Source organism: Cellulophaga sp. HaHaR_3_176, assembly GCF_019021925.1.
GTDB lineage: Bacteria > Bacteroidota > Bacteroidia > Flavobacteriales > Flavobacteriaceae > Cellulophaga.
The window spans coordinates 2,990,418-3,105,760 of the sequence record NZ_CP058990.1; the positions used below are offsets into that span (position 1 = coordinate 2,990,418).

Below are 115,343 nucleotides of genomic sequence, written 5' to 3' on the forward strand. Positions count from 1 at the left end.
GAAAAGATAAGAATGTGATATTATCTAAAATGAAAGATGAAACAAACTTGATTCATTTTTTACTTACAGATAACACATTGATTAAAAAAAATATATGGAACGTTCCTGAACCTGTAGATGGTATTGAAATAAACCCTAACAAAATAGACGTTGTATTTATACCGCTGTTAGCATTTGACACGCTTGGTAATAGAGTTGGCTACGGAAAAGGATACTATGATACATTTTTAAAAGAATGTAGAGATGATGTTATCAAAATTGGATTATCATTCTTTGAAGCTGAAGATTCGATTGATGATATTTATGAAAATGACATTCCGCTAAACTATTGCATTACACCAAAAAAAATATATAGTTTTAATTAAGAATCTGTTTTAGCAAAAGCTTTTTTATTAAATACTAACAGTATACCTACCCCTGTACTTATAGCCATATCTGCAATATTAAAAACTGGCTCAAAAAAACTAAATGTTTTTCCTCCAAAATAAGGAACCCATTCTGGCCACATTGCATTTTCAATAAAAGGAAAATGAAGCATATCTACTACTTTACCATGAAAAAGGCTACCATAAGGCTGGTCTGAAAAAGCTGTTGCAATAGCACCTCCATAAGTACTTTCGCTAAAAATAAGGCCATAAAAAACAGAATCGATAATATTACCTAATGCACCTGCAAAAATTAGAGAAACTGCTATAATTAATGTTTTAGACAATCCTTTTTTTACTGTGTCGTAAAGCCAATAACCTATTCCAGCTACAGCAAATAGCCTAAAAACGGTCAATATCAACTTCCCTGTATCTTCAGAAATAGGTAAAAAATCGCTTAACTTGGTTCCCCAAGCTGCTCCAGAATTTTCTATAAAAACTAATTTAAACCAAGAAAAAACCTCTACAGTTTCATTGTATGTGAAATTCGTTTTTATATATATTTTACTTATTTGATCTACAAGTAATATAATTATGACAAGAAATATAGACTTTTTTAAATTCATTCTTATTTTATAATATGCGATGCAAAAATAGTTATATTAATTGGTTTTATAAATATGGATATTACCCGTTACAGAACTTAATATAAATTGACTGTCACCTTTTAAAACTTCATCCGCAACAACTTTTCCATATTTTGATGTTGCATTAATTTTTCCTGATTTCGTATACACATCAATTGCCCCGTTTTGAGTAACAACCTCAACATTACTTATTACATCTTCCAATATACACTTACCGTCATTTAAACTGATATTTAAGTCTGCAAATAAACCAGTAAGCTTCACATTAGAAGATGTTCCATAAAGCCTAACACGCATATATTCTGGCAGACTAACTTCTAAAGTAATTGATACTACTTTATGAGCCGCTAACTTATCATTAGGCATTTTAAAACTTGGAATAAACTTAGTATCAATAATTAAAGTATTCCCCTCTTCATGTAGGTTTAATGAAATATCATTCCCATACTCCCCACTCATTTTAGCCTCTACCCTTACTTCATTTGTAGTATTCGTTTTCACATCTACAAAAAAGCAATTATCTGTATTTATCTGTATAGCAGTATCTCTATTATCTGAAATTGTTTTTTGAACCACTTTTTGAGCAGCTAATTGACTAACCAAAACCATTAATATTATCGATATATACTTTCTCATAAGAAGTAAAGTGAAAACAAAAAAATCTGCAACATTTATACCTAAGGTACAAATATTACAGATTCATTATCTTTTAAATCAAGTACTCTATTGCATATTCTTAGCTTCGATACTAAGCGTTGCATGAGGTACTAATTTTAAACGTTCTTTATTAATAAGCTTACCTGTAACTCTACAGATACCAAAAGTTTTATTTTCAATTCTTGATACTGCATTTTTTAAGTCACGAATAAACTTCTCTTGACGAATTGCCAATTGCGTATTTGCTTCTTTACTCATCGTTGCAGAACCTTCTTCGAATGCTTTGAATGTTGGTGAAGTATCATCTGTACCATTATCACCATCATTCATATATGAACTTTTTAAAAGCTCTAAATGACTTTTAGCCTTTTCAATTTTATCTAAAATAAGCTCTTTAAACTCCGCTAAGTCTTTATCAGAGTATCTAACTTTTAAATCTTCAACCATAACTTTAATGCTTTTGAATAAACAATTTGGTATTTACCTCATCAAAGGCAATATCCGTACCATTTTCTAATTCCTCTTCAAAATCTAGTTCTGCAGTCAGCGTTTCTGTTTTAATATACGTAAGATTACTCTTTACCGCATCTTCTAAGAAAGCATCTTTCAAAATTTTAATTTTAATCCTATCAGTAACTTCAAATCCAGATTCTTTTCTAATATTTTGAATTCTATTTACCAATTCTCTTGCAATACCTTCTTTTCTTAAATCTTCATTAATTGTAACATCTAAAGCAACTGTAATTGCTCCTGATGTTGCCACTAACCAACCCTCAATATCTTGAGAAGAAATTTCTACATCTTGCAGCTGTAAAGTAATACTTTTATTACTAATTTCAATAGATATTTCGCTGTCTTGCTCAATTTTCTGGATATCTTCCTGATTAAATTTCGCTACTGCACTGGCAACCAACTTCATATCCTTTCCAAACTTTGGCCCTAAAACTTTAAAATTAGGTTTTATTTGCTTTACCAATATACCAGAAGCATCATCTAAAAGCTGAATCTCTTTAACATTCACCTCTGATTTTATCAAATCTGATACTGCTATGATCTCTTCTTTCTGTTTTTCATCTAAAACAGGAATCATTATTTTCTGTAATGGCTGGCGTACTTTTATCTTTTCTTTCTGACGAATAGATAGTACTAAAGATGATATTGTTTGCGCCTTTGCCATTTTACTTTCTAGTTCCTTATTTACAATACTCTGATTATAAACTGGGAAGTCTGCCAAATGTACACTCTCAAAATTTTCTTTACGTGTTGTATTTGTTAAATCCTTGTAAAGTCTGTCCATAAAAAATGGAGCTACTGGCGCCGATAATTTAGCTACAGTTTCTAAGCATGTATATAGCGTTTGATATGCTGAAATTTTATCTTTTTGATAATCACCTTTCCAAAAACGTCTTCTACTTAAACGTACATACCAGTTACTTAAATTCTCTTGTACATATTCTGATATTGCTCTTGTAGCCCTAGTAGGCTCATATTCTGCATAAGCTTCATCAACAGTTTTTATCAATGAATGTAATTCAGACAAAATCCACTGATCTATTTCTGGTCTTTCTTCTAAAGGAACTTCATCTTCGGAATAACTAAACCCATCAATATTTGTATATAATGCAAAGAAAGAATAGGTATTATATAGTGTGCCAAAAAACTTACGTTTAACCTCTGCAATACCTTCTACATCAAACTTTAAATTATCCCAAGGATTAGCGTTAGATATCATATACCAACGCGTAGCATCAGCGCCATGAGCATTCATCGTCTCAAAAGGATCAGCTGCATTGCCTAATCGTTTAGACATTTTTTTACCTTCTTTATCTAAAACTAAGCCGTTAGATACTACATTTTTATAAGCAACAGAATCAAAAACCATTGTTGCAATAGCATGCAGAGTATAAAACCAACCTCTAGTTTGATCTACACCTTCTGCTATAAAATCAGCAGGAAAAGTTTTATTCTCGTCTATTAAATCTTTATTTTCAAAAGGGTAATGCCACTGTGCATAAGGCATTGAACCAGAATCGAACCAAACATCGATTAAATCACTCTCTCGTTTCATTGGCTTGCCTGATACCGAAACTAAGGTTATTTGATCTACAATATTTTTATGTAAATCGATTTTATCATAATTTTCTTCAGACATATCACCCACTACAAAGTCTTCAAAAATATCTTTTTCAAGTACTCCAGCAGTTAACGCTTTTTGCATTTCTTCTTTTAGTTCAGCAACAGAACCAATCATAATCTCTTCTTTACCATCTTCTGTTCTCCAGATTGGCAAAGGAATACCCCAATAACGTGAACGTGATAAATTCCAATCATTAGCATTTGCTAACCAGTTACCAAACCTACCTTCTCCAGTAGCTTTTGGTTTCCAATTTATTGTTTGATTTAAATCAAACATTTTTTCTTTTACATCAGTTACTTTAATAAACCAAGAATCTAATGGATAATATAAAATAGGCTTATCAGTACGCCAGCAGTTAGGGTAACTATGCACGTACTTTTCTACCTTAAAAGCTTTATTTTCTTCTTTTAACTTAATGGCTATTTCTACATCAATTGAACGTTCAGGCGCTTCACCATCATTATAATATTCGTTCTTAACGTATTTACCACCAAACTCTTTTAATTCCGGTCTAAACTTACCCTGTAAATCTACTAAAGGAACAGGGTTATTGTTTTCATCCAATACTAACATTGGTGGAATTTCTGGTACCGCCTGTTTTGATACTAAAGCATCATCTGCACCAAATGTAGGTGCCGTATGCACTATACCTGTACCATCTTCGGTTGTTACAAAATCACCAGCAATAATTCTATATGCATTTTCAGCATTTTGGTATGGCTGTACATAATCAATAAGTTGCTCGTAAGTAACACCAACTAAATCTTTACCAACTATAGTGTCTAAAACTAAGTATGGTATTTTTTTATCTTCTTGTTTGTATGCTTTTAATTCTTCATCATTTTCTACGGCAATAAATTTTCCTGAAAATTGTTTCCCAACTAATGCTTTTGCTAATACAACTGTAATAGATTCAAAAGTATATTGGTTATATGTTTTTACAACAACATAATCAATTTTAGGACCAACAGTCAGTGCCGTGTTTGATGGTAATGTCCAAGGTGTTGTTGTCCATGCTATAAAGTAAATATCTCCTTCTATACCATCAAAAAATTCTGGTAAGGTGTTTTTATTTGCTTTAAACTGCGCAGTAACAGTAGTATCAGTAACATCTTGATATGTACCTGGCTGATTAAGCTCATGAGAACTTAAACCGGTACCCGCTTTTGGCGAATACGGCTGTATTGTATATCCTTTATATATGAGTTTTTTATTATAAATCTGCTTTAACAACCACCAAACAGATTCCATGTACTTAGACTTATAGGTAATATACGGGTCTTCCATATCCACCCAATATCCAACCTGCTCAGTCATTTTATTCCAAACATCTGTATAACGCATCACTGCTTTTTTACAAGCTGCATTATATTCTTCTACAGATATTTTTTTTCCAATATCCTCCTTTGTTATACCAAGTTCTTTTTCAACACCAAGCTCAATAGGCAAACCATGAGTATCCCAACCTGCTTTTCGTTTAACTTGAAAACCTTTCATGGTTTTATAACGAGGAAAAATATCTTTAATAGTTCTCGCCATTACATGGTGAATACCTGGCATACCGTTTGCCGAAGGTGGACCTTCAAAAAACACATAGCTTTCCTTTCCCTCTCGAGTAGAGATACTTTTCTCAAAAATATCATTCTCTTTCCAGTACTTTAAAATTTCTTCAGCAACTACTGGTAAATCTAATCCTTTGTATTCCGCAAACTTCATAATAACTACTTCTGGTACTACATTTTAAGGCTGCAAAATTATAAATTTAGATTGAATAAATAGGTGTTACTTTGAAATGATATTCACACAAAATTTTTATATATAAATACTATCGAAATCTAAAATGATTTTTTAGCCGTATATTTATAGCAAATAACTATTATAAACTATAATTTCAAAAAAATGAAAAAAGTAATTCTAAGTTCAATTCTAATGGTAGCTTTAACTACCTCATTCGTATCTTGTAAAGATGCTGCTGACAAAGCTAAAGAAGCTACTGAAGCTACTGCTGAAGCTGCAAATGAAGCTGCTGACGCGACTAAAGAAGCTGCAGGTGAAGCTATGGATGCAACTAAAGAAGCTGCAGGCGATGCAATGGATGCTGCTGGCGAATTAACTGATGGTGTACCTAGTTTTGGTGATGCTGCTGTTACTGAATATGTAAAAACATATGAAGAGTACATTAATGAGTACAAAGAAGCTGCTGAAAGTAAAGATATGACTGCTTTTGCTGCACTTGGCACTAAAGGTCAAGAATTAGCTACTAAATCTCAAGAGGTTTACAAAAATCTTTCTGCTGCTGATGCTGAAAAATTAAATGCTTATATGACTGAAAAATCTAAGGAGCTTCAAGACATCTCTGCTAAGATGATGGCTAACTAAGCTAAATATAATACATTTAAAAAAGCTCGATTTATACAAATCGAGCTTTTTTTTTAAAAGGTTATTCCTATTCCTAAAATAAAGTTTATTCCTGGAGCTACTATACCAGAAGAATAGCTACGATACCTTTGATTAGTAATATTTTCTACACCAAAAGTTCCTCTCAACGAATTAGAAATTGCATACTTTGATCTGAAATTTAATGTATGCCATGAAGGAGAATATGGATCACCATTAACATCTGAAGCATAAATATATGTTTTACTCTGTTCTGATAGCGCTAAATCTGATGCAGATACTTCTCCATTAAAATTAAAAAACAAATCCGCTTTAAGTTTTTCATTTTTCCATATTAAATGCACATCCCCAAAAGTTGGAGCTACATGCCTACCTGTCGAACTTACTCCATCATCATCTTCCTCCATACCTTCAGTAATTGATACATTAGAAGTCATTGAAATATGTTTTGTGAAAAATACATCGGCACTTAATTCTAAACCATAAACATATGCTTTAGCCGCATTTTGAATTGCCTGAACATTACTAAGCTCTCCATTATACTCTATTTGAGACATTCCGTTAAACTCAAAATCTCTTCGAACCAACGCATCTACTAAATGTGTATAAAAGGTAGATGCCTTTATTGTCACCTTATCTTTTATATTTTTCTGAATTCCTAAATCGACATTGTATGCATACTCTGGCTCTAGATCAGGATTTGGAACAACTACCGAGCCTGGCTCCGAATCAAATATTTTACCAACATCATCAATATTTGGCGCCCTAAAACCTGTCGATAAATTTGCTGTTACCTGTAAATCTGCTTTTGGAAACCAACTTACTCCCAAACTACCTGTTAATGCCCCTGTACTTAAATCAGCATTATTGAAAGGAAAAGAGTAAAATTCTGTATTAAACTCAGCATCTAACCAAACTCTACTATAGCGTAGACCTGATAATAACGCCACGTTAGGCTTTATTTTATATTCTGCATTAACATACCCAGCCATTGTTTGCCAAGTAGATTTATCAGGATATCTACTTGCTGTTTCATCAGATTCTCCAGTAATGATATTCTGCTGACTTCCAAAAGAATGAACTTTATTATAAATATATTCACCTCCGTAATACAATCGTAAATCTCCAATTCTCTTATTTTCAAAATCTATATTTATAGAAGCTACATCTAACTTTTCTTTTGTAGAATATCTGATATCATCTTGAAAATCTCTATCGTTTCTGCTCTCCTCAAAAAATTGATATGCAGTAGTAACTTTTAAACCGTCGTAAAAACCACCCTTCCCATTTTTTGTATACTGCAAGTTACTCATGAACCATTTTTGAGGTCCGTAATACCATTCTGCAGAGCGAAGTCCATCATCTGCACTGTTTGGTCGTATTAATCTATCGTACCTAGAATAATCTGAAGTTTCTGAATAATAATTATTTAAACTTAAACCCCAATTTGAATTTGGTTTAAATTTAATTTTTTGCATTAAATTAATTTGATTATAACCCGTTGGTATTTGATCTCTAGGGCTATTATTCGTCACTAAAATATCTTCTCCATCAAAAGTTTCAACATAGTTTTCTCGCAAATAAGAATCTGGCCCATATTTGCCCATTTTCAAATCACCAAAATTATTATAAGTTGCACTTGTTAAAAAAGCCCATTTTTCAGTACCTATATTAAAGTCAAAATGACCTGTATTTTCTGAATTTGCAGATGAAAACCTGTAATCAGCATTACCTGAAACAATATTTTTATTTATTGCAGAAAATTGTGCCTCTTTAGTAAAAAAGTTCATTACACCACCTATAGCATCACTACCATAAATAACAGACCCTGGCCCAAAAACTATTTCCGTATTTCTTATAATATAAGGATCTATAGCTATTACATTTTGAATATTACCTCCTCTAAAAATGGCATTATTCATTCTAACACCATCTACAGATAATAGCAATCTATTTGTTGAAAAACCTCTTATCATGGGGCTTCCGCCTCCTAGTTGACTTTTTTGAACAAATACCTTACCGCTATTCTCTAATAAATCTGCTGCGGTTTGAGGATTTGTAAAAGCAATAGATTTTGCGTTAATAGCTACTATTTTTTGAGGAATATCTTTTTTCTGTTGTTCCCATTTCGAAATTGACATCACAACCTCATCTAATTGCTGAGTTATAGGTACCAAATACACCTTACCTTCTCTTTTTTTTATTTGAGCTTTGGTTGTTTTATATATTTCATGCCCATAATGTTTAAAGGTAATTCGTTCTCCTTTATTAAAAATAGAGATATCACATTGGCCGTCAAAATCAGAAATTACTGCTTTACTTTTATCTACATTAAAAACAGCAACATTTACAATAGGCTCTTTAGTATCAAAGTCTAAAACAAGAATATTTTGAGCATAAAAAATGTGAGAAACAAAGAAAAATAATAAGGTTAATTTTTTATTCATTCTAGCTAAAAACTTCATTTAGAATTGCAAGAGATTTAGGTTTTCTAAATCCGTGCAAATGTAACTCATAATAAAGAATGATACTCTTCAAAAGCTCTTGGCGCTGTTTTTTATTCATCTTTATTGTTTGTATTGCATCAAAATTTATGCCCAAAAATCTTTTAAAATAATTTAAATTCTCACCTAACATTATAGGATTTAATGATAACTTATAAATGAAAGCACCTTCTAAAAGATCAAAATAAGGAGCATTTATTTCAGTTGTATCTGGCGAAAAACCAAAATACTTAGTCAGAACCACAAAAAAATGTAAATGAAAGTTAGAAATTTCAGAGTTAGCATCAAGCCACTGTAGTGAAGCTTCTAAAAAATCAAACAAGTTTTGATCCCCTTCTTCTTCATGAATACTATTACTCAACATTTCTGCAATAAAAAAAGTTAAAGCATTTTTGGTAATATTAGTATGTAACTCTTGATAATGATATGCGACCTTAACTTCTTTAATAGTTTCTAAAGTGCCTTTATTTTTATGATACGCAACAATTTCGAGTTGGGTTAAAGGCTGAAAGTATGCTGCTTTAAGTTTTCCTTTTTTAGAAGTAAGCACGCCTTTTAATAAGTATGATTTTACGCCATCTGATGCTGTATAGGCTTTTACAATTAAGCTCGTATCACCGTATTTTAATGCCGATAAAATAATTGCTTTTGTTGTGACCTGCATTCTAGTCTTTTAGGTTAATACAAAGATAGGGCTTTGCATTATTAGAGCTATTTTAAAAAATGTAAATCAACATTATTAAAATCGTATTTTTTCAAACGACAACCAAATTTCAATAATCGAGAATTAGGACTTTTTTTATAAAAAAAAGCGAAGTTTCCTCACAGAAACTTCGCTTTTTAAATATAAAGGTTTTACTATTAAATAACCCCTTGTGCTAACATGGCATCGGCAACTTTTACGAAACCAGCAATGTTTGCTCCTTTTACATAGTTGCAATACCCATTCTCATCTTTCCCGTATTCAATACAAGAATCATGAATATCTTCCATAATATCTTTTAAACGACCATCAACCTCTTCTCGCGTCCAACTGATACGAAGTGAGTTTTGAGACATTTCTAAACCTGAAGTAGCAACACCACCAGCATTAGATGCCTTACCTGGCGCAAAAAGTATTTTTGCTTCATGAAACTCATAAATAGCCTCAGGAGTAGAAGGCATATTTGCACCTTCTGCAACACAAATACAACCGTTTTTAATTAATGTTTTTGCATCATCACCACTCAATTCATTTTGAGTAGCACACGGCAAAGCGATATCACACTTAACTTCCCAAGGTGTTTTTCCTTTGTGGAATGTTGCTGAAGCATATTTATCTGCATATTCAGATATACGGCCTCTTCTATTATTTTTCAAGTCCATTACAAACTCTAACTTTTCATTATCAATACCATCTGTATCTACAATATAGCCTTGAGAATCTGAAAGCGTTAAAACTTTAGCACCCAACTGTAGTGCTTTTTCAGCAGCATATTGTGCAACATTTCCTGATCCAGAAATCACAACATTTTTGCCGCTAAAATCTTTTCCTTGAGTTTTCATCATACTTTGTGCGAAATACACAGTACCATAACCTGTTGCTTCTGGGCGAATTAACGAACCACCCCATGAACGACCTTTACCTGTCAAAACACCAGTAAACTCATTTCTAATTTTTTTATACATACCAAACAAGAAACCAATTTCTCGTGCTCCAACTCCGATATCACCAGCAGGCACATCTGTATTCGGTCCAATATGTCTGTTTAGTTCTAACATAAAAGCATGGCAAAAACGCATTACCTCATCATCAGATTTTCCTTTCGGATCAAAATCAGAACCACCTTTACCACCACCCATTGGCAATGTTGTTAAACTATTTTTAAACACTTGCTCAAAAGCTAAAAACTTAAGAATACTTGCATTTACTGACGGATGAAAACGCAAACCACCTTTATAAGGCCCAATTGCAGAATTCATCTGTATACGATACCCTCTATTAACATGAATTTCACCTTTATCATCTACCCATGCAACTCTAAAAGATATTAGTCTTTCAGGCTCTACCATACGCAACAAAATATTTTTGCCGTTATAGATTTTATGTTTTGCTATATAGGGAATTACTGTTTCCGCTACTTCTTGTACTGCTTGAATGAATTCAGGTTCATGACCATTTCTAGTCTTAACCTCCTCCATAAATGTTTTAATTTTTAGTTCCATATTTATAATTAGAATCTGTTACTAATTTGGCATTTATCCATGCCTTATTTATTGAATTTAAAATATAATGTCAAAATTATACTATTATCACAATTTAAGTGCCTTTTGTTTAAAAAATTAATAAATATTTAATTTAAGGCTTGTTCTAAATCAGAAATTAAATCGTCAATATCTTCGATACCTACACTTAACCTAATTAAAGAATCTACAACTCCGACTTTTTCTCTTTCTTCTTTTGGTATACTAGCGTGCGTCATACTCGCAGGGTGACCAACTAAACTTTCTACACCACCTAAAGATTCTGCTAACGTGAAAAGCTTTAAACTTTCAACAATTTTTATGGCATCTTTATATGAACTTCCTTTAGGCACGAAAGAAATCATTCCTCCAAAACCACTCATCTGCTCTTTAGCAATTTGATGATTAGGATGAGCTACAAAACCTGGCCAATATACTTTTTCTATTTTTGAATGTGCATTTAAATAATTCGCAATTTTCTCTCCGTTTTCACAATGGCGTTGCATTCTTACATGCAAAGTTTTAATTCCACGTAAAGCCAAAAAACTATCCATTGGCCCACAAATTGCACCGCTTGCATTTTGAATAAAGTAAAGCTTATCTGCTAATTCTTTATCATTAACAATAAGCGCTCCCAAAACCACATCGCTATGTCCGCTTAAATACTTAGTAGCAGAATGCATTACAATATCAGCTCCTAAATCTAAAGGTTGCTGTAAATAAGGGCTCGCAAAAGTATTATCGACAGCCAATAATATATTGTGTTTTTTAGAAATAGCTACGACTCCTTTAATATCTATAATACTCATCATAGGGTTTGTTGGTGTTTCTACCCAAAGCAATTTTGTTTTATTAGATATATACTTCTCAATATTATCAACGTCTTCCATTTCAATAAATTGAAAAACGATACCATAATTTTCAAAAACTTTTTTAAATAAGCGATAGCTTCCTCCATACAAGTCACTCGTAGAGACAACTTCATCTCCTGGACTTAATAGTTTCAATATTGCATCAATAGCCGCCATACCACTTCCGAATGCCATACCGTAATTTCCATTTTCGATACTTGCCAAAGAATTTTCTAAAGCACTACGGGTTGGGTTTCCACTTCGAGAATATGCATACCCTAAGTGATCACCTGGTGTATTTTGTGCATATGTAGACGTTTGATATATAGGTGGCATTACGGCCCCATAAGCCTTATCTGGGTTTTGACCTCCATGAATAACCTTACTGTTAAAATTTAATTTCTTTTCGTTCATAACTCTTGCCTATACTTACAAATGTACCGTTATCTTTGTACGATAACAATTACCATTCATTACTTGAAATTTTATATATCTATGAAAATAAAGTTAACACTCTTATTTATTTTATTAGTAATTATCGGTTGTAAAGATAAAAATGAGTTATCGCATGAATCCGTAACTTTTAAAAGCGAAAACTGTAATGATTGCCCTAAAGTACTTGTTGATACTTATAATTTTAAAGGCGATAGTGAACTAGCGTCTATCATAAACAATACTTTACAAGAGGAAATTATAGATCAATTAATATATGATGATGAAATTATAGCGAATACAGTTGAAGAAGCTATAACTTCATTCAAAAAGGGCTTTTTAGCTTTAAAAGAAATGTATCCTGACGAAAGTTTAGGTTGGGAAGCTAAAATTAAAACGGATATAACTTTTGAAAACAAAGATGTTATCTCTATAAAATTAGATACTTATATTTTTACTGGTGGAGCACATGGATTTAGCGCCTCAAAGTTTTTAAATTTTGATAAGAAAAAAGGAAACGAGTTTGAAAATTGGAAGTTGTTTAATGATAAAGGTGCTTTTACACACTTTGTAGAAACTAAATTCAAAATTCAAGAAGATATCCCCCAAAACTCCTCCATTAATAGCACTGGATTTATGTTTGAGGGAGATATATTTTATTTACCATCTAATATTGGCTTCACCGATAAGGGTCTTCAATTAATTTACAATCAATATGAAGTTGCGTCTTATGCTGACGGACCAATTGTAATAACACTACCTTACAATGAGATTAAAAAATATCTATCTGTAAGTATTAAAAAATAAGTTTTTATTTCGTCTGTACTTTTAATAGCGATAAAATTGTCCCTAAATGTAACCCCTCATGAAAAGAGTTAAACGCAATAGCATCTTCAACAGAGCTTAAAGTAACGTCTAAACTAGTATCATATGTACTAAATGACTTAAATTCACCTTTTTCATAATCTTCCTGCATCCATTCTATTGTCGAAAACAAAAAACCTGTTATTTCGTCAATTTCTTCATTAGTAGCAGTACCATCTGGTACACTTCCTTTTTTAAATTTTTCAATAAATTCATCTGAAATACGCATTGGCAAGCCACTCAATCTATAAACCAAAAGTTGCTGTGTAACCACCACGTGTGCTATATTCCACCAGATATTATTTCTGAATCCCGCAGGGATATTTAGTAATTGCTCTCTGGGTGTTTTTGTCAAGAATTTGTATAAAATTTTCCTGTTTTTAAGGGTAATATCAAATAGTTTTTCCAAAATAATACGTTTTATTAAGCCATAAAAATAGAACAATTCCAAAGAAATAGGTTTCTTTGCATTCGGTTTAATTAAAATAATTCAATCTTTTTCAAAATTATTCACAATGAAGAAAATCTACTACCTTAGTACTTGTGATACCTGCAAAAAAATACTTAAAGAATTACAACCACTAGATGGTTTTGAATTACAAGACATTAAATCTGATGCTGTAAGTGCTGTTCAAATAGAAGAAATGTTTAAACTATCGGGTAGTTTTGAGGCTCTTTTTAGTAAACGAGCACGATTATTTAGAGAAAGAGGTTTACATGAAAAAACACTTTCTGAAAATGATTATATGAATCTAATATTAAACCATTACACTTTTTTAAAGCGCCCAGTAATTATTTTTGATGATAAAATTTTTATCGGAAATAGTAAAAAAGAAATTGCTGCAGCAATTGAATACATACATTCGTGAGTAAAAGAACGCTAGCATTATTGGCTGCCTTTGCAGCTACTGTTATATATGGCTTAAACCATACTATAGCTAAAGATGTAATGCCCGACTATGTAAAACCGTTTGGCTTTATATTCTTAAGGGTCGCTGGAGCTGCAATTTTATTCTGGTGTATAGCCCCTTTTGCCCCAAAACAAAAAATTGACCCTAAAGATTGGGGCCGAATTATCATCTGTGGCATTATGGGTATGGTTATTAACATGCTCGCTTTTTTTAAAGGTTTGCAGTTATCAACACCTATTAATAGTGCTGTTTTAGTTACTATTACTCCTATTATTGTCGTTTTATTATCTGCTATTTTTATAAAAGAAAAAATTACGGTTCAAAAAGGGTTAGGCATTTTTCTAGGTCTAGTTGGCGCCCTTGCCTTAATACTTTTTGGAGCAGAAATAAGGGCTGATGCACCAAATATTCCATTAGGTAATTTTTTATTTGTTGTAAATGCTACAGTATACGGTACCTATTTAATTTTAGCAAAAAAATTAATTTCTAAATACCATCCTTTTGTTCTTTTAAAATGGCTTTTTACAATAGGGTTAATTGTTAATTTACCAATTACCTTTTCTGAAGTTTCTGAAATTCAATGGACTACCTTACCAGTACACATTTATGGAGCAATCTTATTTGTAGTTTTAGGCACAACTTTTTGCACTTATTTATTCAATGCTTTTGCACTTACACAGTTAAAGGCATCTACTGTTGGTGCATTTGTTTACGTACAACCATTAGTAGGCGTCTGTTTTGCAATACTAACTGGCAAAGACAGTTTAACGCAAATAAAAATCATAGCAATGATTCTTGTTATTTTTGGGGTTTACCTTGCCAGCAAGCCTGTTAAACCAAATCTTTAGGCACTTTCGTAAACTTACGAGTATGTTCTTTAGTTAAAACTTTAAAGTCTTCTGCTTTTTCTATATTATTAAATGCATCTAGAAAAACATCATTAAGTCCCGTTAAGCTTCTGGTTTTTAAATTTACCCATGCTCCCATCATTTCACAATGTGCAAAATTTCTCCCTTTGTGATCGTAAAAATTATGATGAAATTCAAAAAACATACCGTCTTCACTCATCCCTTTCACTTCCATAGAAACTTTAACTGGCTTACCTGGAAAAGCTTCTTTAAAATAATATACATGCTCATAAAAAACGACAGGGCCAATTTCATGCTCTGCCATTGTTTTTTGATTAAAGCCTAGTTCCATTAAAAAAGCCATTCGGGTATGACTCATAAAATTTAAATAAGCAGAATTTGCTAAATGACGATTTGCATCTGTATCACTCCAACGAATCTCAAAATCTTTAAGGTACATAGTATATTTTTTTGTTATGCATGCATAATAATCCCAAAAATAACATAGTTTTGATGAAACTAACAAAAATTAAACATAAAATTTATGCTTAATTTTAATGTCTAAAACCTATTTCCATGAATCAGAAAGCCTCTTTTATAAAAGATTTATCATTACCAATTGTTACGGCCCCAATGTTTTTAATTTCTGGTCCGAATTTGGTAATTGAATGTTGCAAAAACGGAATAGTAGGTACTTTTCCCGCGCTTAACCAACGTACAACTGATGGGTTTGAAGAGTGGTTAATAGAAATTAAAACAGAGCTAAAAAAGTTTGAAGATGAAACAGGTAAAAAAGCAGCTCCTTTTGGTGTTAACCTTATTGTTCATCAAACTAACCCAAGGTTAGAAGCTGATTTAAAAATTTGTATAAAGCACAAAGTTCCTTTAATAATCACTTCTTTAGGTGCCGTACCACAAGTTGTAGATGCGATACATAGTTATGGCGGTCTTGTTTTTCATGATATTATTAAAAAAAGACATGCTGAAAAAGCCTCAGAGGCTGGTGTAGATGGCTTAATACTTGTTGCCGCAGGCGCTGGTGGCCATGCAGGCACTATAAACCCAATGACTTTAGTTTCGGAAATAAAAAAATTCTATCATAAAACTATTTTACTTTCAGGATGTATTAGTACTGGTAGAGATGTTGCTTCTGCATTACAAATGGGAGCTGATATGGCTTACATGGGTACTCGCTTTATAAACACAGAAGAAAGTAGAGCAACTGATGAGTACCGAAAAATGATTATTGAAGCAGGAGCAAGTGATGTTGTTTACACAGCTTCAATATCAGGAGTACACGCCAATTTTTTAGGTGCAAGTTTAAAAGCTGCAGGTATTACCGAAGATGACTTAAAGAAAGATGTGAAAATTGATTTTGGTAAAGAATTAGATACTGAAGCTAAAGCTTGGAAAACAATTTGGTCTGCTGGGCAAGGTGTTGCTTTGATTGACAATACTGTTCCTGTTTCTGAATTAGTTAACACGCTTAAATCTGAATTTAAATCAGCTATCGAAGAACAAATCAAAGTTTTAGAAAACTACCCGAAATAAAAAACAATGCCATTAATACCATCTACTTATGATCCTCCTTTTTATTTTAAGAACGGACATTTATCTACCATATATTCTGGAGTATTAAGAAAAGTAAGCGGTTTATCACAAAAAAGGGAACGTATAATATTGCCAGATAGTGATTTTTTAGATGTAGATTGGAGTTTTTCTAACCAAACATCTAACAAGGTAATTATCTTAATTCATGGTTTAGAAGGTAGCGCACAACGCCCTTATATTACAGGTAGCGCAAAACACGCTAACCTTTCTGGTATAGATGCTTGCGCAATAAATTTACGCAGTTGCAGCGGTACTCCTAATGCATTATTTAGATCGTATCACTCTGGCGCAACAGAAGATTTAGAGTCTGTTATAAATCATATACTAAGTAAAAATAAATACGCTCAAATTTTCATAAAAGGTTTTAGTCTAGGCGGTAACCTAGTGCTTAAATATTTAGGTGAAAAAAGAAAACTACCTCCTGAATTAAAAGGAGCTGTAGCAGTCTCGGTCCCATGTGATTTACATAGTTCGTTAAAAGAGTTGCTGAAGCCTAAAAATGCGCTTTACGCAATTAGGTTTAAAAAACATCTAATAGAAAAATTACGAGCTAAGCAACAGCTTTTCCCTGATAAAATTTCAGATAAAGAAATTTTAAGCATTAAAACTTTAAAAGATTTTGATGATGTATATACAAGTAAAGCACACGGTTTTATTGATGCCATTGATTATTACACAAAATCTAGTTGCCTATCTTTTTTACCAAATATAAAAGTGCCAACTTTAATTATCAATAGCAAAAACGATTCTTTTTTAGGGCCAGAGTGTTATCCTAAAAAAGAAGCTCAAGAAAATGAAAATTTACATTTAGAAATTCCTAATTACGGTGGTCATGTTGGCTTTTTCGGAGTAAAAAACACAACTTATACTGAAAAAAGATCTATTGATTTTATAAAAGAATTTTTGTAAATAACTTATCTTAGTGTTTTAATAAATTAACTCAATAATGAAAAAAATACTTAGCATTTTAGCAATTGGCGTTCTATTAACTAGTTGTGGTGAAAAAAAAGAAGAAAAAAAAGGTGGTTTTGACATGCAACGTACCAAAACTGAAGATAAAGCTACTAGTGCTTCAAAAGGTGTTCCTGTTGACATGGATAATGAAGGTATTGGCCCTTTTAAGGATATCGAATTTTCTGATATAGATACTGATTTAGCAGCCGCTGGTGAAGCTAAATATAGTACGGTTTGTACTGCTTGTCATATGGCTGAGGAAAGAATGATAGGCCCTGCTTTGGCTGGTGTTTACGATAGAAGAAATCCGGCTTGGGTTATGAATATGATTAAAAACCCAACTGAAATGCTTAAAAAAGATCCAATAGCTAAAGCATTGTTAGAAGAGTATAATAATGCAATTATGTTAGATAGTGGTTTATCTGAAGACGACACTAGAGCTATTGCCGAGTATTTAAGAACTTTATAATGTTATCCTCTACGGCTACAAAATTGTAGCCGTAGTTATTTTAATCGTTAGGGGTGCTCTTTTGGGGGCTGAGAAATTACCCTTTGAACCTGATTTGTTTAATAGCAACGAAGGGAAACGCATTTTGCATCTTCATAGAAAACTATCATTTGTTACCTGTGTGCAATCGTTTTACCTACTTGTTAAAACTATTTGCAACTATGAATTTTACAATTGATAAAAATTACTTTTTATTTTTATTCAAAACCACTTCAAAACAGACACTATGATGAAGTGGAGTGAACATACTTGGGAGAAAATGAGCCCTACTTTCAAAAAAATCACTAATCATGCTTTTATAAACGAATTAGCTGACGGCACTCTTCCTTTAAAAAAATTTGAATTTTACATACAACAAGATGCATTTTACTTAGCAGATTTTGGTAAAATCTTAGCAGGCATTGGTACTAAATTAGAAGATCCAAAACATGTTGAACATTTTTTAAGTTTTGCAAATGACACTATAAAAGTGGAGCAAATTTTGCACGCTACATATCTTAAAAATATAGATGACACTACAAACGCTAAGCTATCACCTTCTTGCCTTTTATATGTTGGTTTTTTAAATAAAACATTTAACTTAAACTCAATTGAAGAGGCACTTGCCGCAGTGTTACCTTGTTTTTGGATATATAAAAAAGTTGGTGATTTTATTTTAGAACATCAAACTAAGGAGAACAACCCTTATCAAGATTGGATTAATACTTATGCTGGTGAAGATTTTGGAATTGCTGTGCAGAAAGCTATTCAAATTTGCGATTTATATGCTGAAAAAACAACAGAAGAAACTCGTATAAAAATGACTAATTCATTTTTATTGGCATCAAAAATGGAATGGCTATTTTGGGAAAGTGCCTATACTTTAGAAAAATGGAAAATATGACACAAAACTACGCTAGAGTTTTAACTATTGCAGGCAGTGATTCTGGCGGTGGAGCAGGAATTCAAGCAGATTTAAAAACGTTTAGTGCCTGTGGTTGCTATGGCACCTCTGCAATAACAGCCTTAACTGCTCAAAATACAATTGGTGTTACTGATATACACCCAGTTCCAGTGCTACACTTACAAAAGCAAATACAAGCCGTTTTAGATGATATCGGTACCGATGCCATAAAAATTGGAATGCTCCATTCTACAGAAATTATTAACATGGTTGTAAAAACGCTTGAAAAATACAAAGCCACACCAATTGTAATAGATCCTGTTATGGTAGCTACATCTGGCGACAAGCTAGTATTAGACAATGCTATTAAAGCCATTAAGAGTAAGCTAATGTCCATTGCGACAATTATTACCCCGAATATACCTGAATGTGAAATACTATTAAACAAAAAAATTGAAGGCACTAATCTAAAGTTTTATGCAAAAGAATTAGCAGATGCCTATAGCGTCTCTGTTTTATTAAAGGCTGGCCATTTAAACAATGACACTCTTACTGATATTTTTTACAATTTTGATTCGAAAGAATATTTCGAACTTACTTCAAAAAAAGTACAGACCCAAAATACACATGGTACAGGCTGCACCCTATCATCGGCTATAGCTGCTTTTTTAGCAAAAGAGTTCACCTTAAATGAATCTGTTTTGAAAGGAAAAGAATACTTGGAAGGTGCTATTAAAAAAAGTGCGGACCATACACTAGGAAAAGGGCATGGTCCGCTACATCATTTTTATAAATTTTGGTAGTTATTGGTCGTCGTAATTAAATCCGTCGGCAACAACTTTATATTTTGGATCTTCTAAAACATTAACATCTACAATATCATCGGCAGTTGCTAAAAGTTTTATACAATCTTTACTTAAATGCTTTAAATGTAATTTTTTACCTGCAATTTTATAACGTTCAGAAAGCTTATTAATAGCTTCAATACCTGACATATCTGCAATACGGCTATCTTTAAAATCAATAACAACCTCTTCCGGATCATTAGCTACATCAAATTTTTCAGTAAAACCAGTTGTTGATCCAAAAAATAAAGGGCCAAAAATTTCGTATGTTTTCACTCCGTTTTCATCTACATTTTTACGAGCACGAATACGTTTTGCATTTTCCCAAGAGAAAGCAAGAGCTGAAATAATTACACCAATAAATACTGCTATAGCTAAATCGAAAAACACGGTTATAGCAGATACTGCAATTAAAACAAATGCATCTGACATAGGAATCTTTTTTAAGATTCTAAAACTTGACCAAGCAAAAGTTTCTATAACCATCATAAACATTACTCCTATTAATGCTGCAATAGGTACTTGTTCAATATATGTATCAGCAAATAAAATAAAAGAAAGTAATGTTACCGCCATTACAATACCAGATAATCTTCCTCTACCTTTTGCATTTATATTAATTACTGTTTGGCCAATCATACCACAACCACCTGTACCGCCTAACAAACCACTCGCAATGTTACCAAAACCTTGAGCAACACATTCTCTATTACCTCTACCACGAGTATCTGTTAGCTCGTCTACTAAATTCATAGTCATCAAACTTTCTATTAAACCTACACTTGCAGCTAAGAAAGCATACGGAAGAATAAACGTAAACGTGTCTAAATTAAAAGGTAAAAATTGCCAAAACTCTTTATTAGGTGTTGGAAATTCACCACTTAAGCCATCTCCTCCACCTTCTCTAATATATGAACCTACAGTTGTTACATCTAAATCTAACAATATAACACCGAAAGTAGTAATCAATATTGCTGTTAATGCTGCTGGTATTTTAGTAGTTAACTTAGGTAAAAAATGAATTATTGCCATTGTAAACAATACTAAACCAATCATCATATACAACTCAGCTCCTTGCATATAAATACTTAAATACCTTTCAACAGCACTCGGGTCTGGGTTCGGTATTTTATGGCTAAACATTTTTACTTGCGCCATGAAGATGACAATAGCTAAACCATTTACAAACCCCATCATTACTGAATGCGGAATTAAACGTACAAAGCGACCTAATTTTAAAACACCTGCAAAAATTTGAATAAGCCCCATTAAAATAACAGCCCCAAGCAAGTAATAATACCCCATATTCTCTACAGGAATATCAAACTCCAAACCTCTAACATGACCTTCTTTTATTAAGTCTACAAAAATAACTGCCACAGCACCAGCTGCACCTGAAATCAAGCCTGGTCTACCTCCAAAAATTGCTGTAATTAACCCAACAATAAATGCCCCTGATAACGCCACTAAAGGATCGATGTTTGCCACAAAAGCAAAAGCCACCACTTCTGGAATCATCGCTAGAGACACGGTTACCCCTGCGAAAAAATCGTTTTTAGGATTGGAAGTAAGTTTTTTGATAAAATTCATTATTTGTACTAATTTTTTTGAAGTGGCAAAAGTACTACTTTTCAACTGCACGACACTATGCAGCCTTAATTATAACATAATTAGCAGATTACATCTTTCCTTTTTGTTGATTCTTAAAATAATTTAAAAAATAAGTATTAAAAAACCGCTTTAAGATATTAATCTTAAAGCGGTTACAAAACTTACCAACCTAAAAAACTATTTTAATTATTTTTTCTTTCTAGTAACATTCATTATTGGATTATCAACTTTTATTCTTTTTCTTGTTGTCGCATTTTCATCGGTTTTTAAGTATTGTATATACCCCCTACCTTTAAATTCATACGTTGTTCCACTATTTGGGTGGTATAATTCAATCGTTTTATCATTTATTACATATAACTCAAAATAATCATCTCCAATAAAATCGTAACTCAAGGTTAAAACTTTCAACGAGTTATCATTAGCAACATCATATACTTGGTAATCCCCTTCAAAATCCCATTGCAAGGTATTTATTCCTGTTCCCCTATTATCTATTGAAGATCTAAAAAAATCTGACTGATTACCCGTTAAGAATTGAAGAAAGTTTTCGTTATCAAAATCATTTAAAGCTCCTTCGTTACTAGTATATACTTTTTCCCAAGCATCATATTCTTGCAAGAAATACTGAATATTATCATAAAAAACCATATCGTAATCAAAATTACTTCTTTGATATCCTTTTAAAAAATAAGATGTATCAGATCTACTATCATACAATTCAATCGTTTTACTATTCACTACAAAAACACCAAGAACCCAGCTTCCATCAATATCATGATTAATTTCTACTATTCCATCAAAACCATTATATGTACCTACATCTATTCCAAAACCATTTCCTGTTTTTCCAATACCTGATAAATTATTATTAGCTAACAAAACACCACCATCAAAAGTCACAGTAAATGCACGTTGCAAAAAAGGTATTTCTCCGTTCCCAATTGTTGCATTAATATCTACATACCACAACTCACTTGATGCTAGTACTTGATTTACATTAAAACGAGTTTCTTCAATTATATAATCATCTTCTATAAACACCTCTGTGTAACAAGATGCTGCTAACACTCCTACAAATACGAATCCGAATAATAATTTTAATTTTCTCATAATCTAAATCTTTATGGTTATTTATCACAAAACAATTCTCGTGCCAAAAAACACAAAACACTATTTATCAGCAATCTACATTGTTTTTAATTTTGTTAAATTTGTAAAGAGATAAAGTTTTTGGCAAACTTCTAAAGAATTGTTTACCTTACTTTTTTTTAGATAATGGACTATGAATAGAGATTTGAAATTTGCAGTTTTAGGTGGAGGAAGTTGGGCTACAGCAATAGTAAAAATGTTGACAGAAAACGTTGATACTATTCACTGGTTTATGAGAAATTCTGATGCGATTGAGCATATTAGAACTCAAGGCCACAACCCTAATTATTTAAGTTCAGTAGAGTTTAATACAAAGCAGTTACTTTTAACTGATGATATTAATATTGCAATCAACAATGCCGATATACTAATATTTGCTGTCCCTTCTGCATTTTTAGAAACAGAACTATCAAAATTAAAGATCTCGTTAGAAGGTAAAACCATTTTTTCTGCAATTAAAGGTATTGTACCAGAAACAGGTTTAATTGTAGGTGAGCATTTTAATGAAAAATATGACATACCATTTGAAAATATCGGTGTTATAACTGGCCCCTGCCATGCAGAAGAAGTTGCTCTTGAACGTTTATCATATTTGACAATTGCTTGTGCCAACCAAGATAAAGCTGAAATCGTTGCCGAACATTTAAGTAGCGATTATATTAAAACTAAAATTTCTGATGATATCATAGGCACTGAATATGCTGCTATGTTAAAAAACATATATGCTATTGCTGCTGGTATTGCTCATGGGCTTGGTTATGGTGATAATTTTCAAAGTGTTTTAATGAGTAATGCTATTCGTGAAATGAAACGCTATATTAAAAAAGTACACAACATGAAACGCAACATTAATAACTCAGCATATTTAGGTGATTTATTAGTTACCGGCTATTCTGTATTTAGTCGTAATCGCATGTTTGGAAACATGATTGGAAAAGGGTATACCGTTAAAAGTGCCATGATGGAAATGAAAATGGTTGCCGAAGGATATTACGCTACAAAAAGTGCCTATAAATTAGATAAAGACAAGAACAAAAAAACAAATACACCTATACTAGATGCCGTTTATCAAATACTTTATAATGACAAAAACCCTAAAAAAGTTTTTAAAGATTTGACCGACAAATTAGATTAACCTCTAGTTAAAGAAAAATTAGAATGTTCGTCTATTTCTTTTTCTAATTCGACTTTATAAGCTTCAACATTGGCGTCATCTAAGTTAAAAACTATTTTAAACTCTTCTAAAATAGGAGTCATTAAATAGCGGATACTTTCAATATCAAAATATAGACGACCTGTTCTACGAATAAAGAAATCCATCGGGTTTTGTATCATTTCGTAATCAATCCCGAATTTAAGTTCTGCCTTAGCCAAGCGTACTTTTTTATCTTCATCATTTAGTTGAGCATAATTATCGAGAATAATCTCAGTTTGTTTACCGTAATTGGTAACCAAAAACCAAGCATCATGTTTTTCAAAACCTTCAGGTTTTAGTCGTGTATTAATTTCTGTGATATATTTTTTTACATGTTTAAACTTTTTGAAATCATTGCCACACAAAGGAATTTTATCTGTAAAACATTCTTTCAATTCCTTTCCACCTTCTTCTTCATTAAGCTTTACAATTCTGTCTAATACTCGTTCTGCCATTTTTCTATAGCCTGTTAACTTTCCACCTGCAATACTTATCAAACCTGTATCTGAGGTGAAAATTTCATCTTTTCGTGAAAGTTCCGAAGCCGACTTACCTTCTTCATGAATTAAAGGTCTCAAACCCGCCCAAGACGATACTATATCTTCCATATTTAATTCAATAGATGGAAACATGTTGTTTACAGCCGAAATCAAATACATCGCATCTGCTAAATCTGTTTTCACATGGTCCTTATCATCATTATAGTTAGTATCTGTAGTACCAACATATGTAATTTTTCCTCTCGGAATAGCAAACATCATTCTACCATCAGGAATATCAAAGTACACTGATTGTTTTACAGGTAATTTTTCATAAGGAAAAACTAAATGAACACCTTTTGTTAAATGTAAACGTTTCCCTTTTTTTGAATTATTTACACTCCTCAACTCATCTACCCAAGGGCCTGCTGCACTTATTACATATTTAGATTTTATAGTAAACTCTTCATTCGTAATACCGTCAACAACTTTTACTCCTGCTATTTTTTCATTCGTATACACAAAATCTTTTACCGATGCATAGTTTAATGCCATTGCACCGTGTTGTAAACTTGTTTTTATATTTTCAATAGTCAAACGTGCATCATCTGTTCTATATTCTGCATAATAACCCGCACCATTCAATATTTTTTTAGGTAATAAAGGTTCTAATTTTAAAGCTTCCTTTTTCTCTAGCATTTTACGCTTATCATCTCCTGAAACCTGAGCTAAAATATCATATACCTTAAGACCTATTGATGTTAACCATTTTCCATATGAGCCATTTTCAATTAATGGTAGCAACATTTTTTCGGGAAGTACTAAATGAGGTGCTAGTTTGTGTACAATAGCCCGTTCTGAACCCACTTCTTTTACCAACCAAAAATCAAATTGCTTAAGGTAACGCAACCCTCCATGTATTAACTTTGTTGATTTACTACTTGTACCCGAAGCAAAATCATTTTTTTCAACAAGAGCTACTTTTAAACCTCTTGAAGCGGCATCTAAAGCAATACCACCACCTGTAATTCCACCACCAATAACTACTAAATCAAATTTTTCATTCGTTAGTTTTTGTATCGTTTTTACTCTATTTAAATTCGAAAAGCTTACAGGTTTCATAACTTTTATTTTAAAAATTGAAAGGATCTTATCCCAAAGATAAGATATTGGAGTGCTATTTTATAGCTTGCTTACGACTTAAAGATAGCTCTAAAAATTATTCTATAGTAATTGTAATACTTGCTTCGTTACCCAATTCGTCTACAACAGAAATTATATGACTTCCTACATCTGGCAAGAGTCCAATTTCATGAAAATCCTTTGTTTCTTTTATAAAAGTAGTATCTAAATACCAAAACACTTTAGTTTCTGGTTTTGCATGAGCTAATTTTAGAATCAACTCATTTCTTTTACCTTCAAAGTTTTTAGCAAGCATTATTTTACTCCTATCTCTCGGGTAAATAAATTGCATTGTAGCTACATGTACAGGGACACAATCTGACCTGTAAGAAGGTAACGATTTGTATGTCGGATGTGTTTTTTTATAATAGTACTCAAGAATTGGTGGCAATACAAACCAAGGCTCTGTAGTTGTTTTAGATAAATCTTCACAAGAAGAGTTAACTCTAAATTGCTTATTTTGATCTAATTGAATTGTTTTATGGTATGAGCAAACTTCTACATAATTTCTTTTATTAGGAATATCAATAGTATTTGTTGGACAATTTTCAGATGCTAAATAACCACTATCAGCACACACATTAACCTCAGCAAACTCGTCTAAAGGTTTTAGAAACCAATCTGATTTTGGTAAAACATCAAACACATCAAATAAAATGGGTGCTGCACTAGAAACTCCAGTAACGTTTGGCCTTCCTTCTCCATCTGCATTACCTACCCAAACACCAACTACATAATCAGTCGTAGTCCCTATTGCCCAAGCATCTTTATTTCCAAAACTTGTTCCTGTTTTCCATGCAATTTTTTTGCTAGAATCATAAAATTCCCAAGATTCGCTTCCCTCTGGCCTATTTACATCTTTCATTGCTTCAAAAGTCAAATAAATACTGGCAGCATCAAATTGTATTGCATTAGTCGTTTTTTTACCAAATTCAACCTTTTCAATAGCATTCCAAATTGGTTGTGTAAATTCATTACTATAATACTCGCTCGAGGTTGTGTTGAAGTGGTTAACGGTAGATGCTAAATTGGCATAGGTTTTACACAAATCCCAAAGGTTACTTTCCGCTCCTCCTAAAATTAAAGTAAGTCCGTAATGATCTGCAGATTTATTAATTCCTTTTAAATCAAAATTATCTAATTGGTCTCTAAATTTTTGAAGCCCGTAAGATTGTAAAAGCCTAACAGCTGGTATATTTAAAGATCGTGCCAATGCTTTTTTAGCCTCAATGGCTCCACTATAGTTTTCATTAAAATTTTCAGGCGTGTATCCTGCTATTTGAGTTGGAATATCAGGTACAAGCATGTCTGGTAATAATTCACCAGCATCAAGCATCGCTGTATATAACAATGGTTTTATAACACTACCAGTACTCCTATTTGCCTGTACCATATCTACATCTTTTTCATGTAAACCGTCTGTTGGTGTATTACCAACATAGGCTAATACATTTCTGGTTTTAACATCTAAAACTAAAACAGCTGCATTATAGACCTGATTTTGTTTTAAAGATTGGTAGTGGCGCTTTAAAATTACATTAGCATTCTGTTGTATATTATGATCTAAAGTAGCTTTTACACGCTCTCCTTTTTTAGTTTTAGAGACTAACTGAATAAAATGGGGTGCTAACCTTGGTAAAGCATAAGGTTTGTTAGGTAAACCTTCTAATAAAGCCAATTCGTAAGTCGTTTTGTCAATTATTTTTTCTTCTAATATTTTTTTTAATAATCGATTTCTTTTAGTTAGAAGTTTTTCTTGATTTTTACCAGGATAAATAAGGCTAGGAGCATTAGGTAATACAGCTAAAGTAGCCGACTCTGCCCATGAAAGTTGATGTGGTAGTAATCCAAAATAACGCCATGCCGCAACTTCTAAGCCTACCACATTACCCCCAAAAGGAGCATGACTGGCATATAATTTTAAAATATCATCTTTTGAATACCTAAACTCTAACCTAGTTGCTAAAATTAATTCTATAAGCTTTTCTCCGTAAGATCTTTTTTGATTTTCTCTTGATAATCTTATTACTTGTTGCGTAATAGTACTTCCTCCCCTAACTGTTTTGCCTGCTTTGTAATTAGCTCCAATAGCCTTTATCATTGAAACTGGATTAAAACCAGGATGCTTATAAAAATAAGCATCTTCAAAATTTAGTAAACAAGTTTTGAATTTTATGGGCACACTGTCTACTACTGGAAAACGCCACTGCCCATCATCGGCAATTTTAGCCCCCAACAAAACACCCTGCTTACTCTCTACTACAGTTGCTGTAGGAGCTGTAAAAAGAATTTTTGGTAAGCATAAATAATATGCCACTAACAACACAGCTATTGCTATAGTTTTTTTGAGGTTGTTTTTTAAAAATTGGAGAATTTTTTCTTTCACGTATTAAGCTGTTACTTCTCAAATTCATACTCTCTCTCCACTAAACAAATGCGTACTTTATACCATTTATACCAATCTGTAACACCTTTTCTTTGTGCAAATAAATGGTCTGCATTTGTCTTCCAATCAGCAATCGCAGCTAAACTGGTCCAATAACTAACAGTTATACCAACAGATTCTCTGGCACTTTCTATTCCTAAAAACCCAGATTGATTTTTTGCTAGCCTTTCCATTTCTTCAGCCATTTCGCCATATCCATGATCACCACTGGTTCTTGTTGATGTAAATATTACTGCATAGTATGGTTTTTCCATTTTTTTAGCTGATGTACTCTTTATCAATAAAATAATTTACAATTGCTTCTTTCATTAAAACAGATTGCTCACCTGCTTTTAGTGCTGGCAATTCTTCTTTTATGGTGTAATGAGGCCAACCTTCTTCATCAAAATAATCAAATTCATAAAATCCGTAAGGCTCTAAAAGCCTACAAATTGCAATATGCATTAAATCTAATTTTTCGTCTTTTTTGTACGTTCTATGGTATTTGCCTAGTTCTTGAACCCCTACTAAATATATAATAGCATCTAATTCTAATGGATCTCCATCAGAAAATTGTGCAGATAGTTTCTCTATTAATATATCCCAACGTTCTTTTAATTGTATATCTCTTGCCATTTTGCTTATCGTATCTTATCTATAACTTACTTTACAGGTATTACTTAAAAGGTCTCTTACCTGTAATTTAAATCATAAATTCTGATTTCAAAGGTACAAATCAAAGTTCTATATTTGCTCCAAACATAACATTATGAATTTTTTAGACATTGTTTTGGGCTTATTGTTAATTTGGGGATTATACAAAGGGTTAAAAAATGGTTTATTTGTAGAATTAGCTTCTTTAGTAGCATTAATTGCTGGAATTTACGGAACAATCCATTTTTCGTACATCGCTGGTGATTATTTATCTCAAAATTTTGATTGGGATGAAAAGTACATGAATATAGCTTCGTTCGTTATTACATTTATTGTTATTGTTTTAGCCATCCATTATTCCGCAAGGCTTTTAACGAAAGTAGCAGACTTTGCTATGCTTGGGGTTTTAAATAAAATTGCCGGCGGTGTTTTTGGCACATTAAAGGTTGCGGTAATTATAGGTGCTGTTTTGGTGTTTTTTGACAGACTAGATAATGCTACAAATTTAGTTAATGAAGAAACTAAAAAAGAATCTAGACTTTATGAGCCTGTAAAAGAAATAGGAGCTTTCGTTTTTAATGCCGTATTACACACAAAAAATAAAGAATAACTACATAAAATACTTATAACCTGATTGTTGCACTTTTCCCCTTGATATTTAGAAGAGATTTGTTGTTCATCGTTTTTTGAACCAGTTTTATCGAAAAATAAAATAAAATCTATAATTTGTAGTTATATTCTTACAAATTATAAATCAAATCGTTTGAATAGCTTAAAAACTTCAAAATATTACAGCGAAATAATAACAGAATTAAATTATCCTTTCGGGGATTATTATTTATTTGATGGTTTTATTGTGGCCGAAATTGAAGAAGGAATCATTTATACTTGGGAAAATCAAGGAGAGATGATTACAACCGAAATTGCTAATTTGTATGACAATAATGGAGGAAAACTTATTTATATTACAAATCGGATAAACACATATTCTGTTAAACCCGCAGATTGGATTCGTTTTTATAAAATGAAATATAATCTTTTAGGATACGCTATTGTTAGCTATTCAGAAAAAGGGTGGAAAAATGCTATTTTAGAAAAAATATTTACAAAAAATAAGATTGAAAGATTTAATTCATTAGACAATGCAATTGAATGGGCTAAAGAAAAAATATCAAAAGAATCTGCCTAACAAATAATTAAACTAAAAAAAGCCAAACTTTATTTTCGTATAAAGTTTGGCTTTTTTTTAGTGCTAAATGTTTTTCTATTGGCTTACTTTAACCCATTGGCCTTTAGTTCTAGCTATATAATCATTATCATACATAGCTTCTACTTGAACACCTGGCAAGTAATATGTACCTAAATAAGATGCATTTAATAAAATTCTAAATGTTTTAGTTTCGTTTTTCTTCATATCAAAATAGAAGCTCGCACGATCATCACGCAAATCTGTATAAGTTACATCATTCTGTGCAAAGTCACCAAAATCAGTAAATCTAGTATTTACAATTTCCCAACCACTAGGAAAAATCTCTGTTAATGCCATGTTTTTAATCGCATTACCAGTCGTATTTGTAATAGAAACCTCAGCAATAAAATCTGTTCCTTGTGTAATAGTTGCCACATCTAACAATGAGCCGTCTCTACTTTTAAATTTTGATTGAACTGAAAGGTTACGCTGTATAGCCTTCTCTTCTCCTACAGGTAAAATTCCATTATTAATTACACTCACATATAAAATATTACCATCTAGGTTTTTCAACTCAATAGTATTCGTTCCTTTTTTCACGACAACTGGTCTGTTTGCTAATGTTTTAGGACTACTTAGACTTTCTGACTTTCCATTAACTGTATAAGATGCTTTTACGCCTTTACCACCAACCATGTCTGCAAATTTACCCATAGCAAGTAAAGAATATGACGTGCTTTGTGTACTCATCCATTGCTTTTCCTTTAATCTTGATGCTATAGTTTTTGCTAACTCTCGAGCTTTTACTTTATCTTTTAATATAATATAAGTTTCTAAAGCCATTGCTCTATTTCTATCAGATGAGCCATAAGTACTATAATTATACTTGTACCCTTCAAAGTCTATTTTAGTTGTATTTAAAATTTCTTTAGCAACACTAGCCTGCCCTACTAAACCATAAGCCGCTGCTAATCTAAATTTAGCTTCGTTTGATAGTACTTTTGTTTCACGTAATCGGTTCATTGATGCTACATCAGCATTACCAGAGAGTGCTAAAGTATACAAACGATATGCCTGTGCTAAATCTGAATTACTAGAACCCGACCTCCATTGCTTTGATACGTTTTGTTGATATTTAACCCATGACGATTTGAAACCGATAGGCAGCACATATCCTTTTTTCTCTGCCTCTATCAAAAAATGACCTGCGTATGTTGTACCCCAATCGTCAGTAGAACTTAAACCTGGCCAGTATGAAAATCCGCCGTTTGGCTTTTGAAAGCCTCCTAAACGCTTAATTGCACGTTCTATATTTTTTTGAGTTTCACTTTTCTTAGCAGATGTTAAATCAAAAATATCATTCAAATACAACTGCGGAAATGCTGCAGATGTCGTTTGTTCTACACAACCATGAGGATACCTAATTAAATATTTCATTCTACCGTTAAAACTCATCGGAGGTAGTGTTGAAAACTCTATTTGAGCAGTATTACTGCCTTTAATACCAAAGGTTTCTAAACTCACAGTTTGACTGCTATTTGCCTCTAATACAAGGTCATTAATTTCTGATGTTAACGGATTTGGATTTACAACATCTATAGGTATTTCAAAAGATGCTTTTTCTCCTCCTCCAGATGCTTCTACAATTACTTTTCCGATACCTTTAAATTCAGATACATCTAAATTAAAATACACCATTTTTTCATCTGGTTGATCGAAAGCTATAGTTTGCGACGATTCGCCAGAAACTGTAAACGCATCATCTTTTTTAATTTTTATGGTTACATTTTTAACCTTTTTTTCCATCGCAAAAACAGTTACTGGTAAAGTAACCTTTTCACCAGGCGTGATTTTACGAGGTAACGAAGCTAAAATCATTAAAGGTTTACGAACAGGAGTTGTTTTTTCTGAAAATCCATATGCTTCCTCATTTTGATTACTAGCAATAACCATTGTTCTTACCGAACCTACATATTTAGGAATTTTAAGTTTATGTGTTTTAGACTCTCCCTTTTTTAGACTATATGGTCCTAAATGAAGTACCATTGGTTCAAATCTGTTTGCTTTTTTATTTTTAGCTCCTGCTAACTCATCATCACCACCAATAGCAAAAACCTGGTCAATTCTACCTCCAAAAGCGCCAATAACATCATCAAAAATATCCCAACTTTTTACACCTAGAGCTTCTTTCGCATAAAAAGTACTCCAAGCATCTGGTGTTTTAAATCGAGTTAAATCTAAAAGTCCTTCATCAATAATAGCAATAGTATAGGTCATTGCTTTATTATTCTTTTCATCAACTTTTACTGTAATGCTTTCTTCTGGACGTAAAACATCTGGCATTGAAATTTGTGGTTCTAAACGTGTATTTGGGTTTTCGACATTAACACCTACAACACCATACATACGTATTGGAGAGTCGTTTAACGTAGATGCATGCGGTTGTAATGACGCAATATTTATATAGATGTTTGGTGTATATAATTTTGTAATTGGCAATTCAAATTTCGTTTCACCTTTAGTAGTTTCTACCCATAAAGATTCTAAAACCTCACTACCATTTTCTACGGTTACAAGTGCTCTTCCTCCTTCTGAACTTGGGAAAGTTACAATAGCCTTATCACCAACGTTATAATTTTCTTTATCTGTAGAGAACAATAACATTGTAGCTGCAGATGGATCATTTTTTTGTGATTTACCTGCCCAACCTGGCCAATCAATATAAACTGTTTTACCTGTTGCATGACCTCCGTTTTCGTCTTCAACTCTAACTAAATACCTACCCCAATCAGGATATTTTAACTCAAACTCAAAAGTACCTTTACCGTTTGTAGCTGTACTAATTGTTTCATCAAAAACTTTCTCATGGTACTCACTGCTGCTATATGATGATAAATTGTCTGCAGAATTATCCCACCACCATCTCCAACTTACTTTATGTATGGATACTTTTAAGTTTTTAGTAGCTTTTGGTTTTCCATCTTCATCAACAGTAACAACTTCAAATTTGTGTTTTATATCTGTTAATAACATTCCCCTATTCTTGTCTCCTTTTGGCACATTTAAACCCACATAAGTAGTGTAAGGAGAGTATGGTTTAGTAAATACATCGGTACTAAAATCTCCTCCATTTTCGTAAACTTTAGTTACAAATGCCGCATTTAGCATTCCAGGAGCATTCCCATCTAACTGAGGGTTGATGCTAAAACTAGCTTTTCCATCTGCATCTATTTTTCCATCAAAAACAACTTGATCTTCTACTGAAAATTTACGCGTTGGATCATCAAACACATAGCCTGGAAAAGTTTTAAAAGCCGTTACCGTTGCATTGAATTTAGCAGAAATATCTGTATTTAAATTTTTAGCTATTGCACCATGTAGCCACTTCACTTCCATACTACCCTTAATAGGTTGGGAACCTTTTAAAATAGTTTTACCAAAGTCGCTTTTAATTTTTAATCTATTAGGCTTAATCGTTTCTATTTTGATTGTTTTAGTAAATGATGCCCCACCTACTGATACTTTTGCTAACCAATTACCTGTTGGTGCATTCTCATCTGTTTTTAAGTTAAAATGATAAAAATTATTTAATCCGTTTGTTTTTACTTCTCTATGAATCACTTTATTATAAGGATTCATCAGTTCTAATTTTACAGGATGATTTGCTGGTAATTTATTTGCATTATCATTTAACATGAATGATAAATAAATTTTGTCTCCTGGTCTCCAAACTCCTCTTTCTCCAAAAATAAAACCTTTAATTCCCTTTTGTAATTGCACTCCAGAAACATCAAACTTACTTACTGATAATACATTACCATCGTTAAGTTTTACATATGTTTTTTCTCCGTTTTTTTCGGCAACTGCAAAAAACGCTTGGTTGTTTTTTGCATCATACATAGATGTGCCATCTGCTTCAGTAGTTACCGTACCAACAACTTGTTGTTGGTAATTATAGAAAGTTACATTTACCCCTCCAATTGGTTGTGTACTAATAATATCGCTTACCGCTATAAAGTAGCTTTTATTAACGCCCTTTTTTATAGTAACACCAATATCAGAAGCTAATATGTTTATGTTTACTTTTTTATCATGATAATATGATGTGCTACAAGGGTTATCTCTTTCATCCCAATCGTAATTATAATAATAGTCATCATAATACTCTTCAACACCATCCCAAGAGCTATCTTCAGTTTCTTCATCGTAATTATCAACATCTTCAGTTTCGGTTTCGAAATTTGTCGATTGACATTTATATAAACTATATGCTGGTTTAAAAGAAAACTCTACTCTATAAATGGCTCCTTTTTCAGGTGTTATAATTGATTTTAAGTCTAAAGCATGTGCCGACCATTTTCCATTATTTACAGATAAACTATTTTGCAACTCTAACCTTTTAGTAGCAACTGGTCTTGCTACGCTTTTTAAATTAGAGCTTCCGTTTAAGTCGTTATATTGAAGAAATTGCAAAATATTACTTTCGTAAATACGCAAAACACTTACGTCTACATATTTTAAGTTTACGGCTTCAAAATTTATTTTCAGATTCGTAGACGATGGTAAAATTGTACCATTTGAAAGTAACCTAACTTGTGGTTTAATTTCTTCGAAAGCAATACGCTCTTCAAATTTATTTTTTAACTTAAAGCCATCAATACTTTCAATTCCGTTAAACACTTCTAATAAAATAGATCCAACATTATCTGATGATGGATAAACTTTTAAAGTATTACCATTTACCCCATATTTTAAACTATTATTGCCTTCTAAAACAACAAGCCCTTTAAAATTTTGACCTTTTTTTAATGGATCTGAAAAATTAACAAGAACAACAGGTCTATCTGATCGCTCAACAGTTACACTTAGTACTGTAAAGTTATTTTTACCTGGAATTATTATTTTGTTATTTCCAGAGCTATTTATATCGTGCTTTGAACCATCCCAAGAAACTTCTAACTCCGTATCATTTTCAGAACGCACTATATTATCAATTTTAAATTGAAATACAGTTCCTTCTTTAACTGCATCATCGAACTTTACTTGTATATTTTTTCCGTTATTTTTTACTGTAATAAAATCTTTCACATCTTCTAACGAAAGAATATCCGCACTACGAAGTTGCCCTTCTAAGTACTGTTTGTCTTTTGATGACGATTGCAATTCGTTTGTATAAATATTAAATTTTTGTTCTATTGTTTTTACTAAAAAACTAAACTCTTGAAAATCTTCAGGAAGATTTTTAATAAGCTTATCCAACCTCAAGTTTAAAGTATATTCTGTATTTTGTTTTAGTTTGTTTTTCGGAATAAATGAAATAGTACGATTATCTAAAACAATAACTTTACCCTCAACTTTTGGTGAAATTGTAAATAAATCATTATCTAATTCGTCACCTGTGTTCCAAGAATCAATTGGTGTTTTTAAAACTACACGAACATCGCTTGTTGAAGAAATAATACCATGTGTAACCTCTGTAACATAGTCTTGATACTGGTTAAGATTATTTAACTGATCTTCAGTAGTGTTAGATTTTTCTTTACATCCAAAAATAAATAAGATGAAAAGTACTAAATAAATATTTTTGAATTTCATAAAGTGGTTTTTATGTCGTAAAAATAAAAGGTTATTGGCTCTAGTTACTAACTGAAAACAGTGAAATATATTTTATATGCTTTTAGTAATTCCTTTTTATTAATTGAATATTTAATTAATGAAGCAAAACAAACTAAAGGTAATCATTGAACGTAAGGTTATGATTACATAAATAAAAAAGAATCTGTATTTCATCGAAAAAGTAAAAAAGCTTATGCTTTTCTAAAAAAAAAGCTCAATCTTTCGAAACTGATTTACGAGAATCAAGAGAACACGAAAACCCCATTTTCTACTCTTTCCTGCTTACAAATAAGACAATTATGAAAATGAGATTGCATTATGCATTCTTGGTTTTATTTGTATTTCTAGTTAGTTCTTGTGGCGAAGAATCTTTAGATAATACTTATATAATAGAATCTGAGAATGCTATTACAGTAGAAAAAGAATTATTAGAGATTATTAATAATCACAGGCTATCAATAGATCACAACCCTTTTATATATAGCACCGTAGCATATAAGCACGCAAACTTGCATACTGACTATATGATATCAAAAGGAGATATTAATCATGATAATTTTAGCACAAGAGCTTCAAATGTTTCTGCAGAAGTAGATGCTATTGAAGTTTCTGAAAATGTTGCAAAAAATTATAAAACGGCAAGAATAGCTTTTGAAAACTGGCTTAAAAGCACAACACACAGAAAATCAATAGAAGGAAATTATACTCATACAGCTATAAGCGTTAAAAAAGACAACAATGGCGAATTTTATTTTACTGAGTTATTTTATAAATAACTTCTATTTTAAATAAGCATACATATATAAACCAACAAGCTTATTACTTTATATTAACGCTTGTTGGTTTTTAAAGATTTTGTCAATAGTTTTTTTTAACTTTCGTAAAAAATGGCAATAGCACCTCCTTTCAATCTTAATAAGTGGATATCTGAAAATAGAGACACCCTAAAACCTCCTGTAGGAAATAAAAATCTATATAAAGACGCTGGAGATTATATTGTAATGGTTGTTGCAGGACCAAATGCACGAAAAGATTATCATTACAATGAAACAGAGGAATTATTTTATCAATTAGAAGGTAATATCGAAGTACATATACAAGAAGATGGTATAAAAAAAACGATGCTATTAGGCCCTGGAGACATGTATTTACACCCTGCAAAAATACCACACTCGCCAGTGCGTCATGAGAATTCTATCGGTCTGGTGATCGAGCGAAAAAGAAACCATATGAATATAGATGATGGTCTTTTATGGTTCTGTGACAATTGCAATCACAAACTATATGAAGCCTATTTTACTCTTAATGATATTGAAAAAGATTTTTTAGGGCACTTTAAGCATTTTTATAGCTCTAAAGAATTAAGAACTTGTGACAATTGTGATACAGTAATGCCTGTTGACCAACGTTTTATCTCTAAAGAATAATTATGAATATAGCGCTGAAAGTAGTAATCGCATTTGTAGCCTTTTTCCATTTGTATATAATGTGGTTCGAAATGTTTGCCTGGACAACAAAAGGTCCAAAAGTTTTTAGCAAATTCCCAAAAGACCTATTTACACCAACTAAAGCAATGGCTGCAAACCAAGGTTTGTATAATGGCTTTTTAGCTGCTGGTTTAATTTGGACATTCTTTATATCAAACATGGAGTGGAAAAATAATATTTCTTTATTTTTTTTAACATGTGTAGTAATAGCAGGTGTTTACGGCTCATTTACAGCCGATAAAAAAATATTCTTCCTTCAAGGATTACCCGCTTTAATAGGTATAATATTGATATTTATTCAATAATTTATATCACTTTAAAAAGCGAATTAATACACTTTATATTTGTAACTTTGATAAAAATGTAACAAAAAATCAAAAAAAAGTTATAAAATGTCAAACATAGCAAAAGATTTCGGTATTAAAGAAGCCCTAAAAACTTTGGGTGTAAATGAAATAAACAGTGGTACATCTACTGGATCTAAAACTTTTGGTTCTGGTAATGAAATTTCATCTTTTTCACCTGTAGATGGGCAACTAATCGCAAAAGTATCTACAACTACAAAAGCAGATTATGACAAAGTAATGACTACTGCAACTTCAGCTTTTAAAACTTGGAGAACAATGCCTGCCCCTTTACGTGGTGAGATAGTTCGTCAATTTGGAGATAAATTACGTGAGAAAAAAGAAGCCTTAGGGAAATTAGTTTCTTATGAAATGGGAAAATCTTACCAAGAAGGTTTAGGCGAGGTTCAAGAAATGATTGACATCTGTGATTTTGCTGTAGGTTTATCAAGACAATTACATGGTTTAACAATGCACTCTGAACGCCCAGGTCACAGAATGTACGAACAATACCACTCATTAGGAGTAGTAGGTATTATATCTGCTTTTAACTTTCCTGTTGCTGTTTGGGCTTGGAATACTGCATTAGCTTGGATTTGTGGTGATGTATGTGTCTGGAAACCATCTGAAAAAACACCAATTTGCGGTATTGCTTGTCAGAATATAGCTGCTGAAGTTTTTGCGGCAAACGATTTACCTGAAGGTATTTGTAATTTAATTAATGGCGATTATAATGTGGGTGAAATGATGACCACAGATAATAGAATTCCATTAGTTTCTGCTACAGGATCAACAAGAATGGGTAAAATTGTTGCACAAACTGTTGCTGGTAGACTTGGAAAAACTCTTTTAGAATTAGGTGGCAATAATGCTATTATCGTTACACCTGATGCTGATATTAAAATGACGGTTATCGGAGCTGTCTTCGGAGCAGTTGGTACTGCAGGACAACGTTGTACATCTACACGCAGGTTAATTATACACGAATCTATGTATGATAAGGTTAAAGACGCTGTAGTAGCTGCTTATGGACAATTACGCATAGGTAACCCATTAGATGAAAATAATCATGTAGGTCCTATTATTGATAAAGATGCTGTAGCAATGTACACAGCTGCATTAGAAAAAGTTGTGGTTGAAGGTGGTAATATTATTGTTGAAGGCGGCGTACTAGAAGGTAATGGTTACGAAAGTGGTTGTTATGTAAAACCTGCTATTGCTGAAGCTGATAATTCTTTTGAAATTGTACAGCATGAAACATTTGCTCCTATCTTATATTTATTAAAATATTCTGGAGATGTGAACAGTGCTTTAGAAGTACAAAATGGTGTAGCACAAGGTCTTTCTTCTGCTATTATGACTAATAACTTACGTGAGGCCGAAGCTTTTTTATCTGTTAACGGATCAGATTGTGGTATTGCTAATGTAAACATCGGTACTTCAGGAGCTGAAATTGGTGGCGCCTTTGGAGGTGAAAAAGAAACAGGAGGCGGAAGAGAATCTGGTTCAGATGCTTGGAAAGTTTACATGAGAAGACAAACAAATACAATAAATTACACTACAGAATTGCCATTAGCACAAGGCATAAAATTCGATTTATAAAAAAACCCAGCATTAGTTTAAACATTCCAATGCGGGTTTTTTAACATATTACTAATTCTTAAAAGTTTAAATATTTGATCTAAACTTTTTTAAGATTCAATTCAAAACTTCTATTTCAATTCCGAAATTTTATCGGGAGAAATAGAAGTTTTTTTATTTCCTCTCTTAAACATCAAACGTATATAAATAGTGTGATTTATTGCACAAATTACACTTCAAAAGTAGATAAAACAAAAAGGTATCTATTTGATAATGAATATTTAATACACAATAATTCAGTATTTTAACGTTTTTTTTAATACTTTGCTATAGTTAACACTAAATAACTACTAACAATGACCAAAAAAACAACTTATCTAATAGGTATCTTACTTACTATTTTATTAGGTACTTACTTTTACATTTCATGTTGTAGCACTTGCGGCACTTCTGTAAAAGATGAAACCACTAATGAAGTTACCCCAACACCTTCAGAAACCAAACCAACATCAACATCTTACCCTTTTTCTTTTAATGATGGTGATTATGCATATGAAACTAATGATAATTTTAACTTCAACATGTCTTCGTCTTCAATTTTACTACCACTATCTGAAAAAGTTGAAAAAGGAATCTCAGGGTTAAAAGATTACATAACAACAAACACTGGTAAAGTTTTAAATATTACTGGCTACTACAAAGGCGATGAAGCAAACAAATCTGCCTATCCTAATTTAGGTATAGCAAGAGCTAATGCTGTTAAAAATTATTTAGTTGAAAAAGGAATAGCATCATCAACTTTAAACATTTCTGGAAAATTAAATGATGATATGGTTAGTGGTGATGACAACGTCTACCTAGGCCCTGTTACATACTCTATTTCTGGGGAAACTGCTGATTTAGCTGAAGAGCTAAAAGCTTTATATGATAAAGTTAAAGATGACCCTTTGGTTTTAAATTTCAATACTGGTGAAGCATCGATAAATTTAACTACTGAACAACGACAAAAAATTGCAGATATATCTAGATACCTTGATAAAGTTGATGGAGCAAAGTGCAGTGCAACTGGCCATACGGACAGTCAAGGACAAAGAGCTACAAATATTAGGTTAGGTTTAGAAAGAGCAGATTTCGCAAAATCTTATTTAATAAGCAATGGTATTTCAGATGCAAAAATAGTAACCTCATCAAAAGGTCCAGATGTACCTATTGCCAGTAACACTACCGAAGAAGGCCGCAGTCAAAACAGAAGAACAGTAGTTACTCTAAACTAAAAATATAACTAATCAATAAATACATAATACAATGAACTTTGAAAATTTAAATATTTGGTGTTGGCTAATTCCAGCTTTAGTAGGTCTAATTTGTGGAATTCTTGGTTATTTAATTGGAAAATCTAGCAGCATCACAATCGATAATTCTGCCGAATTAAAATCATGCCACGATAAAAACACAAAATTAGAATCAGATCTTGCTGCTTGTACTAGAAAATTAGCTACACCTGTTGCTCCTGCGCCTGTTACCACAAAATCGTCATTTGTAGCAACACCTCCTGTGGTTGAACCTCCTATAGTGGCTCCGGTTACACCGACTATTGCATTTGACGCTTTGGCTGCTAAAGTAGCATTTGGCAAAACCGTAAAGCAAGATGATTTAAAACTGGTTGAAGGTATTGGCCCTAAAATAGAAGGTATGTTTAAAGATGCTGGTATAAAAACTTGGAAAGCACTCTCTAATGCAAAAGTATCAGAATGTCAAAAAGTATTAGATGGCGGAGGAACTCGTTATAAAATACACGACCCTGCATCTTGGCCAATACAAGCTAAAATGTGTTACGAAGGTAAATGGAAAGAATTAGCCAAATGGCAAAGCGAACATAAAGGTGGAAAATTATAATACTAAGCCTTTCTAAAACAAAAAAGTCCAGTTTTAAAACTGGACTTTTTTTATTTGTAATATTACAATCTACCGTTAGCTTCTACCCATTTAAATAGATATTGATCATCTGGTTGTTTCATTCTTGTTGCAATACGCTCTAAACGTTGTGGCAATTTCATCAAATAATCTCTAGCACGTTCCGCATCATCATTTAAAGCTCTTATATTATCTATTTCCCAATAAGAATTTAGTTTCTTTAAAATTTCAATATAATCCATTGCTGTATATACCCCTAAGCGCTGTGCACAATTAGAGAAGTTTTCGAAAGCAGTACCGATTTCTCCACCAGATTCACGTAAAAAATGAGCAGGCATAACAATCTTTTTCTTCATCATATCAGCAAATGCTAACATCATTTGACTTGGATCGTGTTCAAAAATACATTTTACAAACTCTCTATACGCTAAGTGATGGCGCATTTCGTCTCCTGCAATTATAGTACACATTTTTCCGAGAAGAACGTTACCACCCTTTTTAGCCATTTGTCCAACTCTTTTATGGGAAATATTAGTAGCTAACTCTTGAAATGATGTGTATATAAAATTTTTGTACGGGTCTCTATCTGTACCAATATCAAAACCATCAGCAATAAGGTGCTGCGTAGTTATTTCAACTTCTTTCATATTTACCCTTCCTGAAAGGTATAAATACTTATTAAGCACATCACCATGGCGGTTCTCTTCTGCCGTCCAGTTACGTACCCATTTAGACCATCCGTTTTTATTTTCACCATGCTGATCAACACCTTCAACATCCATCAACCAAGATTCGTATGTAGGTAATGCTTCTTCAGTAATTGTATCTGCAACCATGGTTACCCAAAAGTCGTATCCTAATTCTTTTGATTCTTCTTGTATTTGCTTAACAGCATCTAAGAATCCTTCGCTTTGCGAATCTGGCAAAAAGTCTGTTGGTTGCCAAATTTCATTAATCGGGATTAAGTACTGATCTATAAAACCATTTACTTTCTCCTCAATTGTCCGCATTACTTCTATTCTAATATTTTTTGCTGACATAATCTATTTTTTACAAAGTTCGGTATAATACACTAAACAACACTTGTCTAGCCGTCAATTTTTAACAAAGTTAGTTTCTTCCTGTCTCATCAGGGTAAAATGTATAAACAGGGTCACTTTGCCATACTTTCTTAGTTTCCACATCTAAGATAGATAATGGTCCTTTAAAAGCCGCTCCAGTATCTATATTCCATACATTAGCCGCATTCTGAGGTTCTGTTTTTCCTATTCTTGTTACTGGCGTATGCCCTATATATATTTCTTTATAATTTTTAAGCCTTTTGGGGTAAAGAATATCATCTTCTTTTAAATTCGGATTTAATGAAAGTGCCATCTCCCACAAAGTTCGATCCCAATAGAACGTTTTTTTAAAATACTCAAATTCTATTCCTTTTAAGTTAGTGAATCCTGCATGAAGAAACAAACGATCATTATCATCTAAATAATAATTATTCAAGCCTTCATAAAACTGAACATGATTATCTATTGTTTGCTTATCTGCTTTAGCATACGAATTTATGGTTGCTTCACCTCCGTGTTTGAACCACTCTGGATTATCACCTTCTTTTAGCAACCACGATTTACAAAACTCATCATGATTACCACGTATGAATGTACACTTGTGTTTTTTATTCAATTCGATTAAAAAATCAATTGTTTCAACCGCCTGACTCCAACCATCTACATAATCACCTAAAAATATTAAATGATCATTTTTTGTAACCTCTGCTCTCTCTAAAAGTTGCTCTAAAGCTTTTAAGCCAGAATGGATATCTCCAATTACTAATGTCCTTTTCATTTTGCAAAAATCGTAATTACTACTATTATTAATACTATAAATAAGACTAAAAAGAAAATTTTCCAGAAAGAATAAGGTCTAACCCCACTTATTGCACCCGTTTGACCGTTTACATAAAAGTGATAATCTTTAGCGTTATACCTATAGCTACTTATATAAACTGGAACAAGAATATGCTTAAAAGTTTCATCAGCCAATTTAATATTAGCATTATCTACACGTTGTGTATCTCCTCCAATATCTTGCCTTATCCAATTGTAAGCAATATTTTTTGCTTCTTGAAAAGATTGATGATGGCCATCTTTTAATGATACTGTATATTTTTCAGTCACAAAACCTGAAAGGTATTTAGAGTTAAAAACCACTAATTCATTTAAGTTCCAATTTGCAATTTTACTTGGTATATCTCTTCTTTTTTTTTCTGATGCATTTATCAAAATATCATCTATAAAACCAGAAACTGAACCTGATGCACTCGACCAGCGTGTTTTTCGAACTTGCCGAGTTTGCGTACCATTCTTAGTTCTATAAGTCTGATTTTCATAATAATAATCACCTCTTTGCCCTTGATATGACGCATATAAATTAGCATCAAAAGTCCAATGCGGTATATAAAGACCATGCAAACCCTCTGCATCTAAAGCAGCCTTTTTTAATTTATTTGGCGCAAACCAAAGACCACCTACCCAGTTTTTAAAAATCTGCTTGGCTTTTAAACTATCTATTTGAAATGGGACAAGCGCTCCTGGTAATATCCAACCTTCTTTCTCAATATCTTCTCGAATTAAAGGCTCGCTGCAATAAACACAACCTAAAGATTTATAATTTTCTTCGACATGTTGGTTTGCTCCACAATTTTTGCAATGTAATAAATCTATAGTTTCTGTATAAGCATTTTCACCTACGACCCTCAAGTAATGCTCAAGCTCTAACTCTTCAAAGCTACTTTTTGTTTGCTCTATAAATTCTTCATAACCGCAGTACTCACACTTTAATTGGTGCGAACCTGGTTTAAACTTTAATTCTGCGCCGCAATTAGCGCATCCTTTTTTTTGTTCTGATGAAAAAGTTTCTTCCATTTTTAAAAGAAACTACCATTCAAAAAAATTAAATGGTAGTTATTATATAAGCTTATCTATAAATTTTATTGTGGCAATGGTGGCGGTGTATTACCACCTAAAAATGCTTTTAACTCTTCAATTTCTTGAAGCGCACTCCAATTTGCCATTCCTTGTTTCCAAATTAAAGAATCTTTATTAATTGTTCTATTAGCAAATAATTCTTTCAATTTTTCGATTGGAATAGGCCCCATTTGAGCACCATTTACAGCATAATGATATTGTACTTGAGCAGGCATTGGTGGTGGCATTGATGCCTGAGTGTTCATAGTATTATTTTGTCCCATTTGCGGGTTCATCATTCCTCCCATTTGCTGAGCTAACGCAAAGCCCATACCCATACCCATACCTGCACCGGCTGTTCCACCTTCGTTTTTTGCAGCTTCTTCAATTGCTTTTGCCGTTTTAAACTGCGTAAGCTTATTCATATCTAATTTATCTAACCTACTATACTCAAAAATTTCTTTTTTAAGTTCTTCTGGCATCGACACATTTTCGATATAGAACCTCTCTAACAAGATACCAATACGACCAAATTCTGGCTGCATTACTTCTTGGCATGTTTCAGACAATTCAGAAGTGTTCGCTGCATATAGTTCAATTGGCAATTTAGCCTCGCCAACAGTATCAGTAAAACGGGTTACAATTAAACTTTTTAAATGTTCGTTTACCTCATAATTAGTAAAGTTACCATCGGTGCCAACTACATCTACAACAAATTTACCAGCATCTTGTATTCTAAAACTATATGTCCCGAAAGCTCTAATTTCAGTTAAACCAAAGCGATCATCATTCAAAATAATTGCATTCTTAGTTCCCCATTTTTCATCAGTAAACAAAGTTGTATTTACAAAGTATACTTCAGCTTTAAACGGACTATCAAATCCATATTTCCAACCCTTCAAGGTTGTTAAAAGTGGTAAATTCTGTGTATTTAAAGTATATGTCCCTGGCTTAAAAACATCTGCAAGTTGCCCCTCATTAATAAAGACAGCTATTTGACCCTCTCTTACAATTAACTTTGCATTATTTTTAATTTCGTTTTGATAACGTTCAAAACGATGCACTATAGTATCATCTGTAGCATCAAGCCATTCTATAATATCTATAAACTCGTGGCTTAATTTTTTTTTAATCTCATCAAATAATCCCATTTGAATAGTGTTTTTTTTAATTTTTATCAAGATACTTAATTCCTAAATACACCACAATAGATATGCCTAGTTTAGTTTAAAAAAATGTTTTTTTAAAACAAAAGATTATTTACACCATTAATAAAGTTCCTATTTTACACATTACCGAATTATAATAAATATGTTTTAGCTGTATTTAATTTTTCGTAAAACGCGTAATGAATCCTTTAAAGATTGATATGCCTTCGCATTTGTTTTCTTTAAAATTGACCTAGCTTTTTCCATCTGTTGTTTTGCTTCTTCAAAGCCATTTAAATAACAGATTAAATAAGTGGCCGCCAAATATTCTAAATCTTCCGACTCAGACAGGACCAAACTGGGGTTTTTACTTAGTTTTTCGATTAATGCATTGTTTGCATTAAAAATGTGGTACAAGGTTTTTTTATCATATTGCGGTGCTTCAAAAAGTAATTTACTTTTTATTTGGTAGGTGCCATTATCTTCGAAAGTAATTACAACACGCTCTAATGGATAGTATTTTTGCTCCTTACTTATACCCAATTGTATATATTCTACGATTGTAAAAGCATGCTCATTAAAAGAAATAGATACCTCGTCTAATGCTGAGTAAAATAATTTTACTTGCTCGTTTATTAACTCAATATCTACTCTCGAATAATACGTGTCTTTTTTAACTTTTTTTTCATGACCCGCCCAACAGACAACAAATTGCTCTTTAAATACTTTATAATTACTTTTTAAATCTCTATGCCGATTATTTATAAAATCGATAACCCCATCTAAAGTTAATTCGATGTTATTACGTGCATGAAGTTCTATAGTCGCAACTGCTTCAGAATTAATATCGACCAAACTAACGCCATATGCTTTTGGCAAGCTAATACTACCTTCTCTAAAAAAAACAGAACCTCCATAATATTTCCAAATGTTTTTTCGAAGAGAGCATATTTTTTTAGCGGATTTAATAGTCACCAAACCAACTACTTTACCTTCTGGCAAATGCGGAAAAGGAATGTTCTCATAAGAGATTAATGGTGGATTATCTAAATAAGCATTTACTAGATTTTGAATCTTACTATCATCAAAAAAATCTACACCAACAATTTTGTTGTCTTCATCTTCTACACCTATAACAATAAAAGAATTATTTTCTGGATTACTATTAGCGAGTGCACAAACGTGTTTTAGAAATTTAGCTTTACCTTCTCTTTCTCCAATTTCAATAAAACGCTTTTTATCATAAAAACTATTCTCATCATTATGTGCAAGAAGATTTTTTACGAGCAAGCGTTTATTAATCATAAATTCTTATTTACTATTGTTGCTGATGCTTGTGCTGTTGGCATAACTACTAAGTCTGATATATTAACATGATATGGCCTAGTAACTACGAAATGTATAATATCAGCAAGGTCTTCAGGTTTTAATGGATTGAAACCTTTATAAACATTTTCCGCTTTTTCATCATCACCCTTAAAACGCACATTACTGAACTCGGTTTCTACCAAACCAGGGTGAATGCCACCAACTCTAATTCCATGAGGGTTTAGATCCATCAACATACCTTTTGTGATTGCATCCACAGCATGCTTACTTCCGCAATACACATTTCCTTTAGGGTAAACTTCTTTACCTGCCGTAGAGCCAATATTAATTATATGTCCTGATTTTCTTTCTATCATTTTAGGTATAATAGCTTTTGAGACATATAATAAGCCTTTAACATTAATATCGAGCATTGCATCCCAATCTTCAACACTACCACTATCGATAGTATCTAAGCCATGAGCATTACCTGCATTATTTATTAAAATATCTATGTTTAAAAATTCAGCTGGCAAAGAAGCTATTGAAGTAAAAACAGCTTCTTTTTCTCGAACATCAAAATTAAGTGTATGCACCTTAGTCACCTTACTAAGCTCTTGCTGTAAAGCATCAAGCCTTTCTTGTCTTCTGCCGCATAAAATAAGTTGTATGCCATTTGCTGCAAATAATATTGCTGTAGATTTTCCTATTCCACTTGTAGCTCCTGTAATTAAAGCTGTTGGGGTTTTTATTTTCATATTTATATTTTAAGCAACCTCATGGCCTTTACTTGCTTCCAAAAGCAAAAACCAATCTTGTAATTCTAAATTTATTTTTAAAACATCATAAGATTCTTGCAATCTTTTTTTGCTTGTAGTACCCACTACTGGCAAAATATTAGCAGGGTGTTTTAAAATCCAAGCTAATAACAATTGACTTTCATTGGCATTGTATTTTTCTTGAAGCTCACCTAGCACTTTCTTTATTTCTTTCGTTTTCTTGTTTTCTTCTCTAAAATAAGTTCCCAAAGAGCTCCAAGCCATAGCTGATCTTTTATGAGAAATACAATCGTCTAAAGTTCCATTAACCATAGCATCATTTTTTGTTAGAGAAAATTCAACTTGATTTGTAGAAACATGTATTTCTGTTTCCAAAAGTTCTATCTGCGATGGTGTAAAATTAGATACTCCAAACTTTTTAATTTTTCCAGAATTTTTAAGATGTAGAACAGCTTCCGAAATTTCATTTGGGTGCATTAATGGACTTGGCCTATGTAACAAAAAAAGGTCTAAATAATCTGTCTTCAATTTTGCTAAAGAATCTTCTGCAGACTTTATAATATAATCTTTATCATACTGATAATGCTTAACAACATTACCTTTGCCACCCGTAAGCATTTGAATACCACATTTACTTATAATTTGTACTGCAGACCTATCTACCTTACTATCTATAAAAGCCTGTCCAAAATCAGTTTCATTGGTGTAATCTCCATAAATATCTGCATGATCAAAAGTAGTAATACCTATTTCTAAACACGTATTAATAAGTGCAGCCATTTCGTTCGCAGAAAATTGTTTTCCCCAACTTCCCCAAGTCATGGTTCCTGCTATAATTTTAGAATAATTTGCTATATTTCCCATAGAATTGTGAAATTAAAAAATAAATACCTTAAAACCTTCTTAAATGTATGCCTCTTTATCAATTTTTAACCAATTGTTAACAGCGGATATCTAAATAAATTTCCAATTTGCGTATCTATTTATTAGCTTGTCCAATTAAATAATATATATGGAAGAAAATACTCCAATCGATATTAGTGCTATCAACGAGAAAATTGCTCAAGAAAGTGCTTTTATAGATTTATTAATGTTAGAGATGAACAAAGTAATTGTTGGTCAAAAACACATGGTAGAACGTTTACTAATCGGTTTACTAGGTCAAGGTCACATTTTATTAGAAGGTGTACCTGGTTTAGCAAAAACTTTAGCAATTAATACCTTAGCCAAAGCTGTTAAAGGTAGCTTTAGTAGAATTCAATTTACTCCAGATTTATTACCTGCAGATGTTGTTGGAACCATGATTTATAATATGAAAGACAATGATTTTTCAATTAAAAAAGGTCCAATTTTCGCAAATTTTGTTCTTGCAGATGAAATAAACCGTGCACCTGCAAAAGTGCAATCAGCGTTGTTAGAAGCCATGCAAGAGAAACAGGTTACTATTGGTGACCAGACTTTTATATTAGATAAGCCGTTTTTGGTTATGGCAACACAAAACCCGGTAGAGCAAGAAGGCACTTACCCATTACCTGAAGCACAAGTCGATCGTTTTATGTTAAAAACCGTAATTGATTATCCTAAAATGAATGAGGAACAATTAATTATGCGTCAAAACCTTACCGGAAGTTACGAAGAAGTTAGACCAGTGGTTAGTGTAAATCAAATTTTAAGTGCTCAAAAAGCAGTACGAGAAGTTTACATGGATGAGAAAATTGAAAAGTATATACTAGATATAGTTTTTGCAACTCGTTATCCTGAAAAATATAAATTAGAAGATCTAAAACCTTTAATCAGTTTTGGCGCATCTCCAAGAGGAAGTATCAATTTAGCAAATGCTGCTAAATGTTATGCTTTCATTAAAAGAAGAGGGTACGTTGTACCTGAAGATGTAAGAGCTGTGGTTCATGATGTTTTACGACACAGAATAGGAATTACTTACGAAGCTGAAGCTGAAAATATAACCTCAGAAGAAATCATCAATAAGATTGTAAACGAGATAGAAGTACCTTAAAACAGTAGCGGTTATCATTGAATATTGTTGTAAAGTTTAGACTTAAAACAATTTTTGTTCTGATTACTTTTTGCTGAATATTGTTTACTAAATACAGATGGATACTAAAGAGTTATTAAAAAAAGTTCGTAAAATCGAAATAAAGACGCGTCGTCTTTCCGATCATATTTTTGGTGGGGAATATCACTCTACTTTTAAAGGTAGAGGTATGACGTTTAGCGAAGTTCGCCAATATCAATTTGGTGACGACGTTCGTGCTATTGATTGGAATGTTACCGCGAGGTACAACGAACCTTATATTAAAGTTTTCGAAGAAGAAAGAGAACTTACCATGATGTTAATGGTAGATATAAGTGGCTCTGAATTGTTTGGATCTAGCAATCAATTTAAAAATGAAATTATTACCGAAATATCAGCAACACTTGCGTTTTCGGCACTACAAAATAATGATAAAGTAGGTCTTATTCTTTTCTCTGATCAAATAGAGCTTTTTATTCCTCCTAAAAAAGGAAAAAGTCATGTTTTAAGAATTATTAGAGAGCTGATAGAATTTAAACCTAAGAGTAACAAAACAGACTTAGCTGTGGCTTTAAAGTATTTAACTAACGTAATGAAGAAGAAAGCAATTGTTTTTGTTTTATCTGATTTTATTACCGAAGATTATTTACAAACATTAAGAATTACAGGTAAAAAACACGATGTAACTGGCATTCGTATTTATGATGAACGAGAAGAAGCCATCCCAAATATAGGAATGGTACAAATGGAAGATGCTGAAACAGGAACACTACAGTTAGTAAATACACAATCTAAAAAAGTACGTAACGATTATGGAAAATTCTATAGAGAGAGAGTTGACTATTTTCAAAGTACATTTTCAAAATCAGGTTGTGGCGTACTAAATTGTAGAGTAGATGAAAGCTATGTTAAAAAACTATTAGGCTATTTTAAGCGAAGAGGATAATGAATATTAAAATTGAAAAATTTATTTTAAAAAATGCTATTTCGTTTATAAAACGAATTGCCTTTTTATACCTATTTTTCTTAAGCTTCTTAGGGTTTTCACAAAATAAACCTCAAGTAAAATCTGCTGTAGATATTAATGACATTAAAATTGGCGAACAAATAAGTTTTAATGTTAATGTTGTAGTCGATAGTACTGACTTTGTTGTTTTCCCAGAAGGTCAAACTTTTGCTCCTTTAGAAATGGTAGAATCTTTTGTAACAGATACCATTCACGAAAGTGCAAAAATTACTTTAATAAAAAAATACGCGCTAACGCAATTCGATTCTGGCTCATACACTTTACCACAACAAAGGATTATAATAAATGAAAAGCCTTTTTTAACAGACTCTGTTCAGATAAATGTAAACACAGTTCCTGTAGATACTATTGCACAACAACTTTACGATATAAAAGATATTATTAATGTTGAAAAAAATACAATTCTACCTTGGAAATGGATTTTAGGTATTGCTTTAGGCATTTTAATAATTACAGGACTACTATATTGGTTTGTTTGGAGAAAGAAAAAATTAACAGAAGATGAAAAAATTGCACTATTACCACCATATGATAGAGCAATGATTGAATTAAAGAAATTAGAAAATTCTAAATATTTAATTCAAGATGAATACAAACAATACTATTCTGAGCTTACCGATATTGTACGTTCATACTTAGAGGAAGATGTTCATATTTCTGCTTTAGAAAGTACTACAGACCAGTTAATCGAAAAGCTAGAAATGCTTAAAGATGCTGGTAATTTAAAGCTAGATAACGACACCATCAATCAGTTTAAGCAAATACTACAAACATCAGATTTGGTAAAGTTTGCAAAATCTAAACCAGATACATCTGTTGCCGAACAAGATAGAAAAGCGATAGAAAATATTGTTACGAAAACAAAAGATGCTATTCCGCCACCAACCGAAGAAGAGCTTTTATTACAAGAAGAATACCTAGAAGAATTAGAGCGTAAAAAGCACAGAAATAAAATTATTATTACCGCAGTAACAATTACCGCTGTTGTTTTTATAGCTATAGGTGCTACAATTTGGCATTATGGGTTTAAACATGTAAAAGATACTGTACTCGGGCACCCTACAAAAGAGCTTTTAGAAGATGAATGGATTTCAAGTAGTTATGGTTTTCCTCCAATAATTGTAGAAACGCCAAAAGTTTTACTGAGACAAAAAATTGAATTACCTGCTGAAGCAAAAGCAAGCATTAAAGAATTCCAATCTTTTGGCTACACTAGTTCTATTGGTTTATTTACAATTAATATAAATGCAACCTCATTTACTGAACCTGTTGAACCAGACTTAGACAAATCAATAGAGTTCTTTATCAAGAACTTAGAGAGCCAAGGAGCAAAAAATATAACTACTAAAACTGAAGATTTCACAACAATATCTGGTGTAAAAGGAGTTAAAGTATATGGTTCTGGACAATTTTCAGTTCCTGGAGATGAAGAATTATTAAGTGGAAAATATGCCATTTTAACTTTCGGAGGTAAAGGTTTTCAACAACAAATAGTTATTACTTGGCTATCAGAAGATACCTATGCCGAACAAATTGTCGATCGTATTTTAGGAAGTATTGATGTAAAAACACAATTATAAATGCTAGAAAATATAGAATTTGCTAATCCTCAGTTTTTTTGGTTGCTACTACTGCTTCCATTAGCTGTCCTTTGGTATATATTTAAGCGAAAAGAAGAGACGGCATCTTTGAAAATATCAACCATAAAAGGTTTTTCTACGGATAGTCTCTTACCAAAATTAAAGCCATTATTGTTTGTTTTACGTTTGTTGGCGTTGGCTGCAATAATTACAGCGTTAGCTAGGCCACAAACTGAAGATATATCAACAAGAACAAAAACCACAAAAGGTATTGATATTGTAATGGCTATCGATGTATCATCAAGTATGCTTGCTCGCGATTTAAAACCAAATAGGCTATCTGCGTTAAAAAAAGTAGCTGCTGATTTTATCAAAGAACGTCCTAATGATCGAATTGGTTTAGTTGCGTATGCTGGCGAAAGTTACACTAAAACGCCTATCACAAGCGACAAGTCTATCGTATTAAAATCGTTACAAGAAATTACCTACGGTACTTTAGATGATGGTACTGCAATAGGTATGGGCTTAGCTACATCTGTAAACCGATTAAAAGAAAGCAAGGCTTTAAGTAAGGTTATAATTTTACTTACGGATGGCGTAAACAATTCAGGATTTATTGAACCACAGACAGCTGCTGAATTAGCAATTGAATATGGCATTAAAACATATACAATAGGCTTAGGTACTAATGGAAATGCTTTATCTCCAATTCAAATTAACAGTGATGGATCATTTAGATACGGAATGAGGCCTGTTGAATTGGACGAAAAATTATTAGAAGATATCGCTAAATCTACAGGTGGAGTTTACTTCAGAGCTACAAACAACGAAAGTCTTGAAGAAATTTATGACGAAATAAACAAACTTGAAAAAACAGAAATTGAAGAATTTAAATACTACAAATACGAAGAAAAATTTCGTGTTTGGTTATTTCTAGCAGGATTTTTATTAGTACTAGAATGGGTTTTAAGAAATACAATTTTTAGAAGCTTTATCTAATTTGATTGCTATCAAATTAAACTATAAGATGTAAAAAAGAAAATGATTCAATTAGAAGAAAAAATATATTTTTATTTGCTATTCATCATCCCTTTATTGGTGATGCTTTTTGTGCTATTGCAACTTTGGAAAAGAAAAGCTCAAAAGAAATTTGGAGATTTAGTGCTTCTTAAAAGAATCACACCAGATAAATCTATATTTAAATCTACTTTTAAATTCGTTTTATTTTTATTAGGGCTATCACTATTAATCGTTGGCCTTGTTAATCCTAAAATTGGCACAAAACTTGAAACTGTAAAAAGAGAAGGTGTTGATATTGTTTTCGCATTAGATGTATCTAAAAGTATGCTTGCTGAAGATATTGCTCCTAATAGGCTAGAAAAAGGAAAACGTTTAATTTCTGAAATTATAAACCAATTAGGAAGTGATCGTATTGGTATTATTGCTTATGCCGCTCAGGCATACCCACAGTTACCAATTACAACAGATTATGGTGCTGCCAAAATGTTTTTACAAAGCATGAATACAGATATGCTTTCATCACAAGGAACAGCTATTAACGAAGCTATAAATTTAGCCTCAACGTATTTTGATGATGATCAACAAACAAATAGAGTGCTATTTATAATATCTGATGGTGAAGACCACGCCGAAGGAACAACCGAAAGTGCTATCGAAAAAGCCACCGACGAAGGTATTGTAATTTATACTATCGGAGTTGGTAAACCAAAAGGAGCTCCAATTCCTTTAAAAAGAAATGGTATTGTAGAAAGTCTTAAAAAAGACATGAATGGTGAAGTTGTTATAACTAAACTTAACGAGACTGTTTTGAAAGATATTGCTGATGATGGAAATGGTGAGTATATAAACGGAGATAATACTGATCAAGCTGTTGATTACATAAAAGAACAGCTAAACCAAATGGATAAAAAAGAGTTTGAAGCAAAACAATTTGCAGAATATAAAGATCAATATCAATGGTTTGTTGCTGCAGGTTTACTACTCTTGTTCTTAGATTTATTTGTTTTAGATAGAAAAACAAAATGGCTTAGAAAGCTTAATTTGTTTAATGAAAATAAAAAAAAGTAACATGATGAATAAAGTTTTTTATATCCTACTTCTTGTTGCAAGTTTTTCATATGCTCAAGATGATGAAGAGAAAGAAAAAATAAAGAGATTACAAGAGTCTAATAATTTTACTTGGGACGGTAATAAATCTTTATCAGAAGAAGATTTTGTAAATGCTGAAGCTGCTTACCGAAAAGCAATAGCAAAAAGTACTGACAATACAACGGCACCCTATAATTTAGGAAACGCCTACTATAAAAATGAAACGTATAGTGAAGCTTTTTCTAGATACAAACAAGCAGGTGAAGCCGCCACAAGTAAAGAAGAAAAACATAAAGCGTACCACAACATGGGTAATGTTTTTATGAAAGAAAAGCAGTACGAAAAAGCAGTCGAAGCCTATAAGCAAGCACTTAGAAGCAACCCTACTGATGAAGAAACTCGTTACAACCTAGCCTTAGCTCAAGAAATGCTTAAAAAACAACAAGAAGAGGATAAAAAGAACCAAGATAAAGACGACCAAAACAAGGAAGACGAGAAAGATAAGAAAGACGAAAACGAGGATAAAAAAGAAGGAGATAATAAGGACGAGAATAAAGGAGATCAAAAAGACGATCAGAATAAAGATAAAGGAGACGAAGGAGATAAGGGAGAGGAAAAAGAAGAGGAAAATAAAGAAGGAGAAGGAGACAAGAAAGAAGAGGAGAAAAAAGAGCCTAATAAAGACAAAGGAGATAAACCTGAGGACCAAAAAGGGCAACCTCAAAAAAGACCTAGTCAGCTATCTCCTCAGCAAGTACAAAACCTCTTAGATGCAATGCAGAATGAAGAGAAAAAAGTACAAGAAAAAATGGATGCAAAAAAAGTGAAAGGCGTAAAAACTAGAAACGAAAAAGATTGGTAATGCAACTACAGTTTAAAAACTACATCGCTTTAATTGGTTTGTTATTTTTTGCTTTAATTGGTAAAGCACAAGATGATGAGGTTACTTTTGAAATGGCCGTAAGTAAGGATAAGCTTGGACTAAACGAAAGACTTCGCGTTGAGTTTTCTATGAATAAAGACGGAGATAACTTTAACCCTCCTGATTTTAAAGGCTTTAATGTACTAATGGGCCCTGCTCAATCTATTAGAAACTCTTGGATGAATGGCGTTCGTTCATATTCAAAAACATATTCTTACACACTACAACCTGCTGGGCGCGGTACAATGACTATTGGCCAAGCTACCATAATAATTGACGGTAAAACATATAAATCACTCACTAAAGATATTGTTGTTACTGCAGCTGTTGATGATCCAAATGCACCACCAAGTGCAGATTCCGTTGCTGATGAAAACATACATTTAGTTGCAGAGGTGTCGAAAGCTAACCCGTATTTAAACGAAGCTGTTTCGGTTATATACAAACTGTATGTTGGTAACTCCATAAATGTTACAAATTTCAGACCGTTAGACAACCCTAAGTATAATAACTTTTGGAGTCAAGATATGGCTGTAAAACAATACAGTGCACAAGATGGCACTTATGATGGTAAGCCGTATAGGTATGTTATTTTAAAGCGTGTTGTTTTGTATCCTCAAAAAACAGGAAAACTAGAAATAGAACCTTTATCACTTGATGTTTCCGTTGAAGTGCCTACTAGCAGAAGAGATTTTTTCGGAAGACCTCTTTTTGCTTCTACGAATAAAACAGTATCAGCAGGAAAAAGAACTATTAATGTTAAAGAGCTACCATCAACTGGTAGACCTGCAAATTTTAGTGGAGCTGTTGGTAGTTTCGATTTTTCGGTAACTACTAGTAAAAAATCTTTAAATGCTTCTGAATCTTTACAAGCAACAGTGCAAGTATCTGGTTCTGGTAATTTAAAACTTTTTCAACTTCCTGAACCAAATTTACCAAGTGCTTTAGAAGTGTACGAGCCTGAATTTGATGAAAAAGTTAGAACAAATTTAAATGGCATGGAAGGCAGTGTAAAAAACAACTATACTGTGGTACCTAGTTTTAAAGGAAAATACCCAATACCAAGTATTTCTTTCAGCTATTTCAACCCAAAGACAGAAAAATACACCACTATAAATTCTGATGAGATTATTGTGAATGTCATAGAAGGCCCGTCAAATACAACCGCAGCTGCACTACCTAGTAATCAAAACAAACAAAATGTGATTAGCTCTGGTGATCAATTTCAATTTATAAAATTAAACACGAATTTAACGGCAAAGGATAATCCTTATTTTTTTGGATCACTTAATTATTTTATGTGGCTACTGCTTCCTTTATTGTTAATTCCATTAGCTATTTTGTTTGGCAAAAAGAGAGACGCTATTGCAAGTGATGTTTCTGGAAATAAAATTAAAAAAGCAAACAAACTTGCTAGAAAATATTTATCAGCAGCTAAAAAAACGCTAGGCAATAAAGAAGCATTTTATGTGGCGCTTGAAAAAGCGTTGCACAATTACTTAAAGGCTAAACTTAAAATTGAAACATCAGAATTTAGTAAAGATAAAATAGCCGAATTATTAGTTCAAAAACAAGTAGACGCAGCTACATCTGAAGGTTTCATTTCATTACTTAAAAATTGTGAAATGGCTCGTTACAGTCAGTTTTCTAATGTACAAATGCAGCAAGATTACAGCAAGGCTAGTGAAGTAATTTCTGCAATGGACAAACAATTATAAGTTAAAATATAAAAAGGTGAAAAAAATATTATACATACTTGTTTTAGGTTTTTGCTTTTACGGTTTTGCACAAAACGATTCTTTTTTCGAAAAAGGAAATAAAGCTTACAATGAAGGTATATACGATGATGCAGAAAGCTTCTACCTAAAAATAATTGAAAATGGTGAGCATTCCTCTGAGCTATATTTTAACCTTGGTAATGTTTACTACAAGCAAAATAAGATAGCGCCTAGTATATATTATTATGAAAAAGCATTGTTATTAGACCCCAACAATACTGATATTAAAAATAATTTAGCATATGCTCAAAACATGAGTTTAGATGCTATAGAGGTTTTACCTGAAACAGGTTTATTTAAAATTTATAAAAACGCAACTTCCTTTTTAACGTTTGAACAATGGGCTTATGCAAGCATTGGCTTAATGCTTTTATTTGTTGTAGGTTATATTTTATATTTTTTCTTAAGATATTCTACTCAAAAAAGAATTTCATTTGTTACAAGCCTTATTTGCCTTTTACTTTCAATTATTACAATTGTAATTGCTTACACAAAGTATCGTACCATTGAAGCAAACAAACCTGCAATAGTTTTTGACAAAGAAGTAATCGTTAAATCTGAGCCTAACAATAGAAGCTCAGAAATATTTAGGTTACATGAAGGCACAAAAGTAAATGTGTTAGACGAATTAAATCAATGGAAGAAAATTAGAATATCAGATGGAAAAACAGGTTGGCTAACATCAAAAAGCATTAAAGACATAAAAGACTTTTAATGCTTTATTAACACAATATTTGCATTTTTGATATTATCTTTACATTTGCTATGTTAGGAATTTCAAAAAACACAATACATATTATAGTATTATCATTTTGGCTATTTGCCCTAACTGCACCTACAATTATAACTCTTATTGACTACGACTCATCTATAGTTGTAAATAACATTAATGAAGAGGAACAGCAAGAACAACATCAGTGTAAAAAAAATTCTGAAAAAGAAAAAATTATAGATTGTGACTTTTCTTACTTATTGTTTATATCTGATAAAAAAAACATATCATACATAAACAAGACTTCGCTTGAATTTTCAATGCATACATCAAAAATTATACTCCCTCCTCCCGAGATGCCTGTTATTTAACTTGAGTATATTTTTATTGTCAATCCGTCTTTATAAAACTTAATAAAGACTCAAATTACTATGTATGTTTAAAACTTTAAAAAACGACTTGCCCGCAAGTGTTGTTGTATTTTTCGTTGCCTTGCCCTTATGTTTAGGAATTGCTTTAGCTAGTGGAGCTCCTTTATTTGCTGGTATTATTGCTGGTATTATTGGTGGTATTGTTGTTGGTGCTTTATCAGGTTCTAAAATAGGAGTAAGTGGCCCTGCTGCTGGTTTAGCTGCTATCGTATTAACTGCGATTGGAACACTAGGTGGTTATGAGAATTTTTTAGTTGCTGTTGTTTTAGGTGGTGCAATTCAAATCGTTTTTGGTATTTTAAAAGCCGGTGTAATTGGGTATTACTTTCCATCATCTGTTATTAAGGGTATGCTAACTGGTATAGGAATTATTATAATCTTAAAACAAATACCTCACTTTTTCGGGTACGATCCTGACCCTGAAGGAGACTTCGCTTTTTTTCAAGTAGATGGAAAAAACACCTTTTCTGAGATTTTCGAAACCATCAATAATATAAGTTTAGGTTCTACTATTATTGCCGCAATAGGTTTAGCTATACTTATTTTATGGGATAAAATTTTATCAAAAAAAGGAAAGTTTTTTCAGATAATACAAGGGCCATTAGTTGCTGTTGTAGTTGGTATTTTATATTTCGCCTTCACAAAAGATAACGATACTTTAGGCATTTCAGCAAAACATTTAGTAAGTGTTCCAATCCCTGAAGATGCAGCTTCATTCTTTGCTCAGTTTTCATTTCCTAATTTTTCTGCCATTACAAATCCTCAAGTATGGATAACTGGCTTTACAATTGCTTTAGTTGCCAGTTTAGAAACTCTATTATGCGTAGAAGCTACTGACAAACTAGATCCAGACAAGAATATAACACCAACTAATCGCGAGTTATTAGCACAAGGAACAGGTAATATAATTTCTGGTTTAATTGGAGGTTTACCTATCACCCAAGTAATAGTTCGTAGTTCTGCAAACATACAATCAGGGGGAAAGAGTAAGATATCTGCTATAATTCATGGAGTGTTATTATTAATTTCTGTGATTTTAATACCTACTCTGTTAAATATGGTCCCGTTATCAGTTTTAGCCTCTATTTTATTTATAGTTGGTTTTAAACTAGCCAAGCCATCATTATTTAAACAAATGTATAAACTAGGTTGGAAACAATCTATCCCGTTTTTTGTTACTGTCTTTGGTATTGTTTTTACAGATTTATTAATTGGTATAGCCCTAGGTTTAGCTGTCGGTATTGTAGTTATTCTTTTAAAAAGTTATCAAAATTCTCATTTTTTACACATTGAGGATAATAGTAATGGAAAACATAGAATTAAAATGACTTTAGCTGAAGAGGTTACCTTTTTTAATAAAGGTGCTATATTGAAAGAATTAGATAGCTTACCTTCTGATACTTATTTAGAATTAGACCTTCTAAAAACACGCTATTTAGATAATGACATCATTGAAATTCTAGAAGATTTTTCAATAAAAGCAAAAGAAAGAAATATTGATATAAAGTTACTTTCTAAACGTGGAACTGTTGAAAACCCCACAAGTTATATTGAGTTTTTTAATGAACGACCAAAATCTGATTTAAGTTTAAGCTAGTAATTACACAAATACTCCATATAAAATTGTGATACTCTTTTTATTAAAAATGATATCGCTATTGAATTAAGAGCACTATTAGCTTAACAAAAATAAAAAGGTTTGATTCTAAACTTTTCAATCATTAACTTAAAAGAAATAACACATCAATTAAATTTTAATCTGCTAAACACAAATTAACAGATTTTTGATTTAAATTAATTATTAAATAAAATATTATGAAGGCACATACAAGAGAAACGCAGTCAACAATGACTCCTCAAAAAGCATTAGATTTCCTAAAGGAAGGAAATCAGCGTTTTCAAAATAACTTAAAAGCAAATCGTAATTTATTAGAACAAGTAAATGATACAAGTGAAGGTCAATTTCCTTTTGCTACAATTTTAAGTTGTATAGATTCTAGAGTTTCTGCAGAATTAGTTTTTGATCAAGGGCTTGGTGATGTATTTAGTATTAGAATTGCTGGAAATTTTGTAAACGAAGATATACTTGGTAGTATGGAGTTTGCTAGCAAGTTAGCAGGCACTAAGCTTATAGTTGTACTTGGTCACACAAGTTGTGGCGCTATTAAAGGAGCCTGTGATCATGCAAGAATGGGGAATTTAACAGCTTTAATAAATAAAATAGAGCCTGCTGTAGCCGCAGTTAAAGAGCCACAAGACGAAAGTTTAAGAAACTCTAAAAACTTAGAATTTGTTGATGCTGTATCTGCTGAAAATGTGTTACAAACTATTAAAAATGTTAGAGAGAGAAGTGAAATTTTAGCAGAAATGGAAACACAAGGTGACATTAAAATAATTGGCGCTATGTACAATATATCTACAGGTGAAGTAGATTTTTACTAGTCTAAATAATCTCATTAAGTTAAAAAATGACCTGCCTATTTTGGTAGGTCATTTTACATTTTACCGTATATTAACACCAAATAAACCTGTGCCAAATGAATCTTGATTTTGTATTCGAAAACAATAAAAAATGGGTCAATGAAAAACTTAGTGAAAACGCTAATTATTTTGATGAAATGGGTAAAGGGCAAAGCCCTGAGCTACTCTACATAGGATGTTCTGATAGTCGAGTAAGTGCAGAAGATTTGATGGGTTTAGGGCCTGGTGACGTATTTGTTCATAGAAATATCGCAAATATGGTTATAGGCACAGACCTCAACGCAATGTCTGTTGTTGAGTATGCCGTTATGCACTTAAAAGTAAACCATATTGTAGTCTGTGGCCATTATGGCTGTGGTGGCGTAAAAGCTGCTATGCAATCTTCAGACTTAGGTATTTTAAATCCTTGGCTTAGGAATATCCGTGATGTTTATCGTATTCATAAAAAAGAACTCAATGCGATTGAAAACGAGCAGGACAAGTATGAACGTTTGGTAGAATTGAATGTTGAAGAGCAATGTGTAAATCTCATAAAAACTGCAGCGGTACAAAAAGCCTATCGAGATCATGGTTTAAAAGTTCATGGCTGGGTATTTGATATTCATACAGGAGAATTAGTCGATTTAAAAATTGATTTTGAAGGTATTCTAGGTAATATTATGGAGATTTATCACTTAGATTAAAACCAGAGAAGTAGAAGTATCTAATTTAACAATAATTAGCTCAAGAATACTTTAAAATTAAAGCTACTGAAATTTATCAAAATTTATTTCTATTAAAAGTTTATTTTCTAATCTTAAGGGAGATTTTTTGGTTCTACTAGCAATTTTCATGCACTCCCAATCAAATACCCGATACCGTATCTACTGTAATTATTAGAATAAAAAGAATGTAATATATGTATCTACCTGGTCTTTGTACATTAAAAGATATGTTAATCGATTTAAAAAAAATCAGACATAACCTTAATAATTGTCGATGTTTTAAAACTTTTAAGAAAAGTCTAAATTGAATAAAGAACGAAGAAATTATAGCTCAAAAATACATCTTTCACAAAATTACCTATTAATAGACCATTTAAAGAAAGATAAATTCGGGGTGACTGCCATAAAAGTTTTAAATTTGCCAGCTTAGTTTATTGTTATGATTGATAAGATAAAAGAACATATTGCTGAATTAGAGAATTTCAATACAGACTCACTAGAAGCTGTTGAGAGTTTAAGAATAAAGTATTTAGGTAAAAAAGGATTATTAAATGATTTTTTTGCTGAATTCAAAAACGTTCCTAACGATCAGAAAAAAGAGTTCGGACAAACTATCAATCAATTAAAAACTGTTGCAACAGATAAAATCAATGAACTTAAAGATGCTTTAGAAAGTAAAACTGATGATGTTGGTATTTATGGTGATTTAACACGTCCATCTGAGCCTATTGAATTGGGAGCTAGACATCCAATATCGATAGTAAAAAATAGAATTATTGATATCTTTTCACGAATTGGTTTTAATGTTTCTGAAGGACCAGAGGTTGAGGACGATTGGCATAATTTTACTGCCTTAAATTTACCAGAATATCACCCTGCTAGAGACATGCAGGATACTTTTTTTATACAAACGAATCCAGATATATTATTACGCACCCATACATCATCTGTACAAGTACGTTATATGGAAGAAAACAAACCACCGATCAGAACAATATCTCCTGGTAGGGTTTACAGAAATGAGGCTATTTCTGCCAGATCTCATTGTTTCTTTCACCAAGTAGAGGGTTTGTATATTGATAAGAATGTATCATTTGCTGACTTAAAACAAACATTACAATTTTTCACTACTGAGCTTTTTGGTAAATCTAAAATTAGATTGCGCCCTTCTTATTTTCCATTTACTGAACCTAGTGCAGAAGTAGATGTGTATTGGGGATTAGAAACAGAAGCTGATTATAGAATAACAAAAGGTACTGGCTGGTTAGAAATTGGTGGTTGTGGTATGGTAGACCCTAATGTATTGACCAACTGTGGCATAGACCCTAATGAATATTCTGGTTTTGCATTTGGCGTAGGTATAGATCGTATCGCAATGTTGTTACACCAAATTACAGATATTCGTTTGTTGAGTGAAAATGATGTTCGTTTTTTAGAGCAATTTAAATCAGCTCTTTAAATTATAATTCCAGTGTGAAATTTCTAAAAGAAGCTATTCTTGAAAAAAGATATTAATATACCTGATGTCAAAGATGTTTATGTAGCCATTATCTATGAATGGGATGATGAAATGTTGAATAAAGTATGGAATGCATATTTGATCAACAATAAAGAAATGGCTATAGAAATGGCTATTATAGTATCAAGCGGTTTTAATGATACTGATAAAACAGCAACAATCAGACATGGCTTAGGTACTTTAGAAGCAAAATCATTTAAAAAATTTGAACCTCTACAAGAAGAAATATTCGCATTAGATAATGTTTTTTCACTTTCATTTTTTTCAGATAATAAATTATTCGATAAGAAATTTATTTTTAAAAAAAATACCATACAACCCAAAGCTCTCACTACCATCGACTTAACGAACAAAGAGGGTATTTTGGCTGAGTAATTACTAAAGTTTTCTTAAAAATACACATTTAAGTTCTTTAAGTTCGGTTTGTTCCGAACTAATAAATATATTTGCACAGAATTTTACTGTCTATGGATTTTTATATCCAATAAATAGTAGAGAATAAAGTAAAATATGGCAAATAATATATGTAAAGAAAAAATGTCTTTAGTTGAAAAACTAGGTGTGCATTTAGAAAACAGAGAACAGCTGGCACCTGTTGCAGCACGTATACTATCCTATATAATTCTTACTGGAAAAAAAGGAGCTACGTTCGAAGACATGGTTACAATACTCTGTGCTAGTAAAAGTACTATTTCTACACACCTTAATCACCTGCAAGATTTAAAAAAAATTGAATACTTCACAAAAACTGGAGATCGTAAAAAATATTTTATTATAAATGCCGACACAATTATTCAGCATGTTGATAAAATGATAAGTGATTGGAAAGAAGTACGTGAATTACATCTAGAAATAAAAGATTATAAAGACAATCAAAACAGTGAGATTATTGAAAGTGAAGAAGAGAAATTTGATTTAAATTTTCATAACGATTATATAAAATTTATAGATGGCGCTTCTGCTTCTATTGAAGAATTAAGATTAAAATTAATTAAAGTTAAAAACAACAAACAATTCGATATTTAAACTAAGTACAAAATGAGACATAATAAATTATTAACGTTACCAGCACTAATCTTACTTTTAGTCGTTTCAAGCTGTGGAAGCAATGGAGAACAAAAAGCTGCGGCACCAGAAGGTCCTGCTCCTTCTTTCCCTGTAGTTGAAATGCAATCAAAAACCGTAACAGGTTATCAAGAATATCCAGCAAATATAGAAGGTATCGTTAACAGTGATGTGAGAGCAAAAGTATCTGGCTATATTCAAAAAGTATTAGTAGATGAAGGGCAAAAAGTACGTAAAGGTCAAGTATTATTTAAATTAGAAACACAATCTTTAAGTCAAGATGCAGGTGCTGCAAAAGCACGTATTAATGTTGCTCAAGTTGAGGTAGATAAATTAATCCCACTTGTTGAGAAAAATATTATCAGTCCAGTACAATTAGAAACAGCTAAGGCTAATTTGGCTCAAGCAGAAGCAAACTACAGTAGTGTCACCGCAAGTGTTGGCTATGCAACTATCAAAAGTCCTGTAGATGGTTATGTTGGTTCTATAAATTTTAGAGAAGGTGCTTTAATTAGCCCAAGTGATAGCAACCCATTAACTACAGTTAGCGAAATTAGCCAAGTATATGCTTTTTTTAGTTTTAACGAAGCTCAGTATATTGATCTTTTACAAAGATCTGAAGGAACAACTAAAGCAGAACGTATTAAAAACTCACCAGACCTAAGCTTAGTTTTAGCTAACGGAAAAATTTATTCTGAAACTGGACGTATTCAAACAAGTACCGGTCAAATCAATCAAAATACTGGAACTATAAAAATTAGAGCTGCTTTTGATAATCCAAACGAAATTTTAACTAATGGAAACAGTGGTAAAATTAGGTTTCCAATAGAATATAAAGATGCTATTGTTATACCTCAATCATCAACATTTGAACAACAAAAAGATATTGTTGCTTTTATAGTAGATCAAGATAATAAAGCAAAATCTACTATCGTAAAAGTACTTGGTACTGTTGGCAATTTATATGTTGTAGAGTCTGGTCTTAAAGCAGGAGATAAACTTATTGTTTCTGGTGTTGGAAAATTAAAGAATGGTATGGCTATTACTCCACAAGACACTCCTTTTGATGAAGCCATTAAACCGATAGAGGTTTTATTTAAAAATTAACAAACCATAAACTTATTTAGTTATGTTAAAAACATTTATTGAAAGACCCGTTCTTTCAACAGTAATCTCTATTATCATAGTAGTACTTGGTGTCATCAGTATATCAAGTTTACCAATAGAGGAATATCCAGATATTGCGCCGCCAACCATTAAGGTGACAGCGTCTTATGCCGGAGCCAATGCCGAAACTGTTTTAGAGAGTGTAATCATTCCTATTGAAGAACAAATTAATGGTGTTGAAGGTATGAGTTATATTACCTCAACGGCTTCTAATACAGGTACTGCAGAAATCACTGTTTATTTTGATCAAGAAGTAGATGCAGATATTGCTGCGGTTAACGTACAAAACCGTGTTTCGCGTGCAAGTGCTTTATTACCTCAAGAGGTTATCCAAACAGGTGTGATAACACAGAAACAAGAAACAAGTGCATTGATGTTTATTTCAATGTATTCTGAAAATGAGAACTATGATGCAACATTTATTCAGAATTACTTAAAAATAAATGTTGTGCCTGCAATGCAACGTATTAGTGGTGTTGGAGATGTTAGTTTATTCTCTCAACAAGATTATGCTATGCGTATTTGGCTGAAACCTGAAAAATTAGCAACATACGGTTTAATACCTTCAGATATTACAGCTGCTTTAGCAGAACAAAATTTAGAAGCAGCAGCAGGTTCTTTAGGTCAGAATAATGGTGAAGCATTTTCATACACATTAACATATAGCGGACGTTTTAAAAATGAGCAACAATATGCAGATATTGTTATTAAAGCTTTAGGTAATGGAGAATTTCTTCGCTTGAATGATGTAGCTACTATAGAGTTAGATGCTCAATCATATGCTGCTAACGCAATCAGCATGGGTAACCCTGCTGTATTTATGGGTATTTTTCAAACTAAAGGATCGAATGCAAGAGAAATTATTGAGAATATCAAAGTTACACTGGAAGATGTAAAAAAAGACCTTCCAGAAGGTTTAGATGTTTTTGTACCTTATGATACTAGTTTATTTTTAAATGCCTCTATAGAAAAAGTAATTAGTACATTATTAGAAGCCTTTTTATTGGTGTTTTTAGTAGTATTTATCTTCTTACAAGATTTTAGATCTACATTAATTCCTGCAATTGCAGTGCCGGTTTCTATTATTGGTACGTTCTTTTTCTTAAACGTTTTTGGGTATTCAATCAACCTATTAACACTATTCGCGTTAGTTCTCGCCATTGGTATTGTGGTGGATGATGCTATTGTGGTTGTAGAAGCCGTACATGCCAAATTGGATGAAGGTGAAAAGAATCCCAAAAAGGCGACACTAACCGCTATGAATGAAATATCTGGCGCTATTATATCTATTACTTTGGTAATGGCAGCTGTATTTATTCCGGTAACATTTGTAACTGGTCCTACAGGTGTATTTTACGAGCAATTTGGTGTTACTTTAATTATTGCTATTTTAATTTCAGCAGTAAACGCATTGACTTTAAGTCCTGCATTATGTGCATTATTATTGAAAGGGCATAAAGATGATGAGGAGCTAAAAAGTAAAAGTCCATTAAAACGTTTTTACACACTTTTTAATCGTGGCTTTAATGCTACGATAGATAGATACGGAAAATCACTTCAATTTTTATATAAGAGAAAATGGGTATCGCCTTTATTGATAATTTTAGCTGTTGCTGGAATTTTCTGGGCATCTAACACAACACCTACAGGTTTTGTACCGAATGAAGATAGAGGTATTATTTTCGCAAATATTGCATTACCAGAAGGTGCGTCTTTAGATAGAACAGATGCTGTTTCTAGAGATTTATACGGTAAAATAAAAGATATTGATGGCGTTGTAGCTGTAAACTTTATTAAAGGTAGAAGTTTACTTAATGGATTAGGTAGTAATTATGGTTTTGGAATTATAAAACTAGCTGACTGGGCTGACCGTGAAGATGTTTCAACTTCTGTGCAATCCATTACAGGTAAGTTGTTCGGGGTTGCTGCAGGCATAAAAGAAGCAAATATTATTTTCTTCTCACCACCTAGTATTAGAGGTTTTGGTAACTCAGCAGGTTTTGAGGTGAATTTATTAGATAAGTTTGGTGGCGAGTTTAAAGACTTAGATCAAGCGAATAAAGATTTCGCAATGGCTTTAATGTCGCATCCAGAAGTGAAATATGCACAATCATCTTTCAGTACAAACTATCCTCAATATGAAATGGAAGTTAATGTACCATTAGCAAAAGAAAAAGGTGTGCCTATTAACAGTATATTCTCAACTTTACAAGGATATATTGGTGGTATTTACGCTTCAGATTTCTCTCGATTCGGAAAACAATTTAGAGTATATATACAAGCTTTACCAGATGATAGAGCTGATGTAGATGATCTAAACAGTATGTACGTACGAACAGATTCTGGTGAAATGACGCCAATTACACAGTTTGTGAAATTGGAGCGTGTATATGGCCCACAATCGGTAACACGTTTTAACTTATTTAACTCTACATCAATAACTGGTGCTACAAACGAAGGTTTTAGTACTGGTGACGCTATTAGAGTTATTGAAGAGGAAGTCGCTAAATTACCAAACAATTACACCATTGCTTATTCTGGTTTAACTCGAGAAGAAGTAAGTGCTGGTAACCAAACTATATTCATTTTTGGTTTAAGTATTTTATTTGTGTTTTTCTTATTGAGTGCGCAATACGAAAGTTATTTATTGCCATTTGCTGTAATTCTTTCTTTACCGTTTGGTGTATTTGGAGCTTATATAAGTACTAAACTATTTGGTTTAGAAAATAACATTTACTTCCAAATTTCTTTAATTATGCTTATTGGATTACTCGCTAAAAACGCCATACTTATTGTAGAAATTGCACTGCAAAAACGGAAAGCTGGCGAAAGTATCGTTGAGGCAGCTATCGATGGAGCTAAATCACGTTTACGACCTATTTTAATGACCTCGTTTGCCTTTATTTTAGGTTTAATGCCATTAGTATTAGCAAAAGGTGTAGGTTCTGAAGGAAATAGATCTATTGGAACAGGTGCTGTTGGAGGATTGCTTATAGGTACTATTTTAGGAGTCTTTGTAATTCCTATCTTATTTATATTATTCCAGTGGTTACAAGAAAAAATTTCTAGTAAACCAGAAGTACAAACTATTGAAGAATAAAACTATGAAATCTATTATAAATCGTAAAAACATTACTAAAACTATGCTATTAGGTATAGTTTTAGTAACACTGCAAGGTTGCTTTGTTGCAAAAGATTACAAGCGCCCTGAGCTAGTAGAAACTGAAGCACTTTATCGTACTGATAATTTGTCTACAGATAGTCTTTCTATGGCTGATGTATCTTGGAGAACTATGTTCACCGATCCACATTTGAGCCAATATATAGAAGAAGGACTTGAAAACAATATGGATATCCGTATTGCAATTCAACAAATGATAGCCGCCCAAGCATATGCAAAACAAGGGAAAGCAGGTTATTTCCCGACCCTAAGTGTTGGGACAAATTATACACGTCAAGAGTTTTCAGAAAATAGCCAGTTTGGCTCTATATTTTCTGGAGGTTTAGATGCTTATGATGTTACAGCAAACTTATCTTGGGAAGCCGATATTTGGGGAAAAATAAGAAGTAACAAAAGAGCCTCTCAAGCAGATTATTTACAAAATGTTGCAGGGCATCAAGCTGTAAAAACACAATTAATTTCTAGCATTGCAAATACATACTACAACTTATTAGCTTTAGATGCCCAATTAGAAGTAACTAAGGAAACTATTGCAACAAGAGAAAGTGGTGTAACAACTATTAAAGCATTGAAAGATGCTGGTCAAGTAACGCAAGTAGCCGTAGATCAAAACGTAGCGCAGTATAATAGCGCAAGAGCCTTACAAGTAGATATTGAAGCCGCAATCTTCAAAACAGAAAATACGCTTAGTATTCTACTAGGCAAAGCTCCTCAAACATTTGAAAGAAGTAGCTTAGATACTCAAAGCCTTGATCAAGAAATGAAACTAGGAGTACCGAGTACATTACTTAGAAACAGACCAGATGTTATGGCTGCTGAATATGCTTTAATTAAAGATTTTGAGTTAACTAATGTAGCTAATAGCAGTTTTTACCCTTCATTAACTTTAACGGCTTCTGGTGGTTTACAAAGTTTAGAGTTAGATAAATTATTTAATGCTAACTCATTATTTGCAACAATAGTAGGCGGACTAACTCAACCACTTTTAAATCAAAGAAAATTAAAAACTCAAAAGGAAGTTGCTCTTGCTAATCAAGAAAGTTCTTTACTAAATTTTAAAAAGACCTTATTGGTTGCTGGTAGTGAAGTCTCAAATGCTTTATATACTTACGAAGCTGAAACTAAAAAATTCGAATTTAGACAGAACGAAGTTGAAGCTTTACGTACAGCAGAAGCTAACTCTGAAGAATTACTTAAAAATGGTTATGCTAACTATTTAGATTTATTAACTGCCAGACAAAGCGCCTTAAGTGCAGAGCTTAATATCATCGATAGTAAATTACAACAGTTAGTTTCTATTGTAGATTTATATGAAGCACTTGGTGGTGGATGGCAATAAAAAAATAATTCAAACATGATAGATAAAAATCATTTTTTAGAATTCGCTATTTCTAAATTCACGCAATTTGGAAGTAAAAGATTTACATTAGATGATCTTGCTCATGAAATGGGAATTTCAAAAAAAACTATCTATCAATGTTTTTCAAATAAAGAAACAATCGTTCATGAAAGTCTTTTATTACTGCTAGATAAAATAAAGATTGAACTGAAAGAAGCTATTGAAAAAGAAAAAAACAATCCTATCCTGTGTATCATTTTGATATATAGAATAGGATTATTTCACTTACAGACCTTTAGTCCTTCTTTTGTATTTGGTTTAAAAAAATACTACCCTAAAACAGAAAAATTATATACTAGTTTTAGAAACAATGAAATTTATTTAGAAGTGCTTAATCTACTCGAAAGAGCCCAAAACCTTAAACAAATTAGGAGTGATGTAAACCTACAACTAACATCTAAACTATGTTTAAACCGCTTAGAGTTTATACTTTTTTCATCTGAAAATTTGTTTGAAAAATATACAATTCAAGAATTATTAAATCATTTAATCACCAATAACCTTAAAGGTATTGTTACTGAAAATTATTTAAAAGAAAACAACTTTACTATTCCCAATTCTTAAAAGGATTTTTACTTAACTGAGAATTGTAATATTTTGTAATACCAGAAACCTCTTCTCCTAACCAATCTGGTATAGTGAAGCTTTCATTTTCTGAAGACAGTTCTACCTCAGCAACGACTAAACCTTCGTTATCCCCCGAAAATTCGTCGACTTCAAAAATATGATTACCCACCTTTACCTCATATCTTACTTTATCAATAATTCCTGGTTCTGCTAATTTCAATAATTCTTCAACCTCAATTCTTGTTATTTCTTTTTCCCACTCAAAACGAGAAACACCAGATTCATTTCCTTTACCTTTTACAGTTAAAAAACCTTGATCTCCCTTAATTCTAACTCTAACCGTTCGTTCAGGGTTTGTATTTAAAAACCCTTGCACTATTCGTTTTTTAGTTACTGCCTGTTCTTTATAAGCATCTGAAGTAATTAAAAATTTTCGTTCTATTTCTAACATATTAAGCAACAATATTTTTAATCTTATCTGACTCTATTTTCACCTCTTTAAATTTATTATTAGCAAGCCAAACCATTGCTTTTGCTATAGTAATTGGTTCAATCGTCCTATATTTTTTTAATGACCCAATCATAATTAACCCTAAAACCTTCATGGCTTTTTTAAACAGCCACTCTCCAGTTCTTTTTTCTGATCGCTCTCCTCCAATTAACGACGGCTGTAAAATATAAGTATGCTTCAAATTCTGAAGTAATATATCATCTTCCATTTCTCCTTTTACTTTATTATAAAAAACATTGCTTTTACTATTAGCACCTAATGCAGAAATTACAATAAAAGTAGAAATTGAGTTTTCATGAGTCAATTTAGCCATACTAACTGGAATGCCATAATCTATTTTTTTATACGTTTCATTGTCTGGAGTTTTCTTTTTAGTAGTACCAATACAACAAAACACTTCATCACCAGTAAAATCTGATTTATAGGTTTCAACCTTAAACAAATCTACTAGATATTCCTCTAATTTATCGTGCGTAAACCCAACTGAAGATCTTGAAAAGAGTTTCACTTTGTCATATCTATCATCTTTTAAAAGAAGTTCTAAAAGCTTTCCTCCTGTTAAACCTGTTGCACCTACTAATAATGCTGTTTTTTGTATCTCTTTCATACTTCTAAAGTAAATTAATTTAATGCCATTTATAGACCCATTTGTATTTATATTTTGCGCTATTGATGTAAAGAGGAAATGTTTTAATTTTAAATTGATAACCCCTTAAATAATTTACAGAACTTGTAAATTTGTATATGGAAAACACTAATCCTCTTAGAAAAATTATTCATGTAGACATGGATGCTTTTTACGCTTCAGTAGAGGAATTAGATAACCCTGACCTTAAAGGAAAACCACTTGCTGTAGGCGGCAGTGAAATTAGAGGTGTAGTTGCTGCTGCCAATTATGAGGCTCGTAAGTTTGGTGTAAAAAGTGCAATGAGCAGTTATATTGCTAAAAAAAACTGCCCCCACCTTACCTTTGTTAAACCAAGATTTGAGCGTTATAAAGAAATTTCACAACAAATTAGAAAAATTTTTTTTGATTATACTGATTTGGTCGAGCCATTATCTTTAGATGAGGCTTATTTAGATGTTACTATAAATAAAAAAGGAAATCCTTCAGCTTCATTAATAGCTGAAGAAATCCGGAAGCGTATTTTTGACGAAGTTGGTTTGGCAGCTTCTGCCGGAATTTCTATTAATAAATTTATTGCAAAAATAGCTAGTGACTATAATAAGCCTAACGGACAAAAAACAATAAATCCAGAGGAGGTTATTGAATTTTTAGAAACGTTAGAGATCCGTAAATTTTATGGTGTAGGTAAAGTAACTACTGAAAAAATGTATCGCCTAGGTATATTTACTGGCTTAGATTTAAAAAAGAAAGAAGAAGCTTTTTTAACAACGCATTTTGGTAAAAGCGGAGCATATTATTATCATGTTGTTAGAGGTATTCATAACAGTCCTGTAAAATCACATAGAATTCCAAAATCAGTTGGTGCTGAACGTACATTTAGCGAAAATTTAAGTAGTGAAATTTTCATGCTAGAACGTTTAGAACATATAGCTAACGAATTGGAAAAACGACTGATAAAATCTAAAATTTCAGGAAAAACAATTACTTTAAAAATCAAATACAGTGACTTTACATTAAATACAAGAAGCAAAACACTACCTTATTATATTTCTGACAAAAACCTTATTTTAGAGGCTGCCAAAGAGCTTTTATATCAAGAAAAAATGGAGAATTCAGTTCGCTTGCTAGGTATTTCTCTTGCTAATTTGAATACTGATAAAAAAGAGAAAAAACGCATTGAAATAGATAAAAAAGATTCCGTTTCTATTCAATTACAATTCGATTTTTAAACTAAAAACCCTGTAAAAACTAATTCACAGGGTATATAGATAAAAAAAAATTACTTATTTTACAGTTAAAATATTATCTGTAGAAGTTGGGTTTAAAGGGCAAAAGTAAACATACTCACCTTTAGCTAGTTTTGTTGGTTTAGAAGTTTGCTTTAAACCTGTACCTACAGCTTTTGTAACATATGCTGTTTGTATGTGGTTTTCTGGTTTAGAGATATCTTCTCCTTTTTTCACCAATACAAATCCTACATCATGCCCTACTGCATTGTTAGCAATTTCAAAAGTATAAGTACCTTCGTCTACCGTAATTTGTTTTTGTGTAAATTCTCCTTTTGTTTGCTCAAGTGAAATTGTTTTATTCATTTTCATGTCCTGTGCATTTACTGAAAATAATGATCCTAATGCTACTGCTAATACTACTACTAAATTTTTCATGTTTTTGTTTTATTTAAAATGATTACTTATTTTTTTTTAAAGTGCTATACTTACTTCTGGAAAATCTACAGGAACGTCAGTTGTTTTGTGTAAATAATTTGAAATCGTTTTATCACCTACTAATACAATTGTATCTACTAGGTTTTCTTTAGTCCAACCTGCGTTAAAAAACTCTTGTACAACAGCCTCATCAGTTGCTCCTCTGTTTTCTGTAATATTTTTTGACAATGCTGCTAATGCATTTAATTTGCCATCAAAAGATGCTTTACCTGCTCGCAATTCTAAAACTTGTGCATCAGTAAAACCATTCATTTTACCTATTGCAGTATGTGCTGCTAAACAATAAGCACATTCATTAACTTGACTAACCGCTAGGTTTACAACTTCTTTTTCTTTTGCTTTAAGTGATGTTTTTGCCCCGCTTAATGCTAAGTAATTCTGTAAGGCATTTTCACTATATGCATATGTTGCAAATAAGTTAGGTACAAATCCTACTCCTTTTTCTAAATTGTCAAATAACGCTTGATTTGAACTTGATACTTCTTCTCTTTTAGGTACATTGAATATGCTCATAATTGTATGTTTTTTTAAAAATTTATATTGATATGAAAGGTCTTTCTGCATCACAATAAAAATCATGATGAAATTTTTCTGAACAGTGTGTTTGAGGAATACTGTTCAATGCTAATTTTTGTTTTGATGTACTTCGGAAAATTTCTATTAAATTGAAAATTGATTTATTTTTTGATTTCATCGTTGCTGTTTTTTAATTACACTGCAAAGATGCGATCAGAAAGAACCTTTTTGTTATTACTAATTTCCCGACTAGTTGTAGAAATTTCCCCTTAGCCTATAATTGCTTTGTTTTCACGGTATTTAGTGGGTGAGGTAGTCGTCATTTTTTTAAAGAAACTACTAAAATGAGCTGAATCATTAAAACCAAGTTCAAAAGCTATCTCTTGATTTTGTTTGTCAGTAAACTGCATTAATCGCTTTGCTTCTAATGTTATTCTTTCTAAAATAATTTGCTGTGGCGATTTTTGATTGTATTTCGCGAAAAGGTTTGATAATGTTTTAGGACTTTTAAAAAGTAAATCGGCATACTCTCCTACTTTACGCTTTGTCTTATAATGTGTGTCAACCAAAACATTAAATTTTCTTATAATGTCTATCTGTTCATTATCTAAATCTTTAAGTATCAATTGGTTTTTTGCTAAACGTGTGCACATAATAATCAGTCGCTTTAAAAGCATTTGAAGCATATCTCCTTGAATTTTATCTGACGTAGCAAATTCATCTTGAAAAATCTCATAAAGTGTTTCAAACTTCTTTTTTTGATCTTCAGGAATAGTAACTATTGGTAAAGCTTGTGTTCCAAAAAATAAAATTCCGTTGCATGAAACTTCTGTATCATGATCAGCTATGCAATAAAACTCTCTATTGAACAAAAAGCTTGTTAAAGGTTGTTCTGTTTTAGCAAAAGATACATGATGTAAATATGTAGTTGTTACAATTTGATTTGGCAAAAGTAAAATATCAGCATTATCGATAGTTATTTCTAAAGGCGTTGTATTTCTATTCCATAAAAAACTTATGGTAGAAGAATTTATCCTGAATGATTTTTCTTCTTTTTTAATATCATCAGCCAAGCCGAATATAGAACCTAAATTAGTATCGTAAAACTCGTATTTCATAGTATTAATTTTGCTACACGCTATAGTATTAGTCACAAATAAAACATAACCTTACGCTTCTTTATACCCTCAAAAAACACTTTAATATATTTCTAAATAAAATATTATTTTAACGTTCTACATTAAAAATACAAATCATTATTTAATGATTTAAGCTACAATTTAAAACACAATTAAAAAGTAAAAATTGTACAAAAAACAAACAATTTATAAGCAACTATAGATTGATATTTAGTGTTTTAACCAAATAAAAAATCTCCTTATCGGTAATATAGAGGCTCATTATGCTTTTAAATTATATTTGCTTTTATGAAAAAATTAGAACTTCGTGAACACATTATCAAAGTAGCATCAGAACTTTTTTATGCTAACGGATATAATGCTACAGGAATTAATGAAATTATATTAAAGGCAGAAATTGCAAAAGCTACCTTATATAGTCATTTTAAATCTAAAGACGAACTTTGTATTTCGTATTTAAAAAATATGAATGATAATTTTATGAATGGTTTACATGTTCATATAGAATCTAAAAAAGAATCAAAATTACAGCTACTTGGTATTTTTGATTACCTAAGAGATCTTTATTTTAATCCTGATTTTAATGGCTGCTGGTCTATTAAATGTATGGCCGAAATTGGCAAAGAGGATAACGAAATAAGAAAAGAAATTAAGAGTCAAAAAAACAATTTGATGTCTTATTTGAAGATTATAATAAATAACAATTTACCACAAAATTCTAACGCAGAAACTGAAAAATTATCGAATGCAATTTACTTGCTTTATGAAAGTGCCATTTCTGAAAGCCACCTTCACGAAAGTGATTGGCCAATTTATTCTGCACGAACAATTGCGCTACAATTACTACCAAAAGCCTAATAAACAGGCGCTTACTACTAAAAAAGGCTTCAAAACGAAATTTCGTCTTGAAGCCTTTTTTTAATTATATACCTTATTTACTATTTACATATGAGATTTTTCAATCTCTGTAACTCTAAGTGTGTTTACCATACCCTTATCTTTCATAGGCATAGCAGCTAAACTAATTAACATATCACCTACTTCTAAAAAGCCTTTTTCACAAGCCATTTTATTAACGTCTTCTATCGTTTCATCAGTAGTAACATACTTATCATAAAAGAACGCTTTTACACCCCATAAAAGGTTTAATTGCGTAAGTATTCTCCTATTTGATGTAAATACTAAAATATGTGCACTTGGTCTCCAAGCTGATATTTGAAAAGCAGTATAACCACTATTTGTTAATGTAGAAATTGCTTTTGCTTTGATATCATTAGCCATAATTGCTGCATGATAACAAACAGATTTTGTTATAAATCTATTTGTTCTAATATGTGGAGCTTCATGTGGCACCTTAATTAGGTTAGAGTTCTCTACTGTTTCTAATATACTAGCCATTTTTTCAATTACTTGAACTGGGTAGTTACCTACAGATGTTTCTCCTGATAACATTACTGCATCTGCACCATCCATAACTGAGTTAGCAACATCATTAACTTCTGCTCTAGTTGGTGTAAGACTTGTAATCATAGTCTCCATCATTTGAGTTGCAATAATAACTGGTATTCTTGCTTTTTTAGCTTTTAACACTAATTGCTTTTGAATTAATGGAACTTCTTGAGCAGGAACTTCAACACCTAAATCTCCACGAGCAACCATTAAACCATCACAATAAGCAACAATTTTATCTATATTTTCAACAGCCTCTGGTTTTTCAATTTTAGCTATAATTGGAATTTTCTCATCAGAGTGTTCTTTTATAAGACTTTGAAGATCTATTAAATCTTGACTAAAGCGAACAAAGGATAAAGCTATCCAATCTACCTTTAATGAAACTGCAAAAATTGCATCTTTAATATCTTTTTCAGTAAGTGCCGGTAAAGAGATGTTTGTATTTGGAAGGTTTACACCTTTTTTAGATTTTAAAGGACCACCTTGTATAACCTTAGCCTTAACTTCGTTGTCTTTATTTGTAGAAAGCACTTCAAACATTAACTTTCCATCATCTAAAAGAATTTTCTCTCCTACATTTACATCTTTAGGAAAAGATGCATAGTTCATGTATACACGCTCAGCATTACCTTCAAAAGGTTTTCCAGTAACAAATGTAATCTCATCACCTGGAGCAACTACAATTTCGCCTGCCATTACACCAACTCTAAGCTTAGGACCTTGTAAATCACCTAAGATAGAAACGTTAACACCCATTTCTTCATTCAATTCACGAATCATAGTAACACGTTCTGTAACATCACTATAATCTGCATGAGAAAAGTTAATTCTAAAAACATCTACTCCTGCTTCGATCATTTGTCTAAGCACTTCTTTCTTACTTGTAGCTGGTCCTAGAGTAGCAACAATTTTCGTTTTCTTTTTAGTTGGCATTGTTTAAAATATTAAATTATTTTTAGATTTTAAAGCGTCGGTATTTACCGTGTAAGCTGTAATTATTTTCGGAATCGCTAATATTGATTTTAAGATATCTTCTTCAGACTCTAAATCTTCTTGCTCCAATTTTATAAAGTAATCCACATTTTTATACTCTGGGATTAAGTGTTTTTTTGTTTGTGATGGAACATCTGCAAAAAAACCATTGTTATCATTAATATCTTCAATTTGTACGCTATTGGATATTAATGTCCAATACCTATCATTTATAGTATCCTTCCATTCAAAAATAGGAAGTGATAAATTGTCTGAAAATACTAAATTCTGTTTTCTTCTTTTAAAACCACACTTAAGATGCTTATTTATAGTATAAGCTAGTGTAAAGTCTTCTAAACTACAATGCATAGCAATCAAAGCAAAAGAATCTTCGTAAAAATCCAGTGACATTTTATGCGTTGCGACCATAGGCATCTGTAAAAACCAAGTGGTAAATATATAATTTATGTGTGTGTAAAACTAGTAGATAACTTTTTTTTAACCTCTCAAATTCAGCGAAAACGTTATAGATTTAAAAAAAATAACTTATTCTTTGTCAATTTTATTTTGAAGAGCATAATAAGCTCTTTTAGATGCCATTTCTTCAGCTTTCTTTTTTGAAGTTGCTCTTGCTTTTGCAACAACTTTATCATCAATTTTAAGCTTTACCCCAAAATGCTTTACAGTATCGTTACCAGAATCTTCATAAATGTCGTAAAAAAATGATTTCTTTTGTTTTTGACACCACTCAATAACTAAACTTTTATAACTAATAACTTTACCCTCAAGCTGCTCTATATCAACATAGGGCTCAATAACTCTTGTGCTAATAAATTTTTCGCAATATTTATAACCTCTATCTAAATAAATAGCACCTACTAAGGCCTCAAAAACATTACCATGAATGTTATCTCCAAAATGAGATTTTGGAATTCTACTTTCTACAAACTCAATAAGGTTTAAATCTTTACCTAACTCATTTAAATGCTCTCTACTTACTATTTTAGATCGCATTTTAGTCAAATAACCCTCATCACCCGTTGGAGACTCGTTATATAAATATTTAGATATTATTGTACCCAACATAGAATCTCCCAAGAATTCTAGTCTTTCGTAATTCATAGGTGCTCCACTAGCATCTTTTACATTCGCAGATCTGTGTAAAAAAGCTTTTTTATAGATATCTAATTTTTTTGGTTTAAAACCAAGTATTCGGGATACCCCTAAAAAAAAATCCCCATCCTCTTTAGAATGGGAATTAAATATATTTGAGGGAAAATTCATTCTTTGAAATTAATCAATTTTTTTGAAAATTACACATGCATTGTGCCCACCAAAACCAAATGTATTACTTAAAGCAACTTTCACATCTCTCTTTTGAGCTTTATTCAAAGTTAAATTTAACCTTGGATCTATATTTTCATCTACATGTTTGTGATTAATTGTTGGAGGAACAATACCGTGCTCGATAGACAATATTGATGCAATCGCTTCTATTGCACCTGCTGCACCTAATAAATGCCCAGTCATCGATTTTGTAGAGTTTATATTGATATTCGGAGCATGATCACCAAATACTTTTGAAATTGCTTTCAATTCAGCAACATCACCAAGCGGTGTAGAAGTACCATGTGTATTAATCGCATCTACATCTTCAGGTTTTAAGCCTGCATCTTTTAAACAATTTTCCATTACCCTAACTACTCCAATGCCTTCTGGGTGTGGAGCCGTCATATGGTAAGCATCACTTGATAACCCACCACCAGCAACTTCTGCATATATTTTTGCTCCTCTTGCTTTTGCATGCTCATATTCTTCAAGAATTAGAGCTCCTGCTCCCTCACCTAATACAAAACCATCTCTGGTAGCATCAAATGGTCTTGAGGCTGATTCCATTTCATCATTTCTAGTAGATAATGCGTGCATAGCACCAAAACCTCCCATACCAGCAATAGTCACCGCTGCTTCACTACCACCTGTTACAATAACATCACAATGCCCTAAACGAATAGAGTTTAACGCATCAAATATTGCATTTGCAGATGAAGCACATGCAGAAACAGTAGTATAGTTTGGCCCCATGAAGCCATGCTTTATTGAAATATTACCTGGAGCAATATCAGCAATCATCTTTGGAATAAAGAAAGGATTAAACCTTGGAGTTCCGTCTCCAGAAGCAAAATTTAATACTTCATTTTGAAAAGTCTCTAAACCTCCAATACCTGCTCCCCAGATAACTCCAACTCTAAATTTATCAATAGTATCAAAATCGATTCCACAATCTTTTATTGCTTCATCTGAAGATACTAGTGCGTATTGAGCAAATCTATCTAACTTTCTTGCTTCTTTTCGATCAAAAAAATCTAAAGCATTAAAGTTTTTAAGTTCGCAAGCAAATTTAGTTTTAAACTTTTCGCTATCGTAATAAGTAACAGGGGCTGAACCACTTTTACCTTTAACTAAACTATCCCAATACTCCTCAACAGTATTACCTATTGGGGTTAATGCCCCAATTCCAGTAACAACAACTCGCTTTAACTGCATTGATTTTATTTTATTTGTATATTCTAAACCTTATGTTGGGTGTAAATTAAAAAAAAATATCCATGCAGAACAATTACCGCATGGATATTTTACAATCTTAGATCTTAAGATTTCATAAAATTACTTTGCTTCCTCTATATAACTGATCGCTTGACCAACAGTAGCAATATTCTCTGCTTGATCATCAGGAATCTGAATATCAAACTCTTTTTCGAATTCCATTATCAATTCAACAGTATCCAATGAATCTGCTCCTAGATCATTTGTGAAGCTTGCTTCTGTAACAACCTCGTTTTCATCTACACCTAATTTATCAACAATGATAGCTTTAACTCTTGATGCAATATCTGACATAATTATTCTTGTTTTAAAAATTTAACTGATGGCAAAAATAAAAAACTTTGGATTAATAACACTATTTGTCGTTAAAATGTATTGTAATTTACTAAAATTAAATACAAGAATGTTAATTTAGCCCAAAATAAATCTTCTTCAATAACCTCAAAACACCGCATGAAACGTATTGTTCTTTTTGCTTCTGGTTCTGGATCTAATGTTGAAAACATATTTCAATATTTTCAAAACAATGCAGAGGTTAGTATAGCCACTGTTTTAACTAACAAAATCGATGCCAAAGTTTTAGAAAGATGTAATAGATTAAAAATCAGTGCATTATACTTTAACAAAACAGCATTTACCGAAACTGATTCTGTTTTGGATTTTTTAAAATCTACCAATCCAGATTTAATTATATTGGCTGGTTTTCTCTTAAAAATACCTGAAAAGCTTGTAAAAAACTTCCCAAATAAAATAATAAATATTCACCCAGCGCTCTTGCCAAAATATGGAGGTAAAGGAATGTACGGAATGAATGTTCATAACGCGATTAAAGCTAATAATGAGCAAGAAACAGGTATAACTATCCATTTTGTCAATGAAAATTATGACGAAGGTGCCATAATAAAGCAAGTAAAAGTAAAATTATTACCTGAAGATTCTGCTGATGATATTGCAAAAAAAGTACATCAATTAGAATATGAGCATTTTCCTAAAGCAATAGAAGAGTTATTAAATGATTAAATCAGACGTACATATATATACTGATGGTGCCGCTCGTGGCAACCCTGGCCCTGGAGGATATGGAATTGTGATGGAATGGGTAGGAAAACCTTATAAAAAAGAGTTTTCTGATGGCTTTAAACACACCACTAATAACAGAATGGAGCTTTTAGCTGTAATTGAAGCTTTAAAAAAGCTGAAAAAAGAAGGCGTTACCGTTACTGTTTTCACTGACTCTAAATACGTTGTAGATACCATTGAAAAAAAATGGTATATAAAATGGGAAAAAACAAATTTTAAGGATAAGAAAAATCCTGATTTATGGAAGTTATTTTTAATTGAATATAGAAAACACAAGGTTGCTCTTAAATGGATAAAAGGGCACAACAACCACCCTCAAAACGAGCGCTGCGATGAATTAGCTGTTGCAGCATCAAAAGAAAAAGTTTTAAAAATAGATACTGGTTTTGTACCGAAGTAAATTCTTGTTCATTCTTTTTTTAATACTTGCTTATGTACCTTAAAAACTTACCCTTATATTTGCATAAAATTACACACCATAATGGGTAAATTATTAATAGTAGGTACCGTTGCTTTCGATGAAATAGAAACTCCTTTTGGAAAAACGGATAAAATTTTAGGAGGGGCAGCAACATTTATTGGTTTAGCTGCATCACAATTCAAAGTTGAATCAGCAATTGTTTCTGTTGTTGGAGATGATATGCCTAAAAAGTATTTAGACTTATTATCTGATAAAAAAATTGACCTTTCAGGATTAGAAATTGTTAAAGGTGGAAAGACTTTTTATTGGAAAGGAAAATACCATAACGATTTAAATTCTAGAGATACACTTGCTACTGAATTAAATACATTAGCAGATTTTAATCCTATCGTGCCCGAGCATTTTAAAAATGCAGATATTGTTATGTTAGGTAATTTGCACCCAAGCGTTCAGCTTAGTGTAATTAATCAAATGACAGAGCGACCAAAGTTAATAGTGTTAGATACTATGAATTTTTGGATGGACAATAGTTTACCTGAATTATTAGAAGTAATTAAGCATATTGATGTTATTACTATTAATGACGAAGAAGCTCGACAATTAACCGGAGAATATTCTTTAGTAAAAGCAGCTGCTAAGATTGAAGAAATGGGACCTAAATACGTAGTAATCAAAAAAGGAGAGCACGGCGCTTTATTATTTCATAAGAAGAAAATATTTTTCGCACCTGCATTACCTTTAGAGGAAGTTTTTGACCCAACTGGAGCTGGTGATACATTTGCAGGTGGTTTTTCAGGCTATCTTGCCGAAACTGAAAACATATCATTCGACAATTTAAAGAATGCTATTATCTACGGATCTAACTTAGCATCATTTTCTGTAGAAAAGTTTGGTACAGAACGAATGGAGAAACTGAGTAAAGAAGAAGTGGATAAAAGATTACATCAATTTAAAGAATTAAGTCAGTTCGACATAAAATTAAAATAACCTACGCCTTGCATTTTTTTGCAGGGCTTTTTTAATATATCTCAAGAGAAGAAAAAATGAGTGACGCCATTAAGCACGAATGCGGAATATCTTTAATACGTTTATTAAAACCGTTAGAGTATTACGAAAAAAAATACGGTACAGCATTTTACGGAGTAAATAAAATGTATCTAATGATGGAAAAACAGCATAACCGCGGACAAGATGGTGCTGGGTTTGCAAGTATCAAATTAGATATGGATGCTGGTGAAAGGTATATGAGCAGAGTTCGATCTATAGCTCAACAACCTATACAAGATATTTTTGCCCAAATTAATGATCGTATAAGTACATCGCTTAAAGAAAACCCTGAATACGAGAACAATGTTGCGTTACAGAAAAAACATATTCCATATATAGGTGAACTTTTATTAGGACATGTTCGTTATGGTACTTTTGGAAAAAATAGCATTGAAAGTGTTCATCCTTTTTTAAGACAAAATAATTGGATGCACCGTAACCTTATTGTTGCTGGTAACTTCAACATGACAAATGTTGATGAGTTATTTGATAATTTAATACAAATTGGACAGCATCCTAAAGAGATGGCGGATACTGTTACCGTTATGGAAAAAATAGGGCATTTTTTAGATGATGCTGTTTCTAAATTATATAAGCAAATAAAGAAAGAAGGTTTCAACAAACAAGAGGCTTCTCCATTAATTGCAGAAAGATTAAATGTTGCTAAAATTTTAAGAAGAGCTGCAAAAAACTGGGATGGTGGTTATGCTATGGCTGGCTTACTAGGCCATGGTGATGCATTTGTGTTACGTGACCCAGCAGGCATTAGACCAACTTATTATTATCAAGATGATGAAATTGTAGCCATTGCTTCTGAAAGGCCCGCAATACAAACTGTTTTTAATGTAAAATTTGATGAAGTTAAAGAACTAGACCCTGGTCATGCTATTTTAATTAAAAAAGATGGAACAACTTCTATAAAACAAATATTAGAACCAACTGTACGTAAGGCTTGTTCTTTTGAACGCATCTACTTTTCAAGAGGTAGTGATAAAGAAATATACCAAGAGCGTAAAGAATTAGGAAGACTTATTTTTCCGAAAATTCTAAAATCAATTGATGAAGATATAAAAAACACTGTTTTCTCTTATATACCAAACACTGCTGAAACTTCGTTTTTTGGCATGGTTAAAGAGGCTCAGAACTATATGAATAAAAAGAAAGAAGAGCAAATTCTTTCTATAGGTTCAAAAATTACAAAAGAAGAACTTCACGAAATTTTAGATGTTAGACCTAGAATAGAAAAAGTTGCAATTAAAGATGCTAAGCTTAGAACATTTATCACTCAAGATAGCGGTAGAGACGATTTAGTAGCTCATGTTTACGACATATCTTACGGATCAGTTAAACCAGGAGATAACTTAGTTATTATAGATGATAGTATTGTAAGAGGTACTACGCTTAAAAAGAGTATCCTTAAGATATTAGATCGATTATCACCTAAAAAGATTGTCGTTGTATCTTCTGCACCACAAATTCGATATCCAGATTGTTATGGTATTGATATGGCTAAATTAGAAGACTTTATTGCTTTTAAAGCAGCTTTAGACCTTCATAAAGACAAAAACACAATGCATCTTGTTGATGATATTTACAAAAAGTGTTTATCACAAGTAGATTCACATGACAAAGATGTTATAAATTATGTAAAAGATTTTTACACACCTTTTAGCGCTGACGAAATTTCTGACAAAATTGGAGAGCTATTAAGCTCTTCTGAAATTAATGCTGAAGTTCAAATTATTTATCAAACAATTTCTAATCTTCACATTGCATGTCCTAAAAACCTTGGTGACTGGTACTTTACAGGAGATTATCCAACACCAGGAGGTAATAGAGTTGTGAATAGAGCATTTATAAATTTCTATGAAGGTAAAAACGAAAGAGCTTACTAATTTGTAGCGAAAAAAGACTGAATAAGTGTATTTTGTCGATTATTCTTACATTTTATCGGGTATTTAGTCATTTCAACTAAAGCAAGAGTAGATTTAGGCTTGCCATAGCATAAGTAGGTTAAGTTCATGGTAAGATTTGGGGAAAAAGGTGGAGTTTTACTCCGCCTTTTTATTTATATAATATTTTTCTTACAAAATATCCTAATCCTTTTTTAGTATTCAAATTCAACAACAAGTTTTTAACTTTCGTTCTGAAAAATAGTTTTACATTTTAAAATTGTTGATCTACAGCAATAAACATTTCAATTATTTAAACCATAATTAAGTCTAGAAAAAGAGAAAAGAGTATTTCAACTTATTAACTCGGTTTTGGTCTAAAAAATATACCAATATCTATCTTAAGTATTACTTTTGGATGACCATAGCATAAGTAGGTTAAGTTCATGGTAAGATTTGGGGGAAAAAGGCGGAGTTGTACTCCGCCTTTTTCATTTCTGATAATCAATATGTTAACACTAAAAAAAAGTGTTTCTTACACAAGCCTATTAATAAATAATGCATTTTGTCGATAAAAAGTGTAACTTTCTTTTGATATTTCTCACAATACCAGTAACTTAGCAGAGCCATAGCATAAGTAGGTTAAGTTTATGGTAAGATTTGGGATGAAAAGGATGGAGACTTCTCCATCCTTTTCTATTTTATAGAAACAAAAAGCCCGTTAGAAGTAATCTTCTAACGGGCTTTTTTATTGAAAAGAATGTAACGTAATATTACCTCTTATTTATTATCAGCATATAATGCAGAAACCTTTTCCCAGTTAATTACATTAAAAAATGCATTAATGTAATCTGGTCTTCTGTTTTGGTAGTTTAAATAGTAAGCATGTTCCCAAACATCTAAACCTAAAATAGGAAAACCACCACAACCTGTACCAGGCATTAATGGGTTATCTTGGTTTGGAGTAGAACAAACCTCTACCTTACCACCTTTATGTACACAAAGCCAAGCCCAACCAGAACCAAATCTTGTTCCTGCTGCTTTAGAAAATGCATCTTTAAAAGCTTCGAAAGATCCGAAAGCTGCATCAATTGCTGAAGCTAACTCACCTGAAGGAGTTCCTCCTCCGTTTGGAGACATTACTTCCCAAAATAATGAGTGATTGTAGAAACCACCACCGTTATTTCGAACAGCATTATTACTCATATCTAAATTTTCTAAAATAGCGTCGATAGATTTATTTTCTAAATCTGTACCCGCAATAGCATTATTTAAATTTGTTGTATAACCGTTATGGTGTTTTGTATGGTGAATTTCCATAGTGCGAGCATCTACATTAGGTTCTAGTGCATCGTATGCGTATGGTAATTTTGGTAATTCAAAGGCCATAATTATAAGTTTTTAATTAATAAATCGTTGTGTAACAAAGTTAAGACATTCATAAACTAATTACACTAATAATTTGTTAAGAACTGTAGAAGATTCCGTAATTTGCAGGTAAAAAGTAGGTGCAAAACTCTTCTTACAACATATACAATGCTTCTGCAGGCTCAGGAAAGACTTACACTTTAGCAAAATCTTACTTGAAAATTATTCTTGCAGGAGATTCAACTGCAAATTATCGTGAAATTCTAGCTATCACATTCACCAACAAGGCAGTGAATGAAATGAAAGAGCGTATTTTAGGTAGCTTATTTGAGTTTGGAAATGTAAAAGACATAAAGAATGCACCACCAATGTTTCTGTCTATTTCAGAAGAATTAAAAATAGAAGGTGCCACACTACAGAAAAGAGCAAAAATTACACTTAAAAAAATCCTTCATAATTATGCTTTTTTTGATGTTTCTACAATTGATAAATTCACACACAGGCTTATTCGAACTTTCGCAAAAGATTTAAAACTTCCGCAGAATTTTGAAGTTATTTTAGATACAGATCTTGTACTAAGTGAAGCCGTTGCAAGGTTGGTAAATAAAGCAGGTACTGATAAAGAATTAACAAAGGTATTAATCGAGTTTGCTTTAGAAAAGGCTGATGATGATAAAAGCTGGGATGTATCTTTAGATATATTTGACATGGGAAAAGAACTCTTGTTTAAAGAAAAGCATGAGCACCATTTAGAAAATTTAATTCACAAAGAATTATCTGACTTTAATGATTTAAAAAATCATTTAAAAAAGAAAATCAAAGTAGCTGAAGAAACTCTGAAAAATATGGCATCGGAAGCTTTAGAGTTGATAGCCTCAAATGGTTTAGAATTTAGTGACTTTAGATCTTCCTATTTTCCAAAATTTATGGCAGATGTAAAAGTCTTAAAAAGTACTGTAAATTTTAATGCCGCTTGGAAGCAAGATTTTGAAAACACATCGCTTTACACAAAAACTTGTCCTGAAGATAAAAAGGCATCTATTGATGGTTTACACTCCAGTCTAAACACATCTTTTCAAAGTATAAAAGAAACTTTTTTTAATTTATCTTTTTTAAAAAACGCTTATAAAAATATTGTCCCTTTTACTGTTTTAAATGCTTTAAAGAAAGAAGTTAAAAATATAGAATTAGAACGCGATGAAATTCCCTTATCAACATTTAACTCTATTATTTCAAAAGAAATTAAAAATCAACCTGTACCTTTTATATACGAACGTTTGGGTGAAAAATATCGTCATTACTTTATTGATGAATTTCAAGACACTTCTGAATTACAGTGGACAAACCTTATACCTTTAATAGGTAATGCTATAGAAAGTAAAGATGAAGTTGGTAATTCTGGCTCCTTACTTTTGGTAGGAGATGCTAAACAAGCTATTTATCGATGGAGAGGTGGTAAAGCTGAACAATTTTTAGACTTAGTAAATAAACAAAAGAATCCTTTTTTTATAGAACCTAACGTAGAAAACCTACCATCAAACTACCGAAGTTATGAGGAAGTAATAAAGTTTAATAATGATTTTTTTACAACCTTAAACGGGCAGTTAAATAATACTACCTACAGCAAATTATTTGAGGAAGGAAATCAACAATTATACAACCACAAAAAAGGTGGTTTTGTACAACTTACATTTATAGAGGAAGAAGATAAAAACGGAAATGAACTTTATTGTAATGAAGTTTTACAATCTATTCGATCTATCGAAGAAAATAAACATCCGTTAAGTGATATTTGTATTCTTGTTCGGAATAAAAAAGACGGCGTATTATTAGCTGATTTTTTAACTGAAAATGATATACCTATTATATCTTCAGAAACCCTACTACTTAAAAGCAATACAAAAGTTAACTTTTTAATCAATCTTATAAAATATAGCACAACACCTGAAGATTTAGATATTGCCTATCAAATTCTATATTTTTTAAATGGCGACAATGAGCAACATCTGCATTCTTACGTCAATAAACATTTAAGGTCTCTTGAAAAGCACCTTTTAAACGATTTTAACTTTAGTATTGCAAAATTAAAACAACAATCTGTTTTTGATGGTTTTGAGCAAGCAATAAAATCATTCGACCTTATTAAAGATTCTGATGCTTATGTTACCTATTTACTTGATGAGGTTATAGATGTAGAGCATAAACAAGGTGTCAGCACATCTTTATTTATTGAATATTGGGAAAAGAAAAGAGATAAACTAAGTATTAGTGCTCCATTATCAATGAATGCTGTACAAATAATGACGGTACATAAATCAAAAGGGTTAGAGTTTCCTGTTGTAATTTTCCCTTTTGCTGACTCCTATATATATAAGGATATAAAACCAAAAATGTGGTTACCTATTAATAAGGAAGAATACAATGATTATAGCGAGGTACTTATCAATAAAAATAAAGAGGTTATAAATTATAGCGAATATGCTGAAGCACTTTTTGAAGATGAACAACAAAAACTAGAACTAGATTCCTTTAATGTATTATACGTTGCACTCACTAGAGCCGTAAAAGCATTATATATTATTTCTAAAAAAGATATTGATGCAAAATCAAACCCTAAAACAGATTATTACTCTGGTTTATTTATAAAGTATTTAATTGACAAAGGAATGTGGCAGGCAGATAAACTAAATTATGAGTTTGGTGCCTTTTCGATAAATGATAAGATTAAAGCCCAAAGTAATACACAAGAAACTATTCCTTTTCAATACTCATATAAAGAAAGATCTAGTTTTAATATTGTAACAACCGCTGGCACACTTTGGGAAACGACTACTGAAGCTGCTATTAATAAAGGAAACACTATACACCAAATTTTAAGCTTAATAGAAACTAAAGATGATGTAGAGGGTTGTTTTAAAAAATTAATAAACAATGGCTCTTTAAATGAAGAAGAAGCTGCTACACTAAAAATTAAAATTTTATCTATAATTGAGCATCCGAAATTACAAGAGTTATATACTAAGGATATGATTATAAAAAACGAAACAGATATAATCACTAAAAATGGTATAATTTTGCGACCTGATAGAATTGTTTTTGATGGCAATAATGCAACCATTATAGATTACAAAACAGGACAAAGAAATATTGCATACAAAGATCAGATAGATTCTTATGCCAATGCACTAGAAGAAATGAACTACCATGTTAACGGTAAAATCATCATTTATATAAACGATGTAATAACCCCAGAATTTATTTAAAAATATGTACGGAAAAATAAAAGATTATTTAGCTGAAGAACTTGAGACAATTAAAGAGTCTGGTTTATTTAAAAAAGAAAGAATAATTACATCACCACAAGATGCTGTAATAAAAATTAGTACTGGTGAAGAAGTAATAAACTTTTGTGCCAACAATTATTTAGGACTATCATCTCATCCAGATGTTGTGCAAGCAGCTAAAGATGCTTTAGACACACACGGCTTTGGAATGTCATCAGTTCGTTTTATTTGTGGTACTCAAGATATTCATAAAACATTAGAACATACTATAGCTGATTTTTATCAAACAGAAGATACTATATTATATGCTGCTGCTTTTGATGCTAACGGTGGTGTATTTGAGCCCTTACTTTCTGCCGAAGATGCAATAATTTCAGATTCACTTAATCACGCATCTATTATAGACGGTGTTCGTTTATGTAAGTCAAAACGTTATCGTTATGCAAATAGTGATATGGCAGATTTAGAAAAGCAATTAAAGCAAGCCAATGAAGATGGTGCGCGTTTTAAAATTATTGTTACCGACGGTGTGTTTTCAATGGATGGTATTTTAGCTCCATTAGATAAGATTTGTGATTTAGCTGACAAATATGATGCACTTGTAATGATAGATGAATGTCACTCTGCAGGTTTTATAGGAGAAACAGGCAGGGGTACACTTGAAGAAAAAGGTGTAATGGGTAGAATTGATATTATTACAGGCACACTTGGTAAAGCTTTAGGCGGTGCAATGGGCGGCTATACAACTGGCAAAAAAGAAATTATTGAAATGCTAAGGCAACGATCTAGACCTTATTTGTTCTCAAATTCTTTAGCCCCTGCAATAGTTGGTGCTTCTATTAAGGTTTTTGACATGCTTAAAACCGATACAACTTTAAGAGATAAACTAGAGGAAAACACTAAATACTTTAAAAAAGGGATGAAAAATGCCGGTTTTGATATCGTAGAAGGAGATTCTGCTATAGTTCCAGTAATGCTTTACGATGCAAAACTATCACAACAAATGGCCGATTTACTTCTAGAAAAAGGCATTTATGTAATAGGCTTCTTTTATCCTGTTGTGCCAAAAGGTAAAGCCAGAATAAGGGTACAACTATCTGCTGCACACAGCAAAGAGCATTTAGACCACGCCATATCTTCATTTATAGAAGTTGGAAAATTACTTAAAGTCGTTTAAATGCGTTATTTTTCTTACGAAACGTGTTAAAAAAAAATATGAAATTGATTTTGTTAATAAATCATAACAACTTACATTTGCAGCTAATAAACCCTTAAACTTAAATATTATAAAATGAAACATCTTAGCAAATTATTGGTTGTTGTCTTACTTTTCGTAGGATTTAACAGCATTCAAGCGCAAGACGAGAATAACCCATGGCTAGTTGGTTTTGGTGTAAACGCAGTTGATGTTTACCCAACTAGTGATGTAAGTTCTTTTGGAAATGAATATTTCAACGCTACTGATCACTGGAACATTCTTCCTTCTATTTCTTATGTATCTGTTTCTAGATTCGTAGGTGATGGTTTCTCTGTTGGAGCTAGAGGTTCTTTAAATAGAATTGACAAGTTTGGTGATACGTCTGTTGATGATTTATCTTACTACGCTGTTGATGGTACTATTAAATACAATATTTTAAAAAATACTGTTGTTGATCCTTTCGTAGAAATCGGTGGTGGTTATACTTGGGTTGATGAGCAAGGTTTTGGTACTGCTAACGGTGGTGTTGGTGTAAACTTCTGGTTTACTGAAAACATCGGTTTATCATTACAAACTACTTACAAGCATGCTTTTGAAGATGATGCTGTTAAACATTTCCAACATTTAGCTGGTCTTAACATCAAATTTGGTGGTACTGATACAGATGGTGATGGTGTTTATGACAAAGATGATGCTTGTCCAGAAGTTGCTGGTTTAGAAGCTTTCAACGGATGTCCTGATGCTGATGGTGATGGTATCGAGGATAGCAAAGATGCTTGTCCTAACGAAGCTGGATCTAAAGAAATGAATGGTTGTCCTGATGCTGACGGTGACGGTGTTGCTGATAAAGATGATGCTTGTCCTTCTGAGGCTGGTACTGCTGCAATGAATGGATGTCCTGATGCTGATGGTGATGGTGTTGCTGATAAAGATGACGCTTGTCCTTCTGAAGCTGGTCCTGCTGCTAACAAAGGTTGTCCTTACACTGATAAAGATAACGATGGTGTTTTAGATAAAGATGATGCTTGTCCAGAAGTTGCTGGTACTGTTGCTAACAAAGGTTGTCCTGAAGTAACTGAAGAAGTTCAGAAGCAATTGAATGACTATGCAAGAACTATCTTATTTGATACTGGTAAATCTTCTATCAAAGCTGAATCTACTTCAGTTATGGTTGACATTATCACAATCTTAAAAGAATATCCTAATGCTAAATTTACAGTAGAAGGTCACACTGATAGCGTTGGTTCTGCTAAATTGAACCAAAGTTTATCTGAATCTCGTGCTCTTTCTGTAAAAGAATTTTTAGTAGAAAAAGGAATCGAAGAATTTAGATTATCTGCTGTAGGTTACGGTGAAGATAAGCCTATCGCTTCTAACAGTACAAGATCTGGTAGAACACAAAATAGAAGAGTTGAAATTAACTTGGTAAAGTAATTAGTACTTACTAAAGATTAAATTCAAAATTATATTTAAAAGCTCCGCAATTGCGGAGCTTTTTTTATTTTTATACTATGCAAAGTTTTATAGAAGGTGTTGTTCAGGAATTAGTATCGAAAGAAAAAGATATTTCTAATACCATATTTGTATTGCCTAGTAAAAGAGCTGGTACGTTTTTAAAAAATAGTATCGCTAACATAACAGGCAAAACAATATTTGCACCCGAAATTTATAGCATAGAAACCTTTGTCGAAAAAATATCTGAACTAACATACGCAACAAGTACAGAACAGATTTTTGCTTTATATAATTCATATATAAACACCACTAAAGAAAAAGAAAAAGATTCATTCTTAAGCTTTTCAAAATGGGGACAAACCATATTGCAAGATTTTAACGAAATAGATCGTTACTTAATTGATACTGATAAAATATTTGATCATCTATCTGCCGTTCAAGAAATGAACACCTATATGGAAGCAGAAAAAACACCTATGATTGATGATTATTTGAGGTTTTGGAGCAACCTTGATGGTTTATATAAAAATTTTAACGCCTCGCTTTTAGAACAAGAAATAGGAACACAAGGTTATATTTATAGAGCTGCAAATAACAAACTTCACAAATACCTTGAATCTAATACCGATAAAGAAATAATTTTTATTGGCTTTAATGCACTTAACAAAGCTGAAGAAAATATTATTCAAGAAATATTAAAATTACCAAGCTCAAGTATCTATTGGGATTTAGATTCTTACTTTTTAGAAGATACAATACACGATGCTAGTTATTTTATTCGTCAACATAAAAAAAATTGGCCATACTTTGCAAGTAATAAACTTAAAGGGATAAGCAGCCATTATCTTACCAAAAAAAATATTAAGATTATTGGTGTACCTAAAAATGTTTCGCAAGCTAATTATGTCGGTAACATTTTAAAAAAATTACACACTACACAACCCGAATTATTAAAACAAACAGCTGTTGTATTAGGTGATGAAAATCTTTTAAACCCAGTAATGAATGCCATACCTGAAGAAATTTCTCGTATAAACATTACGATGGGTTATCCTATAAACAAAACAACTTTAGCTGGTATGTATAGTTTATTTTTTGAACTATGGCTATCTAAAGACGTTAACGGTTGGTTTTATCAACATGTTTTAAATATTTTAAGTAACCCTTATATTCAGCAGCTATTAGATATAGATGACGAGAATATTGCTACAAAGATTAGCAATACAATAAAAGCTAAAAATTGGGCTTACGTTAAAAGCGAACAGATTTATGCTATTGCACCAAATCATACGAAAATTTTACAAGTATTATTTTCTAAGAAACAATTTTCGAATACTATATTTTTAAACGATTGTTTAGGATTAATAAATACCTTAAAAATTAAATTTCAAGAGCAAGAAAACAATTTAGAATTAGAGTATTTATATCGATTCCACACCTTATTTAATCAGATTACGATACTAATACAACAACATCCATTTATTGCTGACATAAAATCTTTACAAAGCCTTTACAAAGAATTATTATCATCAGAAACATTAGATTTTCAAGGAGAACCTTTACAAGGAACTCAGATTATGGGTATGTTAGAAAGTAGAAATCTAGATTTTGAAACTATTATTATTACATCTGTAAATGAAGGTATTCTTCCTTCTGGCAAGTCAAATAACTCTTTTATTCCTTTTGATGTAAAAGTCGCCTTCGGTTTACCTACCTATAAAGAAAAAGATGCAGTCTATACATATCACTTTTATAGATTACTACAGAGAGCAAAAAACGTATACATTCTCTATAATACAGAACCAAATGCTCTGGATGGAAATGAAAAAAGCAGGCTAATTAGCCAATTACTGACTGATGAAAATAGAATAAGTGATATTACAGAAATTACAGCTTCTGCATTGGTAAAATCATCAACAGACACTTTAAAAATCATTCATAAAGATGCCGAGCTATTAAACCAAATAAAGCAATTAGCTGAAAAAGGTTTTTCTCCAACATCGTTAACTAATTATGTTCGTAACCCACTAGATTTTTATAAAAGAAGTATCTTAAAAATTAACGATAGTAATGAAGTTGAAGAAAGTGTTGCTGCAAATACCTTCGGAACAATTGTACATGATAGCTTAGAAGATTTATACCAACCTTTTATTGGAAAAGTTTTAGATAAAGATTCATTACTAAATTTAAAAGATAAGATAGATGGTGTTGTAAAAAACAACTTTATAAAAACCTATGCCGATGGTAATATCGCTTTTGGAAAAAACCTTATTGCATACAATGTTATTGTAAGATATATTGAAAATTTCATTAAGCTAGAGATTAAATATATAGAAAAAAACCAAGTCAAAATTATAGCTTTAGAACAAAGTATGGACATTGAAGTAAATGTGCCTACTATAGATTCAAAAGTCCGAATTAGAGGAAAGTTAGATAGAATTGATGAAGTTAATGGCACACTGCGCATTGTTGATTATAAAACTGGAAAAGTAGAAGCCAGAGATGTAAAAATCAGTTCTTTTGAAGAAATGATTACAGAGTATAGCAAAAGTAAAGCCTTTCAATTACTTTGTTATGCACTGCTTTATAATGATGAAAAACCTATTCAAAATATTAATGCTGGTATTATTTCGTTTAAAAATTTAAACGCTGGCATATTAAATTTTAAACAAACTACTGAAGATATAAATCAAAACACGCTCTTAGAATATAAGAGCGTGTTGTATAAATTGATTCAAGAAATTTTTAATCCTGATATTCCTTTTACAGAAAAAGAAGTATAATTTTATTTTAGATCTGGCCTTGTTGGTCGCACTTCTATTTTACTTGGTAATGTTCTAGGGTTCATTTTTAAAACATCTAAAACAAGTTCTCCAATATCTTCTGGTTGAATTTTCCATGCATCTTTTTCTGATGGCTCATGATCATTAAAATTTGTTGCTACAGAACCTGGCATTATAGTAGATACTTTAATTCCATACTGTCTTAGGTCTAACATTGCTGCCTGTGTAAAACCAACTACACCAAACTTAGTCGCATTATACCCTGCTCCGTTAGCAAAAAAGTTTGTACCAGCTAAACTAGCTAGAGTTATATAGTAACCCTCTGTTTTTTTTAATTCTTCGACAGTTGCTTTTAATGTATGAAAAACACCATTTAAATTGGTATTAATCATTTGATGCCATTCATCTTCTGTCATTTTATCAATAGGTGCAAAATTACCTACTCCTGCATTTGCTAAAACAACATCTAACTGTCCCCACTTACTTATAATCTGCTCAACGGCATTTATTTCATCTGTATGCTTTGTTACATCAGATGCCAAAGCCAGTACATTAGAATCACCTCCTAAGCTCTTAGCTGCTTCTTGTACGCTTTTCAACGTTCTGCCACTGATAGCAACTTTCATACCTGCTGCAAGTAATACTTTTGCTGTACTATACCCTATTCCTTTTGATCCTCCTGTTATATAAACTACTTTATCTTTTAATTTCATAATATTAATTTTTAGTGAAGTTAAAATACTTGTTACTCCTAATCAAAATTAGACTGTTATAATTATTCTAAAATTCAAAAAATGTTTATACTTCTTTAAAGTAAACTAATTATCTATAACATTAACAGGGTTAGCTCTTTCATAACTATTATCATCAAATTTCACTTGATAGCTCGAATTAAACAATGTACTTGGCACATAATAATCTGTAGTAATAATTTGTGCTCCAGATTTTTTTGCCGCCTCAAAATTTGAATAATCGTTAGTTCTCGCTTGTTTTGTACCTGCATCTGCTCTAGTCCTAATTAAATACCCTTTTTTGACCAATTCTGGTATGCGAGTATCATTAGGGTCATTCAAAATCATTGCTGCAGCTTCAGGGCTACCCGCTTCATCATTAACGAAAGCTACTCTGCCTTTTAAGTTAGGGTGTCCTTTTTTATATAACTCTTTTTTCTCATGGCTATCATCTAAAATAAAAAGAAACTTGCCTTTTCCTTTTTCAATACTAGGCCAATTACCTGCATGTACAGCATTCTCTAAGGTATTATAGTCTCCTATAATATCATCTGGCTTTATAATTTTGTTTCTCCCTAAATAAGAGAAAATCTCAGTATCTAATGCATCAAAAAGAGTTGCTGTAAAAGGCTCTGCTTGTGTTCCGAAAACACTTTTATCACTATCTTTTGGCTCTAAAGTAATAAAAACGGTACTGTGTTCTGGGTTATTATCTGACCATTCCCGTAATGCCAAAAGGCAATCCCTTAAAGTGTAAAATGATGTTCTAAAATCAATATCAATAATATGAAAAACCTTGAATCCTGGAATCTCCATGATATGGTTTTGATCATAGGTATCATCTCCTGAAACTACGGAGAGCCCTTTAGGATTAGCATACTTCCCCCCATTAGGATCTGCATGAACATCAATTTCTAAATTTCGTAAACCTAAATCTAATTGTGCCGGAATAGTAATATGTGTGTATTCTAAGCTTTGCAAACCTCCCGTAGTGTCTTTACTTTCTAAATATGAATATAGCTTTGGCTGTATTGCTTGTTTATAACTGTTATGAGAACCGATAACTTGAGTCTGGTTTATCTTATTACCTTGGGGATGTACAGAAGTAGTAATGAATGCAAGAAATATAAATACTAGGAAAGAAAATTTCATAAGTTTAAAATATGTGTTATAATAGAAAAAGAATTGGTGTTTTTTTTGAAGATAATTATGTGTTGTAAAATAAGAGAATTCTATAATATAAAATAGCTACTAAACCTTAATCATTAGTTTAAGATTATGTAAACTCACATATAATTAAGCATCGTTTAACACTATTAAAAATTTGATTTAATTATAAGATAACATTTACTTAAAATAAATTAACGTTTGATTTTCTTCATTTGCAGTAACCATAAAAATTTAAACCCCGCAAATGAAAACACCCCAAGAATTTGAAAAAATATATTCTAATTACTGGGAAAAACTCTATGTTTTCGCTTTTAAAATGACGGGAGACACCAACCTTTCAAAAAATATTATTCAAGATGTTTTCACCAATTTATGGGAACGGAGAGCTGATGTTAAGATTATTTCAATTGAAAATTTTCTGTTTAGAGCTGTGAAAAACCAAGTTTTAAAATCATTCCGAGAACAAAAATTCAATACTACGGCACTTGATGAAACTATTGAAAAGTTTATTGAAGATACTCCTGAGTATTCACCATCAAACTATACTGAATATTTAAATCCACTCTTGGATAAGCTACCCGAAAAGCGGAGAGAAATTCTTTTAATGAACAAGCTGCAGGAAATGAATATTGATCAGATTGCAGAAGAATTAAACCTCTCTAAACAAACTGTAAAAAATCAATTATCATCTGCATTAAGGCAAATTAAAGTAGAATTGACACAGTTGAGTTGGTTGTTTATAGGTTTTATTGGTTTTTCTTATTTACTTAATGTTTGCTTAAACTTATCGTAACATTTCGCGATAGTACGCATTGCGGTTTTCTGGTACTTACTTATAGAAAACACATTTATGCATCAAGAATCAAAATCTATTCTGAAAAAATTATTTTCAAAAAGTGTTCGCAATAAAACGAATGCCTCTGAAAATAAACTGCTTACTGCTCTTCTTCTAAAATTATACTATACTGCTTCTTGGGACGAAAAGAGTATGGGAGACAAAAATGAGATTAGAGATGAAATAAGATCTAAAATAAGCATAAAACCAGTAAAAAAGCTAAACCTTACTTTTTTAAAATATGCCGCAGCAATAGCTATTATCATTTCCCTTGCCTTTATTATTCAATATAAAAGTACTACTTCAAATATACTGGTTATCACAACAGAAAATGTGCTAGATTCTATTGCATTAAACGATGGTTCACTGGTCTATTTAGCTCCAAACTCTAGTTTAGAATATCCTGAAAAATTTAACGGGGAGCAGCGGAATGTAAAACTTTTGAAAGGGAATGCTTTTTTTGATATCGCTAAAGACCCTGACCATCCTTTTGTTATCCAATCAGGAGAAATAAAAACAAAGGTACTAGGCACGTCTTTTCATATTCGTTTGGAAGAAAAAAGCTGTAGGGTAGCTGTTGTTACAGGAAAAGTAGAAGTGAGCTACAAAAATAACACTGAAAATTTAATTCCTGGAGAAGAGGTGCACACTACAGGAAATACTTTAAAAAAAGAAGAGCTAAAAGGTATCATGAATCTTAATTGGTATAACCAAGATATACACTTAAAAGAGGTACAAGTTAAGGAAGTGTTAGATTTAATTCAACTTAAATACGGCATTACAAACACACTAAAAAACACTAAAATAAACACTTTAAAACTTACTCTATTTATCGGTAAAAAGGCGAGTGTAGAAGACATTTTAAATCAAATAAATTATATAACCAATTTAAATCTACACTATGAAAATGAAATAATTACTACTGATTAAAATTAAAAAAACCGCAATTGCTACGAACAATTGCGGCAAATGTTCAAGCATTATTCACTAACACTTAAATAAATGTATTTTAAAAATATTCCTTTTAAATTAAAACCAATACTTTTTTTAGTATTAAGTTTATTTTTCATCCAAACAGGATGGTCAAATGACACTTTAAAGAACCAAAACACAATAACAGTTAATTATATAAATGCAGATTTAATTACATTATTAAATGAAGTAAGCTCACAATCTTCATACAATTTTAGCTATGGAGAAGACATTATAAAAGATGGTAAAAAGTATACGGTTTCTTACCACAATACTTCGTTAGAAAATGCTTTAAAAGATTTAGGAGCTAAGGCCGGTTTCTCTTATCGTATTGCAAATAACGTAGTACTCCTAAAGAAAATAGTTCCAATAATTAGAAGTGTAGTTTCTCAGCAAACTATATCAGGTGTTATTTTAGACGAGAACAACGCTCCATTACCTGGTGCAAGCGTGCAAGTTAAAGGAACTTCTAATGGAGTGGTTACCAACTTTGATGGAGAGTTTCAGATAGAAACTAGTATCGGAAGTATTTTAAAAATTTCATACATCGGGTATAAATCAGAAGAGGTAACTGTATCTACTACCACTATTAGAGCTCAACTTACCCCAGATGCAGCAGAGCTTAATGAAGTAGTTGTTGTTGGTTATGGTAGCCAAACCAAAGCAGATGTTACGGGTGCTGTAACTCAATTAAAGGAATCTAGCTTTAGACAAGGTATCAATACTTCTCCTGATGGTTTATTACAAGGTAAAGTAGCCGGAGTACGTGTCGTAAATACAAGCGGAGAACCTGGTGCAGGTATAGATGTAAGTATTCGTGGCGTTGGCTCTATCCGTAGTGGTAGTAGTCCGCTGTTTGTTATTGATGGTGTACCATTAACTAATGATGATGTGAGTCCTTCTGGTTCTAACGTAGGGTTTGGTTCCTCAAGTGCTAAAAATCCTCTAAACTTTTTAAATACAAGTGATATAGAGTCTATAAATGTATTGAAAGATGCCTCTGCTGCTGCAATTTATGGTGCAAGAGGATCTAATGGGGTGGTAATTATCACCACAAAGAAAGGAAAAACAGGAAAAGCCTCTTTGACCTTAGATACTTATTTAGGAATGTCTACAGTAGCTAATAAAATGGATCTTCTAAATGCTAATGAGTATAGAGCTGCCATTACAGATGATGCTTTTGACCATGGCGCCTCTACAGATTGGCAAAATGAAATTTATAGAACAGCTATTACGAAAAGTAATGTCTTATCCTACTCCAAAGCAAATGAGAGTGGAAACTATTATGTTTCCTTAGGGAATATGGATCAAGAAGGTATTGTTAATAACAGCGAGTTCAGCCGAACTTCTGGGAGAATAAATGTTGCTGAGAGTTTTTTAGACGATAAGCGTTTAAAAATTAAAGTAAACCTTACTGCCAGTGAAACTGTAGATAACGGAGTACCTACTAGTGATGATGGTGGGTCTAATGGCCAATTAATTATACATACGTTAATGGCAAACCCTACAAGATCTGTATTTGATGAAAATGGAGAGTTTACCAATTTCAATATGAATGCGCATTACAACCCAGCATACTTATTAAGCATTTATGAAGACGAAACACGTACATTACGTATTTTAGGAAACATAGAAGCTTCTTTACGCCTTTTTAAAGGTTTAGAATATAAATTGAATTACGGAATAGACCGCTCTATTGCAGAACGTAACACTACTATATACCCTAACCTTACCGATTTGAACCCGTTAGGAATGTATGTTCAAAATAATTTAGAATCTAAAAGTACTTTATTAGAGCACTACTTAACCTACAACCTATTAGCAGGAGAAAAGCATAAGTTAGAAGTTTTAGGCGGATTTTCTTATCAGAAATTTGAACGTTCAGGAACCAGTTTTAATTTAGATAACATTCCTGAGAAAGACAATGGAGTTAAACCAGTATACAGCCCAACTTCTAATAATTCACAAATTAATGTAGATGGTTTTGCACAAGAGAATGAGCTACAGTCATATTTTGGAAGGTTTAATTATTCTTTTGACGGTAAATATTTACTAACTGCTTCTATGCGTGCTGATGGTTCTACCCGTTTTGGCGAAAATAGTAAATATGGTTACTTTCCTTCTTTTGCTTTAGGTTGGAATATTTCTGAAGAAAAATTTTTAGCAGATAGCCCTGTAGAAAGTCTTAAGTTAAGAGCAAGTTGGGGTCAAACAGGAAACCAAGAAGTGCAAAACAAAATAACACAAGCTAGTTATGCTCTCTCTGGAGCAGATGGGTATTACCTATATGGTAATGATGCCTTAATCAATGGAATATCAGTATTAAGAACGCCTAACCCAGATCTTAAATGGGAAGTTGTTGAACAGTACAATGTTGGTTTAGATTTTAGTTTATGGAATAGAAAATTATATGGTTCCTTAGATTATTTCCAAAAAACTACTACAGATGCGATATTAAACATCCCTTCTCAGGTATTAAGTCCAACTGATAATATTTGGGTAAATATAGATGGTGAAATTGTAAATTCTGGTCTGGAATTTATGGTAGGCTCTAACCTTGTTTCTAACTCAAATTTTAGTTGGGATGTAGATGTTAACGGCGCAACATTAGCTAATGAAATTAAAAATTTACCCGTATCAGAAATACTATCTGGCTCTATTTCTGGACCTGGTCAATCTGGGGTTTTAGCAAATATTTATAAGAGCGGTTATGCTGCTGGCTCTTTTTACTTATTAGAACATGTAGGTTTTGATGAAGACGGGTTTGATGTATTTAATGACACCAACAATGATGGTAATATTACTGCAGATGATCGTATTATTATAGAAGGTGCTTTACCAAAATTCACTTACGGCTTTAACAGTCAAATGAAGTATAAGAATTTTGATTTCTCTTTTTCTTTAATAGGTCAAGCAGGAGGATATTTAATTAATAACACTGGCTTAAATGCTTTAAATATTAATAATTTGGCATCTGATAGGAACGTTTCAACTGCCTATTATGAAACTGGTGCAAACCCTGCAAATTCACCTCAACTATCTACCTTCTACTTAGAAAAATCAGATTTTATACGCTTAAACACCGCTCGTTTAGGGTATAATTTACAAGTGAATAATGTAAACTGGTTAGAAGGAATCAACTTATATATTACAGGCCAAAATCTCTTGACTATATCCAATTATTCTGGTTATGACCCACTAATTAATAGTCCAAAATCTAGTGGCGGAAATCAGTCTTTAGGGATTGATTATTCTAGCTACCCAGGTTCTAGAACATTTATTTTAGGTGCAATTTTTAAATTATAATAGACTATGAAAACGCAGAAAAAATTAACAATATACAGCATTACTTTCCTCATGCTAAGCTTACTCTTTACCAGTTGTACAGATTTAGAAGAGGTAGTTTTAGATGAAGAATTAGGAGAGCAAACAGCAGATCCAGAGGGTGTACTAGCATCGGCCTATGACCGTTTAGGTGATAAAACTTTTGTAGATCATGGTGGTGTTTTTGCACTTCAAGAGTATACCACAGATATTGCCATGTTACCAACACGCGGTAGTGACTGGGGAGATGGTGGCAAATGGAGGTCTATGCATGAGTTTACATGGGCGCCAGACAATGGTATCACAACTGAAAACTGGAATTATCTAACCAATGGAATTACACGCTCATTAACAGCTGTAGAGAGTATTTATAATTCTGACGCCAGCAATAAGGAGTTATTTTTAGCCGAAGCTAGAGGTTTATTAGCTTTTTACACCTATACCACCTTAGATCTTTATGGGCAAGCACCCTACAGAGATCCTTATGGAGGAGAACAAACCATCCAAATTTTACAAGCAGCAGATGCCATTGATGATTTAATCGTTGAAGTAGAAGCTATTCTTCCAGATTTGGCCGGTTTAGGAGAGCAATCTACTTATAATGGCCGTTTTACAAAAGAGGCTGCTTACGGTTTGTTAGCAACAATGTATTTAAATAGAGCGGTGTTTAAAGACCGCTACAATAGCAATTCTTCTTTTGATTTTACGCAAGCATCATTAACCTCTGGTAGTAATGATATGGAGCAAGTAATTAAGTACACTTCACTATTAATCGATTCCGGAAAATTTGCTTTAGAAAGCAACTATTTTTCTAATTTTTCAATTGATAACGGATCCAGTACTGAAATGATTTTTGCTGTAATTCAAGAAATTGAAGCAGTACGCTCTGGAGATAATGATTTTGGATATGTATCTGTAGCTAGAAACCAAAGACCTTCTCCTGCAAATAGAGGCACCAATGCAGCATGCACTACTCCTGAGTTTTTTGCTACTTGGAGCGGTAATGAAAGTGATCCTCGTTTTTCTAGAAAATATCAATATGGTGACGGCACTTGGTTTATGAATGATGGTACTGATGTAAGTGTTCCTGCTGAAGATTTTGTTCCTGATTCAGAAAGCAATGCTTGGTTTCATTTTAATAGTGGTTTCTTAAACGGACCTCAGTACGGACCTGTTTTAGATGGTAATGGAGGCTTTATTATGACTTCCGATGGTAGAATTGAAGTTTCTCCATTAGTGATGGAAAAAAGTACGGCTACTCCTATGGATTTTACTCCTGAACTTAACTTTGATAATCCGGCTCAGGCTGTTTTTGCTCAAAATCAAATCAACAGAGGGGTACGAATTTTTAAGTTTGAATATGATCCAGAAAATGGAAATGGCAATAGTAAGGTTGATATTCCATTATACCGTTTAGGAGGAATGTTTGCTATGCGAGCAGAAGCCTATTTTAGAAACGGACAAACAGGAGATGCATTAACGGATATAAATACACTAAGAACAAGCAGAACTCGAGAATCGCTTTTTAGTAATGCTCCTGGCGAAGCAATAACAACTTTAGATGAAACACAATTGTATAAAGAAATAGGGTTTGAATTGTATTGGGAACTACAAAGAAGACCTCAAATGATCCGTTTTGGCACTTTTGATGTTGCATACACAGCTAAACCAGCGACAGAACCCTTTAGAAGAATTTTCCCTATCCCACAGGAAACAATGGATGTAACCAAACAATTTACACAAAATAGCGGGTATTAAGTTTAGTTAGTTTTTCAAACCAAAAGCTCCATAAGTAAATTATGGAGCTTTTTTATTTATTCTAAAATTTAAAAAAACATTACACCATCGATGCAAAGAATAAATGACACATAAGAAAAGCTATAACCGAAAGAATAATCCCGATTAAAAAAACATGAAAAGATTTACGAAGAAGTCTAAACTTTCTATCTATTGTTTTACCTAGGTGATAGGTGTCTTTTGCAATAGTTTCATACAACTCATCTCCTTTATACATTAAACCAGTCATCTGCGTTACATACTCTTCTTCATTCATGGTATTGAAATTCCCATAAAACAATAAGTTGTTCGTGTGCATCTCCCCATGTTTTAATTCTGGCCTAGTAGCAAAAATTGCAAATGCAATGGATATAATATTGGTAAGCAACATCATGATAACAGGATAAATTAAATGCGGATCTTCATCTAGCTGACCATAAACAGTTCCTAAAATTATAGAAAGGATAAGTGCATTTATAGAAATCAATATGTTTGACTTCCTATCAATCATTGTATTTAGCGTATATTGATTTTTAGAAACTAATCTAAACAGGGTTTCTGCACCACGTTCTGACCTTGGTTCTACCTTAGCCAATTTCTTTTTTAATGCCTTTAAGCCATCCATATCAATATTTAATTCTTCCATTAAATATTTACTTTCTGCTTTTTGTATTTTTTTATCTTTTGGCTCCATACGGATTAAAGTTAGCTATTTTATGATTTGAAAAAAGAAGGCATAGGAATATTAAATTTTTCATAGATACCATAAGGTATTCCTATATCTGCAATAAAAATTTTAGTTTTAAGAGAGAGCGTATTCAGAATTTGTTTAGGTGCTGCCAAGGTAAGCACTTGATCTGCTTGAAACATTGGTTGTGTAATATCCTCAGAAACACCCATAGGAATATCTAATGAGATTTTAAGCGCATTAGAACTATTAGCTGTTTGTATTCTACTTAAAAACACTTCACTCAATGGAAGCCTTTGTGAGAAACCTAAATAAGCATCAACCCAAATATCTGGTGCTGCTATTATTCCTTTTTTTGCCCCAAACAGCAACGCACGTTCTAATTGCTCTGCAGGTAAATTTTTAGTAATTTCGACAGGTATATCTAAATACACCTCAAAACCCCAAGCGGCCAACCTACGAGCCGCAACTAAACCGCCACCGCCATTATTACCATTACCTATTCCTATTAAAATTTTAGATGTTTTTTTCGCAGTTAATGCAATTAAATTAGCTAGTTGCAAACCTGCATTTTCCATCATCAGGGGTATTGGTAAATTATACTGTTCTACCGCAAGGTAATCCATCTCCTTAAAAGAAGCTAATGATAATGCATCCGTAGCTTTAAAATGATTTTCTATCAAAATTATAATGCCTTATAGGTTAAGATCGTTTCTTTAAAAAATGCGATTACTTTTTCTTCATCTAAACCACTCATAGGGTTTACAGCTCCTTTAAAACCTTCATTTTTCCAACTTCCTAAAGATAATTTTTTAAATTCTTCTGTACTAATACCTTCATGCCCGTTGTACCCACTAGTATACAAATAAAAATCATCGACTAGCGTATCTGGTATTGCCATACCAAAACCTACACTAACATTTTCAGGTTTATCTAAAGTTATAAAACCTCCAGTATCAAAATGATGTGGCCAAATCCGAATACCTGTCTCTAAATTTAATTCTTTAACTACGACCTCTAAAGAATTTTGAGCGATTGTACGCAAGTTTACTAACCCATTAAGCTCTTCTTGTGCTGGTTTTGCAAACGTAAAATCATCTGCTATTTTTTCATAGGGTAAGTCATAATGTAACGCAAAACTATATGGAGTATTCCGTCCTAAAACTTCCGTTACATTCTGAATCCATGTCACTATTTCTTTATGCGTTTTACCGTCTAAAAGAAAAGTTTCTATTTGCTCTTCATTACGTAACCAATAAAGAGAGAATGACTTGTAGTCAAGTGCTAATTTATGCCCTATATCACTTAATGTCCATGTTTCTAAATATCCTTTTTTTGTATTAAACCCAAGGTTAGTATGGCTATCATCTGCCTTTTTATCTAAAAAATTAATCCCGGCTGTTGCTAGGTATTGTGCTGCAATATGAATTTGATTTGTCATGAGTAAATTTTAAAGATTAGTTCCTGCATAAGGTATTCCTGTTAAATGGTGCATTTCTCTATTAAAGGTTGATAAGTCTTCCTGATTAAATTTAGAGATATCATCATAACCACATGCTCTTGCAATTACTTTGATTAGATTATTGGTTGCATCAAAATAATTATGCAATTGTTTCGCTGAAGCATCTATAATTAATCGGCTTCTTAAAGATTCTTTTTGAGTTGCTATTCCTACTGGGCAGTTATTGCTCCCACAGGCCCTCATACCTAAACAACCAATGGCTTGTAGTGCAGCATTAGAAACTGCAACAGCATCTGCTCCTAACATTAATGCTTTTCCATAATCTTCTGCAATTCGCAGTCCGCCTGTAATTATTAAGGTTACCCCAGTAGCATTTACTTTATCTAAATATTTACGTGCTCTTGCCAAAGCTGCAATAGTTGGTACATTTATATTGTCTCGTAAAATGGTAGGAGCAGAGCCTGTACCTCCACCACGACCATCAAGAATAATATAATCTACTCCCACATCTAAGGCAAATTGGATGTCTTTTTCTATATGGCTTGCTGCTATCTTAAATCCTATTGGAATTCCGCCTGTATGCGCTCTTACTTTATCTGCAAAGGCCTTAAAATCTTTCACCCCATGAAAATCTGGAAAAGTTGCTGGGGAAATTGCTGTTTCACCCTCTTTTAAACCTCTTACCTCTGCTATTTCTTTACTTACTTTGCTTCCTGGTAAATGACCTCCTGTTCCTGTTTTAGCCCCTTGTCCGCCTTTAAAGTGAAACGCTTGTACATGATCTAATTTATCCCAAGAAAAGCCAAACTGTGCAGAAGCAAGCTCATAAAAATATTTACTGTTATTTTCTTGCTCTTTAGGAAGCATTCCGCCTTCTCCTGAGCAAATACCTGTACCCGCAAGTTCTGCTCCTTTTGATAATGCAATTTTTGCTTCTCGTGACAATGCACCAAAACTCATATCACTTACAAATAAAGGAATGTCTAAGCTTAAAGGTTTTTTTGCATTAGGACCGATCACTACTTTAGTAGCTACCTCATCTTCATCTAACAAAGGGCGACTTGCTAATTGTGCCGGTAAAAACTGAATATCACTCCATTTTGGAAGTGTATTTCTATCTACCCCCATAGACGCAGAGAAACCATGATGTCCAAGATTTTTTAATCCGTTTTTTGCCAATTCTTTTATATACCCTGTATAAGGTTCTGTTTCTTCAGGGTGCGTATCTGCGTAAGCTCCTAAATATTCTTCCCGATTAAAAGGTTGTGCGTGTTTTTCTAAATAGGTATCAATTTCTACTTCATCTACGAAAAGGTCTCCATTTTCAACTTTTGTTGTAAACTTATGCAGCACTTCATTATTATTATATTCAGAAACACCTGTATCATATCGATAATCCCAACCATGAACTCCACAGATAAGATTATGACCATCAATATGCCCATCAGACATTAATGCTCCTCGATGCAAACATCTTCCGTAAAGTACTGATATCACATCATCAAACTTAACAATGACCAAATCAAGACCATTAACTAAAGCATGAGCCGGTTTTTTGTTTTCTAATGATTTTACTTGCGCAATAACAATTGGTTTTTTCATATGTATATTGGTTTTTAGTATTAAAATGAGAATCCGAGTACAAAGACAATTCTACCACCATCTGTACTATTAAAATATCCAAGATTAGCCGTTAAAGCTTCTGCTCCAACTACCCATAAAGAACCTCCAGCGGAGTTATGCCAAACATTAGAGTTATCGTCACTTGTCCAAACACGGCCATAGTCAAAACTTCCTGTTACTCCAAAACGAATAGGAATTACACTTGTTTTTAAACCTCCTAATGGTATTCTTAAATCTGTATTCTGATAAAAAGATTGTTTACCTGTAAAACGTTCATTTCTAAATCCTCTAAGGCTATTATTACCTCCTAATCTAGCACCGTGATAAAATTCAAAATCATCACCTAAAATAACTTCACCTCCTAATTTGGTAGCCAAAACTAGGCTGCCACTTCTTGTAAGTTTATGGCTTATTGCTAATTCTGGTTTTAGATACCCAAAGCTATTATCTGCTGTGGTATCATCAATATTTGTTTTATACCCTGCAGTTAAGCCCATATTTAAACCTAAGGTAGGGAAGGCTGCGCTATCCTTATTTTCATAATTATAAGTAGCCTCTGCTCCACCATAAATTTGATGCTGAAAAATTGAGTTGTCTGCTGAAAAGTCTGAAACAAAACGATCTTCTGTATTTTCAACATCAAATGATTCTACAAGAGGTTTAAACTGAAAATACCCTCCATTTGCTCCTCTCCAATTTAAAGAGATAGCAGCATTCCACTTACGAATTCTAACTCTATTAAAATCTAAATCATTAACATCTTTATCATACTCTGTTTCATTACCAAACCCAAAGAAATTCTCAGCAAAATTTGGACTTGTATACAAACCTTCTATTCCAAAATTCCAATGCTTAAAAATGTTAGAAAATTCTCCTTTATACGAAACATCAAAACCTGAGGTACTTGTGTAATAAGCTGCATTAATACTGTGTTTATACGTAAATGGGTTTCTTTGCAAACCATAATAAGCATGATTACTAAGTACACCAATCTTAAGACCATCATCTGGATTGACAGCAATTATGGGTAATAATTGATCAAAACTATATTTTACTTTCTTGTGATCGTAGTTATTAATACTATAATCATCTACAAGCCATTTTTTAGATTTTTTATTGACGATTGTATTTTCCTTACTCTTATAATCGTATAACTTTACTTTTTTGGTGTTTTTAAAATCGTAGGTGTCATTCTTCTTCCCTCCAATTATTTTTATATTTACAAGATGATCTCCTTCACCTTCTACTACAAATGTATCACTACCATCAAGACCATATATCCATATTTCTTTAGTAACATCTCTAGAAAAAGTACGGTTTAGAATTCCTAAATCCTTACGATCTATTCTTATGTTTGTTTGACCATCTGGTAATCTAGTAATTTTAAAATCGTCTGATTTTTGTGTTCCTGTAACTACCTCAAATTTATTTAAATACAAATAATATGCATTAGCAATTTTTAAAAGATTTTCACGTCTTCCTTTTAGCTTCTCTTTTATATCATCTATTGTAGCCCCTTTAATTTCTGCTGGTATATTTTCAAATGCCTTTTCTATAGCTGCATCAGAAAGACTTTCTTGTATTGCTTTTGCCTGCTTTTCCCATTCTTCCCAACCAGAAGCATTGATCAATGTTAAATCTAAATGGTATGGAGATGATGCAAACCACTTTACGCTTCTTAAATCATCATCATAAGTTTGCATTTTACGCAAACCTGGTATTGCTCTAGTTAAAAAACTTATAAGCGCACCGTCATACTTTGAAAAAGCTTGATCTCGATCTCTTGGAATAGGCTTACAATATTCTGTACCATCATCGTTTTTAAAAAGTGCCCAACGCCATTGATCTTCATGTCTGTCCCAATCTCCTAAAAGCATATCGAAAAGACGTGCTTTAATATAAGAAGGTTCATCTACAACAGATTTACCTGATTTATGGATTTCTTGTAAAACATCAGCAGTACTTAAAATTTTAACAGGTGTACCAAAAGATTCTGATGCTAATTGTGTATCTCCTACATGCTCTTCTATCATATAGAGTTCATCACCAAAATCATCATTAAACTCTGCTAAAGTTTTTTGTTTAGGAATATAATACAGCTCAGGATTGGTATGAAAAACACCTACAGCATCTGATAAATCTCCAATAGCAAAAGGAGTATAAGGGTGCGAAGTCGTATAGAAATCAGAAAGAAATTTATCGACAACTGTATCATCTAAAGCATCTCCAATATAAGTGTCTTGAAAAGCATTGGCTTGTAAAAATTTAATAGTGCTCTTTTTTAATGCACGCATTACAAACTGCTGTCCGTTTTTATCTTCTAATCTAAGTGATTTTGATTGTTGCCCACCACCACGTTTAACAGGTGTTAGTCCGCCTTTTAGAGTATCTAAAAGCACTACAGGTACGTTTACTTCCTTACCATAATATTCTCGGTAATGATTTCCCCAAAGTGCCTTATATACGCCACTTTTAGTAGTTTCTTCTTTGGTATACACCGCTGCAGATTTTTTAGAAGGAAAATTATTTTTGATTGGAGAAACTTCAACCTCATCTTGCGCCCCGCCTTTTAAAATAGTTGTTGAAAAAGCTTTTTCTGGCATCCCGTTTTCAAGTGTAAAAAAATGTACTACAACTTTTCCGTTCACGCCAATATCTAAACGTGCATAACCATTTTTTGCTAATGCAAACTGCCCATCATCTTCTTTTTTTACTGCTTCTAAGTCTCCTGCTGCTCCACTAATAATCTGAGGAACCGAAGTATTAAGGTATTGCAAATTTTTACCAAGACCCGATAGAAAAATAACATCATCAGCACCTCTAGCTATAGTTTTTAGACGTTGTCTTAAACTTCTATATTCTGCATTCTGGAAATCATTAACGTTAAAACCCCCTGTATTAGCCAATAACCCTTGTCTTGTATTTGTTTCTATAGGATGGTGAATTGCTATAAGAATTATTTTTCCTTGTGCTTTTTTTATTCGGTTTTCGAATTCTAAAAAGAATAAGTTCCTATTCTTAATTTCAGCATCTTCATTGATATACACATTCTGGTTCCAATCTTCTAAATACCACTGAGAATCTACGGTAATTAATACCACATTTTCAGAAATGTCATAGGAATCTATAGGCTCATCATTATCAGGATAAAACTTAGCTTTACTATTTTTTTTTATATGTTTTTCAATATCTTTTAAACGTTTATAGCCTTCTTTTGACCATTCTTGACCACCGCTTATGAATATAGCTTCTTTCTTAAAATCATTTACAATTAAGAGCTGCTCATTAAGTGATGATTCATAATTTTCTTTAGGAGCTTCGTTACCCAATAAAAGTAGCATAGGGTTTTCTGCAGATTTTGCAGCTAAGGCTATTTGACTAAGGACATGAGTATTTGTTATATCTGAAGTGTTACCAGTCATGTAAATAGTTTTTTCTATTTCTTGTGAAAAAACTAAGCTTGAGCTTAGTACCGCTGTTAGAGGCAACAAAAGGTTGAGTAATTTAAAAGTTTTCATTTTTGAACCGTTAGTTTATTAATTTATTATTTTTTAATCTGAATAATTTTAAGCGTAATTAATAATGAAAAAATTGCAAAAGACAAATAACACATAGGTAAACCCCCATCTGTTTTAGGGCACTCACTATGCCCTAAATATTGCATCACTGAAGCGATTATTGCAATTACAAAAGCTAAGCCTGTAAAAAGGAAATAGAGTATATTCCATTTCTTTTTTAAATGTGCCACAAGAGGAACTAAAAAACAAAATAAGACTATAAAGCATGCAGGTATTATTCCTATTTTAGGGCAACCGTTTCCTGTCTGCACTTCTTCTATTACAAGCCCTCCCACTCCTATAGTTCCAAAAATGAGTAAGACTAGAATTACTCTATAAATACTAATCATTAGAACGTAATTGACATGTCGGACATTCTAACCCATTAACCGTACTTTTTAATCTTATACCACTTAAATTTGTAACGATAAAGTTTTGAATAAAAGCATGTTTACGTTCTTTATTATTGACTTCTATTTGAATGTCTTTATATTTTTTACGGATAATGTTGCCATATTCTTGGTCTCCCCAACAATTAGGACATACTGATGCTGGGGTTTCATCAAATGCATCTGGTCTTTTATTAAAAACTGATTTTAAAAGATTTTTCATATTATTGAGTTATAGAATCTTTTAACATCATTTTCATTGCTAGCAATTTTTCTTTTTCAACGTCTACTATGGTATTTACCTTAGAGTTAAAAAGCTCATCTACTTTACCATTGGAATATTGGATTGTAATTTTATTCACCGTAGTTTCTTCTCCTAACCCAAAATTTAATAACGCAGTTTGATCGCTAGCAAGCCCTTCTCCCGTAACCAACCAATCTGTTAGTTTTTTCGTTGGAGTTTCTACAGTGACTTTTGCCCCCATAGTTTCTGCATTTTCTAATAAATTAATTTGAATATAATTGTTATTACCACCTTCGTTAAGATAAGCAAAAGCTGGCCCATCTATATTGGTCCAAATTAAATCTAAATACCCATCCTTATTAAAATCACTTACTAAAGCGGTTATCCCATAAAAAGGATTCTCAACACCACTTTCCTTTTCGGTAGGCACAAAAGTGTGATCTTCTTTCTGCACTAAAAATCTTCCTGGTAGTTTAAACAGTTTACTAAATGGAAAATCAACATAATTTTCTGCTACAATTAAATCTTGAAGTCCGTCATTATTCATATCCGCAAATGTGCATCCCCATGAAAACTCATACCCAGCAATCTTAGCATCTTCTGCTGCATCTGTAAACTTAAAATTACCTTCATTTTTAAAAAGAATCCATTTATCTGTAAACAGTTCTTTATTTTTAATATCACCACTCGCCATAAAGTCTGGTGCTGTAGTACCTACATTAGAAAACATAAAATCTACAAGACCGTCATTATTATAATCCCCGACTGCCAAGCCCATAGGGTAAGCAAATTTCTTTGTTAAAGGGTTCTCTTTCATGGTGAATGTTAAATCACCATTATTCTTATACGTTCTAGCCTCTCCGGTATCATGAACCACCACCAAGTCTAACCAAGAATCATTATCAATGTCTACAAGAACACCTTGAAAGGTATTATGTATATAATCTAATCCTGCTTGTTTGGTAATGCTAGCAAAAGTATTATCTCCGTTGTTCAATAAAAGCTCACTCGTAGCTCCATAGTCATAACGTTCAAAAATATTCTGCCCTTCCATTAATTCTTTTTTAAGGTAGGTAGACAGGAAAATATCTAAATCGCCATCTTTATCAATATCGCCCACGGTAATCCCTGCAGGCGTAGATTTCTGGTTGATGGGAGTAGCAATCTTCTTAATGGTAAAAATACCATCTGTATTATAATAAATATACAGACCATCTTCACGACCTAGGACTAAGTCTGAAAATCCATTATTATCCATATCGGCAGATATAGCTCCTAATGTAGTCGTTGTATTTCCTTTTTTAGCTAAGCCAACTTCTTCAGAAATTAAAACAAATGCATGATCTCTATAGGCATAGATCGCATCTTCTTGATCCATTCCTCCACCAAAAAATACTTCATCAATATTATCATTATCAATATCAATAAGTGCCGATGGTGCTATAGGTAATGATTTATCACCCCTATATTGATGGGTGAAATCTAAAGGAATACTCTTAAATTTTGGAATTTTCTCTGCGGCTATACTAACATCGTATTTGTCAGAAACGGAATCTTTCCAGAAACGAAAAAGGACGACCCCTATCATTAATACTAAAGCGATGCCTAGTACTTTTAAAATCTTTTTAATCATGATGTAATGGTTTTATAAAATTGTTTAGTTGATAAATTGATAGGCTAAAAAGTATAAAATGCGTGATATTCATTAAAATAGGTAAGGTATGCTGCCCTATAGATGGTATTGCTAAGCCACTAAGCGCTATGACTATTAAAATAAGTATCGGATTAAAAATGGCCATCCATTTTTTATAGTAGGTACCTCCTTTTAAAATAGCACTCACAAAAGTGATGGATAATAGGGCTATTACTACGCGTAATGCCTGTACTAATATCTCTGCATGATTGGTATAATGCGCTATTAGGTTTTTATAAACTTCTGGAGAGATAGCTTCTTTTAAGTGCACAATATTCCCTATTGTTGCTCTGGAACCAATCCAAATACCCCCTACTGCAAAGGCAATAAAACCTAAGCCAAGCGTAAGTTTAGCGAGTGTTTCACTACCAGATCTCAACATTAAATAAATATGAATATAGCCTGCAAAATAGAATGGAAGTCCTATGACTGCTAAAAAATGCCCAAGTGTCATATGCTCTAGGCTTACAAACGCAAAAAACTCATAGTCTTTTGCATGTCCTAAAATATTGGGTGAATAATGCAGTAAGTATTCTCCTGCCCCCACGAATAGGGCTCCTAATAATCCTAGGTACCCTAGGGTTTTAATGGTTGTAATGGTACTCATAAATGATATGGTCTAGTTGGTTGTTTTAATCGCTTATTTAATTTTCAGGTATATTTCGATGTAGGATCGAAATGTATTTTGAATCATAAAATATTTTTTTCTCTTTACGCAAAGTGCTTAACACATTGTTTACTGTTTGTCGAGAAGTATTGGTCAGGTTTGCAATATCTTTATGAGATAGTAGGTTTTTAGCTTCAATTTTATGCTCCTTAACTACTCCAAATTCTTTTATGTATGATTCAATAAAATCTTCTATTCTTGTTTTACTGCCCTTAAATAAAAGGTTCTCTAATCTGTTTTCTAATTTTTGAATTCGTAATCCGTAAATCTTAAGAATTCTATTTTTTAATGAACTATGCTTTTCTATAAGTCTTTCCATCGTATCAGATTCTATATAGCAAATGATAGAATCCTCAAGCGTTTGCGCCACTTCTTTAGAAGCCGCTTCAAGATTAAATAATGAAAGTTCTCCAAAAATATTACCATTTTTAACGATGTACTTTGTTGTATTATTAGTGGTGTCCATGATTTTAACTGCGCCTTTTTTTAAAAAGAAAACACACTTCTTATTGCGGGTACCAATTTGTATAGTTTGCCCCTTATCAATATTTTCCATCTCTAACAAATCGCACATTTCCATCATTGTGGACATTCCTAATTTTTCAAAAAGATTAAAATCTTGTAGAAACCAATAAGTAGTAAGTGTTTTCAATAGTTACTGATTTTAAGCTAATTACAAAATTAGAAATAATTGCCGTGACTTGCATCTAAAGTGTTTTCTTAAGTTACCTTATGCGACACTTCAAATTCATTTATCTCCATAAGAGATTTTAGTATTAGACGCCACAAAGGATCAATAATTACATTTTATAATTATTTAAACGTTAACATCTTTAGGTTATTGTAAATTTTAACACGTAAAAAGCTACAAAAATACGTACAGCATTTAAAGTGCATATTGCAGAAGAAAGAAGACGAGAACTTGCATTAGAGAGCCATATCATCTATGACTAAAATAGAACTGATGCCGTTTAATAGGTCATATTAACACTGTAGTAAATGTAGGAAAGTTAAATTATCACGCAAGTGAAATTGCAGCTTCAAGAATGGAGCAAATTTTAGGTTATTGACTTCTATTTTGGTTCATAATGAAAACCGCAGCGATGCTCCGTTATTTTTTTATACCTTAAATCATGGTTTATTAGAATATATTTAAGGGAACGTATGCTGTTTTTATACTTGATATTTTAGCATCATGAACAGTCCACGCAAAATACATTTTGTCGCCTACTCTTTCCATTTGAGGAAACCCAGTGTTTCGAGAGTCGCCCATTACACTTATAGAAATTGGCGTAGATTGCATCCCATCTTTAGTTACTTTCATCGCCTTTAAGTAGGTTGTTTTCGCAATTGTTTCCATCCAACTTACAATAGCAGTATCAGGGTTTAGCATTTCAACATCTACCCTACCCAAAGTTTCCTTATTGCTTATTAAAATAGGCTCTAAAAAATCTTCGCCTCCGTTTTTAGAAAAAACTAACTGCACTTTTGGTTTCCCATTTACTGCCGTAAACCAAGCAACTACAACATTATTTTCAATAGCATCTACCTTAGGTCCGTTAACAGGACAGCCTTTTATTTCCCATCCATCCTTATGAATAAATTTAGGAGTTGTCCATTTTCCATCTACGCGTCTTGTAATGGCTATATCTCTAATCTCTTCATCAGTACGGTCTCTATATAAAACAATAGGACCATTAGCCGTAATTGCCGCAGTAGTTTGGCAACAGCTACAGGTTTTAGGATCTAGAAGCATTTCTTCACTAACGGTACCTTCAGAAGAAACCTCAGCTGCTCTAATAGCCATAGTCTCTCCGTGACCCGCATGCGCATCAGCGGCATCAGACATTGTATTTCTCCCGTCTAGCCAAGTGATAAAAAATGAATCCTCTTGATAGGGCAAAGCCGTTACAAAACCATGTTCTGTTTTTGTATTATCGGTATGTAATTCCTTCTGTGTTTGCCATTTTGAGACATCCTGCGGTAAAACATTTAATTTGATGTCATATGCAAAAGTTTCTTTAGAAGATTTTTTAAGGTAATGTGCAAGGAGATTACCATTATTCCCTGTAATGGTTGGATAATCTGCCCAATTTACAAACCAATCCTTACCTGATATAATTTCCTTAGGCTGCTCCCATTTGCCATCTTTTAAATAGGAGTAATTAAGTTGCGTTACAGAATCATTGATACTTTTTACCCAAGAGAGTATGGTTTGTTCCGTGTTTGAAAATAAATGTGGTAATGATGTTTCTGTGCCGCCAGGAAATGCCAAAGGGTGTACAAACACTACATTTTTTTTTGCTGGTACTTGCTCCTTCTTTTTAGACGTACACGAGACAAATAATGCTAGAACTATGCTTACGGTTATGAAATTTATAGACTTCATTTAATTGCTATTCTTTAGTTTCAAAATCATTTCTGGGGAGTCCCACTCAGTTGCTCCGCTAATTACCGAGACTTCCTCTCCTTGCTCGTTATAAATAAAAGTGGCTGGTAGCGCATATATTTTTAATTGCGATAGGGCACCAGTGTAACGTATAAAATTAAGTTTAACATTGTTGTGAGCTTTGAAATTGTTTATGGTTTCGACAGACTCATCGGTAGCTAAAAGAAAGACAAAATTATCATCTTTCAATTGTGTCATGGCGCGCTCCAGAGAAGGCATTTCCTCAATACAAGGGCTACACCATGTTGCCCAAAAATTTAGTAAAATTTTCTTGCCTTTATAATCATTCAAAGAAATAGGATTGCCATCTAAATCGGTGTATAAACTAGAAGGAGTGGTAACTACATCCATCTC

At 32.3% G+C, this 115,343-nt stretch carries 102 protein-coding genes and 1 riboswitch (2 of these 103 cut by a window edge); of the genes, 52 read left to right on the plus strand and 50 right to left on the minus strand.

What is annotated here, in order from left to right:
- Nucleotides 1–365, plus strand: partial view of a 5-formyltetrahydrofolate cyclo-ligase gene (locus H0I23_RS13130; protein ID WP_216783752.1) — the 3' portion only. It extends 199 nt beyond the left edge of the window; the window shows 365 of its 564 coding nt (coding positions 200–564); its start codon lies off the left edge, out of view; its stop codon occupies nucleotides 363–365.
- On the opposite strand, the gene H0I23_RS13135 is transcribed toward H0I23_RS13130, so the two are convergent.
- The 4 genes from H0I23_RS13135 to ileS form a co-directional block, all read right to left on the minus strand.
- Complete coding sequence (locus tag H0I23_RS13135) at nucleotides 362–991, minus strand: lipoprotein signal peptidase (protein ID WP_216783753.1); 630 nt, start codon at nucleotides 989–991, stop codon at nucleotides 362–364. The two genes, H0I23_RS13130 and H0I23_RS13135, sit on opposite strands and share 4 nt — an antisense overlap.
- Before the next feature lie 36 nt (nucleotides 992–1,027).
- The gene (locus H0I23_RS13140) at nucleotides 1,028–1,648 is read right to left on the minus strand and encodes a hypothetical protein (protein WP_216783754.1); all 621 of its coding nucleotides are present in this window, start codon (nucleotides 1,646–1,648) and stop codon (nucleotides 1,028–1,030) included.
- Between the two features lie 87 nt (nucleotides 1,649–1,735).
- Nucleotides 1,736–2,116, minus strand: a complete 381-nt coding sequence (locus tag H0I23_RS13145) for a TraR/DksA C4-type zinc finger protein (protein WP_216783755.1) — start codon at nucleotides 2,114–2,116, stop codon at nucleotides 1,736–1,738.
- A 4-nt stretch (nucleotides 2,117–2,120) separates the two neighbouring features.
- A complete protein-coding gene (gene ileS / locus H0I23_RS13150) occupies nucleotides 2,121–5,522 on the minus strand; it encodes an isoleucine--tRNA ligase (RefSeq protein ID WP_216783756.1) in 3,402 nt (1,133 codons plus the stop codon).
- Nucleotides 5,523–5,705: 183 nt separating this feature from the next.
- Between ileS and H0I23_RS13155 the strand changes: the two genes are divergently transcribed.
- Nucleotides 5,706–6,185, plus strand: a complete 480-nt coding sequence (locus H0I23_RS13155; protein WP_216783757.1) for a hypothetical protein — start codon at nucleotides 5,706–5,708, stop codon at nucleotides 6,183–6,185.
- Nucleotides 6,186–6,238: 53 nt separating this feature from the next.
- On the opposite strand, the gene H0I23_RS13160 is transcribed toward H0I23_RS13155, so the two are convergent.
- From H0I23_RS13160 to H0I23_RS13175, 4 genes are all read right to left on the minus strand, one after another.
- The gene (locus tag H0I23_RS13160) at nucleotides 6,239–8,650 is read right to left on the minus strand and encodes a TonB-dependent receptor (RefSeq protein WP_254073607.1); all 2,412 of its coding nucleotides are present in this window, start codon (nucleotides 8,648–8,650) and stop codon (nucleotides 6,239–6,241) included.
- Nucleotide 8,651: 1 nt separating this feature from the next.
- Nucleotides 8,652–9,371 carry a DNA repair protein RecO gene (gene recO, locus H0I23_RS13165; protein ID WP_216783759.1) on the minus strand — a complete coding sequence of 240 codons (720 nt, stop codon included), beginning with the start codon at nucleotides 9,369–9,371 and terminating at the stop codon, nucleotides 8,652–8,654.
- Nucleotides 9,372–9,568: 197 nt separating this feature from the next.
- Nucleotides 9,569–10,912, minus strand: a complete 1,344-nt coding sequence (gene gdhA / locus H0I23_RS13170) for an NADP-specific glutamate dehydrogenase (protein ID WP_216783760.1) — start codon at nucleotides 10,910–10,912, stop codon at nucleotides 9,569–9,571.
- A gap of 128 nt (nucleotides 10,913–11,040) precedes the next feature.
- Nucleotides 11,041–12,195, minus strand: coding sequence for a cystathionine gamma-synthase (locus tag H0I23_RS13175; RefSeq protein ID WP_216783761.1), 1,155 nt, complete (start codon nucleotides 12,193–12,195; stop codon nucleotides 11,041–11,043).
- An 81-nt stretch (nucleotides 12,196–12,276) separates the two neighbouring features.
- Between H0I23_RS13175 and H0I23_RS13180 the strand changes: the two genes are divergently transcribed.
- Nucleotides 12,277–13,020: a DUF3298 and DUF4163 domain-containing protein gene (locus tag H0I23_RS13180; RefSeq protein ID WP_216783762.1), complete on the plus strand. Its 744-nt coding sequence runs from the start codon at nucleotides 12,277–12,279 to the stop codon at nucleotides 13,018–13,020.
- Nucleotides 13,021–13,024: 4 nt separating this feature from the next.
- Here H0I23_RS13180 and H0I23_RS13185 read toward each other — a convergent pair whose 3' ends face one another.
- Nucleotides 13,025–13,486 carry a DinB family protein gene (locus H0I23_RS13185; RefSeq protein ID WP_216783763.1) on the minus strand — a complete coding sequence of 154 codons (462 nt, stop codon included), beginning with the start codon at nucleotides 13,484–13,486 and terminating at the stop codon, nucleotides 13,025–13,027.
- Nucleotides 13,487–13,592: 106 nt separating this feature from the next.
- On the opposite strand from H0I23_RS13185, the gene H0I23_RS13190 reads away from it, so the two are divergent.
- Nucleotides 13,593–13,946, plus strand: coding sequence for an arsenate reductase family protein (locus H0I23_RS13190; protein ID WP_216783764.1), 354 nt, complete (start codon nucleotides 13,593–13,595; stop codon nucleotides 13,944–13,946).
- Nucleotides 13,943–14,836 carry a DMT family transporter gene (locus tag H0I23_RS13195; protein ID WP_216783765.1) on the plus strand — a complete coding sequence of 298 codons (894 nt, stop codon included), beginning with the start codon at nucleotides 13,943–13,945 and terminating at the stop codon, nucleotides 14,834–14,836. Before H0I23_RS13190 ends, H0I23_RS13195 begins: the two co-directional genes overlap by 4 nt.
- Here the strand turns inward: H0I23_RS13195 and H0I23_RS13200 are convergent.
- The gene (locus tag H0I23_RS13200; protein WP_216783766.1) at nucleotides 14,820–15,296 is read right to left on the minus strand and encodes a thioesterase family protein; all 477 of its coding nucleotides are present in this window, start codon (nucleotides 15,294–15,296) and stop codon (nucleotides 14,820–14,822) included. The genes H0I23_RS13195 and H0I23_RS13200 overlap by 17 nt on opposite strands.
- 116 nt (nucleotides 15,297–15,412) lie before the next feature.
- On the opposite strand from H0I23_RS13200, the gene H0I23_RS13205 reads away from it, so the two are divergent.
- The 5 genes from H0I23_RS13205 (at nucleotide 15,413) to thiD (ending at nucleotide 19,595) form a co-directional block, all read left to right on the plus strand.
- Nucleotides 15,413–16,387 (plus strand): nitronate monooxygenase family protein, encoded by a 975-nt coding sequence (locus tag H0I23_RS13205; protein ID WP_216783767.1) that lies wholly within the window; start codon nucleotides 15,413–15,415, stop codon nucleotides 16,385–16,387.
- 6 nt (nucleotides 16,388–16,393) lie between these two features.
- Nucleotides 16,394–17,356: a YheT family hydrolase gene (locus tag H0I23_RS13210; RefSeq protein ID WP_216783768.1), complete on the plus strand. Its 963-nt coding sequence runs from the start codon at nucleotides 16,394–16,396 to the stop codon at nucleotides 17,354–17,356.
- A 37-nt stretch (nucleotides 17,357–17,393) separates the two neighbouring features.
- Nucleotides 17,394–17,870 (plus strand): cytochrome c, encoded by a 477-nt coding sequence (locus H0I23_RS13215; protein ID WP_216783769.1) that lies wholly within the window; start codon nucleotides 17,394–17,396, stop codon nucleotides 17,868–17,870.
- 39 nt (nucleotides 17,871–17,909) lie between these two features.
- Nucleotides 17,910–18,003: riboswitch (TPP riboswitch) on the plus strand.
- Nucleotides 18,004–18,135: 132 nt separating this feature from the next.
- Nucleotides 18,136–18,792, plus strand: coding sequence for a thiaminase II (tenA, locus tag H0I23_RS13220; protein ID WP_216783770.1), 657 nt, complete (start codon nucleotides 18,136–18,138; stop codon nucleotides 18,790–18,792).
- The gene (gene thiD / locus H0I23_RS13225; protein WP_216783771.1) at nucleotides 18,780–19,595 is read left to right on the plus strand and encodes a bifunctional hydroxymethylpyrimidine kinase/phosphomethylpyrimidine kinase; all 816 of its coding nucleotides are present in this window, start codon (nucleotides 18,780–18,782) and stop codon (nucleotides 19,593–19,595) included. The genes tenA and thiD overlap by 13 nt, the downstream gene beginning before the upstream one ends.
- On the opposite strand, the gene H0I23_RS13230 is transcribed toward thiD, so the two are convergent.
- Nucleotides 19,596–21,230 carry a SulP family inorganic anion transporter gene (locus H0I23_RS13230; protein WP_216786078.1) on the minus strand — a complete coding sequence of 545 codons (1,635 nt, stop codon included), beginning with the start codon at nucleotides 21,228–21,230 and terminating at the stop codon, nucleotides 19,596–19,598.
- 204 nt (nucleotides 21,231–21,434) lie between these two features.
- A complete protein-coding gene (locus H0I23_RS13235; protein ID WP_216783772.1) occupies nucleotides 21,435–22,361 on the minus strand; it encodes a nicotinic acid mononucleotide adenyltransferase in 927 nt (308 codons plus the stop codon).
- Nucleotides 22,362–22,533: 172 nt separating this feature from the next.
- On the opposite strand from H0I23_RS13235, the gene H0I23_RS13240 reads away from it, so the two are divergent.
- Nucleotides 22,534–23,535 carry an NAD(P)H-dependent glycerol-3-phosphate dehydrogenase gene (locus H0I23_RS13240; RefSeq protein ID WP_216783773.1) on the plus strand — a complete coding sequence of 334 codons (1,002 nt, stop codon included), beginning with the start codon at nucleotides 22,534–22,536 and terminating at the stop codon, nucleotides 23,533–23,535.
- Here the strand turns inward: H0I23_RS13240 and H0I23_RS13245 are convergent.
- From H0I23_RS13245 to H0I23_RS13260, 4 genes are all read right to left on the minus strand, one after another.
- A complete protein-coding gene (locus tag H0I23_RS13245) occupies nucleotides 23,532–25,196 on the minus strand; it encodes a glycerol-3-phosphate dehydrogenase/oxidase (RefSeq protein ID WP_216783774.1) in 1,665 nt (554 codons plus the stop codon). The genes H0I23_RS13240 and H0I23_RS13245 overlap by 4 nt on opposite strands.
- Before the next feature lie 97 nt (nucleotides 25,197–25,293).
- Nucleotides 25,294–27,642, minus strand: coding sequence for a penicillin-binding protein 1C (gene pbpC / locus H0I23_RS13250; protein ID WP_216783775.1), 2,349 nt, complete (start codon nucleotides 27,640–27,642; stop codon nucleotides 25,294–25,296).
- An 11-nt stretch (nucleotides 27,643–27,653) separates the two neighbouring features.
- Nucleotides 27,654–27,956, minus strand: a complete 303-nt coding sequence (locus tag H0I23_RS13255; protein ID WP_216783776.1) for an antibiotic biosynthesis monooxygenase — start codon at nucleotides 27,954–27,956, stop codon at nucleotides 27,654–27,656.
- Between the two features lie 4 nt (nucleotides 27,957–27,960).
- On the minus strand, nucleotides 27,961–28,317 hold the full coding sequence (locus H0I23_RS13260; protein WP_216783777.1) for a hypothetical protein: 357 nt from the start codon (nucleotides 28,315–28,317) through the stop codon (nucleotides 27,961–27,963).
- A gap of 133 nt (nucleotides 28,318–28,450) precedes the next feature.
- Here H0I23_RS13260 and H0I23_RS13265 point away from each other — a divergent pair, with 133 nt between their 5' ends.
- Nucleotides 28,451–28,945 (plus strand): CvpA family protein, encoded by a 495-nt coding sequence (locus tag H0I23_RS13265; protein ID WP_216783778.1) that lies wholly within the window; start codon nucleotides 28,451–28,453, stop codon nucleotides 28,943–28,945.
- Nucleotides 28,946–29,098: 153 nt separating this feature from the next.
- Entirely contained in the window at nucleotides 29,099–29,524 is a 426-nt protein-coding gene (locus H0I23_RS13270) for a hypothetical protein (protein ID WP_216783779.1), read from the plus strand.
- Nucleotides 29,525–29,599: 75 nt separating this feature from the next.
- Here the strand turns inward: H0I23_RS13270 and H0I23_RS13275 are convergent, their stop codons facing one another.
- Entirely contained in the window at nucleotides 29,600–35,119 is a 5,520-nt protein-coding gene (locus H0I23_RS13275) for an alpha-2-macroglobulin (protein WP_216783780.1), read from the minus strand.
- A gap of 320 nt (nucleotides 35,120–35,439) precedes the next feature.
- Between H0I23_RS13275 and H0I23_RS13280 the strand changes: the two genes are divergently transcribed.
- From H0I23_RS13280 to H0I23_RS13305, 6 genes are all read left to right on the plus strand, one after another.
- Complete coding sequence (locus H0I23_RS13280) at nucleotides 35,440–35,916, plus strand: CAP domain-containing protein (RefSeq protein ID WP_216783781.1); 477 nt, start codon at nucleotides 35,440–35,442, stop codon at nucleotides 35,914–35,916.
- Between the two features lie 111 nt (nucleotides 35,917–36,027).
- Nucleotides 36,028–36,567, plus strand: a complete 540-nt coding sequence (locus tag H0I23_RS13285; RefSeq protein WP_216783782.1) for a 3-hydroxyanthranilate 3,4-dioxygenase — start codon at nucleotides 36,028–36,030, stop codon at nucleotides 36,565–36,567.
- A gap of 2 nt (nucleotides 36,568–36,569) precedes the next feature.
- Nucleotides 36,570–36,932, plus strand: coding sequence for a DUF1304 domain-containing protein (locus H0I23_RS13290; protein ID WP_216783783.1), 363 nt, complete (start codon nucleotides 36,570–36,572; stop codon nucleotides 36,930–36,932).
- 87 nt (nucleotides 36,933–37,019) lie between these two features.
- Nucleotides 37,020–38,573, plus strand: a complete 1,554-nt coding sequence (locus H0I23_RS13295; RefSeq protein WP_216783784.1) for an aldehyde dehydrogenase family protein — start codon at nucleotides 37,020–37,022, stop codon at nucleotides 38,571–38,573.
- Between the two features lie 335 nt (nucleotides 38,574–38,908).
- Nucleotides 38,909–39,826, plus strand: a complete 918-nt coding sequence (locus tag H0I23_RS13300) for an OmpA family protein (RefSeq protein ID WP_216783785.1) — start codon at nucleotides 38,909–38,911, stop codon at nucleotides 39,824–39,826.
- Between the two features lie 31 nt (nucleotides 39,827–39,857).
- Nucleotides 39,858–40,448, plus strand: a complete 591-nt coding sequence (locus H0I23_RS13305; RefSeq protein WP_216783786.1) for a hypothetical protein — start codon at nucleotides 39,858–39,860, stop codon at nucleotides 40,446–40,448.
- Between the two features lie 62 nt (nucleotides 40,449–40,510).
- On the opposite strand, the gene H0I23_RS13310 is transcribed toward H0I23_RS13305, so the two are convergent.
- The 7 genes from H0I23_RS13310 to H0I23_RS13340 form a co-directional block, all read right to left on the minus strand.
- A complete protein-coding gene (locus H0I23_RS13310) occupies nucleotides 40,511–41,506 on the minus strand; it encodes an acyl-ACP desaturase (protein WP_216783787.1) in 996 nt (331 codons plus the stop codon).
- A gap of 70 nt (nucleotides 41,507–41,576) precedes the next feature.
- Complete coding sequence (locus H0I23_RS13315) at nucleotides 41,577–42,305, minus strand: metallophosphoesterase family protein (RefSeq protein ID WP_216783788.1); 729 nt, start codon at nucleotides 42,303–42,305, stop codon at nucleotides 41,577–41,579.
- On the minus strand, nucleotides 42,302–43,384 hold the full coding sequence (locus H0I23_RS13320) for a DNA helicase PriA (RefSeq protein WP_216783789.1): 1,083 nt from the start codon (nucleotides 43,382–43,384) through the stop codon (nucleotides 42,302–42,304). The genes H0I23_RS13315 and H0I23_RS13320 overlap by 4 nt, the downstream gene beginning before the upstream one ends.
- A 65-nt stretch (nucleotides 43,385–43,449) precedes the next feature.
- Entirely contained in the window at nucleotides 43,450–44,577 is a 1,128-nt protein-coding gene (locus H0I23_RS13325) for an SPFH domain-containing protein (RefSeq protein WP_216783790.1), read from the minus strand.
- A gap of 165 nt (nucleotides 44,578–44,742) precedes the next feature.
- Nucleotides 44,743–45,879, minus strand: a complete 1,137-nt coding sequence (locus H0I23_RS13330; RefSeq protein WP_216783791.1) for an ATP-binding protein — start codon at nucleotides 45,877–45,879, stop codon at nucleotides 44,743–44,745.
- Nucleotides 45,876–46,640 (minus strand): SDR family NAD(P)-dependent oxidoreductase, encoded by a 765-nt coding sequence (locus tag H0I23_RS13335; RefSeq protein WP_216783792.1) that lies wholly within the window; start codon nucleotides 46,638–46,640, stop codon nucleotides 45,876–45,878. Before H0I23_RS13335 ends, H0I23_RS13330 begins: the two co-directional genes overlap by 4 nt.
- A 9-nt stretch (nucleotides 46,641–46,649) precedes the next feature.
- Nucleotides 46,650–47,525 carry an aldo/keto reductase family oxidoreductase gene (locus tag H0I23_RS13340; protein ID WP_216783793.1) on the minus strand — a complete coding sequence of 292 codons (876 nt, stop codon included), beginning with the start codon at nucleotides 47,523–47,525 and terminating at the stop codon, nucleotides 46,650–46,652.
- A gap of 148 nt (nucleotides 47,526–47,673) precedes the next feature.
- Here H0I23_RS13340 and H0I23_RS13345 point away from each other — a divergent pair, with 148 nt between their 5' ends.
- The 19 genes from H0I23_RS13345 (at nucleotide 47,674) to H0I23_RS13435 (ending at nucleotide 69,332) form a co-directional block, all read left to right on the plus strand.
- Nucleotides 47,674–48,675, plus strand: coding sequence for a MoxR family ATPase (locus tag H0I23_RS13345; RefSeq protein WP_216783794.1), 1,002 nt, complete (start codon nucleotides 47,674–47,676; stop codon nucleotides 48,673–48,675).
- Between the two features lie 97 nt (nucleotides 48,676–48,772).
- The gene (locus H0I23_RS13350; RefSeq protein ID WP_216783795.1) at nucleotides 48,773–49,639 is read left to right on the plus strand and encodes a DUF58 domain-containing protein; all 867 of its coding nucleotides are present in this window, start codon (nucleotides 48,773–48,775) and stop codon (nucleotides 49,637–49,639) included.
- Nucleotides 49,639–51,300, plus strand: a complete 1,662-nt coding sequence (locus H0I23_RS13355) for a hypothetical protein (RefSeq protein WP_216783796.1) — start codon at nucleotides 49,639–49,641, stop codon at nucleotides 51,298–51,300. Before H0I23_RS13350 ends, H0I23_RS13355 begins: the two co-directional genes overlap by 1 nt.
- Nucleotides 51,301–52,299: a VWA domain-containing protein gene (locus tag H0I23_RS13360; protein ID WP_216783797.1), complete on the plus strand. Its 999-nt coding sequence runs from the start codon at nucleotides 51,301–51,303 to the stop codon at nucleotides 52,297–52,299. It begins immediately after the preceding gene.
- A 42-nt stretch (nucleotides 52,300–52,341) separates the two neighbouring features.
- Nucleotides 52,342–53,388: a VWA domain-containing protein gene (locus tag H0I23_RS13365; protein ID WP_216783798.1), complete on the plus strand. Its 1,047-nt coding sequence runs from the start codon at nucleotides 52,342–52,344 to the stop codon at nucleotides 53,386–53,388.
- Between the two features lie 4 nt (nucleotides 53,389–53,392).
- Nucleotides 53,393–54,271, plus strand: coding sequence for a tetratricopeptide repeat protein (locus H0I23_RS13370; RefSeq protein ID WP_216786079.1), 879 nt, complete (start codon nucleotides 53,393–53,395; stop codon nucleotides 54,269–54,271).
- A complete protein-coding gene (locus H0I23_RS13375; protein ID WP_216783799.1) occupies nucleotides 54,271–56,049 on the plus strand; it encodes a BatD family protein in 1,779 nt (592 codons plus the stop codon). The genes H0I23_RS13370 and H0I23_RS13375 overlap by 1 nt, the downstream gene beginning before the upstream one ends.
- Nucleotides 56,050–56,065: 16 nt before the next feature.
- Nucleotides 56,066–56,824: a tetratricopeptide repeat protein gene (locus H0I23_RS13380; protein WP_216783800.1), complete on the plus strand. Its 759-nt coding sequence runs from the start codon at nucleotides 56,066–56,068 to the stop codon at nucleotides 56,822–56,824.
- Nucleotides 56,825–56,874: 50 nt separating this feature from the next.
- The gene (locus tag H0I23_RS13385; protein WP_216783801.1) at nucleotides 56,875–57,192 is read left to right on the plus strand and encodes a hypothetical protein; all 318 of its coding nucleotides are present in this window, start codon (nucleotides 56,875–56,877) and stop codon (nucleotides 57,190–57,192) included.
- Nucleotides 57,193–57,256: 64 nt separating this feature from the next.
- The gene (locus tag H0I23_RS13390; protein ID WP_216783802.1) at nucleotides 57,257–58,849 is read left to right on the plus strand and encodes a SulP family inorganic anion transporter; all 1,593 of its coding nucleotides are present in this window, start codon (nucleotides 57,257–57,259) and stop codon (nucleotides 58,847–58,849) included.
- Nucleotides 58,850–59,067: 218 nt separating this feature from the next.
- The gene (locus H0I23_RS13395; protein WP_216783803.1) at nucleotides 59,068–59,694 is read left to right on the plus strand and encodes a carbonic anhydrase family protein; all 627 of its coding nucleotides are present in this window, start codon (nucleotides 59,068–59,070) and stop codon (nucleotides 59,692–59,694) included.
- A 95-nt stretch (nucleotides 59,695–59,789) separates the two neighbouring features.
- Nucleotides 59,790–60,416 carry a carbonic anhydrase gene (locus tag H0I23_RS13400; protein WP_216783804.1) on the plus strand — a complete coding sequence of 209 codons (627 nt, stop codon included), beginning with the start codon at nucleotides 59,790–59,792 and terminating at the stop codon, nucleotides 60,414–60,416.
- Between the two features lie 460 nt (nucleotides 60,417–60,876).
- On the plus strand, nucleotides 60,877–61,896 hold the full coding sequence (gene pheS, locus H0I23_RS13405) for a phenylalanine--tRNA ligase subunit alpha (RefSeq protein ID WP_216783805.1): 1,020 nt from the start codon (nucleotides 60,877–60,879) through the stop codon (nucleotides 61,894–61,896).
- Nucleotides 61,897–61,935: 39 nt separating this feature from the next.
- The gene (locus H0I23_RS13410) at nucleotides 61,936–62,331 is read left to right on the plus strand and encodes a hypothetical protein (protein WP_216783806.1); all 396 of its coding nucleotides are present in this window, start codon (nucleotides 61,936–61,938) and stop codon (nucleotides 62,329–62,331) included.
- 135 nt (nucleotides 62,332–62,466) lie between these two features.
- A complete protein-coding gene (locus tag H0I23_RS13415; RefSeq protein WP_216783807.1) occupies nucleotides 62,467–62,982 on the plus strand; it encodes a GbsR/MarR family transcriptional regulator in 516 nt (171 codons plus the stop codon).
- A 12-nt stretch (nucleotides 62,983–62,994) separates the two neighbouring features.
- Complete coding sequence (locus tag H0I23_RS13420; RefSeq protein WP_216783808.1) at nucleotides 62,995–64,128, plus strand: efflux RND transporter periplasmic adaptor subunit; 1,134 nt, start codon at nucleotides 62,995–62,997, stop codon at nucleotides 64,126–64,128.
- Between the two features lie 22 nt (nucleotides 64,129–64,150).
- Nucleotides 64,151–67,288: an efflux RND transporter permease subunit gene (locus H0I23_RS13425; RefSeq protein ID WP_216783809.1), complete on the plus strand. Its 3,138-nt coding sequence runs from the start codon at nucleotides 64,151–64,153 to the stop codon at nucleotides 67,286–67,288.
- A gap of 4 nt (nucleotides 67,289–67,292) precedes the next feature.
- Nucleotides 67,293–68,708: an efflux transporter outer membrane subunit gene (locus H0I23_RS13430; protein ID WP_216783810.1), complete on the plus strand. Its 1,416-nt coding sequence runs from the start codon at nucleotides 67,293–67,295 to the stop codon at nucleotides 68,706–68,708.
- 15 nt (nucleotides 68,709–68,723) lie between these two features.
- Complete coding sequence (locus tag H0I23_RS13435; RefSeq protein ID WP_216783811.1) at nucleotides 68,724–69,332, plus strand: TetR/AcrR family transcriptional regulator; 609 nt, start codon at nucleotides 68,724–68,726, stop codon at nucleotides 69,330–69,332.
- Here H0I23_RS13435 and H0I23_RS13440 read toward each other — a convergent pair.
- Nucleotides 69,316–69,786 carry a CYTH domain-containing protein gene (locus H0I23_RS13440; protein ID WP_216783812.1) on the minus strand — a complete coding sequence of 157 codons (471 nt, stop codon included), beginning with the start codon at nucleotides 69,784–69,786 and terminating at the stop codon, nucleotides 69,316–69,318. The two genes, H0I23_RS13435 and H0I23_RS13440, sit on opposite strands and share 17 nt — an antisense overlap.
- Before the next feature lies 1 nt (nucleotide 69,787).
- A complete protein-coding gene (locus H0I23_RS13445; protein WP_216783813.1) occupies nucleotides 69,788–70,453 on the minus strand; it encodes an NAD(P)H-binding protein in 666 nt (221 codons plus the stop codon).
- Between the two features lie 137 nt (nucleotides 70,454–70,590).
- On the opposite strand from H0I23_RS13445, the gene dinB reads away from it, so the two are divergent.
- Nucleotides 70,591–71,703, plus strand: a complete 1,113-nt coding sequence (dinB, locus tag H0I23_RS13450) for a DNA polymerase IV (RefSeq protein WP_216783814.1) — start codon at nucleotides 70,591–70,593, stop codon at nucleotides 71,701–71,703.
- A gap of 54 nt (nucleotides 71,704–71,757) precedes the next feature.
- On the opposite strand, the gene H0I23_RS13455 is transcribed toward dinB, so the two are convergent.
- The 4 genes from H0I23_RS13455 to H0I23_RS13470 all read right to left on the minus strand — a co-directional run bounded on the left by H0I23_RS13455 (nucleotide 71,758) and on the right by H0I23_RS13470 (nucleotide 73,832).
- Nucleotides 71,758–72,138 (minus strand): plastocyanin/azurin family copper-binding protein, encoded by a 381-nt coding sequence (locus H0I23_RS13455; protein WP_216783815.1) that lies wholly within the window; start codon nucleotides 72,136–72,138, stop codon nucleotides 71,758–71,760.
- Between the two features lie 36 nt (nucleotides 72,139–72,174).
- On the minus strand, nucleotides 72,175–72,711 hold the full coding sequence (locus H0I23_RS13460) for a carboxymuconolactone decarboxylase family protein (RefSeq protein WP_216783816.1): 537 nt from the start codon (nucleotides 72,709–72,711) through the stop codon (nucleotides 72,175–72,177).
- Between the two features lie 22 nt (nucleotides 72,712–72,733).
- Nucleotides 72,734–72,892 (minus strand): hypothetical protein, encoded by a 159-nt coding sequence (locus H0I23_RS13465; protein WP_216783817.1) that lies wholly within the window; start codon nucleotides 72,890–72,892, stop codon nucleotides 72,734–72,736.
- A gap of 91 nt (nucleotides 72,893–72,983) precedes the next feature.
- Nucleotides 72,984–73,832: an AraC family transcriptional regulator gene (locus tag H0I23_RS13470; RefSeq protein ID WP_216783818.1), complete on the minus strand. Its 849-nt coding sequence runs from the start codon at nucleotides 73,830–73,832 to the stop codon at nucleotides 72,984–72,986.
- Between the two features lie 309 nt (nucleotides 73,833–74,141).
- Between H0I23_RS13470 and H0I23_RS13475 the strand changes: the two genes are divergently transcribed.
- Nucleotides 74,142–74,711 carry a TetR/AcrR family transcriptional regulator gene (locus H0I23_RS13475; protein WP_216783819.1) on the plus strand — a complete coding sequence of 190 codons (570 nt, stop codon included), beginning with the start codon at nucleotides 74,142–74,144 and terminating at the stop codon, nucleotides 74,709–74,711.
- An 84-nt stretch (nucleotides 74,712–74,795) separates the two neighbouring features.
- Here the strand turns inward: H0I23_RS13475 and pyk are convergent, their stop codons facing one another.
- The 5 genes from pyk to H0I23_RS13500 all read right to left on the minus strand — a co-directional run bounded on the left by pyk (nucleotide 74,796) and on the right by H0I23_RS13500 (nucleotide 79,175).
- Nucleotides 74,796–76,238, minus strand: a complete 1,443-nt coding sequence (gene pyk, locus H0I23_RS13480; protein ID WP_216783820.1) for a pyruvate kinase — start codon at nucleotides 76,236–76,238, stop codon at nucleotides 74,796–74,798.
- 3 nt (nucleotides 76,239–76,241) lie between these two features.
- Nucleotides 76,242–76,688 carry an IPExxxVDY family protein gene (locus tag H0I23_RS13485; RefSeq protein ID WP_254073608.1) on the minus strand — a complete coding sequence of 149 codons (447 nt, stop codon included), beginning with the start codon at nucleotides 76,686–76,688 and terminating at the stop codon, nucleotides 76,242–76,244.
- A gap of 135 nt (nucleotides 76,689–76,823) precedes the next feature.
- A complete protein-coding gene (rnc, locus tag H0I23_RS13490) occupies nucleotides 76,824–77,561 on the minus strand; it encodes a ribonuclease III (protein WP_216783822.1) in 738 nt (245 codons plus the stop codon).
- A gap of 9 nt (nucleotides 77,562–77,570) precedes the next feature.
- On the minus strand, nucleotides 77,571–78,821 hold the full coding sequence (gene fabF / locus H0I23_RS13495) for a beta-ketoacyl-ACP synthase II (RefSeq protein WP_216783823.1): 1,251 nt from the start codon (nucleotides 78,819–78,821) through the stop codon (nucleotides 77,571–77,573).
- A gap of 120 nt (nucleotides 78,822–78,941) precedes the next feature.
- Nucleotides 78,942–79,175 carry an acyl carrier protein gene (locus H0I23_RS13500; RefSeq protein WP_008269813.1) on the minus strand — a complete coding sequence of 78 codons (234 nt, stop codon included), beginning with the start codon at nucleotides 79,173–79,175 and terminating at the stop codon, nucleotides 78,942–78,944.
- 159 nt (nucleotides 79,176–79,334) lie between these two features.
- Between H0I23_RS13500 and purN the strand changes: the two genes are divergently transcribed.
- The 4 genes from purN to H0I23_RS13520 all read left to right on the plus strand — a co-directional run bounded on the left by purN (nucleotide 79,335) and on the right by H0I23_RS13520 (nucleotide 83,324).
- On the plus strand, nucleotides 79,335–79,901 hold the full coding sequence (gene purN, locus H0I23_RS13505) for a phosphoribosylglycinamide formyltransferase (protein ID WP_216783824.1): 567 nt from the start codon (nucleotides 79,335–79,337) through the stop codon (nucleotides 79,899–79,901).
- Entirely contained in the window at nucleotides 79,894–80,361 is a 468-nt protein-coding gene (gene rnhA, locus H0I23_RS13510; RefSeq protein WP_216783825.1) for a ribonuclease HI, read from the plus strand. The genes purN and rnhA overlap by 8 nt, the downstream gene beginning before the upstream one ends.
- 81 nt (nucleotides 80,362–80,442) lie before the next feature.
- Nucleotides 80,443–81,369, plus strand: coding sequence for a PfkB family carbohydrate kinase (locus tag H0I23_RS13515; RefSeq protein WP_216783826.1), 927 nt, complete (start codon nucleotides 80,443–80,445; stop codon nucleotides 81,367–81,369).
- Nucleotides 81,370–81,425: 56 nt separating this feature from the next.
- Nucleotides 81,426–83,324 carry an amidophosphoribosyltransferase gene (locus tag H0I23_RS13520; RefSeq protein ID WP_216783827.1) on the plus strand — a complete coding sequence of 633 codons (1,899 nt, stop codon included), beginning with the start codon at nucleotides 81,426–81,428 and terminating at the stop codon, nucleotides 83,322–83,324.
- Nucleotides 83,325–84,101: 777 nt separating this feature from the next.
- On the opposite strand, the gene H0I23_RS13525 is transcribed toward H0I23_RS13520, so the two are convergent.
- Nucleotides 84,102–84,710, minus strand: a complete 609-nt coding sequence (locus H0I23_RS13525; RefSeq protein ID WP_216783828.1) for a superoxide dismutase — start codon at nucleotides 84,708–84,710, stop codon at nucleotides 84,102–84,104.
- A 119-nt stretch (nucleotides 84,711–84,829) separates the two neighbouring features.
- On the opposite strand from H0I23_RS13525, the gene H0I23_RS13530 reads away from it, so the two are divergent.
- From H0I23_RS13530 to H0I23_RS13545, 4 genes are all read left to right on the plus strand, one after another.
- Nucleotides 84,830–87,952: an exodeoxyribonuclease V subunit beta gene (locus H0I23_RS13530; RefSeq protein ID WP_216783829.1), complete on the plus strand. Its 3,123-nt coding sequence runs from the start codon at nucleotides 84,830–84,832 to the stop codon at nucleotides 87,950–87,952.
- Between the two features lie 4 nt (nucleotides 87,953–87,956).
- Complete coding sequence (kbl, locus tag H0I23_RS13535; RefSeq protein WP_216783830.1) at nucleotides 87,957–89,150, plus strand: glycine C-acetyltransferase; 1,194 nt, start codon at nucleotides 87,957–87,959, stop codon at nucleotides 89,148–89,150.
- A gap of 114 nt (nucleotides 89,151–89,264) precedes the next feature.
- Nucleotides 89,265–90,605, plus strand: coding sequence for an OmpA family protein (locus tag H0I23_RS13540; protein ID WP_216783831.1), 1,341 nt, complete (start codon nucleotides 89,265–89,267; stop codon nucleotides 90,603–90,605).
- Nucleotides 90,606–90,682: 77 nt separating this feature from the next.
- Nucleotides 90,683–93,409: a PD-(D/E)XK nuclease family protein gene (locus tag H0I23_RS13545; protein ID WP_216783832.1), complete on the plus strand. Its 2,727-nt coding sequence runs from the start codon at nucleotides 90,683–90,685 to the stop codon at nucleotides 93,407–93,409.
- Between the two features lie 2 nt (nucleotides 93,410–93,411).
- Here the strand turns inward: H0I23_RS13545 and H0I23_RS13550 are convergent, their stop codons facing one another.
- Together H0I23_RS13550 and H0I23_RS13555 are read right to left on the minus strand one after the other, a co-directional pair.
- On the minus strand, nucleotides 93,412–94,122 hold the full coding sequence (locus tag H0I23_RS13550) for an SDR family oxidoreductase (RefSeq protein ID WP_216783833.1): 711 nt from the start codon (nucleotides 94,120–94,122) through the stop codon (nucleotides 93,412–93,414).
- A gap of 105 nt (nucleotides 94,123–94,227) precedes the next feature.
- Nucleotides 94,228–95,292 carry a phosphatidylinositol-specific phospholipase C1-like protein gene (locus H0I23_RS13555; protein ID WP_216783834.1) on the minus strand — a complete coding sequence of 355 codons (1,065 nt, stop codon included), beginning with the start codon at nucleotides 95,290–95,292 and terminating at the stop codon, nucleotides 94,228–94,230.
- Nucleotides 95,293–95,554: 262 nt separating this feature from the next.
- Here H0I23_RS13555 and H0I23_RS13560 point away from each other — a divergent pair, with 262 nt between their 5' ends.
- The 4 genes from H0I23_RS13560 to H0I23_RS13575 all read left to right on the plus strand — a co-directional run bounded on the left by H0I23_RS13560 (nucleotide 95,555) and on the right by H0I23_RS13575 (nucleotide 102,199).
- Nucleotides 95,555–96,103, plus strand: a complete 549-nt coding sequence (locus H0I23_RS13560) for a sigma-70 family RNA polymerase sigma factor (RefSeq protein WP_216783835.1) — start codon at nucleotides 95,555–95,557, stop codon at nucleotides 96,101–96,103.
- A gap of 57 nt (nucleotides 96,104–96,160) precedes the next feature.
- Nucleotides 96,161–97,075 carry a FecR family protein gene (locus H0I23_RS13565; protein ID WP_216783836.1) on the plus strand — a complete coding sequence of 305 codons (915 nt, stop codon included), beginning with the start codon at nucleotides 96,161–96,163 and terminating at the stop codon, nucleotides 97,073–97,075.
- Nucleotides 97,076–97,147: 72 nt separating this feature from the next.
- The gene (locus tag H0I23_RS13570) at nucleotides 97,148–100,423 is read left to right on the plus strand and encodes a TonB-dependent receptor (protein ID WP_216783837.1); all 3,276 of its coding nucleotides are present in this window, start codon (nucleotides 97,148–97,150) and stop codon (nucleotides 100,421–100,423) included.
- Nucleotides 100,424–100,429: 6 nt separating this feature from the next.
- Nucleotides 100,430–102,199 carry a RagB/SusD family nutrient uptake outer membrane protein gene (locus tag H0I23_RS13575; RefSeq protein ID WP_216783838.1) on the plus strand — a complete coding sequence of 590 codons (1,770 nt, stop codon included), beginning with the start codon at nucleotides 100,430–100,432 and terminating at the stop codon, nucleotides 102,197–102,199.
- A gap of 79 nt (nucleotides 102,200–102,278) precedes the next feature.
- Here the strand turns inward: H0I23_RS13575 and H0I23_RS13580 are convergent, their stop codons facing one another.
- The 12 genes from H0I23_RS13580 to H0I23_RS13635 form a co-directional block, all read right to left on the minus strand.
- Nucleotides 102,279–102,911 (minus strand): Pycsar system effector family protein, encoded by a 633-nt coding sequence (locus H0I23_RS13580; protein WP_216783839.1) that lies wholly within the window; start codon nucleotides 102,909–102,911, stop codon nucleotides 102,279–102,281.
- 20 nt (nucleotides 102,912–102,931) lie between these two features.
- A complete protein-coding gene (locus H0I23_RS13585; protein ID WP_216783840.1) occupies nucleotides 102,932–103,588 on the minus strand; it encodes an NAD(P)H-hydrate epimerase in 657 nt (218 codons plus the stop codon).
- A gap of 2 nt (nucleotides 103,589–103,590) precedes the next feature.
- The gene (locus H0I23_RS13590; protein WP_216783841.1) at nucleotides 103,591–104,346 is read right to left on the minus strand and encodes a hypothetical protein; all 756 of its coding nucleotides are present in this window, start codon (nucleotides 104,344–104,346) and stop codon (nucleotides 103,591–103,593) included.
- 9 nt (nucleotides 104,347–104,355) lie between these two features.
- A complete protein-coding gene (locus tag H0I23_RS13595) occupies nucleotides 104,356–105,969 on the minus strand; it encodes a glutamate synthase-related protein (RefSeq protein WP_216783842.1) in 1,614 nt (537 codons plus the stop codon).
- Nucleotides 105,970–105,989: 20 nt separating this feature from the next.
- Nucleotides 105,990–109,508: an outer membrane protein assembly factor gene (locus H0I23_RS13600; protein WP_216783843.1), complete on the minus strand. Its 3,519-nt coding sequence runs from the start codon at nucleotides 109,506–109,508 to the stop codon at nucleotides 105,990–105,992.
- Between the two features lie 26 nt (nucleotides 109,509–109,534).
- Complete coding sequence (locus H0I23_RS13605) at nucleotides 109,535–109,897, minus strand: hypothetical protein (protein WP_216783844.1); 363 nt, start codon at nucleotides 109,895–109,897, stop codon at nucleotides 109,535–109,537.
- A complete protein-coding gene (locus tag H0I23_RS13610) occupies nucleotides 109,890–110,159 on the minus strand; it encodes a hypothetical protein (protein WP_216783845.1) in 270 nt (89 codons plus the stop codon). Before H0I23_RS13610 ends, H0I23_RS13605 begins: the two co-directional genes overlap by 8 nt.
- Nucleotide 110,160: 1 nt before the next feature.
- A complete protein-coding gene (locus H0I23_RS13615) occupies nucleotides 110,161–111,813 on the minus strand; it encodes a CRTAC1 family protein (protein ID WP_254073609.1) in 1,653 nt (550 codons plus the stop codon).
- Nucleotides 111,806–112,480 carry a DUF6796 family protein gene (locus H0I23_RS13620; RefSeq protein ID WP_216783846.1) on the minus strand — a complete coding sequence of 225 codons (675 nt, stop codon included), beginning with the start codon at nucleotides 112,478–112,480 and terminating at the stop codon, nucleotides 111,806–111,808. Before H0I23_RS13620 ends, H0I23_RS13615 begins: the two co-directional genes overlap by 8 nt.
- 37 nt (nucleotides 112,481–112,517) lie before the next feature.
- The gene (locus H0I23_RS13625) at nucleotides 112,518–113,192 is read right to left on the minus strand and encodes a Crp/Fnr family transcriptional regulator (RefSeq protein WP_216783847.1); all 675 of its coding nucleotides are present in this window, start codon (nucleotides 113,190–113,192) and stop codon (nucleotides 112,518–112,520) included.
- A 489-nt stretch (nucleotides 113,193–113,681) separates the two neighbouring features.
- Nucleotides 113,682–114,929, minus strand: coding sequence for a hypothetical protein (locus tag H0I23_RS13630; protein WP_216783848.1), 1,248 nt, complete (start codon nucleotides 114,927–114,929; stop codon nucleotides 113,682–113,684).
- On the minus strand, nucleotides 114,930–115,343 hold the 3' portion of the coding sequence (locus H0I23_RS13635) for a TlpA disulfide reductase family protein (RefSeq protein WP_216783849.1). 90 nt of this gene lie beyond the right edge of the window; the window shows 414 of its 504 coding nt (coding positions 91–504); the start codon falls outside the window, past its right edge; its stop codon occupies nucleotides 114,930–114,932.

Coding starts and splice junctions, on each gene's coding strand:
- H0I23_RS13205 (WP_216783767.1), top strand. CDS start 15,413: ATGAATCAGAAAGCCTCTTTTATAAAAGATTTATCATTACCAATTGTT.
- H0I23_RS13290 (WP_216783783.1), top strand. CDS start 36,570: ATGAATATAGCGCTGAAAGTAGTAATCGCATTTGTAGCCTTTTTCCAT.
- H0I23_RS13175 (WP_216783761.1), bottom strand. CDS start 12,195: ATGAACGAAAAGAAATTAAATTTTAACAGTAAGGTTATTCATGGAGGT.
- H0I23_RS13620 (WP_216783846.1), bottom strand. CDS start 112,480: ATGAGTACCATTACAACCATTAAAACCCTAGGGTACCTAGGATTATTA.
- H0I23_RS13155 (WP_216783757.1), top strand. CDS start 5,706: ATGAAAAAAGTAATTCTAAGTTCAATTCTAATGGTAGCTTTAACTACC.
- H0I23_RS13280 (WP_216783781.1), top strand. CDS start 35,440: ATGAAAATGAGATTGCATTATGCATTCTTGGTTTTATTTGTATTTCTA.
- H0I23_RS13285 (WP_216783782.1), top strand. CDS start 36,028: ATGGCAATAGCACCTCCTTTCAATCTTAATAAGTGGATATCTGAAAAT.
- gdhA (WP_216783760.1), bottom strand. CDS start 10,912: ATGGAACTAAAAATTAAAACATTTATGGAGGAGGTTAAGACTAGAAAT.
- H0I23_RS13325 (WP_216783790.1), bottom strand. CDS start 44,577: ATGGGATTATTTGATGAGATTAAAAAAAAATTAAGCCACGAGTTTATA.
- H0I23_RS13595 (WP_216783842.1), bottom strand. CDS start 105,969: ATGAAAAAACCAATTGTTATTGCGCAAGTAAAATCATTAGAAAACAAA.
- purN (WP_216783824.1), top strand. CDS start 79,335: ATGAAACGTATTGTTCTTTTTGCTTCTGGTTCTGGATCTAATGTTGAA.
- H0I23_RS13570 (WP_216783837.1), top strand. CDS start 97,148: ATGTATTTTAAAAATATTCCTTTTAAATTAAAACCAATACTTTTTTTA.
- ileS (WP_216783756.1), bottom strand. CDS start 5,522: ATGAAGTTTGCGGAATACAAAGGATTAGATTTACCAGTAGTTGCTGAA.
- H0I23_RS13475 (WP_216783819.1), top strand. CDS start 74,142: ATGAAAAAATTAGAACTTCGTGAACACATTATCAAAGTAGCATCAGAA.
- H0I23_RS13330 (WP_216783791.1), bottom strand. CDS start 45,879: ATGATTAATAAACGCTTGCTCGTAAAAAATCTTCTTGCACATAATGAT.
- H0I23_RS13340 (WP_216783793.1), bottom strand. CDS start 47,525: ATGGGAAATATAGCAAATTATTCTAAAATTATAGCAGGAACCATGACT.
- H0I23_RS13265 (WP_216783778.1), top strand. CDS start 28,451: ATGAATTTTTTAGACATTGTTTTGGGCTTATTGTTAATTTGGGGATTA.
- H0I23_RS13485 (WP_254073608.1), bottom strand. CDS start 76,688: ATGTCACTGGATTTTTACGAAGATTCTTTTGCTTTGATTGCTATGCAT.
- H0I23_RS13430 (WP_216783810.1), top strand. CDS start 67,293: ATGAAATCTATTATAAATCGTAAAAACATTACTAAAACTATGCTATTA.
- H0I23_RS13440 (WP_216783812.1), bottom strand. CDS start 69,786: ATGTTAGAAATAGAACGAAAATTTTTAATTACTTCAGATGCTTATAAA.
- H0I23_RS13610 (WP_216783845.1), bottom strand. CDS start 110,159: ATGAAAAATCTTTTAAAATCAGTTTTTAATAAAAGACCAGATGCATTT.
- H0I23_RS13605 (WP_216783844.1), bottom strand. CDS start 109,897: ATGATTAGTATTTATAGAGTAATTCTAGTCTTACTCATTTTTGGAACT.
- H0I23_RS13335 (WP_216783792.1), bottom strand. CDS start 46,640: ATGAAAATAAAAACCCCAACAGCTTTAATTACAGGAGCTACAAGTGGA.
- H0I23_RS13515 (WP_216783826.1), top strand. CDS start 80,443: ATGGGTAAATTATTAATAGTAGGTACCGTTGCTTTCGATGAAATAGAA.
- H0I23_RS13360 (WP_216783797.1), top strand. CDS start 51,301: ATGCTAGAAAATATAGAATTTGCTAATCCTCAGTTTTTTTGGTTGCTA.
- H0I23_RS13540 (WP_216783831.1), top strand. CDS start 89,265: ATGAAACATCTTAGCAAATTATTGGTTGTTGTCTTACTTTTCGTAGGA.
- H0I23_RS13445 (WP_216783813.1), bottom strand. CDS start 70,453: ATGAAAGAGATACAAAAAACAGCATTATTAGTAGGTGCAACAGGTTTA.
- H0I23_RS13425 (WP_216783809.1), top strand. CDS start 64,151: ATGTTAAAAACATTTATTGAAAGACCCGTTCTTTCAACAGTAATCTCT.
- H0I23_RS13320 (WP_216783789.1), bottom strand. CDS start 43,384: ATGGAAGAAACTTTTTCATCAGAACAAAAAAAAGGATGCGCTAATTGC.
- H0I23_RS13415 (WP_216783807.1), top strand. CDS start 62,467: ATGGCAAATAATATATGTAAAGAAAAAATGTCTTTAGTTGAAAAACTA.
- rnc (WP_216783822.1), bottom strand. CDS start 77,561: ATGAATTTTCCCTCAAATATATTTAATTCCCATTCTAAAGAGGATGGG.
- H0I23_RS13255 (WP_216783776.1), bottom strand. CDS start 27,956: ATGGAAAAACCATACTATGCAGTAATATTTACATCAACAAGAACCAGT.
- H0I23_RS13580 (WP_216783839.1), bottom strand. CDS start 102,911: ATGGAGCCAAAAGATAAAAAAATACAAAAAGCAGAAAGTAAATATTTA.
- H0I23_RS13555 (WP_216783834.1), bottom strand. CDS start 95,292: ATGAAATTTTCTTTCCTAGTATTTATATTTCTTGCATTCATTACTACT.
- dinB (WP_216783814.1), top strand. CDS start 70,591: ATGGAAAACACTAATCCTCTTAGAAAAATTATTCATGTAGACATGGAT.
- rnhA (WP_216783825.1), top strand. CDS start 79,894: ATGATTAAATCAGACGTACATATATATACTGATGGTGCCGCTCGTGGC.
- H0I23_RS13420 (WP_216783808.1), top strand. CDS start 62,995: ATGAGACATAATAAATTATTAACGTTACCAGCACTAATCTTACTTTTA.
- H0I23_RS13575 (WP_216783838.1), top strand. CDS start 100,430: ATGAAAACGCAGAAAAAATTAACAATATACAGCATTACTTTCCTCATG.
- H0I23_RS13190 (WP_216783764.1), top strand. CDS start 13,593: ATGAAGAAAATCTACTACCTTAGTACTTGTGATACCTGCAAAAAAATA.
- H0I23_RS13600 (WP_216783843.1), bottom strand. CDS start 109,508: ATGAAAACTTTTAAATTACTCAACCTTTTGTTGCCTCTAACAGCGGTA.
- tenA (WP_216783770.1), top strand. CDS start 18,136: ATGATGAAGTGGAGTGAACATACTTGGGAGAAAATGAGCCCTACTTTC.
- H0I23_RS13345 (WP_216783794.1), top strand. CDS start 47,674: ATGGAAGAAAATACTCCAATCGATATTAGTGCTATCAACGAGAAAATT.
- fabF (WP_216783823.1), bottom strand. CDS start 78,821: ATGCAGTTAAAGCGAGTTGTTGTTACTGGAATTGGGGCATTAACCCCA.
- H0I23_RS13305 (WP_216783786.1), top strand. CDS start 39,858: ATGAACTTTGAAAATTTAAATATTTGGTGTTGGCTAATTCCAGCTTTA.
- H0I23_RS13370 (WP_216786079.1), top strand. CDS start 53,393: ATGAATAAAGTTTTTTATATCCTACTTCTTGTTGCAAGTTTTTCATAT.
- recO (WP_216783759.1), bottom strand. CDS start 9,371: ATGCAGGTCACAACAAAAGCAATTATTTTATCGGCATTAAAATACGGT.
- H0I23_RS13365 (WP_216783798.1), top strand. CDS start 52,342: ATGATTCAATTAGAAGAAAAAATATATTTTTATTTGCTATTCATCATC.
- H0I23_RS13590 (WP_216783841.1), bottom strand. CDS start 104,346: ATGACAAATCAAATTCATATTGCAGCACAATACCTAGCAACAGCCGGG.
- H0I23_RS13135 (WP_216783753.1), bottom strand. CDS start 991: ATGAATTTAAAAAAGTCTATATTTCTTGTCATAATTATATTACTTGTA.
- thiD (WP_216783771.1), top strand. CDS start 18,780: ATGGAAAATATGACACAAAACTACGCTAGAGTTTTAACTATTGCAGGC.
- H0I23_RS13350 (WP_216783795.1), top strand. CDS start 48,773: ATGGATACTAAAGAGTTATTAAAAAAAGTTCGTAAAATCGAAATAAAG.
- kbl (WP_216783830.1), top strand. CDS start 87,957: ATGTACGGAAAAATAAAAGATTATTTAGCTGAAGAACTTGAGACAATT.
- H0I23_RS13435 (WP_216783811.1), top strand. CDS start 68,724: ATGATAGATAAAAATCATTTTTTAGAATTCGCTATTTCTAAATTCACG.
- H0I23_RS13375 (WP_216783799.1), top strand. CDS start 54,271: ATGCAACTACAGTTTAAAAACTACATCGCTTTAATTGGTTTGTTATTT.
- H0I23_RS13395 (WP_216783803.1), top strand. CDS start 59,068: ATGAAGGCACATACAAGAGAAACGCAGTCAACAATGACTCCTCAAAAA.
- pyk (WP_216783820.1), bottom strand. CDS start 76,238: ATGCCAACTAAAAAGAAAACGAAAATTGTTGCTACTCTAGGACCAGCT.
- H0I23_RS13215 (WP_216783769.1), top strand. CDS start 17,394: ATGAAAAAAATACTTAGCATTTTAGCAATTGGCGTTCTATTAACTAGT.
- H0I23_RS13550 (WP_216783833.1), bottom strand. CDS start 94,122: ATGAAATTAAAAGATAAAGTAGTTTATATAACAGGAGGATCAAAAGGA.
- H0I23_RS13315 (WP_216783788.1), bottom strand. CDS start 42,305: ATGAAAAGGACATTAGTAATTGGAGATATCCATTCTGGCTTAAAAGCT.
- H0I23_RS13455 (WP_216783815.1), bottom strand. CDS start 72,138: ATGAAAAATTTAGTAGTAGTATTAGCAGTAGCATTAGGATCATTATTT.
- H0I23_RS13235 (WP_216783772.1), bottom strand. CDS start 22,361: ATGAGAAAATTAAAATTATTATTCGGATTCGTATTTGTAGGAGTGTTA.
- H0I23_RS13560 (WP_216783835.1), top strand. CDS start 95,555: ATGAAAACACCCCAAGAATTTGAAAAAATATATTCTAATTACTGGGAA.
- H0I23_RS13210 (WP_216783768.1), top strand. CDS start 16,394: ATGCCATTAATACCATCTACTTATGATCCTCCTTTTTATTTTAAGAAC.
- H0I23_RS13525 (WP_216783828.1), bottom strand. CDS start 84,710: ATGGCCTTTGAATTACCAAAATTACCATACGCATACGATGCACTAGAA.
- H0I23_RS13390 (WP_216783802.1), top strand. CDS start 57,257: ATGTTTAAAACTTTAAAAAACGACTTGCCCGCAAGTGTTGTTGTATTT.
- H0I23_RS13180 (WP_216783762.1), top strand. CDS start 12,277: ATGAAAATAAAGTTAACACTCTTATTTATTTTATTAGTAATTATCGGT.
- H0I23_RS13470 (WP_216783818.1), bottom strand. CDS start 73,832: ATGAAATACGAGTTTTACGATACTAATTTAGGTTCTATATTCGGCTTG.
- H0I23_RS13545 (WP_216783832.1), top strand. CDS start 90,683: ATGCAAAGTTTTATAGAAGGTGTTGTTCAGGAATTAGTATCGAAAGAA.
- H0I23_RS13275 (WP_216783780.1), bottom strand. CDS start 35,119: ATGAAATTCAAAAATATTTATTTAGTACTTTTCATCTTATTTATTTTT.
- H0I23_RS13465 (WP_216783817.1), bottom strand. CDS start 72,892: ATGAAATCAAAAAATAAATCAATTTTCAATTTAATAGAAATTTTCCGA.
- H0I23_RS13630 (WP_216783848.1), bottom strand. CDS start 114,929: ATGAAGTCTATAAATTTCATAACCGTAAGCATAGTTCTAGCATTATTT.
- H0I23_RS13565 (WP_216783836.1), top strand. CDS start 96,161: ATGCATCAAGAATCAAAATCTATTCTGAAAAAATTATTTTCAAAAAGT.
- H0I23_RS13160 (WP_254073607.1), bottom strand. CDS start 8,650: ATGAATAAAAAATTAACCTTATTATTTTTCTTTGTTTCTCACATTTTT.
- H0I23_RS13260 (WP_216783777.1), bottom strand. CDS start 28,317: ATGGCAAGAGATATACAATTAAAAGAACGTTGGGATATATTAATAGAG.
- H0I23_RS13310 (WP_216783787.1), bottom strand. CDS start 41,506: ATGTCAGCAAAAAATATTAGAATAGAAGTAATGCGGACAATTGAGGAG.
- H0I23_RS13500 (WP_008269813.1), bottom strand. CDS start 79,175: ATGTCAGATATTGCATCAAGAGTTAAAGCTATCATTGTTGATAAATTA.
- H0I23_RS13385 (WP_216783801.1), top strand. CDS start 56,875: ATGTTAGGAATTTCAAAAAACACAATACATATTATAGTATTATCATTT.
- H0I23_RS13400 (WP_216783804.1), top strand. CDS start 59,790: ATGAATCTTGATTTTGTATTCGAAAACAATAAAAAATGGGTCAATGAA.
- H0I23_RS13615 (WP_254073609.1), bottom strand. CDS start 111,813: ATGATTAAAAAGATTTTAAAAGTACTAGGCATCGCTTTAGTATTAATG.
- H0I23_RS13295 (WP_216783784.1), top strand. CDS start 37,020: ATGTCAAACATAGCAAAAGATTTCGGTATTAAAGAAGCCCTAAAAACT.
- H0I23_RS13245 (WP_216783774.1), bottom strand. CDS start 25,196: ATGAAACCTGTAAGCTTTTCGAATTTAAATAGAGTAAAAACGATACAA.
- H0I23_RS13460 (WP_216783816.1), bottom strand. CDS start 72,711: ATGAGCATATTCAATGTACCTAAAAGAGAAGAAGTATCAAGTTCAAAT.
- H0I23_RS13140 (WP_216783754.1), bottom strand. CDS start 1,648: ATGAGAAAGTATATATCGATAATATTAATGGTTTTGGTTAGTCAATTA.
- H0I23_RS13200 (WP_216783766.1), bottom strand. CDS start 15,296: ATGTACCTTAAAGATTTTGAGATTCGTTGGAGTGATACAGATGCAAAT.
- H0I23_RS13145 (WP_216783755.1), bottom strand. CDS start 2,116: ATGGTTGAAGATTTAAAAGTTAGATACTCTGATAAAGACTTAGCGGAG.
- H0I23_RS13520 (WP_216783827.1), top strand. CDS start 81,426: ATGAGTGACGCCATTAAGCACGAATGCGGAATATCTTTAATACGTTTA.
- H0I23_RS13240 (WP_216783773.1), top strand. CDS start 22,534: ATGAATAGAGATTTGAAATTTGCAGTTTTAGGTGGAGGAAGTTGGGCT.
- pheS (WP_216783805.1), top strand. CDS start 60,877: ATGATTGATAAGATAAAAGAACATATTGCTGAATTAGAGAATTTCAAT.
- H0I23_RS13300 (WP_216783785.1), top strand. CDS start 38,909: ATGACCAAAAAAACAACTTATCTAATAGGTATCTTACTTACTATTTTA.
- H0I23_RS13355 (WP_216783796.1), top strand. CDS start 49,639: ATGAATATTAAAATTGAAAAATTTATTTTAAAAAATGCTATTTCGTTT.